The organism is Duganella sp. 1224 (assembly GCF_013408245.1).
Lineage (GTDB): Bacteria > Pseudomonadota > Gammaproteobacteria > Burkholderiales > Burkholderiaceae_D > Rugamonas.
This window is the reverse complement of the sequence record NZ_JACBYS010000001.1, coordinates 1,426,803-1,539,126: the sequence shown is the minus strand read 5'-3', so window position 1 is coordinate 1,539,126 and position 112,324 is coordinate 1,426,803. Positions and strand designations below refer to the sequence as shown.

The 112,324-nt window shown below is 66.6% G+C and carries 101 protein-coding genes (2 of these 101 only partly in view); 63 read left to right on the top strand and 38 right to left on the bottom strand.

The genetic code is table 11. The features are described 5' to 3' along the window. The 5 genes from FHW58_RS06930 to FHW58_RS06910 all read left to right on the top strand — a co-directional run. On the top strand, positions 1 to 831 hold the final stretch of the coding sequence (locus FHW58_RS06930; protein ID WP_179672319.1) for an acyl-CoA dehydrogenase. The gene continues 1,011 nt to the left of window position 1, outside the view; the window shows 831 of its 1,842 coding nt (coding positions 1,012–1,842); its start codon lies beyond the left edge, outside the window; it ends in the stop codon at positions 829 to 831. Between the two features lie 129 nt (positions 832 to 960). Continuing rightward, positions 961 to 1,740 carry an SDR family oxidoreductase gene (locus FHW58_RS06925; protein WP_179672318.1) on the top strand — a complete coding sequence of 260 codons (780 nt, stop codon included), beginning with the start codon at positions 961 to 963 and terminating at the stop codon, positions 1,738 to 1,740. Next, a complete protein-coding gene (locus FHW58_RS06920) occupies positions 1,737 to 2,741 on the top strand; it encodes an NADP-dependent oxidoreductase (protein WP_179672317.1) in 1,005 nt (334 codons plus the stop codon). The genes FHW58_RS06925 and FHW58_RS06920 overlap by 4 nt, the downstream gene beginning before the upstream one ends. After that, entirely contained in the window at positions 2,738 to 3,658 is a 921-nt protein-coding gene (locus FHW58_RS06915; protein WP_179672316.1) for an SDR family oxidoreductase, read from the top strand. Before FHW58_RS06920 ends, FHW58_RS06915 begins: the two co-directional genes overlap by 4 nt. A gap of 36 nt (positions 3,659 to 3,694) precedes the next feature. Further along, positions 3,695 to 4,123 (top strand): GNAT family N-acetyltransferase, encoded by a 429-nt coding sequence (locus FHW58_RS06910; RefSeq protein ID WP_179672315.1) that lies wholly within the window; start codon positions 3,695 to 3,697, stop codon positions 4,121 to 4,123. Here FHW58_RS06910 and FHW58_RS06905 read toward each other — a convergent pair. Both FHW58_RS06905 and FHW58_RS06900 read right to left on the bottom strand, forming a co-directional pair. Beyond that, entirely contained in the window at positions 4,116 to 5,432 is a 1,317-nt protein-coding gene (locus FHW58_RS06905) for a hypothetical protein (protein WP_179672314.1), read from the bottom strand. The genes FHW58_RS06910 and FHW58_RS06905 overlap by 8 nt on opposite strands. Before the next feature lie 9 nt (positions 5,433 to 5,441). Continuing rightward, positions 5,442 to 5,816, bottom strand: coding sequence for a flagellar protein FlaG (locus FHW58_RS06900; RefSeq protein WP_179672313.1), 375 nt, complete (start codon positions 5,814 to 5,816; stop codon positions 5,442 to 5,444). A 71-nt stretch (positions 5,817 to 5,887) separates the two neighbouring features. Here FHW58_RS06900 and FHW58_RS06895 point away from each other — a divergent pair, with 71 nt between their 5' ends. Continuing rightward, positions 5,888 to 7,366 carry an aspartate aminotransferase family protein gene (locus tag FHW58_RS06895; RefSeq protein WP_229265072.1) on the top strand — a complete coding sequence of 493 codons (1,479 nt, stop codon included), beginning with the start codon at positions 5,888 to 5,890 and terminating at the stop codon, positions 7,364 to 7,366. Beyond that, complete coding sequence (locus FHW58_RS06890; RefSeq protein ID WP_179672312.1) at positions 7,363 to 8,580, top strand: RimK family alpha-L-glutamate ligase; 1,218 nt, start codon at positions 7,363 to 7,365, stop codon at positions 8,578 to 8,580. Before FHW58_RS06895 ends, FHW58_RS06890 begins: the two co-directional genes overlap by 4 nt. A gap of 38 nt (positions 8,581 to 8,618) precedes the next feature. Here FHW58_RS06890 and FHW58_RS06885 read toward each other — a convergent pair whose 3' ends face one another. The 3 genes from FHW58_RS06885 to FHW58_RS06875 are packed head-to-tail and all read right to left on the bottom strand — an operon-like array spanning position 8,619 to position 10,658. Next, positions 8,619 to 9,362: an NRDE family protein gene (locus FHW58_RS06885; RefSeq protein ID WP_179672311.1), complete on the bottom strand. Its 744-nt coding sequence runs from the start codon at positions 9,360 to 9,362 to the stop codon at positions 8,619 to 8,621. Then, on the bottom strand, positions 9,353 to 9,640 hold the full coding sequence (locus FHW58_RS06880) for a DUF4936 family protein (protein WP_179672310.1): 288 nt from the start codon (positions 9,638 to 9,640) through the stop codon (positions 9,353 to 9,355). The genes FHW58_RS06885 and FHW58_RS06880 overlap by 10 nt, the downstream gene beginning before the upstream one ends. 1 nt (position 9,641) lies before the next feature. Continuing rightward, complete coding sequence (locus FHW58_RS06875) at positions 9,642 to 10,658, bottom strand: folate-binding protein YgfZ (protein WP_179672309.1); 1,017 nt, start codon at positions 10,656 to 10,658, stop codon at positions 9,642 to 9,644. A gap of 153 nt (positions 10,659 to 10,811) precedes the next feature. On the opposite strand from FHW58_RS06875, the gene mltG reads away from it, so the two are divergent. Genes mltG through FHW58_RS06855 form a run of 4 tightly spaced genes read left to right on the top strand, consistent with a single transcriptional unit; the run spans position 10,812 to position 13,855 of the window. After that, the gene (gene mltG / locus FHW58_RS06870; RefSeq protein WP_179672308.1) at positions 10,812 to 11,801 is read left to right on the top strand and encodes an endolytic transglycosylase MltG; all 990 of its coding nucleotides are present in this window, start codon (positions 10,812 to 10,814) and stop codon (positions 11,799 to 11,801) included. Positions 11,802 to 11,807: 6 nt separating this feature from the next. Next, the gene (gene tmk, locus FHW58_RS06865; RefSeq protein ID WP_179672307.1) at positions 11,808 to 12,413 is read left to right on the top strand and encodes a dTMP kinase; all 606 of its coding nucleotides are present in this window, start codon (positions 11,808 to 11,810) and stop codon (positions 12,411 to 12,413) included. Positions 12,414 to 12,429: 16 nt separating this feature from the next. After that, positions 12,430 to 13,461 (top strand): DNA polymerase III subunit delta', encoded by a 1,032-nt coding sequence (locus FHW58_RS06860; protein ID WP_179672306.1) that lies wholly within the window; start codon positions 12,430 to 12,432, stop codon positions 13,459 to 13,461. A 10-nt stretch (positions 13,462 to 13,471) separates the two neighbouring features. After that, entirely contained in the window at positions 13,472 to 13,855 is a 384-nt protein-coding gene (locus tag FHW58_RS06855) for a PilZ domain-containing protein (RefSeq protein ID WP_179672305.1), read from the top strand. Here FHW58_RS06855 and FHW58_RS06850 read toward each other — a convergent pair. Together FHW58_RS06850 and FHW58_RS06845 are read right to left on the bottom strand one after the other, a co-directional pair. Beyond that, a complete protein-coding gene (locus FHW58_RS06850; protein ID WP_179672304.1) occupies positions 13,843 to 14,379 on the bottom strand; it encodes a DNA-binding protein in 537 nt (178 codons plus the stop codon). The genes FHW58_RS06855 and FHW58_RS06850 overlap by 13 nt on opposite strands. A gap of 10 nt (positions 14,380 to 14,389) precedes the next feature. Further along, entirely contained in the window at positions 14,390 to 15,598 is a 1,209-nt protein-coding gene (locus FHW58_RS06845) for a cation:proton antiporter (protein WP_179672303.1), read from the bottom strand. Positions 15,599 to 15,760: 162 nt separating this feature from the next. Between FHW58_RS06845 and FHW58_RS06840 the strand changes: the two genes are divergently transcribed. Beyond that, entirely contained in the window at positions 15,761 to 16,540 is a 780-nt protein-coding gene (locus tag FHW58_RS06840) for a TatD family hydrolase (protein ID WP_179672302.1), read from the top strand. Then, positions 16,537 to 17,208, top strand: coding sequence for an ankyrin repeat domain-containing protein (locus FHW58_RS06835; protein WP_179672301.1), 672 nt, complete (start codon positions 16,537 to 16,539; stop codon positions 17,206 to 17,208). Before FHW58_RS06840 ends, FHW58_RS06835 begins: the two co-directional genes overlap by 4 nt. On the opposite strand, the gene FHW58_RS06830 is transcribed toward FHW58_RS06835, so the two are convergent. Then, on the bottom strand, positions 17,205 to 19,088 hold the full coding sequence (locus tag FHW58_RS06830; RefSeq protein ID WP_179672300.1) for a DUF3300 domain-containing protein: 1,884 nt from the start codon (positions 19,086 to 19,088) through the stop codon (positions 17,205 to 17,207). The two genes, FHW58_RS06835 and FHW58_RS06830, sit on opposite strands and share 4 nt — an antisense overlap. Positions 19,089 to 19,178: 90 nt before the next feature. Then, positions 19,179 to 19,982 (bottom strand): alpha/beta fold hydrolase, encoded by an 804-nt coding sequence (locus FHW58_RS06825; protein WP_179672299.1) that lies wholly within the window; start codon positions 19,980 to 19,982, stop codon positions 19,179 to 19,181. A gap of 160 nt (positions 19,983 to 20,142) precedes the next feature. On the opposite strand from FHW58_RS06825, the gene FHW58_RS06820 reads away from it, so the two are divergent. Beyond that, positions 20,143 to 21,063 carry a methyltransferase domain-containing protein gene (locus FHW58_RS06820; RefSeq protein ID WP_179672298.1) on the top strand — a complete coding sequence of 307 codons (921 nt, stop codon included), beginning with the start codon at positions 20,143 to 20,145 and terminating at the stop codon, positions 21,061 to 21,063. A 138-nt stretch (positions 21,064 to 21,201) separates the two neighbouring features. After that, complete coding sequence (locus FHW58_RS06815) at positions 21,202 to 21,399, top strand: hypothetical protein (RefSeq protein WP_179672297.1); 198 nt, start codon at positions 21,202 to 21,204, stop codon at positions 21,397 to 21,399. Between the two features lie 88 nt (positions 21,400 to 21,487). On the opposite strand, the gene FHW58_RS06810 is transcribed toward FHW58_RS06815, so the two are convergent. Then, positions 21,488 to 22,579 carry a phospholipase A gene (locus FHW58_RS06810; RefSeq protein ID WP_179672296.1) on the bottom strand — a complete coding sequence of 364 codons (1,092 nt, stop codon included), beginning with the start codon at positions 22,577 to 22,579 and terminating at the stop codon, positions 21,488 to 21,490. A gap of 192 nt (positions 22,580 to 22,771) precedes the next feature. Between FHW58_RS06810 and fusA the strand changes: the two genes are divergently transcribed. Next, entirely contained in the window at positions 22,772 to 24,883 is a 2,112-nt protein-coding gene (fusA, locus tag FHW58_RS06805; protein WP_179672295.1) for an elongation factor G, read from the top strand. Between the two features lie 104 nt (positions 24,884 to 24,987). Here the strand turns inward: fusA and FHW58_RS06800 are convergent, their stop codons facing one another. Continuing rightward, complete coding sequence (locus tag FHW58_RS06800) at positions 24,988 to 30,009, bottom strand: response regulator (protein ID WP_179672294.1); 5,022 nt, start codon at positions 30,007 to 30,009, stop codon at positions 24,988 to 24,990. Between the two features lie 128 nt (positions 30,010 to 30,137). Between FHW58_RS06800 and FHW58_RS06795 the strand changes: the two genes are divergently transcribed. Further along, complete coding sequence (locus FHW58_RS06795) at positions 30,138 to 31,088, top strand: 2-hydroxyacid dehydrogenase (protein ID WP_179672293.1); 951 nt, start codon at positions 30,138 to 30,140, stop codon at positions 31,086 to 31,088. 2 nt (positions 31,089 to 31,090) lie between these two features. Here the strand turns inward: FHW58_RS06795 and FHW58_RS06790 are convergent, their stop codons facing one another. Genes FHW58_RS06790 through FHW58_RS06775 form a run of 4 tightly spaced genes read right to left on the bottom strand, consistent with a single transcriptional unit; the run spans position 31,091 to position 34,054 of the window. Beyond that, positions 31,091 to 31,858, bottom strand: a complete 768-nt coding sequence (locus FHW58_RS06790) for a GGDEF domain-containing protein (RefSeq protein WP_179673310.1) — start codon at positions 31,856 to 31,858, stop codon at positions 31,091 to 31,093. Between the two features lie 8 nt (positions 31,859 to 31,866). Further along, on the bottom strand, positions 31,867 to 32,253 hold the full coding sequence (locus FHW58_RS06785) for a DUF1987 domain-containing protein (protein WP_179672292.1): 387 nt from the start codon (positions 32,251 to 32,253) through the stop codon (positions 31,867 to 31,869). A gap of 19 nt (positions 32,254 to 32,272) precedes the next feature. Next, a complete protein-coding gene (locus tag FHW58_RS06780) occupies positions 32,273 to 32,830 on the bottom strand; it encodes a SiaB family protein kinase (protein ID WP_179672291.1) in 558 nt (185 codons plus the stop codon). A gap of 21 nt (positions 32,831 to 32,851) precedes the next feature. Further along, positions 32,852 to 34,054, bottom strand: coding sequence for a SpoIIE family protein phosphatase (locus FHW58_RS06775; protein ID WP_218892638.1), 1,203 nt, complete (start codon positions 34,052 to 34,054; stop codon positions 32,852 to 32,854). 204 nt (positions 34,055 to 34,258) lie between these two features. Between FHW58_RS06775 and FHW58_RS06770 the strand changes: the two genes are divergently transcribed. From FHW58_RS06770 to FHW58_RS06750, 5 genes are read left to right on the top strand one after another with little or no spacing between them, the layout of a single operon-like run. After that, positions 34,259 to 35,878: a methyl-accepting chemotaxis protein gene (locus tag FHW58_RS06770; RefSeq protein ID WP_179672289.1), complete on the top strand. Its 1,620-nt coding sequence runs from the start codon at positions 34,259 to 34,261 to the stop codon at positions 35,876 to 35,878. Between the two features lie 54 nt (positions 35,879 to 35,932). Continuing rightward, a complete protein-coding gene (lptA, locus tag FHW58_RS06765) occupies positions 35,933 to 36,508 on the top strand; it encodes a lipopolysaccharide transport periplasmic protein LptA (protein WP_179672288.1) in 576 nt (191 codons plus the stop codon). 2 nt (positions 36,509 to 36,510) lie between these two features. Then, positions 36,511 to 37,032 (top strand): hypothetical protein, encoded by a 522-nt coding sequence (locus tag FHW58_RS06760; protein WP_179672287.1) that lies wholly within the window; start codon positions 36,511 to 36,513, stop codon positions 37,030 to 37,032. Between the two features lie 9 nt (positions 37,033 to 37,041). Continuing rightward, positions 37,042 to 37,575, top strand: a complete 534-nt coding sequence (locus FHW58_RS06755; RefSeq protein ID WP_179672286.1) for a GNAT family N-acetyltransferase — start codon at positions 37,042 to 37,044, stop codon at positions 37,573 to 37,575. Beyond that, positions 37,572 to 38,024: a GNAT family N-acetyltransferase gene (locus FHW58_RS06750; protein ID WP_179672285.1), complete on the top strand. Its 453-nt coding sequence runs from the start codon at positions 37,572 to 37,574 to the stop codon at positions 38,022 to 38,024. The genes FHW58_RS06755 and FHW58_RS06750 overlap by 4 nt, the downstream gene beginning before the upstream one ends. Before the next feature lie 54 nt (positions 38,025 to 38,078). On the opposite strand, the gene FHW58_RS06745 is transcribed toward FHW58_RS06750, so the two are convergent. Further along, complete coding sequence (locus tag FHW58_RS06745; RefSeq protein ID WP_179672284.1) at positions 38,079 to 38,870, bottom strand: SDR family NAD(P)-dependent oxidoreductase; 792 nt, start codon at positions 38,868 to 38,870, stop codon at positions 38,079 to 38,081. A gap of 161 nt (positions 38,871 to 39,031) precedes the next feature. On the opposite strand from FHW58_RS06745, the gene FHW58_RS06740 reads away from it, so the two are divergent. The 4 genes from FHW58_RS06740 to FHW58_RS06725 all read left to right on the top strand — a co-directional run bounded on the left by FHW58_RS06740 (position 39,032) and on the right by FHW58_RS06725 (position 42,817). Beyond that, the gene (locus FHW58_RS06740; RefSeq protein ID WP_229265071.1) at positions 39,032 to 40,249 is read left to right on the top strand and encodes a hypothetical protein; all 1,218 of its coding nucleotides are present in this window, start codon (positions 39,032 to 39,034) and stop codon (positions 40,247 to 40,249) included. Continuing rightward, positions 40,230 to 40,997, top strand: a complete 768-nt coding sequence (locus FHW58_RS06735) for a hypothetical protein (RefSeq protein WP_179672283.1) — start codon at positions 40,230 to 40,232, stop codon at positions 40,995 to 40,997. The genes FHW58_RS06740 and FHW58_RS06735 overlap by 20 nt, the downstream gene beginning before the upstream one ends. A gap of 75 nt (positions 40,998 to 41,072) precedes the next feature. Then, positions 41,073 to 41,405, top strand: coding sequence for a hypothetical protein (locus FHW58_RS06730; protein ID WP_179672282.1), 333 nt, complete (start codon positions 41,073 to 41,075; stop codon positions 41,403 to 41,405). A gap of 29 nt (positions 41,406 to 41,434) precedes the next feature. Beyond that, positions 41,435 to 42,817, top strand: coding sequence for an MATE family efflux transporter (locus tag FHW58_RS06725; protein WP_179672281.1), 1,383 nt, complete (start codon positions 41,435 to 41,437; stop codon positions 42,815 to 42,817). Positions 42,818 to 42,831: 14 nt separating this feature from the next. Here the strand turns inward: FHW58_RS06725 and FHW58_RS06720 are convergent, their stop codons facing one another. Beyond that, positions 42,832 to 46,365 carry a CHASE domain-containing protein gene (locus tag FHW58_RS06720; RefSeq protein ID WP_179672280.1) on the bottom strand — a complete coding sequence of 1,178 codons (3,534 nt, stop codon included), beginning with the start codon at positions 46,363 to 46,365 and terminating at the stop codon, positions 42,832 to 42,834. Between the two features lie 116 nt (positions 46,366 to 46,481). Here FHW58_RS06720 and FHW58_RS06715 point away from each other — a divergent pair, with 116 nt between their 5' ends. The 5 genes from FHW58_RS06715 to FHW58_RS06695 all read left to right on the top strand — a co-directional run bounded on the left by FHW58_RS06715 (position 46,482) and on the right by FHW58_RS06695 (position 52,157). Continuing rightward, entirely contained in the window at positions 46,482 to 48,200 is a 1,719-nt protein-coding gene (locus tag FHW58_RS06715) for a PAS domain-containing hybrid sensor histidine kinase/response regulator (RefSeq protein ID WP_229265070.1), read from the top strand. A gap of 89 nt (positions 48,201 to 48,289) precedes the next feature. After that, positions 48,290 to 48,697, top strand: a complete 408-nt coding sequence (locus tag FHW58_RS06710) for a DUF2141 domain-containing protein (RefSeq protein ID WP_179672279.1) — start codon at positions 48,290 to 48,292, stop codon at positions 48,695 to 48,697. Between the two features lie 12 nt (positions 48,698 to 48,709). Then, positions 48,710 to 50,182 carry a carotenoid oxygenase family protein gene (locus FHW58_RS06705; protein WP_179672278.1) on the top strand — a complete coding sequence of 491 codons (1,473 nt, stop codon included), beginning with the start codon at positions 48,710 to 48,712 and terminating at the stop codon, positions 50,180 to 50,182. Positions 50,183 to 50,199: 17 nt separating this feature from the next. Further along, positions 50,200 to 51,369, top strand: coding sequence for a sensor histidine kinase (locus FHW58_RS06700; RefSeq protein WP_229265069.1), 1,170 nt, complete (start codon positions 50,200 to 50,202; stop codon positions 51,367 to 51,369). Between the two features lie 20 nt (positions 51,370 to 51,389). Further along, a complete protein-coding gene (locus FHW58_RS06695) occupies positions 51,390 to 52,157 on the top strand; it encodes a LytTR family DNA-binding domain-containing protein (protein ID WP_229265201.1) in 768 nt (255 codons plus the stop codon). 3 nt (positions 52,158 to 52,160) lie between these two features. Here the strand turns inward: FHW58_RS06695 and purT are convergent, their stop codons facing one another. Together purT and FHW58_RS06685 are read right to left on the bottom strand one after the other, a co-directional pair. Then, a complete protein-coding gene (gene purT, locus FHW58_RS06690) occupies positions 52,161 to 53,372 on the bottom strand; it encodes a formate-dependent phosphoribosylglycinamide formyltransferase (protein ID WP_179672276.1) in 1,212 nt (403 codons plus the stop codon). A gap of 14 nt (positions 53,373 to 53,386) precedes the next feature. Continuing rightward, on the bottom strand, positions 53,387 to 54,145 hold the full coding sequence (locus tag FHW58_RS06685; protein WP_373996637.1) for a YdiY family protein: 759 nt from the start codon (positions 54,143 to 54,145) through the stop codon (positions 53,387 to 53,389). A 170-nt stretch (positions 54,146 to 54,315) separates the two neighbouring features. Between FHW58_RS06685 and FHW58_RS06680 the strand changes: the two genes are divergently transcribed. After that, positions 54,316 to 54,648 carry a DUF4124 domain-containing protein gene (locus FHW58_RS06680; RefSeq protein ID WP_229265068.1) on the top strand — a complete coding sequence of 111 codons (333 nt, stop codon included), beginning with the start codon at positions 54,316 to 54,318 and terminating at the stop codon, positions 54,646 to 54,648. Here FHW58_RS06680 and FHW58_RS06675 read toward each other — a convergent pair. Next, the gene (locus FHW58_RS06675) at positions 54,635 to 55,540 is read right to left on the bottom strand and encodes a LysR family transcriptional regulator (RefSeq protein WP_179672275.1); all 906 of its coding nucleotides are present in this window, start codon (positions 55,538 to 55,540) and stop codon (positions 54,635 to 54,637) included. The genes FHW58_RS06680 and FHW58_RS06675 overlap by 14 nt on opposite strands. A gap of 110 nt (positions 55,541 to 55,650) precedes the next feature. Between FHW58_RS06675 and FHW58_RS06670 the strand changes: the two genes are divergently transcribed. Next, entirely contained in the window at positions 55,651 to 56,658 is a 1,008-nt protein-coding gene (locus FHW58_RS06670; RefSeq protein ID WP_179672274.1) for an SDR family NAD(P)-dependent oxidoreductase, read from the top strand. Here the strand turns inward: FHW58_RS06670 and FHW58_RS27770 are convergent. Both FHW58_RS27770 and FHW58_RS06660 read right to left on the bottom strand, forming a co-directional pair. Then, positions 56,627 to 57,427, bottom strand: coding sequence for a beta/gamma crystallin-related protein (locus FHW58_RS27770; protein WP_179672273.1), 801 nt, complete (start codon positions 57,425 to 57,427; stop codon positions 56,627 to 56,629). The genes FHW58_RS06670 and FHW58_RS27770 overlap by 32 nt on opposite strands. A 76-nt stretch (positions 57,428 to 57,503) precedes the next feature. After that, positions 57,504 to 57,962, bottom strand: a complete 459-nt coding sequence (locus FHW58_RS06660) for an Lrp/AsnC family transcriptional regulator (RefSeq protein WP_179672272.1) — start codon at positions 57,960 to 57,962, stop codon at positions 57,504 to 57,506. A gap of 127 nt (positions 57,963 to 58,089) precedes the next feature. Between FHW58_RS06660 and FHW58_RS06655 the strand changes: the two genes are divergently transcribed. Beyond that, positions 58,090 to 58,353 carry a hypothetical protein gene (locus FHW58_RS06655; RefSeq protein ID WP_179672271.1) on the top strand — a complete coding sequence of 88 codons (264 nt, stop codon included), beginning with the start codon at positions 58,090 to 58,092 and terminating at the stop codon, positions 58,351 to 58,353. Here the strand turns inward: FHW58_RS06655 and FHW58_RS06650 are convergent. Beyond that, complete coding sequence (locus FHW58_RS06650) at positions 58,338 to 59,636, bottom strand: NCS2 family permease (protein ID WP_179672270.1); 1,299 nt, start codon at positions 59,634 to 59,636, stop codon at positions 58,338 to 58,340. The genes FHW58_RS06655 and FHW58_RS06650 overlap by 16 nt on opposite strands. Positions 59,637 to 59,766: 130 nt before the next feature. On the opposite strand from FHW58_RS06650, the gene FHW58_RS06645 reads away from it, so the two are divergent. After that, on the top strand, positions 59,767 to 60,735 hold the full coding sequence (locus FHW58_RS06645) for an MBL fold metallo-hydrolase (protein ID WP_179672269.1): 969 nt from the start codon (positions 59,767 to 59,769) through the stop codon (positions 60,733 to 60,735). Between the two features lie 43 nt (positions 60,736 to 60,778). Then, the gene (locus FHW58_RS06640) at positions 60,779 to 61,417 is read left to right on the top strand and encodes an FABP family protein (RefSeq protein WP_179672268.1); all 639 of its coding nucleotides are present in this window, start codon (positions 60,779 to 60,781) and stop codon (positions 61,415 to 61,417) included. Here the strand turns inward: FHW58_RS06640 and FHW58_RS06635 are convergent. After that, positions 61,414 to 64,149 (bottom strand): PAS domain S-box protein, encoded by a 2,736-nt coding sequence (locus FHW58_RS06635; protein WP_179672267.1) that lies wholly within the window; start codon positions 64,147 to 64,149, stop codon positions 61,414 to 61,416. The genes FHW58_RS06640 and FHW58_RS06635 overlap by 4 nt on opposite strands. 119 nt (positions 64,150 to 64,268) lie before the next feature. On the opposite strand from FHW58_RS06635, the gene FHW58_RS06630 reads away from it, so the two are divergent. Next, positions 64,269 to 66,575, top strand: coding sequence for an FdhF/YdeP family oxidoreductase (locus FHW58_RS06630; RefSeq protein ID WP_179672266.1), 2,307 nt, complete (start codon positions 64,269 to 64,271; stop codon positions 66,573 to 66,575). Then, positions 66,568 to 67,131, top strand: a complete 564-nt coding sequence (locus FHW58_RS06625; RefSeq protein WP_179672265.1) for a hypothetical protein — start codon at positions 66,568 to 66,570, stop codon at positions 67,129 to 67,131. Before FHW58_RS06630 ends, FHW58_RS06625 begins: the two co-directional genes overlap by 8 nt. A 203-nt stretch (positions 67,132 to 67,334) precedes the next feature. On the opposite strand, the gene FHW58_RS06620 is transcribed toward FHW58_RS06625, so the two are convergent. After that, on the bottom strand, positions 67,335 to 67,601 hold the full coding sequence (locus tag FHW58_RS06620; RefSeq protein ID WP_179672264.1) for a hypothetical protein: 267 nt from the start codon (positions 67,599 to 67,601) through the stop codon (positions 67,335 to 67,337). Positions 67,602 to 67,848: 247 nt separating this feature from the next. Here FHW58_RS06620 and FHW58_RS06615 point away from each other — a divergent pair, with 247 nt between their 5' ends. Genes FHW58_RS06615 through galE form a run of 3 tightly spaced genes read left to right on the top strand, consistent with a single transcriptional unit; the run spans position 67,849 to position 74,525 of the window. Continuing rightward, on the top strand, positions 67,849 to 69,603 hold the full coding sequence (locus FHW58_RS06615) for a glycoside hydrolase family 2 protein (protein WP_179672263.1): 1,755 nt from the start codon (positions 67,849 to 67,851) through the stop codon (positions 69,601 to 69,603). Between the two features lie 9 nt (positions 69,604 to 69,612). Then, positions 69,613 to 73,422: an NAD(P)-binding protein gene (locus FHW58_RS06610; RefSeq protein ID WP_179672262.1), complete on the top strand. Its 3,810-nt coding sequence runs from the start codon at positions 69,613 to 69,615 to the stop codon at positions 73,420 to 73,422. Next, on the top strand, positions 73,419 to 74,525 hold the full coding sequence (gene galE, locus FHW58_RS06605) for a UDP-glucose 4-epimerase GalE (RefSeq protein ID WP_179672261.1): 1,107 nt from the start codon (positions 73,419 to 73,421) through the stop codon (positions 74,523 to 74,525). Before FHW58_RS06610 ends, galE begins: the two co-directional genes overlap by 4 nt. Positions 74,526 to 74,527: 2 nt before the next feature. Here the strand turns inward: galE and FHW58_RS06600 are convergent, their stop codons facing one another. Further along, positions 74,528 to 76,126, bottom strand: coding sequence for a methyl-accepting chemotaxis protein (locus FHW58_RS06600; RefSeq protein ID WP_179672260.1), 1,599 nt, complete (start codon positions 76,124 to 76,126; stop codon positions 74,528 to 74,530). A gap of 288 nt (positions 76,127 to 76,414) precedes the next feature. Here FHW58_RS06600 and FHW58_RS06595 point away from each other — a divergent pair, with 288 nt between their 5' ends. Genes FHW58_RS06595 through FHW58_RS06585 form a run of 3 tightly spaced genes read left to right on the top strand, consistent with a single transcriptional unit; the run spans position 76,415 to position 79,203 of the window. Continuing rightward, positions 76,415 to 77,200: a DNA/RNA non-specific endonuclease gene (locus FHW58_RS06595; protein WP_179672259.1), complete on the top strand. Its 786-nt coding sequence runs from the start codon at positions 76,415 to 76,417 to the stop codon at positions 77,198 to 77,200. Then, positions 77,200 to 77,448, top strand: a complete 249-nt coding sequence (locus tag FHW58_RS06590; protein WP_179672258.1) for a hypothetical protein — start codon at positions 77,200 to 77,202, stop codon at positions 77,446 to 77,448. The genes FHW58_RS06595 and FHW58_RS06590 overlap by 1 nt, the downstream gene beginning before the upstream one ends. A 42-nt stretch (positions 77,449 to 77,490) precedes the next feature. Further along, a complete protein-coding gene (locus FHW58_RS06585) occupies positions 77,491 to 79,203 on the top strand; it encodes a DUF4214 domain-containing protein (protein WP_218892637.1) in 1,713 nt (570 codons plus the stop codon). Here FHW58_RS06585 and FHW58_RS06580 read toward each other — a convergent pair. Both FHW58_RS06580 and FHW58_RS06575 read right to left on the bottom strand, forming a co-directional pair. Next, positions 79,191 to 80,189, bottom strand: coding sequence for a sensor domain-containing diguanylate cyclase (locus FHW58_RS06580; RefSeq protein ID WP_218892636.1), 999 nt, complete (start codon positions 80,187 to 80,189; stop codon positions 79,191 to 79,193). The two genes, FHW58_RS06585 and FHW58_RS06580, sit on opposite strands and share 13 nt — an antisense overlap. Positions 80,190 to 80,208: 19 nt before the next feature. Next, positions 80,209 to 80,997, bottom strand: coding sequence for a sensor histidine kinase (locus tag FHW58_RS06575; RefSeq protein WP_179672256.1), 789 nt, complete (start codon positions 80,995 to 80,997; stop codon positions 80,209 to 80,211). A 153-nt stretch (positions 80,998 to 81,150) separates the two neighbouring features. On the opposite strand from FHW58_RS06575, the gene queE reads away from it, so the two are divergent. The 10 genes from queE (at position 81,151) to FHW58_RS06525 (ending at position 89,711) form a co-directional block, all read left to right on the top strand. Next, on the top strand, positions 81,151 to 81,786 hold the full coding sequence (gene queE, locus FHW58_RS06570) for a 7-carboxy-7-deazaguanine synthase (protein ID WP_179672255.1): 636 nt from the start codon (positions 81,151 to 81,153) through the stop codon (positions 81,784 to 81,786). Then, positions 81,786 to 82,235 carry a 6-carboxytetrahydropterin synthase QueD gene (gene queD / locus FHW58_RS06565; RefSeq protein ID WP_179672254.1) on the top strand — a complete coding sequence of 150 codons (450 nt, stop codon included), beginning with the start codon at positions 81,786 to 81,788 and terminating at the stop codon, positions 82,233 to 82,235. Before queE ends, queD begins: the two co-directional genes overlap by 1 nt. Then, positions 82,225 to 82,710, top strand: a complete 486-nt coding sequence (tadA, locus tag FHW58_RS06560) for a tRNA adenosine(34) deaminase TadA (RefSeq protein WP_179672253.1) — start codon at positions 82,225 to 82,227, stop codon at positions 82,708 to 82,710. The genes queD and tadA overlap by 11 nt, the downstream gene beginning before the upstream one ends. A gap of 39 nt (positions 82,711 to 82,749) precedes the next feature. Then, a complete protein-coding gene (locus FHW58_RS06555; protein ID WP_179672252.1) occupies positions 82,750 to 83,694 on the top strand; it encodes an alpha/beta fold hydrolase in 945 nt (314 codons plus the stop codon). 10 nt (positions 83,695 to 83,704) lie between these two features. Then, positions 83,705 to 84,625 (top strand): muramoyltetrapeptide carboxypeptidase, encoded by a 921-nt coding sequence (gene ldcA, locus FHW58_RS06550; RefSeq protein ID WP_179672251.1) that lies wholly within the window; start codon positions 83,705 to 83,707, stop codon positions 84,623 to 84,625. 172 nt (positions 84,626 to 84,797) lie between these two features. Further along, a complete protein-coding gene (locus FHW58_RS06545; RefSeq protein ID WP_179672250.1) occupies positions 84,798 to 85,070 on the top strand; it encodes a hypothetical protein in 273 nt (90 codons plus the stop codon). A 181-nt stretch (positions 85,071 to 85,251) separates the two neighbouring features. Then, complete coding sequence (locus tag FHW58_RS06540) at positions 85,252 to 86,853, top strand: ABC-F family ATPase (RefSeq protein ID WP_179672249.1); 1,602 nt, start codon at positions 85,252 to 85,254, stop codon at positions 86,851 to 86,853. A 6-nt stretch (positions 86,854 to 86,859) separates the two neighbouring features. After that, positions 86,860 to 88,014, top strand: coding sequence for a quinolinate synthase NadA (gene nadA, locus FHW58_RS06535; RefSeq protein WP_179672248.1), 1,155 nt, complete (start codon positions 86,860 to 86,862; stop codon positions 88,012 to 88,014). Next, positions 88,014 to 88,880: a carboxylating nicotinate-nucleotide diphosphorylase gene (gene nadC / locus FHW58_RS06530; RefSeq protein WP_179673303.1), complete on the top strand. Its 867-nt coding sequence runs from the start codon at positions 88,014 to 88,016 to the stop codon at positions 88,878 to 88,880. Before nadA ends, nadC begins: the two co-directional genes overlap by 1 nt. Before the next feature lie 75 nt (positions 88,881 to 88,955). Next, positions 88,956 to 89,711, top strand: coding sequence for an ABC transporter substrate-binding protein (locus FHW58_RS06525; protein WP_229265067.1), 756 nt, complete (start codon positions 88,956 to 88,958; stop codon positions 89,709 to 89,711). On the opposite strand, the gene FHW58_RS06520 is transcribed toward FHW58_RS06525, so the two are convergent. Together FHW58_RS06520 and nadB are read right to left on the bottom strand one after the other, a co-directional pair. Next, the gene (locus tag FHW58_RS06520) at positions 89,698 to 90,237 is read right to left on the bottom strand and encodes a GNAT family N-acetyltransferase (RefSeq protein ID WP_179672247.1); all 540 of its coding nucleotides are present in this window, start codon (positions 90,235 to 90,237) and stop codon (positions 89,698 to 89,700) included. The two genes, FHW58_RS06525 and FHW58_RS06520, sit on opposite strands and share 14 nt — an antisense overlap. Then, positions 90,234 to 91,844 carry an L-aspartate oxidase gene (gene nadB, locus FHW58_RS06515; protein ID WP_179672246.1) on the bottom strand — a complete coding sequence of 537 codons (1,611 nt, stop codon included), beginning with the start codon at positions 91,842 to 91,844 and terminating at the stop codon, positions 90,234 to 90,236. Before nadB ends, FHW58_RS06520 begins: the two co-directional genes overlap by 4 nt. Positions 91,845 to 92,040: 196 nt before the next feature. On the opposite strand from nadB, the gene FHW58_RS06510 reads away from it, so the two are divergent. The 3 genes from FHW58_RS06510 to prsR are packed head-to-tail and all read left to right on the top strand — an operon-like array spanning position 92,041 to position 96,723. Then, a complete protein-coding gene (locus FHW58_RS06510; protein ID WP_218892634.1) occupies positions 92,041 to 93,372 on the top strand; it encodes a TIGR03013 family XrtA/PEP-CTERM system glycosyltransferase in 1,332 nt (443 codons plus the stop codon). Further along, positions 93,372 to 95,411: an XrtA/PEP-CTERM system histidine kinase PrsK gene (gene prsK / locus FHW58_RS06505; protein WP_179672244.1), complete on the top strand. Its 2,040-nt coding sequence runs from the start codon at positions 93,372 to 93,374 to the stop codon at positions 95,409 to 95,411. The genes FHW58_RS06510 and prsK overlap by 1 nt, the downstream gene beginning before the upstream one ends. Then, entirely contained in the window at positions 95,383 to 96,723 is a 1,341-nt protein-coding gene (gene prsR / locus FHW58_RS06500) for a PEP-CTERM-box response regulator transcription factor (protein ID WP_179672243.1), read from the top strand. The genes prsK and prsR overlap by 29 nt, the downstream gene beginning before the upstream one ends. Here prsR and FHW58_RS06495 read toward each other — a convergent pair whose 3' ends face one another. Genes FHW58_RS06495 through FHW58_RS06470 form a run of 6 tightly spaced genes read right to left on the bottom strand, consistent with a single transcriptional unit; the run spans position 96,724 to position 101,179 of the window. Beyond that, entirely contained in the window at positions 96,724 to 97,332 is a 609-nt protein-coding gene (locus FHW58_RS06495) for a tetratricopeptide repeat protein (protein WP_179672242.1), read from the bottom strand. It abuts the gene before it with no gap. Next, entirely contained in the window at positions 97,329 to 98,579 is a 1,251-nt protein-coding gene (locus FHW58_RS06490) for a glycosyltransferase (RefSeq protein ID WP_218892633.1), read from the bottom strand. The genes FHW58_RS06495 and FHW58_RS06490 overlap by 4 nt, the downstream gene beginning before the upstream one ends. Then, a complete protein-coding gene (locus FHW58_RS06485) occupies positions 98,573 to 99,400 on the bottom strand; it encodes a hydrolase 1, exosortase A system-associated (RefSeq protein WP_179672241.1) in 828 nt (275 codons plus the stop codon). Before FHW58_RS06485 ends, FHW58_RS06490 begins: the two co-directional genes overlap by 7 nt. Beyond that, a complete protein-coding gene (locus FHW58_RS06480) occupies positions 99,400 to 100,239 on the bottom strand; it encodes a hydrolase 2, exosortase A system-associated (protein WP_179672240.1) in 840 nt (279 codons plus the stop codon). The genes FHW58_RS06485 and FHW58_RS06480 overlap by 1 nt, the downstream gene beginning before the upstream one ends. Beyond that, complete coding sequence (locus tag FHW58_RS06475; protein WP_179672239.1) at positions 100,236 to 100,484, bottom strand: acyl carrier protein; 249 nt, start codon at positions 100,482 to 100,484, stop codon at positions 100,236 to 100,238. Before FHW58_RS06475 ends, FHW58_RS06480 begins: the two co-directional genes overlap by 4 nt. Further along, on the bottom strand, positions 100,451 to 101,179 hold the full coding sequence (locus tag FHW58_RS06470) for a GNAT family N-acetyltransferase (protein WP_179672238.1): 729 nt from the start codon (positions 101,177 to 101,179) through the stop codon (positions 100,451 to 100,453). Before FHW58_RS06470 ends, FHW58_RS06475 begins: the two co-directional genes overlap by 34 nt. Positions 101,180 to 101,338: 159 nt before the next feature. Here FHW58_RS06470 and FHW58_RS06465 point away from each other — a divergent pair, with 159 nt between their 5' ends. From FHW58_RS06465 to FHW58_RS06455, 3 genes are read left to right on the top strand one after another with little or no spacing between them, the layout of a single operon-like run. Continuing rightward, complete coding sequence (locus tag FHW58_RS06465; protein ID WP_179672237.1) at positions 101,339 to 102,901, top strand: acyl-CoA ligase (AMP-forming), exosortase A system-associated; 1,563 nt, start codon at positions 101,339 to 101,341, stop codon at positions 102,899 to 102,901. Continuing rightward, positions 102,898 to 104,124 (top strand): pyridoxal-dependent decarboxylase, exosortase A system-associated, encoded by a 1,227-nt coding sequence (locus FHW58_RS06460; protein WP_179672236.1) that lies wholly within the window; start codon positions 102,898 to 102,900, stop codon positions 104,122 to 104,124. Before FHW58_RS06465 ends, FHW58_RS06460 begins: the two co-directional genes overlap by 4 nt. Further along, positions 104,121 to 106,013 carry an asparagine synthetase B gene (locus FHW58_RS06455; RefSeq protein WP_179672234.1) on the top strand — a complete coding sequence of 631 codons (1,893 nt, stop codon included), beginning with the start codon at positions 104,121 to 104,123 and terminating at the stop codon, positions 106,011 to 106,013. The genes FHW58_RS06460 and FHW58_RS06455 overlap by 4 nt, the downstream gene beginning before the upstream one ends. Here FHW58_RS06455 and FHW58_RS06450 read toward each other — a convergent pair. After that, positions 105,943 to 106,782, bottom strand: coding sequence for a polysaccharide deacetylase family protein (locus FHW58_RS06450; protein WP_179672233.1), 840 nt, complete (start codon positions 106,780 to 106,782; stop codon positions 105,943 to 105,945). The two genes, FHW58_RS06455 and FHW58_RS06450, sit on opposite strands and share 71 nt — an antisense overlap. Then, positions 106,779 to 108,038: a putative O-glycosylation ligase, exosortase A system-associated gene (locus tag FHW58_RS06445; RefSeq protein WP_179672232.1), complete on the bottom strand. Its 1,260-nt coding sequence runs from the start codon at positions 108,036 to 108,038 to the stop codon at positions 106,779 to 106,781. Before FHW58_RS06445 ends, FHW58_RS06450 begins: the two co-directional genes overlap by 4 nt. Before the next feature lie 91 nt (positions 108,039 to 108,129). Here FHW58_RS06445 and FHW58_RS06440 point away from each other — a divergent pair, with 91 nt between their 5' ends. The 3 genes in view from FHW58_RS06440 to FHW58_RS06430 are tightly spaced (at most 10 nt apart) and all read left to right on the top strand, a layout consistent with a single transcriptional unit that may run on beyond the window. Continuing rightward, positions 108,130 to 110,217, top strand: a complete 2,088-nt coding sequence (locus FHW58_RS06440; RefSeq protein ID WP_229265066.1) for a glycosyltransferase — start codon at positions 108,130 to 108,132, stop codon at positions 110,215 to 110,217. Continuing rightward, complete coding sequence (locus tag FHW58_RS06435; protein ID WP_179672231.1) at positions 110,214 to 111,653, top strand: lipopolysaccharide biosynthesis protein; 1,440 nt, start codon at positions 110,214 to 110,216, stop codon at positions 111,651 to 111,653. The genes FHW58_RS06440 and FHW58_RS06435 overlap by 4 nt, the downstream gene beginning before the upstream one ends. Before the next feature lie 10 nt (positions 111,654 to 111,663). Then, positions 111,664 to 112,324, top strand: the 5' portion of a protein-coding gene (locus FHW58_RS06430; RefSeq protein WP_179672229.1) for a glycosyltransferase family 4 protein. The gene runs 407 nt beyond the window's last position; only the first 661 of its 1,068 coding nucleotides appear in the window; its start codon is at positions 111,664 to 111,666; its stop codon lies off the right edge, out of view.

Here is a 112,324-nt window from a genome sequence, read left to right as displayed (position 1 = left end):
GCGTCGCAGCCGCAACTGCCGATCATCCAGCACACCGACGTCAAGCGCATGCTGCTGGCGCAGAAGGCGTACGTGGAGGGCGGGCTGGGACTGGTGCTGTACAGCGCCCGCCTGGTCGACGAGCAGAACACGGCCGAGGCGCCGGAGGCGCGCGAACACGCGGCGCGGCTGCTGGATTTCCTGACGCCGATCACCAAGTCGTGGCCGTCGCAGTGGTGCGTGGAGGCCAACAGCCTGGCCATCCAGGTACACGGCGGCTACGGCTACACGCGCGAGTACAATGTCGAGCAGTTTTATCGCGACAACCGGCTGAACGCCATCCACGAGGGCACGCACGGCATCCACGGGCTGGACCTGCTGGGCCGCAAGGTCACGCTGCAGGACGGCGCGTTGTTCCGCGCCTTTGGCAGCGAGTTGCGCAAGACCGTGCGCAAGGTGCGCGGCAGCGTCGGCGCGCCGGATGCGTTTGGTCCGGGCCTGGCCACCATCAGCGTCGCGCTGCTGGCGCATGCCGATGCGCTGGAGCAGGCGTGGCAGGGCGTGGAACAAGTGACGCAGAAGCTGTATGCTGTCGGCGATTTGAACAAGACGCTGGCCAACGCCAGCCTGTATCTGGAAGCGGTCGGCCATGTGGTGGTCGCCTGGATCTGGCTGCAGCAGGGCTTGCTGGCGGCGGCCTCGCTGGCCGGCGGCGATACCGATTTTTACCGCGGCAAGCTGCAGGCCTGCCGGTATTTCTTCCAGTGGGAGTTGCCGAAAGTGGGGCCGCAGCTGGATTTGCTGGCCAGCATAGACACCACCACGCTTGATATGCAGGACGCGTGGTTTTAAAGCTCAGCATGGGCCCCGGCGTTCGCCACGTCAACCCCGTCGTTCCGGCGCAGGCCGGAACCCATAGAGCAGATGCTCAGCACGGACCCCGGCTTTCGCCGGCGACGCTGGGCAAGAAAGGAGACTTTGATGCGCACTACCCAAGAACTGTTTTCGCTGGCCGGCAAGACCGCGCTGGTCACCGGCGGCTCGCGCGGCCTCGGCTTGCAGATGGCGCTGGCGCTGGGCGAGCAGGGCGCCACGGTCGTGATCTCGGCCCGCAAGCAGGCCGAACTGGATGAAGCGGTCGGCTTCCTGACCCAGCGCGGCATCACCGCCCACGCTGTCGCCGCCGACCTGTCGCAGGACGCGCAGGCCGAGGCGCTGGTGGACGCTGCCATCGGCCACCTCGGCCACATCGACATCCTCATCAACAACGCCGGCGCCAGCTGGGGCGCGCCGGCCGAAGACCACCCGATCGAAGCCTGGGACAAGGTGATGGACCTGAACATCCGTAGCATCTTCGTGGTGTCGCAACTGGTGGGCAAGCGCTCGATGATCCCGCGCCAGTCGGGCCGCATCATCAACATCGCCTCGATCGCCGGCCTGGCCGGCAACCCGCCGGGCACCATGCAGACCATCGCCTACAACACCTCGAAAGGCGCGCTGGTCAACTTCACCCGCACGTTGGCCGGCGAGTGGGGCCGCTTCGGCATCACCGTCAACGCGCTGGCGCCCGGCTTCTTCCCGTCCAAGATGACCAAGGGCCTGCTGTCAGCCATGGGCGACCAGCTGACCGGCCACGCCCCGCTGAACCGCCTCGGCGACGACGAGGACCTGAAGGGCGCCACCGTGCTGTTCGCGTCCGACGCGGGCAAGCACATCACCGGCCAGATCCTGGCGGTGGACGGGGGCGTGTCGGCGGTATGAGCATCCCCCAGACTTACCAGCGCATCGTATTGGCCGAGCGGCCGCGCGGCCCGGTCAAGCCGGAGAACTTCCGCCTGGAGACCGTGGCCGTGCCGCAACTGGCCGACGGCGAAGTGCTGATTCGCAACCACTACCTGTCGCTGGACCCGTATATGCGTGGCCGCATGAGCGCGGCCAAGAGCTACGCCAGTTCGCAGCCGCTCAACGAGACCATGATCGGCGGCACCGTCGGCCAGGTGGTGGCCTCGCGCAACGCTTTCTTCCAGGTCGGCGACTACGTCAACGGCATGCTGGGCTGGGCCGAGATGGGCGTATCGGACGGCGTGCTGCTGCGCAAGCTCGATACCACGCGCATCCCGCTGTCGGCCTTTCTTGGCGTGGTCGGCATGCCCGGCATGGCCGCATGGTACGGCTTCAACCAGATCATGGAGGCGGCGGCCGGCGAGACAGTGGTGGTGTCGGCCGCCAGCGGCGCGGTCGGCAGCGTGGTCGGCCAGCTGGCGCGGTTGCGCGGCTGCCGCGTGGTCGGCATCGCCGGCGGGCCGCAGAAGTGCGCCTACGTGGTCCATGAACTGGGCTTCGACGCCTGCGTCGACTACAAGGCCGGCAACCTGGAGGCCGACCTGGCCGCCGCCACGCCGGACGGCATCGACGCCATTTTCGAAAATGTCGGCGGCGCCTGCCTGGACGCGGCGCTGGCGCGCACCAACGCCTTCGCCCGCATCGCGCTGTGCGGCCTGATCGCCGGCTACAACGGCGCCGAGCTGCCGATCAAGAACGCGCGGGCGCTGTTGCTGAACCGTCTGACCGTGCGCGGCTTCATCGTCACCGAGCACATGGAATTCTGGCAGCACGGCTTGCAGGAACTGGCCGTGCTGGTCGCCAATCGTCAAATCAAATACCGCGAATCGGTGGCGGACGGCCTGGCCGCCGCGCCGGAAGCGTTCATGGGCCTGCTGCAAGGGCGTAATTTTGGCAAACAACTGGTGAAGCTGATATGAAAACATTCCGTGACAAAGTGGCCGTCATCACCGGCGGCGCAAGTGGGCTGGGGCGGCAATTCGCCAACGTCGCCGCGCGCGAGGGCATGAAGCTGGTGCTGGCCGACGTGCAGGCCGACGCGCTGGAGCAGGCCGCCACCGAGCTGCGCGCACAGGGCGCCAGCGTGGTCGCGCGGCTGTGCGATGTGCGCAAGGGCGAGCAGGTGCAGGCGCTGGCCGATGCCGCCGTGGCCGAATATGGCGTGGTGCATCTGGTGTTCAACAACGCCGGCGTCGGCTCGGCCGGCCTGATCTGGGAAAACACCGAGGCCGACTGGGAATGGGTGATGGGCGTCAACGTCTGGGGCGTGATCCATGGCGTGCGCATCTTCACCAGGCTGATGCTGGACGCCGCCGCGCGCGACCCGTCGTTCGAAGGCCACATCGTCAACACCGCCTCGATGGCCGGGCTGCTAAACGCGCCGGCGATGGGCGTCTACAACGTCTCCAAGCATGCGGTGGTGTCGCTGTCGGAAACCCTGTACCACGACCTGCAACTGGTGGGCGCGCCGATCGGCGCCTCGGTGCTGTGCCCGTACTTTGTGCCGACCGGCATCAGCCAGTCGCACCGCAACCGGCCGGACGACGTGCGCATGAGCGCCGCGCCCACCGCCAGCCAGATGGCGGCCCAGTTCATGACCGACAAGGCGGTGTCGTCCGGCAAGGTGTCGGCCGGCGAGGTGGCGGAGATCACGTTCCAGGCCATCGCCGATGGCAAGTTCTACATTTACTCGCATCCGGACGCGCTGGCCGGCGTGCGGCTCAACCTGGAAAGCGTGGTGGCCGGCACCAATCCGCCCGATCCGTACGCCGCCACGCCGCAGATCCGCGAGCTGTTGCGCGCCAAGATACAGGGTGCTTCCAAGCCGGTGGGGTGACGTGCGACAATCGTATTTTGGTCAGAAGGAAATACGATGAGCAAGTTCCAAATCAAACTGGGAGACTGGGGCACGTTGAGCGCCGACGCCAAGGCCATCCGTACCGAAGTCTTTGTCGAGGAGCAGGGCGTTCCGGCCGAGCTGGAGATGGACAACATGGACGCGCTGTGCCTGCACGCGGTGGCCTACGATGACGAGGGCACGCCGATCGGCACCGGCCGCCTGCTGCCGGACGGCCACATCGGCCGCATGGCGGTGCGCAAGATCGCGCGCGGCAGCGGCGTCGGCGGCGAGCTGCTGCAGGCGCTGATGGCGCAGGCCCGCGCCCGTGGCGACGCGCTGGTGGCGCTGAGCGCGCAGACGCACGCGGCGCCGTTCTACGAGCGTCACGGCTTTGCCATCGAGGGCGAGGAGTTTTACGAGGCAGGCATCGCCCACATCAATATGCAGCGCAGCTTCAAATAAGCCGGGCCAGGCGGGCCAGCGGCGCGGCCAGGTCGATGTCGGGCAGCCGGCCCTCGTGCAGGTCGGCGATCATGCGGGCGCTGAGGCACAGGCGCAGCGCGCCGCCCGCCACCGGCTGGCCGAGCTGATAGCGGCCGGCGCTATCACCATCGCTGGCCGGCCGCTGCAACTCAAGATAGACGCGGCGCGCCTCGCTGCTGTCCAACACGCGGCCATCGGCGCCGCGCAGCGTGAACGGGAAGATGGTTTGCATGCCATCCCAGCCCGCCGGCCCCAATGCCGAGCGGTCGATGGCGGGCACCGGCAGCGGCGCCAACGCCGGATGCCGCGCCAGGCCATCTGCCACCGCGTCGGCAAAACGCGTCGTCCACCGCAGGCGCGCCGCCTGCGGCACGGCCGCGTAGCGCTCCATCTCGGTCAACGCCGCTTCCCAGCGCAACAGCAGGCCAAAGTTGCTGTGGCTGGTGGCGGCGTCGACCGCGCTGGCCGCCATCGCGCGCGGCAGCAGCAGGGCGCCGCTGAAGGTGGGGCCGGTCATGAACTTGGAACCGGTCAGCGCCAGCATGTAGCCCTGTGCCAGGTAGGCGCGCACTGTGCCCGGGTCGATGCGGAACTGGCACGCATCCACCATCACGTCCAGATGGTCCGGCCAGCGCGCCCGCAGCGCCTGGACCGACGCGATGGAGGGCGCGATCAGGCCCGTCTTGCTGACATCGGTGAGCACCAGCAGCACGCGCTGTCCGCGCTCCGCGGCCGCGTCGACGATGGCGGCATAGTCGGCATCGACCTTGGCCGGGTCGCGCAGGCTGCCGTCCGCGTGCCGCACCGCCACCTGGTACGGCGCGCCCTGACGCGGGCCGAGCAGGGCCAGCGGCACACCGCTGCCGGTTTCCGCGCCGTCGATCATCACGGTGCACTGCGGCTGGCGCAGATTGACGGCCAGCGTGAACAGATCGGTGCCGGATGGCGCCAGCAGCGGCAGCGGGCTGTCGTCGCCGGCGCAGCCGCAATACGCCAACAAACGTTGTCGCACGGCGGCCAGCGCGCGCCGGTACACCACCAGCGCCGGCTGCGAGCGCAGCGCCAGCGCGCACCGCTCGCGCAGCGCGTCGGCGGCGTGATAGGCATACGGGGAAATGGGCGACGCGGTGGCCGATCCCAGCGCCACCAGATCGGGCTCCGGTGTTGGCTGGCAGCCGTAGCGGGAGCGGCCGCTGGCCGCATCCAGTGTCAATCTGTCATCGCCGCCGGCAACCAGCAACTCGGCGGTGGGAGGCAGCTGGCGCAGATCGGCGGCGTGGTTGATCAAGTTGGAGTACTATGCCTTGCTATCGATGAGCAGGCCCTTCATGCTGTTGAGATTCTTGGCGATTTCCAGCGACTCTTCCGATGGAAGCTGCCGCAACACCTGCTTGGTCTGGGTATCGATGACCTTCACCACCGGCAGGCCGCTGTTGTCGTCGATGCTGAACTCTACCTGACTATTGTTTTCGAGGAAACGATTTATCGCGTCAACCGACTTTTTTAACTCAGATTTACTCGGCAGCGCCGCCGCCGGATCAACTTTAGCGGCGACAATAGCCTGTGCGGCATCCGCGCCCCCGCTTCGGTCCAAGGCAGGCGCAGGCAACACCGCCCACGCAGCGGTGGAGGTGGGTAGCGTATCCAGACGGTTAATGCTGCTCGTATCCATAAGTGGTTTTTCCTTGGGCAAACTACGCCGTTACTGGTATTAACGGCAGGCCTGAACAAAAATTGAGTCACATGGCAAAAAAAACGCAAGAAAATTTCGCCGGACCGCTGGATCCGGCCGATTGGCAGGCCTTCCGCGCCCAGGGCCATCGCATGCTGGACGACATGATCGATTATCTGCAGAACCTGCGCCAGCGCCCGGTCTGGCAGCCGGTGCCGCAGGAGGCCCGCGCCGCCTTCCACGCGCCGCTGCCGGCCCGGGGCAGCGAACTGGCCGAGGTCCACCAACAGTTCATGGAACATATACTTCCTTATACGATAGGCAACATTCATCCCGGCTTCTTCGGCTGGGTGCAGGGCGGCGGCACGCCGGTCGGCATGCTGGCCGAAATGCTGGCCGCCGGCCTCAACGCCAACTGCGGCGGGCGCGACCAGATTCCGGTGGAAGTCGAGCGGCAGATCACGCGCTGGATGGCCGAGCTGTTCGGTTTCCCGGCGTCGTCCTCCGGCCTGTTTGTCACCGGCAGTTCGCTGGCCAATATGATCGCCGTGCTGGTGGCCCGCTACCGCGCGCTGGGCCGGGAAGTGCGCAGCCACGGCATTCCACCCAAGCGGCAACTGGTGGCCTACGCCTCGGCCGGCGCGCACGGCTGCATCGCCCAGGCCATGGATCTGGCCGGCCTCGGCAGCGCCCACCTGCGCAGGATCCCGATGAACGCTGCCTTCCAGATGGATATCGCGGCGCTGGAAAGCGCCATCGCCGCCGACCGCCAGGCCGGCCTGCAGCCCTTCTTCGTGGCCGGGACGGCCGGCACGGTCGACGTTGGCGCCATCGACGCGCTGCCGCAACTGGCCGCCATTGCCGAGCGCAACGGCCTGTGGTTCCACGTCGATGGCGCCTATGGCGCGCTGGCGGCGCTGTCGCCCGAACTGCGCCCGCTGCTGGCAGGCATCGAGCTGGCCGACTCCATCGCCTGCGACTTTCACAAATGGGGCCAGGTGCCGTATGACGCCGGCTTCATCCTGGTGCGCGACGCCGGTCTGCACCTTGAAACCTTTGCCAGCCGCGACACCTACCTGCGCCGCGACGCCCGTGGCATGGCGGCCAATTCGCCGTGGCCGTGCGATTTCGGCCCCGACCTGTCGCGCGGCTTCCGCGCGCTGAAAACCTGGTTCACCTTCCAGGTATTCGGCGCCGAGCGCATCGGCCAGGTGATTTATGAAACCTGCCTGCTGGCGCGCTACCTGGAGGAGCGGGTCAAGGCGCAGCCGGAGCTGGAACTGCTGGCGCCGGTGGCGCTGAACATCGTCTGCTTCCGCCACCGCGCGCCGGGCCACGCCGACGCCGATGCCTTCAATGCCGCGCTGATCGCCGACCTGCAGGAGTCCGGCATTGCCGCTCCCTCCGCTACCACGGTACGCGGTCACTTGACGATCCGCACGGCCATCGTCAACCACCGCACCGGCCAACAAGATATCGACGCGCTGCTGAACGCAGTGCTGACGCTGGGCGCCGCGCGCCTGGCTGCCTCTCACCTGGAGTCCGCATGACCTTTGATGCAAGCACGATCGGCCAGCACAACGCGCCGCTCATCGGCGTGGCGCCGTTGATGCGCCGCGCCTTCGCCGGCGAAGACCTGTCGCCGATCGGCCAGGCGCTGTTGCAGCGCGCCCAGACCTATCCGAACGACGCCAACGCCTACATGGATTTTTCCACCGTGCTACAGCTCACCGGCAACCGCGATGACGCGCTGGCGGTGCAGTCCGAGGCCATCATGCTGCAGCCGCGCTACACCATCCCGGCCGCCAAGCCGGGCGGCCCCACGCTGCTGGTGCTGATGGGGCCGGGCGACCTGATGGCCAACACGCCGGTCGAATTCCTGGTCGAAGACAGCGACGTCACGCTGGAACTGCTGTATCTGCGCGCCGATGAAGATTTTCCCGAGGAGGTGCCGGACCATGACGTGATGCTGGTCGGCGTGGCCGAGTCGGAAGCCAACCAGCCGCTGCTGGCGCGGCTGATCGAATACACCGCCAACTGGCCGCGTCCGGTGCTGAACCGGCCGCAGCAGATCCGCATGACTTCGCGCGACGGCCTCAGCGCTGCGCTGCGCGGCTTGCCGCAGGTGGAAATGCCGTTGTCGGTCCGCACCACGCTGGGCGCGCTGAAGGCGGTGGCAGCCGGCACGCAGCCGATCGAAAGCTTGCTGCCGGACGGCGGCTTTCCGATCATCGTGCGTCCGCTCGGCTCGCACGCCGGCACCAACCTGGAGAAGATCGACACGCCGGCCGCGCTCGGGGCCTACCTGGACAAGGTGGCCGGGCCGCAGTTCTACATCTCGCGCTTTGTCGACTACCGCAGCGCCGACGGCATGTTTCGCAAATACCGCGTGGCGCTGATCGACGGCGTGCCGTATATCTGCCACTACGCGATTTCGCAGAACTGGATGATCCACTACCTGAACGCCGGCATGACCGAAAGCGCCGACAAGCGCGCCGAGGAGGCGGCGGAAATGGCGCGTTTCGAGCAGGGTTTCGCGGTCCGCCACCAGGCCGCGCTGGCGGCGATTTATGCGCGCCTGGGCATGGAATACCTCGGCATCGACTGCGGCGAAATGCCCAACGGCGACCTGCTGATCTTCGAAGCCGACAACGCCATGATCGTCCACGCGATGGACCCGGAAGACATGTTCCCCTACAAGGCTCCGGCCATGCGCAAGGTGTTCACCGCCTTCCGCCAGTTGCTGGCGAAGTCAGTGGGTTGAGGACGAAAACACGTGCATGACGATGACGCCCGCGGCGATCAGTGTATCAGCACCTCGTGCAGGGTGGCGGGGGCGTTGGCGTAGAGCTTGACGACGGTGGAGGTGCGGGTGCCGTAGCCGGGGCTTTCGATGCGGACGGCGGACAGCACGCGTTCCAGCTCCAGCGGCACGCCGGTTTCCGGCAGACGCAGGTCGGGCGCTTGCGTGGTGTCGGACAGCATCTCGAAGAAGGCTTCCTCCGGCGCCCCCAGGCACAGCAGGCTGGCGAACTGGGCTTTGGTCTTCAGCACTTTCGGCCACGGCGCATCCAGCAGCGCGTTCGACAGCCCGTAGATGCCGGGCTCCAGCGGCTGGCCGTTGCGCGGGTCGCCGTCGCCCTTGTTGGAGTACCAGATTAGCGTGTCGCGGTCGCCCAGGATCAGGTTGAAACCGTTGTAGCGGCCGGCCGTGGGGCGGATCGTGGCCACATACTCCTGCGGTGTCATATTGCCGGCCAGGTAGTCGGCGACCAGGTGGCCGCGTGACGGCGCATCGTCCTTGTGCGCGGACGGCGCGCGGATGTTGGTGATGGCGGCGAAGCGCGACGGCCCGCCGTCGGCGCCGGGCTGGGTGATGCCCATCCAGCTGCCGCCAGCCTGCAGGTCGCGGCCGGCGTAGACCTGCGGATGCTCGGGCCACGGCGCGGCTGGCGCGGTGGCGCGCTGATAGAACTCATCGCGGTTGGCGGCGGCGATCAGCGGCACCGCCGGCACCACCTGCCAGGCAAAGACGATCAGGCACATGGGACGACGTCCATAAAGACTTCGGTGTGGCGCAGGCCGGTGGTGTACTGGTCCACGCCGGCCGCCGCCACCGCCTCGCGCAATGCCGCCGCAAAGGTGTCGGACACCGCCGGATAGACTTCCATCCAGGTCTGCACCCCATCCTTGCTGTCCGGACGGCGCTTCAATTGGCACGCAACGCCGTGACGTTGCGCCAGCGCCGCCTGCATCGGGACGAGTGCCGCCAGCAAGGACGCCGCGTCGCTGTCCTTGACCTTGTAGTAGATGTAGAGATCCATGCTAGAGATCGAGCGCTTCCAGCACATAGGGCATGGCCAGGAAGCTCAGCGGCGTACCTTGCGCCGAGCCCAGCCGCACAGAAGCCGACTCGATGGCCGCCAGCTTCATTTCCACCAGCGCGTCGACGCCGCCCTGGCCGTTGGGCGCGGCGTTGACGATCATGCCGCACGGCTGCTCGGGATCGGCCGTGGCAAACACTTCCTGTCCGGCCGCCACCGCTGGGTCGGGTATGCTGACCAGCGTGGTGCGGCGCTTGAGCTTGCCCAGATACTGGCTGCGGGCGACGATTTCCTGCCCCGGGTAGCAGCCTTTCTTGAAGTTGACGCCGCCCAGCAGCTCGTAATTGACCATCTGCGGCACGAACTGCTCCTGCGTGGCCTTGCCGATGTGCGCCACGCCGGCGTGGATTTCGGACAGCTGCCAGGCGTCGTTGCCGCCCACGCTGAGCTTGGCGGCCAGTTCCGGCGCCACGTTCTGGGCCGTCTCGGCCGACATCAGCCACTGGTAGCGCGGCGCGCCGAACACGTCGGCCACGCGGATCAGCGTGCCCAGCGGGTGATCCAGCTTGGCGTAGGGCTTGGCGGGCAGGGCGTCGAACCAGGTCTGCAGCGTGGCTTCGGCCAGGCCGCCGCCCAGGCCCAGCACCACCTGGTGGGCCGGCAGCTCGGTGGCGTCGCTGAGCTTGGTCTTGGCGCGCAGCACGAACATCGACAGGCGTTTCTGGATGGCCGGCTGGATGTCGCGCGCCACTTGCAGGAAGATGGTAGAGGCGTTGCGCCACATCAGGAACGAAGCCAGCAGGCGGCCTTTCGGCGAGCAGTAGCCGGCCAGGCGGGCCTCGTTCTGGCCCAGGTGTTCGACGTCGTTGGTCAGCTGCGCATGCAGGAAGCTGGCCGATTCCTCGCCGTCCAGCGCGATCAGGCCGAGGTCGGTGATCGGCGCGACAAAACCGACCGCCAGTTGCGTCGTGCTCAGCGGAACCGCTGGCGGCGTTAAAAGTTCATTCCAGGAAGCCATAATTTTCAATCTTTTGACGGTGAAAGCATTATCATTACGGGCTCATTATAGTGATGTCGCGCGGAACGCGTCAGATGCCACGCAAAACGCGCTGGCGGACAGCGCCAGGAACTGGCAAGCTGTGCGACTTGACTCAACAAGACTGCTTTCATAATGGCTTTTATCAAAAAAATAATTAGTCTGTGCATCGTGCTGGCCATCGCCGGCGGCGGTTATTTCATGTACTGGTCGCAGAACCCGATCATCCCGGCCGACGCCGAGGCCATCGACTTCACCATCACGCCCGGCAGCGGCGCCCACGCGGCCGGCCAGCAGATCGCCGAGGCCGGCGTGCCGATCCAGCCGCTGCTGTTCAACCTGCTGGCGCGCGCGACCGGCAAGAGCAGCAAGCTGAAAGCCGGTTCCTACGAGCTCAAGCCCGGCTCGACGCCGCTGCGCCTGATCGACCAGCTGGCGCGCGGCGAGTTCGCGCAGGAGCAGCTGACCATCATCGAGGGCTGGACCTTCCGCCAGATGCGGGCCGCCATCGCCGCCCACAAGGGGCTCAAGCACGACACCGTGGCCATGTCCGACGCCGAGCTGATGCAGGCGCTGGCGTCCGACTACAAGGACGCCGAAGGGCTGTTCTTCCCGGACACCTATCTGTTCGCCAAGGGTTCCAGCGACCTGCAGATCTACAAGCAGGCGCATGCGATGATGCTGACCCGCCTGGCCGACGCCTGGGCCAAGCGCGATCCGTCGCTGCCATACCGCACCCCGTACGAGGCGCTGACCATGGCCTCCATCGTCGAAAAGGAAACCGGGCAAAAGTCCGAGCGCGCCATGATCGCCGGCGTGTTCGTCAACCGCCTGAAGCTCGGCATGCTGCTGCAGACCGACCCGACCGTGATCTACGGCATGGGCAGCAAGTACGACGGCAAAATCCGCAAGAAGGACCTGGAAACCGACACCCCGTACAATACCTACACGCGCGCCGGCCTGCCGCCGACGCCGATCGCGCTGCCGGGCGTGCAGTCGCTGATGGCGGCGCTGTCGCCGGCCAAGACCGCCGCGCTGTATTTCGTCTCCAAGGGCAACGGCACCAGCCAGTTCTCGGACAACCTGAACGACCATAATCGCGCAGTCAACCAGTATCAACGATAACACTACATGGGTAAATTCATCACCTTCGAAGGCATCGATGGCGCCGGCAAGTCGACGCACATCGCCTTCGTCGCCGACTACATCCGCCAGCGCGGCATCGAGCTGGTCAGCTCGCGCGAGCCGGGCGGCACGCCGCTGGGCGAACAGTTGCGCCAACTCGTGCTGCACGAAAAAATGCACATCGAAACCGAGGCGCTGCTGGTGTTCGCCAGCCGCCGCGAGCACATTGCGCAAGTGATCCAGCCGGCGCTGGCACGCGGCGCCTGCGTCATTTCCGACCGCTTCACCGATTCCAGCTTCGCCTACCAGGGCGGCGGCCGCGGCATGAGCCTGGCCAGGCTGGAGGCGCTGGAGCAGTGGGTCCACCCGCAGCTGCAGCCCGACCTGACGCTGCTGTTCGACGTGCCGCTGGACGTGGCGCGCGCCCGGCTCGACGCCACCCGCGAGCTGGACAAGTTCGAGCAGGAAAAGGCCGACTTCTTTGCCGCCACCCGCGCCGAATACCTGCGCCGCGCGGCCCAGTTCCCGCAACGCTTCCGCGTGATCGACTCGACGCAAAGCATCGCCGCGATCCAGCAGCAGCTGGCCGCCATCCTCGACGCGTTCTTTTGACTTAAAATACTGAGTAATGAGCAATTCCATCTACCCGTGGCAGGAATCGTCGTGGCAGCAGCTGCAAACGCTGCGCCAGCGCATGCCGCACGCCATCTTGTTCCATGGCGCCGCCGGGATAGGCAAGGCCGATTTCATCGAGCAATTCGCCCAAGGCCTGCTATGCGAGGACGTGCGGCCGGACGGCCATGCCTGCGGCGCGTGCGCGTCCTGCGGCTGGTTCTCGCAGCAAAACCACCCGGACTACCGCCGCATCCGGCCCGAGGCCATGGAGGACGAGCCGGCGGCCGAGGGCGAGGAGGGCGAGGGCGAAGTCAAGAAGGCCGCCAAGTCGAAGACGCCGTCCAAGGAAATCAAGATCGAACAGATCCGCTCGCTGGCGGATTTCATGAACATCTCGACCCACCGCCAGGGCTTGCGCGTGGTGGTGCTGTACCCGGCCGAGGCGCTCAACATGCCGGCCTCCAACGCGCTGCTGAAAACGCTGGAAGAGCCGCCGCCGGGCACGGTGTTCCTGCTGGCCTCGAACAGCCTGGACCGCCTGCTGCCGACCATCCTGTCGCGCTGCCGCAAGTTTGCCCTGCCGATGCCGAACCATGCCGAAGCGCTGGCCTGGCTCAAGGCGCAGGGCGTGGCCGACGCCGACAGCTGGTTGCGCGAGCAGGGCGGCGCGCCGCTGGCGGCGCTGGAGCAGGCCGAGTCCGGCAGCCGCGAGGATCTGGAAACGCTGCTGCAACTGCTGGCCCACCCGAGCGTCGAAGGCGCGCTCAAGGTTGCCGACAAGTTGCAGAAAGTGCCATTGGGCGGCCCGTCGTCCTGGTTGCAGCGCTGGCTTTACGATGTGTTTTCGTACAAACTGGCGGGTAACATCCGGTATTATCCGCGTTACCAGAAAGAGCTGGCCAGCCTGGCCGACAAGATCCACGTCAGCCGCCTGCTGGCCGCGATCAAGGGCGCCAACGAGCGCCGCGCCACGGCCGATCACCCGCTGTCGCCCAAGCTGTTCCTGGAAGAGATGCTGCTTGAGTACGCCAACTGCTGTAGCTGAAAGGTAAGGAATGTCCGCTGCCAGCCCACTTGACCCGAACACCGTGCCGATGGCGCCACGGCCGACGGTGCTATCGCTGGCCATCAAGGAAAAGGCCGCGCTGTACGCGGCCTACATGCCTTTCCTGAAAAACGGCGGCATGTTCGTGCCGACGCAAAAGCCGTACAAGCTGGGCGACGAGATTTACCTGATCCTGGCGCTGATGGACGATCCCAACAAATACCCGATCGCCGGCAAGGTCGCCTGGATCACGCCGCCCGGCGCGCACAACAACAAGGCGCAGGGCATCGGCGTGCATTTCCCCGATGACGAGAGCGGCCAGCGCGCGCGCCTGCGGATCGAGGAAATCCTCGGCGCCGCGCTGCGCTCGTCACGCGCGACTCACACCTTGTAGCGGATTGGCCGGCTGTCGACGTCGAACACCGACGCGCGGCCGCCGGACAGCACCATGCTGAATGGCGTGCTGTCGTTGAGGCCGCCGCGCGAGCTGGCATACAGGTGGCTGAAGTCGCCAAAGCCGTGGTCGTGCGGCTGGCTGGCGTAGGCGTCCACCTCCAGCTCGTCCACCCGTTCTTGCAGCCGCGCCACCGTCTGGCGCAGGGCTTCCAGTTCGCGCTCCTTTTCCTGCATCGCCTGCTGGTGCTCGGCGTACAGCGCGCGGTAGCGGCGCTCGGCGTCCTCGTGCAGCTGGTTGGCCAGCTGTTCGATCATGCCTTGCAGGCTGCGCGCCGTGTCCTCGCGCTTGGTGCCGGGCAGGTTGTCCTCATCGCCCAGTTCCTTCAGGTAGCGGTGGATGGTGGACTTGGAGCCGGTGCCCAGCGCGGCGCGCACCGCGTCCACCGACGGGTAGCGGCCCTCGGCCAGCAACTGGTCGCGGCAGGCCTTGACTTCCGACTTGGTTAAGCCGATGCGTGCCATTGGTGCCTCCTCACGAGCTGGCCTGGCCGACCAGGTCGCGGTGCTGCGCGCGGTTCAGGCGCGGATGCACCACCGGTATGGTCAGCATGGTGCTGCCCACCGCCATCAGCAGCAGCGCGGTGAAGGTTTCGCTGGTGATGATCTGCTTGTCCAGCAGGATGTTGGCGAAGATGATTTCGATCAGGCCCTTGGTTTGCAGCAGCCAGCCGATGATCGACGCCTCGCCGCTTTTCCATTTGAGCAGCCTGCCGGCGATGTGGGCGCCGGCCAGCTTGCCGCCGACCGACGCCAGCAGCAGCAGCCCGGCCACGAAGAACACCGAGTAGCCGCCCAGGTCCCATTTGGTGCGCAGGCCGGTGCTGAGGAAGAACACCGGCATCAGCACCAGCAGCACGTTCTTGAACAGCGCGTCCAGCTGTTCGCGGCCGAACCAGTCGGCATCCATGACCACGCCGGCGAGGAAGGCGCCCACCATGTAGTGCAGGCCGGCCCAGTCGGCGCCGAAGCCGCAGGCGATCAGCCAGATCAGCGCCACATACCAGCGGTCGCCGGGTTGCAGGCGGGCCATCAGGCGGCGGTAGGCGAAGGTCAGCAGCGTGAACGCGGCCAGGAAGCCGGCCTGGCGGCCGACGCGGTCCCAGTCCAGCATGATCAGCGCCAGCACGCCCCAGATGGCGACGTCGTCCAGGCTGCCGTAGCGCAGGATGCGTTGGCCCATCGGCTGGCGCAGGATGTCCAGTTTTTCCATCAGCAGCACCAGCACCGGCAGCGCGGTGACGGCGCAGGCCATGCCGGTGCCCAGCGTGAATTGCCAGGGCGCGGCTTTGGCGCCGATCCAGCCCTGGTAATTGATCAGCAGCAGGGCGGCGCCGCAGCCGAACAGCAGCGGCATGCCGAGCGACAGACCGGCGGTGGTGATGCTTTCGCGGCGGTATTGCCAGACTTTCTTGAGGTCCAGCTCAATCCCGGCCAGCATGACGAACAGCATCACGCCCCACTGGGCCACGCCGCTCAGGGTCTTGATCACGTCCGGGTTGAAGATGAACTTGTGATAATCGGGGAACAGGGCGCCGACCACGCCGGGGCCGAGTACGACGCCCATGATGATCTGGACGATGGCCAGTGGCGCGAAGTAGTCGGTCTTCAGCAGCCGCCAGAACAGGAAGGGCACGACGAAGATCAACAGCATCGCCAGCAGATAGATTTCACTGGTACTCATGGTAGTACTCATAGGTCTCCTTGGTTTTTGTTGTGTAACGTAATTACATACCGTTTTGAGCGATACTAACTTGGTCATAGCAAAAATGAAAGCGTTTTCTTGGTGAGGGTGGCATCGCTTCCACACACGCGGTGGGAAAGCGGTATCGGGTACAATCGCGGCATGTATATCGACTCTCATTGCCACATCAATTTCCCCGAGCTGGCCGCTCGCATGCCGGACATCCTGGCGCAGATGGAGCACAACAAGGTGACCCATGCGCTGTGCGTGTCGGTGGACCTGCCGGATTTCCCGCAGGTGCTGGCGCTGGCGCACCAGTATCCGCATATCTACGCCTCGGTGGGCGTGCATCCGGATTACGAGGACACGCCGGAGCCGTCGGTGGAGCAGCTGGTACAGCTGGCGGACGATCCGAAAATCATCGCCATCGGCGAAACCGGGCTGGATTATTACCGCCTGGAGGGTGACCTCGAGTGGCAGCGCGAGCGCTTCCGCACGCACATCAAGGCCTCGCGCATCACGCGCAAGCCGCTGATTATTCATACCCGTAGCGCCAGCGAAGATACCATTCGCATCATGCGCGAGGAGGGCGCCGGCACCGACGCTGGCGGCGTGGCCGGCGTGATGCACTGCTTTACCGAGTCGCTGGCGGTGGCGCGCGCGGCCATCGAGATGGGCTTTTATATTTCGTTTTCGGGCATCGTGACGTTCAAGAGCGCCAGGGAGTTGCAGGCGGTGGCGCTGGAGTTGCCGCTGGAGCGGATGCTGATCGAGACCGATTCGCCGTACCTGGCGCCGGTGCCGTATCGTGGCAAGACCAATGAGCCGGGCTTTGTGGCGCACGTGGCCGAGTTTTTGGCCAAGCTGAAGGGCGTGCCGGTGGAGCAGGTGGCCGAGCAGACCACGGCCAATTTCCGCACACTTTTCAACGTGCCGGCATGATGCGGCGGCGTCGCGCGTTGCTGGGCCTGACGGCGCTGGCGGTGTTGCCGGTGCCGCCTGCGTTGGCGGACACGCAGAGCGACGATGAGGTGGAGTTCTTCCGCGCGGTGCAGCTGGACGCTGCCGAGCGGGTGAAGAAGATGCTGGCGCGCGGCGTCAGCCCGAACGCGCGCGATCCGAATGGCGAAACCGGGTTGATCGTGGCGATGCGTTACGAGGCGTTGAAGGTCGGGCGGGTGCTGATGGATCAGAAGGGCATCGATCTGGAGGCCAGGGCGCCAAATGGCAACACGGCGCTGATGATGGCTGCCTTCCGTCAGAACAAGACGGCGGTGCTGGCGCTGTTGCAGCGCGGCGCGCAGGTCAACCAGAAAGGCTGGACCGCGCTGCATTACGCGGCCGCCGCCGGCAGCGTGGAGATCGCCACCATTTTGCTGGATCGATACGCGTACATTGACGCCGAGACGCCGTCCGGCATGACGCCGCTGATGATCGCTGCCCGCGAGGGGCAGGAGGACGTGGTCCGGCTGTTGCTCGATCAGGGCGCGGACGCCACGTTGAAAGACGGCGGCTTCCATCTGACAGCCGCCGAATTTGCCCTCAAGGCGGACAAACCCTGGATCGCCCAGACCATCAACACCTTCCTGGCGGACAAGAAGGCGCGTTAGCCGTGCTGGTCGCGCCGGTCATGGTTGTCGTGACGGGCGGCCTGCTCGTGGCGTTCCGCGTGTTGCGCTTGCGGCTGCTGCTGCGCGTGCTGCTGTGGCTGTGGCCGCTCGGCGGGGCGCGGATGCATGGCTAGCACTTCCTGGCGGATTGCGTGGGCTTGTCCGCGGTCGGGCATATTCTGTTCGCGCTGTGGTGCTTGCGCGTGTTGCATGCCGGCGTCGCCGCGTTGCGGCGGTTGATACGGCTGGCCTGGCGCTTGGCGCTGCTGGTCCGCATGCTGTTGCTGGGCTTGCAGACGACGATCCGGCTCCGGCGCGCGTTGCTGCTGCTGCTGCTGCTGCTGCTGCTGCTGCGTCCAGCGCAACGGCGGCGCCCCGTGGTCCTGCGTCATCGCGGGCCGATCCCGGCCCGGCTCTCCCTGCTGGCGCATCGCATCAGCGCGTTGCCGATCCAGCATGGCTTGCGCGGGCGGCGCACCCCGGCCGTCATGCACGCCCTGCGCCAGCCGTGCGTCCCGCCCGTCATGGATACCTTGCGCCGGCATACCTTTGCCGTCATGCGCCCCAGTCGCCGCCGGCACGTTTGGCTGCTGGCGGAAGTCATGCTGAGCCATCGCCGGCGCCGCTGCGGACGGACCGCGAGTGCCCGGCACCGCATCGCGTTGCGTAAAGTGCGGCATCGACATCGGCCGCCCGGCCGCACCCGGCCCCACCTGCGCTCCCGCGTGTGGCGCGAAACCGTGCGCGCCGCCGGCCTGCACCATCTGCGGTCCCGCCTGCGGCGCGAACCCGTGGGCACCGCCGGCCTGCGCCATCTGCGGGCCTGGCCGTGGCTGCCAGCCGTGCGGACCGCTCCCGCCCGGCCCCTGCTGCGGCGGCACATGATTGGCGAATGCCCCCGGCCCGGGCGGCGGCGCGCCGTGGAAGTTGTAGTTGTTGACGCGGTTGATCACCGTCACCGACTTGGTCACGTAGGTATTGTTGTTGTACACCACCGCCGGCCGATGCCAGCCGCCGCCATATCCCGGTCCGCCCCAGTTCACGCCCCAGGCATGCCATCCCCAGTCATGATGATGGCTGACCGCCGCGCCAACCAGCACCCCGATGCCAAACGTGATCGCCCCGGTCGTCACCAGATCGCTGCCGACATACGCCGGCTCCCGATACGCCCACCCCGGATACACCGGCACCGGCGCGCCATACACCACGGTCGGATTGTATTGCGGCACATAGACCACATCCGGCTCGGCCGGCTCGATGACGATGGTCTGCGGCGGCGGCGCCACCACCGGCGGCCCCGCATACACCACCGTCTCCGACGGCGCCGGCTCCACATAAGTGGCCGGCGGCGCCGCGCGCACCGTGGTCGACACCCGCAACTGCGGCGAACTCTTCAACGTGCCGGCCTGCTGCGCGCGCGAGCGCATCACCTGGATGGCATTCATCACATCGTTCGGATCGTTGGCGTACGCCTCGCCCAGCGCCGTGGTCCACTGGATGTTGCCGGCCATCTGGTCCAGCACACTCGGGAAGGCGGTCAGGGACTTGACGCTCACGTCCCACGGCTGATTGGCCTCGGTCGCCTGCAGCGCATCGCCCTTGAGCGACCGATTCTGCTCCACCCACTGATCGGCGGCCGTGATCTGCGCCGGATAGGTGGCGCCGGCCAGCACCTGGCCCACCAGCTTGTCCGGGAACAGCGCGATCGGCGCCACCATCTGCTGCAACTGATCGGCGCTCGGCGGCGTGTAAGGCGGCACGGCCGGCGCGGCCGCGGTGCTGGGCTTGGGTGGCGTGTCGCCCGGCTTGTCGCAGCCGGCCAGCGACAGCAGGCTCAGCAGCAGCGTCGACGTCACCACATTTTTTGCTTGAACGGCCATGATGGCTCCCTTCCTCGCTAAACGTTGAGGCTAGGTTAGCAGGCGTTCGCCGGCGAAGCTGTTACCTGATGTAACGTGCGCGGGGTGCGCCTAGGCGCCGATTTCCAGCAGGTAATCGTTGATGATGTCGGAACTGGCCGACGGCGCGCTCATGTGCGGACAATGGCCGATATTGTCGACCACCGCCAGCTTGCTGTTGGCCAGATGCCGGTGCAGATAATCGCCCACCTCGCGCGGCGCGATCAGGTCGTCGCTGCATTGCAGGATCAGCGCCGGCACCACCGACTGCGGCACGTCCGCGCGATGGTCGGCGGTAAAGGTGACGCGCGCGAAGTGGCGGGTGATTTCCGGATCGTTCTTCTCGAAGCGCGTCAGCAGCTCCTGTTGCAGCAGCGGCTGGCGCGGCGCGCCCATGATGACCGGCGCCATGCGCTTGACCCAGCTGTCGTAATCGATTTCCATCAACTGCAGCAGGCCGTCGATGTCCTCCGGATTGTAGCCGCCGACATAGTCGCCATCGTTGATGTACGAGGCCGACGGCCCCACCATGATCTGCGCCCGGAACTTCTCCGGCGACATGATGGACGCCAGCATGCCGATCATCGCGCTCACCGAATGGCCGACAAACACCACCGGCGCCTTGGCGTACAGATCGATCACATCCAGCACATCCTCGGCATGGCCGTGCAGGGTGCTGTACTTGTCGCGGTCATAGGCGCTCAGGTCGGAACCGCCGCTGCCGGTCAGGTCCATCAGCACCACCCGGTAGCGGCCCAGGAACGATGGGTAGATGAAACGCCACATCTGCTGGTCGCAGCCATAGCCGTGCACGAACATGATGGTGGCCGGGCCGTCGCCATGGCAGCGTACATTGTTGCGAAACTGAATGGACATGATCTCTCCGTACTTGTCGGCGCTAGTATAAACGCAATAATGCTTTTTGGTTAAGCGCCGGAGGTGGCCCGAATTGGCGGGTATTTGCCGTCCAGTTCGCCGCATCGGAGCGCCGCCGGGTTGACGATAATGGCTCCAGCGCAATCCACCAAGGAACACCATGCTCAACGAACGCGAAATCGAAAGCTGCTACCTGGGGCAGTTCATTCCTCTCCACTACCATCACAACATGCTGATGGACCAGAACCGCATGCACAACTTCAAATCGGCGATCGCCTATGCGGTCAAGCCCGGCGCCAAGGTGGTGGAGCTGGGCGGCGGCACCGGCGTGCTGTCGTGGTTCGCGGCGGCCCAGGCCTCCAAGGTGTACTGCGTGGAGTTTAATCCTGACATGGTGCGCGAGGCGCGCAAGTTCCTGGCGCTCAACCCGAATGGCGAAAAGGTCGAGGTGATCCACGCCGACGCCTTCGAATACCTGCCGCCGGAACCGGTGGACGTGGTCATCTGCGAGATGCTGCACGTGGGCATGCTGCGCGAAAAGCAGGTGGAAGTGATCGAATCGTTCAAGCGCCGCTACCTGGAGCGCTTTGGCGGCCCGCTGCCGATGTTTCTGCCGGAGGCGGTCATCATGGCGGTGCAGCCGCTGCAGCAGGAATACGATTTCGAAGGCTTCCACGCGCCCATCGTGCAGTTTCAGGAAATCAACGTGATCTACCCGGGCACGGTGGAGATGGCGCAGCCGGCTGTCTACAGCATCATCGACTTCAACCAGCCGAACGAACTAGTGTATTCGTGGCAGGGCAAGTTCGTGGTCGAGCGCAACGGCGAGATCAATGCCTTACGTTTCGTTACCAAAAACATTCTGTCGGTGGTGCAGGAGCGCTCCAGCACGATCGACTGGCTGATGGGCTACATGACCTTGCCGCTGGCGACGCCGGTGCGCGCGCGCGAGGGCGATGTGCTGCAGGTCAGCTTCCAGTACCGCGCCGGCGGCCCGATTCCGTCGCTGCAGGCCTCGCTCAGGGCCGAAGTGCTGTATGAAGCGGCGCTGCAGCCGCAGCGGGCGCCGGCCTTCGCCTGAGCGGCGCGCGCCGTTTGCCCCTTGAAAGCGGCGATTGATCGGCGTTTTACGCAGTTGGTCGCACGGCGATTGCCGGCCGCGGGCGACTCCCATACAGTGGCATTGTAGACAACAATTCACTGTGATCGGGAGTTTCTCATGCTGAGTTTCATCTTGTGGCTGGCGTTGCTGTTCCTGTGCTGGCCGCTGGCCTTGCTGGCGCTGGTGCTCTATCCCTTGCTGTGGCTGATCACCTTGCCGTTCCGCCTGATCGGGATCGGGGTGGAGGGCGTGTTCGAGCTGCTGCGCGCGATCGTGCTGCTGCCGGCGCGCATCCTCGGCGGCAATCCGCGTTGACGGCACCCGCGCACCCCGCACACCGCCGGCGCCAGGGTCTGACCCCGTGCGGGGTCAGACCCTTCTGGTCGGGGTGGAAGGAGACGCGTCAGAAATCGACCAGGAAGCCGGCGCCGATCGACTTCTGCGAGTAGTTGTAGTCGATCAGGCTCTGGCCATAGCCGGTGAAGGCTTGCACATAGCCCTTCAGATTGGCCGCCACCGGGAAGGCCCAGCCGGCCTGCAGCGCGCCGTGGTTGGTCGAGAAATTGCGCCGCGCCATCAGCGACAGCTCGTGGCCGTCGAAGCGATACGTCGCCCGCAGGTCGCCATGCCCCAGGAAGTCGGTGATGTCGATGTTGTCGTTGTCCGAGCGCGCGTTGTCCAGCCGCTTCCACAGGCGGAACGACACGCCGAACTTGCCTTTTTCCGCACCCACCTCCGCATACACCCGGTTCCAGCTGCGCGACAGCGTCGAGGTCTGGCCGTTGGACTGGTGGTTCAGCGCCAGCGTCAGATAGCGCACGTCCAGCACGCCCAAGTCCAGCGCCAGCGGCGTGGTCAACATCAGCTCCGGCTGGTAGTTGGTTTCACGGAACGGGCTGGACGCGGCGCGGTTGTAGGCCTGCCAGAAGCTGTTCTGGGTGTAGCCGAACCACAAATCCACCGGCGTGCTCAGCAACTGCTCGATCAGCTTCATCTTGAAACTGATCTGGTAAGTCAGCTCCACGTGCTTGGATTTGATGCCGGCCGGCGTAAATTCCCGAAAAGGCGCATCATTGGAGCTGGTGCTGTAATTGGCCAGCAATAAATAGGTGTCATGATGCGGCCGGAAGTTGAACACGCCACGCTTGGACGAGCGGTCCAGCTCCCATTCCTGCACCATGCGCGAGACCGTGTCCTCGGGCGGGATGGTGGTCAGCGCCGCCACTTTGGGCGGCACCTTTGGCTCCGGCGGCGGCGCTGCTGGCTGGGTGCGCGCCGGCGCGTCGGCGGCCGCCTCGGCCACCTTGCCGCTGGTGCCGTTGGCGTCGGCGGCCGGGGCGACGATGGCGTTGTCGCCGGCCTTCTGCACCGTCGGCGCGGTTTTGGCCAGGCCGTCGTAGCAGGCCAGGCGGGCGCTGGCATCACCCAGCACCGAACAGCGTTCGAGCCGCAGTTCGAGCTCGGACGCCTGGGCCAAAGCCAGAACCGGGGCCATGCCTAAGGTTAGGAAGAGAGTGGTTTTTGGTGGTACACGCATGCAGTTTGTCCAGGTGAGAGGTAAGCTAACGGATTACTTCAAAGATTACATTAATTGCCACTAATCATGTCGCACGCTAACGGCCCCCTTGAATTCGGCCATGCGTGCCGCACTTGGGATATCCGAAGCTGTACATTCAAGGAGATCGTAATGACCCGCAAGACCCCCATCGAGCGTTACCGTAACATCGGCATCAGCGCCCACATTGACGCTGGCAAAACGACGACCACGGAGCGCATCCTGTTTTATACCGGAGTCAACCATAAAATTGGTGAGGTACATAACGGTGCCGCCACGATGGACTGGATGGAGCAGGAGCAGGAACGCGGGATCACCATCACCTCCGCCGCCACCACCGCCTTCTGGAAGGGCATGGCCGGCAATTTCCCCGAACACCGCATCAACATCATCGACACCCCGGGCCACGTCGACTTCACCATCGAGGTGGAGCGCTCCATGCGCGTGCTGGATGGCGCGGTGATGGTGTATGACGCCGTCGGCGGCGTGCAGCCGCAGTCGGAAACCGTGTGGCGCCAGGCCAACAAATACCAGGTGCCGCGCATCGCCTTCATCAACAAGATGGACCGCGTGGGCGCCGACTTCTTCCGCGTGCGCGAGCAGATCGCCAACCGCCTGAAGGGCGTGGCCGTGCCGATCCAGGTGCCGCTGGGCGCCGAGGACAACTTCCACGGCGTGATCGACCTGGTCAAGATGCGCGCGATTAACTGGGACGACGAGACGCTGGGCGTCAAGTTCACCTACGAGGACATTCCGGCCGATCTGCAGGCCGTGGCGGCCGAATGGCGCGAGAAAATGGTCGAGGCGGCAGCCGAGGCCACGCCCGAGCTGCTGGAAAAATACCTGGACGGCGGCGAGCTGACCGAGGACGAGATCAAGTCCGGCCTGCGCCTGCGCACCATCCGCAACGAGATCGTGCCGATGCTGGCCGGCAGCGCCTTCAAGAACCGCGGCGTGCAGGCCATGCTGGACGCGGTGATCGAGTACCTGCCGTCGCCGGTGGACGTGCCCGCCATTGCCGGCACCGATGAACAGGACCAGCCGATCGAGCGCCATCCGACCGACAGCGATCCGTTCTCGGCGCTGGCGTTCAAGATCATGACCGACCCGTTCGTCGGCCAGCTGACCTTCTTCCGCGTGTATTCCGGCGTGGTGAACTCGGGCGACACCGTGTACAACCCGACCAAGGCGCAGAAGGAGCGCCTGGGCCGCATCCTGCAGATGCACGCCAACGAGCGCAAGGAGATCAAGGAAGTCTACGCCGGCGACATCGCCGCCGCCGTCGGCCTGAAGGGCGTGACCACCGGCGATACCCTGAGCTCGCCGGACCATGTGATCGTGCTGGAGAAGATGATCTTCCCCGAGCCGGTGATCTCGCAGGCGGTGGAACCGAAGACCAAGGCCGACCAGGAGAAGATGGGCATCGCCCTGAACCGCCTGGCGCAGGAAGACCCGTCGTTCCGCGTGCATACCGACGAGGAATCGGGCCAGACCATCATGTCCGGCATGGGCGAGCTGCACCTGGAGATCCTGGTGGACCGCATGAAGCGCGAGTTCGGCGTGGAGGCGACCGTCGGCAAGCCGCAGGTGGCTTACCGCGAGACCATCACCAAGGCCGCCACCGATGTCGAGGGCAAGTTCGTCAAGCAGTCGGGCGGCCGCGGCCAGTATGGCCACGTGGTGCTGACGCTGGAGCCGCTGGAGTCGGGCGGCAAGGGCTACGAGTTTGTCGACGCCATCAAGGGCGGCGTGGTGCCGCGCGAGTTCATTCCGGCGGTGGACAAGGGCATCCAGGAGACGCTGCGCACCGGCGTGCTGGCCGGTTATCCGGTGGTGGACGTGCGGGCGACGCTGACGTTTGGTTCCTACCACGATGTTGACTCGAACGAGAACGCCTTCCGCATGGCGGGTTCGATGGCCTTCAAGGAGGGCATGCGGCGCGCCGGGCCGGTGCTGCTGGAACCGATCATGCAGGTCGAGGTGGAAACGCCGGAGGAGTTCATGGGCAACGCCATGGGCGACCTGACGGCGCGGCGCGGCATGGTGCAGGGCATGGATGAGATTCCGGGCGGCGGCGGCAAGATCATCCGCGCTTCGGTGCCGCTGGCGGAGATGTTTGGTTATTCGACGACCCTGCGCTCGCTGACCCAGGGTAGGGCGACTTACACCATGGAGTTCAAGAATTATGCCGAGGTGCCCAAGCATATTCTTGACCAGATTGCGGTGACCAAGGCCAAGGGGTAATCGCTGACGGCACCGCTTGAACCCGCACACCGCTGCGGCCAGGGTCTGACCCCGTACGGGGTCAGACCCTTTCGTTTTGGGGTGCAAGGAAACGGAAACGCCCGTCAGGAGGCGGGGGCGGCTTCGTCTTCCGTCGCCTCCACCGCCGTGCGCGCGCTGTTCATCACCAGGTTGAAGTCGTCCACGAATGCGCGCAGCAGCTCGGCCAGCGACTGCGGCTCCGCCCGCAGCCTTTCCTCCAGCGCGCCGGCCGAGGCAAACAGCCCGGTGGCCGACAAATTCCCCGCCGCCCCCCGCACCCGGTGCACCAGGTCGGCCGCCCGCGCCAGTTCGCCGGCGTGCACCGCGTCGTGTATCTGCCGCAGCGACGACTCGAAATCATGCGCGAACAGCCCAAGCAGCTGCACCAGCAGCGCGCCATGTCCACCCAGGCGCTCCATTGCCGCCTCCATGTCGATGCCGGCGCGCGGCGTCACCGGCGCCGCCGGCCGCAGCGGACGCTCGCTGTCGGCCGCCTCTGCGCGGCCCAGGTCCGGCTGCACCCACGTGGCCAGCACCGCGTACAGCGTGTCCGGGTCGATCGGCTTGGTCACGTAGTCGTTCATGCCGCGCTCCAGGCAGCGCTCGCGGTAGCCGGCCACCGCGTGCGCGGTCATGGCGATGATCGGCAGGGCGGCGTGGCGCTCGTTGCGGCGGATCAGGGCCGTGGCCTGGTAGCCATCCATGTCCGGCATCTGGATGTCCATCAGCACGGCGTCGTACGCGCCGGCATCGGTCATGCGCGCGGCTTCCTCGCCGCTGCCGGCCAGGTCGACGCGGACGCCGGCGCGCTGCAGGATCTCGGCCGCCACCTGCTGGTTGATCGCGTTGTCGTCCACCACCAGCACCTGGGCGGCGCGAATGCGCTGGATCGCCACCGACGGCGGCGCGCCGATGGCGCTGGCCGGCGGGCTGGCCTCCAGCCCCAGCGCCGCCAGCACCACGCCGCGCAGCTGCTGCGGACTGGCCGGCTTGTCGAGGAAGGGCATGTGGCGGGTATGCTCGATGACGTCCTTGTCATGCTCGCGCGCGTAGGCGGTCGTCATCAGTATCGCCGGCACCGCCGCCAGCTCGGCATCCTCGGCGATGCGGCGCAGCATGTCGATGCCGTCCAGGTCGGGCATGTCGGCGTCGATCAGCAGCACGTCGTAGGGATCGAGCTGCAGCGCCGCCACGGCCGCCGTGCCCGAGCCGACCGCGCGCGCCTTCAGCCCCAGCATGCCAAGCTGGAGTTTCAGCATGTGGCGCGTCGATTCGCTGTCGTCCACCACCAGCACGCGCTTGCCCTGCGCCGCCGGCGGCACCGGCTGCACGCGCGGCGTCTGGTCGGCGGCCGCCTGCAGGTGCACGGTGAAACTGAAGCTGCTGCCGACGCCCGGTTCGCTGTCGACCTTGATCTCGCCGCCCATCTTGCGCACCAGCTGCTGCGAGATGGCCAGCCCCAGGCCGGTGCCGCCGTACAGCCGCGTGGTGCTGGCGTCGGCCTGGGCGAAGGCCTGGAACAGGCGCGCCTGCTGCTCCTGGCTGATGCCCAGGCCCGTGTCCTCGACGGTGAAGCGCAGCACCAGCGGCGCGCCGGCCATCACGGTCGGGCTGCTGGCGTCCACCTCCACCCGCAGCTCGATATGGCCGCTGGCGGTGAACTTGAGCGCGTTGCCCACCAGGTTGACCAGGATTTGTCCCAGCCGCAGCGGGTCGCCCAGCAGGTTGTTGGGCACGTCCGGGGCGGCGCCGATCACCAGTTCCAGCCCGCGCTCGGCGGCGCGCCACGCGAACAGGTCGGCGATCTGGTTCAGCGTGTCGGGCAGGTCGAAGGGCAGCGCCTCCAGTTCCAGCTTGCCCGACTCGATCTTGGAGAAGTCCAGCACGTCGTTGATGATCTGCAGCAGGCTCTGGCCGGCGCGGCTGATCTTGCGGAAGTAGTCCAGCGGCTGCGGCGGCAGGTCGAGGTGCGTGCCCAGCCCGGCGAAACCGAGGATGGCATTCATGGGCGTGCGGATCTCGTGGCTGATATTGGCCAGGAATTCGCTCTTGGCGCGCGTGGCCGCTTCGGCGTTGGCGCGTGCCTTGTCGATCATGCGCATGGCGCGCGCCTTCAGGTAGGCGGAGGTGAACGGCTCCTTCAGCGCCTTCAGCAGGTCGATGTCGCTCGGCGCAAAGGTGGCCTGGTACTGGTAGTTTTCGAAAATCAGATAGCCTTCGACCTGGCCGTCGATCACCACCCGCACCGACAGCAGCGCGCAGACATCGCCCGGCAGCGAGTGCGGATGGTGAACCTCGAAGATGTCCGGCGCGATCATGCTGTCGGCCGGCGCGTAGCGCAGCTCGGCCTGGCGCAGGTCGATGCTGTAGGCGTCGGCGCTGGCGTCGATGCGGCCCCACGCGGCGCGCAGGCTCAGGGCGTCGGTGCCGTGCTCGCGCACCAGCGCCAGCGCTGAGTCGACGCCCTTGATGATGGTGGCCTCGTGCAGGATGGTGTGCAGTAGCGCGTCGAAGTCCATCTGCTCGTTGATCGATTTGACGATGGCGTTCAGTTTTTCCAGGTGCTGGGTGCGCGAGTAGACCAGCGCCTGCAAGGCTTCCTGCTTGCGCTGCAGGCGCCGCACGCGCCAGCGCACCAGGGCCCAGGCCAGCGCGCACACCGCCACGCAGTAGCCCAGCCAGGCCCACCAGGTCTGGTGCCAGGCCGGCATCACCAGCACCGGCATCGACAGCTCGTCGGCGTTCCACAGGCCGTCGCGGTTGCTGCCGCGCATGCGCAGCACGTAGGCGCCCGGCGGCAGGTGGTTGTAGCTGATGATGCGCCGGCTGGCGTCCACCTCGGTCCAGCGCTGGTCGAAGCCCTCCAGCAGATAGGAGTAGCGGTTGCGCTGCGGCGCCGAGTAGTCCAGCGCCGCCAGCTCGACCTCGAAGCTCTGGTTGTCCGGCTGCAGCACCAGCACCGGGCCGTCCTTGCGCGCCAGCTCGGCCGGCGTCAGCGGCTGCTGGTCGCGCCGCACGGCGCTGATCACCAGCGGCGGCCGGTAGGCCCAGTCGTTCAGCCGGCCGGGGTACACCACCGCCAGGCCGGCGGTGGCGCCGAACAGCAGGTCGCGCTCGGCCGTCACCGCGCTGGCGCCGATGAAGAAGGTGCGGAACGGCAGGCCGTCGGCGCGCGTCAGCGCGCGCGCCCGCAGGGTGGCGGAGTCGATCACGGCGATGCTGTCCGAGGTGGCGGCCCATACCCGGCCCGACGGATCCGACTGCAGGCCCATGATGGTGCCGGTGGTCAGGCCGGTGCCGGTGCCGAGCCGCTCGAACACCGGCTCGCCGAGCGCATCGCGGCCGGTCATGATGCAGATGCCGCCGCCATAGGTGCCGACCCACAGCCGCCCGCGGCGGTCGATCACCAGCGAGCTGATGACGGCCTCGGACAGCGCGTCCGGCTTGGCGGCGTTGGCCTTGATCTGTTCCACCTTGCCGCTGTCCGGATCCAGGCGGTTCAGGCCATTGCGGGTGGCCACCCATAGCGCGCCGTCGGCGTCGGCCAGCACGGCGTGGATGCGGTTGTCGGTCAGGCCGCCGCCTTCCTGCGGCCCCTGCACGTAGCGCCGCAGCTCGCCGGTGACCGGGTTGTAGCGCAGCAGGCCCTCGAAGGTGCCGAGCCACAGCTCGCCCTTGCGGGTCAGGATGGTGCCCACGCGCGGCAGGGCGTTCGCCTGCGGCAGCGGCACCCGCCTGACGGCGGCGCCGTTGCGGCTGGTGCGGTACAGGCCAAGCTGGGTGCCGATCCATGCTTCGCCCGGCTCCGCCTCGGCCAGCGACAGCACCATGCGGTTGGGCAGGGCGGTGTCGGGCTGGTGCGGGTCGGGGCGCAGCGCGGCGCGGCGCGCGCCGTTGGCGGCGACGATGTCGATGCCCTGGTCGGCCAGGCCGATCCAGACCTCGCCGCGGCTGTCGCTCAGCAGCGCCGACACGCCGGCTTCCAGCGCGCCCTCGGCGCCGAACACGGCGTCGATCGCTTCGCTGTGCGGATCGTAGACGTCGACGCCGCGCTCGGTGGTGACCCAGATCATGCCGCTGCGGTCGCGCAGCAGCGCGGCGGCGCGGTCGTGACTGAGGCTGAACGACACCGCCGGCTGGTGCAGGATGCGGGTGGCGCGGTCGGCGTCGGCGCGGTATTCGATCACGCCGCCGCCGTAGGTGCTGGCCCACCAGATGCCGGGCACCGTCTCCACCACCGCCAGCACCATGTTGGCCTGGGCGTCCTTGACGCCGCGCAGCGGCAGCAGGCGGCCGGCGCCGGCGCCCGCGTCGACGATGCCGATGCCGCTTTTGAGCGTGCCGAAGGCGATCTGGCCGCGCTGGTTCTCGCCCAGCGACAGCACGCTGTCGCGCCAAACGCCGGCGCTTTCGCCGCTGACCGGCACGGCGGCGATGGCGCCGCCGGGCGTCATGCGCGACAGGCCGGTGGCGCTGCCGATCCACAGGTTGCCGGCGCGGTCCAGCAGCAGCGCGCGGATCTGGTTGTCCGGCAGGCCGGGCGTGTCCTCTTGGCTGTAGCGGCGGAGGGTGCGGCGCGCCGTGTCGTAGTATTTGAGGCCGTCCGGGGTGCCGATCCACAGATTGCCCTGGCCGTCGCTGGCGATGGCGCTGATCGGGCCGCGGCTCAGTTCTTCCACCGGGCGGATGAAGCTCTCGCTGCGCTTGTCGTACATGGCCAGGCCGGCGGCGGCGGTGCCGACCCACAGGCGGCCGGCGATGTCGGTGTGCAGGATCTGGATAAAATCGCCGGGCAGGCTGGATGGCTGGGCGGCGTCGTGGCGGAAGCTGCGCACGCGGTAGCCGTCCCAGCGCGCCAGGCCGCTCTGGGTGCCGATCCAGAGATAGCCGTCGCCGTCCTGCGCCAGCGTCATGCCGATCGCGTGCGGCAGGCCCTGATCGAGCCCGAGGTGCTCGAACAGCGGCGTGGCCAGCGCGCCCCAGCGCTCCGGGCTGGCGACGGCGGCGCAGCACACCGCCAGCCACGCGGTCAGCGCGAACGCGGCCGCGCGCAGCCATCGCCTGGCTGCCGCCGGAGTGGGAGGGATGGGGGCGTGATCGTTCAAAATCAGGGCGCGCTCCTCAGGGTTGTGAACCTAGGATACGGAAATGCTGACCGAAAGTCTACGGATCCCGACGCGAATTCGGCTGCGCTTGTACAATCGCCACAATGCTAACCCGAGTAGGTATTGTGATGAAACCTGAAGTATTAGTGATGGAGGCCAGTCCGTCGGCCGACGTGATGGCGCAACTGGAGCAGCATTTCGTCTGCCATCACCTGTGGCGCCAGCCGCGCGAACAGCAGGCGGAATGGCTGGCCGGGGTGGCGCCGCGGGTGCGCGGGGTGCTGACCACGGGCGCCATCGGCATCCAGGGCGACCTGCTGGCGCGGCTGCCGAAGGTGGAAATCGTCGCCGTCAACGGCATCGGCACCGACGCGGTGGACCTCGAGGCCACCCGCGCGCGCGGCGTTGCCGTTACCAACACGCCCGGCGTGCTGACCGACGACGTGGCCGACCTGGCGCTGACGCTGCTGCTGGCCGCCGCGCGCCGCCTGCCGGCGCTGGACGCCTTCGTGCGCGACGGCTCGTGGGAGGCCGGCAAGCGCCTGACGCCGGCGCGCGGCCTGCGCGGCAAGGTGTGCGGCATCTACGGCTTCGGGCGCATCGGCCAGGCCATCGGCCAACGCGCGCTGGCCTTCGGCATGGAACTGCGCTACTTCCAGCCGCGCGCCATCGACGGCACGGCGGTGCCGCGCGCCGGATCGCTGCTGGCACTGGCCGAGGCCAGCGACTACCTGGTGGTGGCGGCGCCGGCCACCGCCGCCACGCGCCACACGGTCAACGCCGAGGTGCTGGCGGCGCTCGGCCCGCAAGGCACGCTGGTCAACATCGCGCGCGGCGCGCTGGTGGACGAGGATGCGCTGATCGCCGCGCTGCGCGACGGCATGCTGGGCATGGCGGCGCTGGACGTGTTCGCCGACGAGCCGCGCGTGCCGGCCGCGCTGCGCGCGCTGCCCAACGTGGTGCTGACGCCGCACGTCGGCAGCCTGACGGTAGAGACCCGCCACGCCATGGGCCAGCTGGTGGTCGACAACCTGCGCGCCCATTTCGCCGGCCAGCCGCTGCTCACCCCCGTCAAATAAGGCTAATGGCAGGGGGTTGAAGCGTCCGCCGACGCCGCCGCCGGCGGCGGCGTCACCGGCAGCGGCAGCTGCGAGTACACCTTGACGCAGTTGCGGCCGGCGCGCTTGGCGGCGTACAGCGCCTCGTCGGCGCGGCTGTAGGCCAGCTCGAAGCTGGTGTGCATGGCGTTCCAGCTGACCCCCACGCTGGCCGTGACCTGGCGGTCGATCGGCGCGCCGAACACCTGGTCGGCGATGGCGTCGCAGATGCGCGCCGCCACCTCGCGCGCCTCGTCGGCCGAGGAGGTGGGCCACACCACCGAGAATTCCTCGCCGCCCACGCGGCCGATCGCCACGCCGGGCCCGAACAGCGCCTTCAGGCAGGCCACCACGGTCTTGATGACGGTGTCGCCGGCCGGATGGCCGAAGTCGTCGTTGATCCACTTGAAGTGGTCGATGTCCAGCACGATCAGCGCCATGTCGCCCTGGGCCAGGCAGGCCGACGCCTGCTCGATGACCGCCGCCCGGTTCAGCGCACCGCTGAGCGGATCGTGGGTGGCGCGGTATTCCAGCTGCTGCGCCAGCTCGTGCAGCTGGCGGTTCATCTGGTTCATGTCCAGCTCCGCGCGGTCGCTGCGGCGGATCAGGCGCCGGCTCTCGCGCATCAGGCGCTCGTAGTGGACGATCATTTCGGCCAGCGCCGCGCGGGCGTCGGCGCGTGGGTCGGCATGGGCCGCCTTGGCGTTCGCCAGCGCGGCGCTCTCCAGCGCAAACAGATCGGCGTCGGCCATGGGTTTCATCAGTTGCTCACTGCGTGATCGTGGAAGTCGAGCGCGCCGAAATCGTCCTGCAGCTCCTGGCCGAATTCCAGGATGGTGTCGTCGTCCTCGTCGTGATACCAGTTCAGGCGCACCTGGTTGCCGGCCATGGCGGCGTTGTTCAGCGCCTCGAAGAAGGTGAACAGCATCTTGGTGCTGGAGCTGTTGAAGTAGGCCAGCGACACGTGCACGGTGATCTCGGCGTCCTGGCACTGGTCGAGGTAGGCCTGCACCCGCGCGATCACCGGGCCGTAGAAGGCGGCGGCGTTCTCTGGGTAGGATTCGCCCTTGATCGACAGCGTGTGCTGGTCGAAGCGGAAGTCGACTTCCGGCGAGGTGGGCGAGGCGGCGATAAATAATGGGTCCATGTTGTAGTTCTCGGTGTGTTCAGATAATCGCTTTGATGCAGAAGACGGTGGCCTCCGGATTGTGCTCATCCTGCACGAATTCGAATTCCAGCGGCTCGCTGGCGTCGCGCGCCATGGTCAGGAAACCGAGGCCGGCGCCCTTGCTGTCGGCCGGCGTCTCTTCGCGCAGCGCCTTCTTGTAGGCCAGCTTGATCTCTTCCATGGTCATGGTGTGCAGCGGCTCCAGGCGGCTGCGGATGCGCTCCACGTTGACGCTGTTGACCGGATTGGCGCACAGCAGGAAGAAGCTCTCGCCCTTCATGCCGATGCAGAACGAGCCGCGGCGCATCTGGTTTTCGGCGGCGTCGTCCGGCGTCAGCGTGTCGGACGAGTAGTGCATGATGTTCTGCGACATCTCGACAAACGACGAGAAAATGCGGCGGCGCGTCGGCCCGGCGGCGCCGGCGGTGTCCAGGCGCGCCTTGATGGTCTCCGAAATGGCCGCCACCACGTGCTGCGAGAAATAGCCCACGTAGAAGAAGATGATGTGGCGCTTGCGGGCCACTTCATAGAAATCGCTGAATTCTTTGTACAACAAGTGAAGCTCCTATGGCCTGTATTAAGGGCGGAAACAGAAAAAGGTGAGGTCGTCGCGGCGCGGCTGTTCGCCTTGCCACGCCTGGTAATCGTCCAGCATGGCCTGCGCCACGTGGCGTGCGCACTCGGTGCGCTGGGCCAGCAGCACGTCGCGCATGCGGCGCTTGCCGTAGGCGATGTCCTTGGCGCCGCCGATCTGGTCGATCAGGCCATCGGTGGTCAGGAACAGCAGGCTGCCGTCCGGGATGGCGAGGACCTTGTTGGTCCACTGGTAGTCCATCGGCGTGTCGACGTAGCCCACGCCCATGCGGTCGCCGTCCACCGTCTGCACCGCCTGCTGGTCCGGATCGAGCTGGAACAGCGGCAGCTTGGCGCCGGCGAAGCGCAGCTGGCGGCTGGCGTTGTCGAACCACAGGAAGGCGGCGTCCATGCCGTCGTTGGACTCGGCCTGGCCATGGCCCTCGACCTGGCCGAGCAGGCCCTTGACGCCGCGATTGACCTCGGCGATCAGCCGCGACGGGTCGCGCGGGCCCAGTTGCTGCAAGGCCTGGGTCAAGGTCGACGACGAAATCAGTGTCATGAAGGCGCCCGGCACGCCGTGGCCGGTGCAGTCGGCGATGGCGGCGAACCAGCCGTCGTCGTAGCGGGCGAAGTGATAGAAGTCGCCGCCGACCACGTCGCGCGGCTGCCATTCGAGGTGGGCGTCGTCCAGCGCGTCGGACAGCGCCAGGTTGGACGGGCGCAGCAGCGAGCGCTGGATCACGCTGGCGTAGTCGATGCTGTGCATGATCTGGCGGTTTTTCTCGGCCTGCATATTGGCCACCACGTTCATCAGCTGCAGGCCGAAGCCAACGCCGGCCAGCGCGCCGTCGCGGGTGACGATGAAGCCGTCGGCCAGCGCCTTCTCGCCGGATTCCACGGCGCGGAAGGTCAGCGCCTCGATGGTCATGTTGGCGTCGACGATCAGCGGTTCCTTGTCCATGAAGGCGATGCAGCTCTTCTTGCCATACAGCTCGTGATAAAACGGCTTGGACATCTGCGACATGAAGATGTTGCGGCTGATCAGGCCGATCGGGCGGCCGGCCTCGATCACGGGCAGGCTCATCAGGTCACGGCGTTCGGTGAACAGTTCCAGCACGGCGAAATTGGTGGTGTCGGACAGCACCGAGATGGTCTCCACGCACAGGTCGGCGGCGACGGACAGGCGAAAACGGGGCAGGTGCAAACGAGAGGCATTGAACTCCACGGCCGGGAACCTTTAATCAACACGGAGGCTTGCATGCTAACGGGCAATTGTTACATCCTCATTACATGTTAATCAAAAGAAAAAAGTGTTGTCGATATTGCTTCGCGGTAACAACGACGTCATATTCGCTGTGTACATTGGTGAGAATTCGCGCGGAAGGCGCTTTTTTCCTGACCATACACGATGAAACTCTTTCAACTGAATACCGGCATGCGGGTGGTGGCCTCGTTTGCCTTGTTGCTGCTGGTGATGGCTGGCATGTCGGCGGTGTCGTTGTGGCGCCTGCAGGCGGCCAACGACACCGCCTCCAACCTGGTGCATGAAAAGCTGGCGCGGCAGCAGCTGACCTCGGAACTGCTGGGCGTAACCGAACTGAACGGTCTGCGCGCGCTGTCGATCGCGCGCAGCGACAGCCTGGAGGTGGCCGACATCTTCCAGGCCCAGCTGACCACCGGCGACAAGCTGGCGGCGCAGATGGAAGGCCGGCTGGCGGCCATGCCGGCCGCTGGCGAGGAAGCCGCGCTGCGGCACACCGTGGCCGGCAACAAGGCGGCTTTCCTGGCGCTGCGCGGCGAGCTGTTCAAGTTCAAGGATACCGGCCGCATCCAGGACGTCAGCGACCTGCTGGACAACAAGTGGCCGGGCGTCTTCAAGGCCTACACCGGCGCGCTGGAGCAGCTGCTGGCCTACCAGACGCGGCAGGCCAGGGCGCTGGCGGAGGCCTCGGCCAGCCAGTACCAGGGCAGCCGCGCGCTGCTGATCGGGCTGGGCCTGGCGACGCTGGCGGCGGGCGCGCTGCTGGCCTGGCTGCTGACGCGCAGCATCGTGCGGCCGCTGACGCAGGCGGTGGCGCTGGCCGAGCAGGTGGCCGGCGGCGAACTGCGCGCCGCGCTGGCGCACGACCGCAGCGACGAAATCGGCCAGCTGTTCGATGCCCTCAGCCACATGACGGCGCGGCTGGCCGACACCGTCGGCCGCGTGCGCGACGGCGCGGTGGCGATCGACGCGGCCTCGCGCGAAATCGCCCATGGCAATCTGGACCTGTCGCGCCGCACCGAGCACCAGGCCGGCGCGCTGGAAGAGACGGCGTCGGCGATGGAGGCGCTGACGTCGGCGGTGCGCCAGAACAGCGGCAATGCGCGCCAGGCCAATCTGCTGGCGCAATCGGCGTCGGCAGTGGCGGGCAAGGGCGGGGCAGTGGTGTCGGACGTGGTGCGCACCATGGCCAGCATCAACGACGACGCGCACAAGATTGTCGACATCACCAGCGTCATCGACGGCATCGCCTTCCAGACCAACATCCTGGCGCTGAACGCCGCGGTGGAGGCGGCCCGCGCCGGCGAGCAGGGCCGTGGCTTCGCGGTGGTGGCCGGCGAAGTGCGCAGCCTGGCGCAGCGCTCGGCCGAGGCGGCCAAGGAAATCAAAAAGCTGATCAATGATTCGGCCGCGCGCGTGGCCAGCGGCAGCCAGCTGGCCGAAACCGCCGGCACCACCATGAGCGACCTCGTCGCCAGCGTGCACAAGGTGACCGCCATCATCGCCGACATCAGCGCCGCCAGCGCCGAGCAGGAGCACGGCATCCAGCAGGTCAACACCGCCCTCGGCGACATGGACAACGTGACGCAGCAGAATGCCGCACTGGTCGAGGAGGCCGCCGCCGCCGCGGCCGCAATGCAGGCGCAGGCGCGCGAACTGGCTGGGCTGGTGGGCGCCTTCAAGCTGGACGCGCAAGCGGCGCGCATCGACACCGCGCCGGCGCTGGCCGCCCTGGCGGCACCGGCACCGTTGCGCCGGGCGGCCTGAGCGGCGTTACAAAATTTGAGTATTGCGACCCTGCAAATGTTGTATAGTGGACGTATGAAAAACACAACAGTGCTCATCTGCTGCCTGCTGACCGGACTGCCCGCCGCCCACGCGGAGCGGGCGGACAGCTTTCAAAAAACGGTGGTCCGGGCGCGTGACAGCGTTGGCGATCTGGTGCGAAAAGTGACCACGCTGAACGGCAAGATCGAGATCCGGCGCGGTACGCTGCTGATCCAGGCCGAGCATGGGGTGCTGACCGAGGACGCGCAGGGCTACCAGCACATCGTCCTCAGCACCAGGCCGGGTGAGCAACCCGTCTTTTTCCGGCAGAAGCGCGACGGCGGCCAGAACCTGTGGATGGAAGGCGAGGCGCAGCAAGTCGTGTACGACGAAAGGACCGAGGTGGTGGACCTGATGGACCAGGCCAAGGCGCGCCGCACCGCCGACGGCGCCCTGACCGACGAGGTGATGGGCGAGCGCATCCTCTACAACTCGCGCGCCGAGCAATACCAGGTGATGCCGCTGCCGAACCGTCCCGAGCAGGGCGACCGGCGCGGCACCCTGGTGCTGCAACCAACGCGCAAGGACCCGCTGACCGCCCCCGCCTCGGCGACGGCGTCCACCCACTAAGCATGCGCTGGCTGTTGCTGCCACTGCTGCTGGCCGGGCTGCTCAGCGGCTGCGGCATCAACCATGCGCGGCCGGTGTCCTACACGGAGGTGATCGGCAACCATCGCGCCATGGTGATCTATGGCGTCAAGCTGGAGGGTGTGTGGCGCTATCCCCGATTTTCGCTCCTGCTGGAAGAGTTTGACGCCAACACCGGCAAGATCACCGGTAATTGCTGGGTGCGTACGCATACCCAAGCCACGGTCGACAGCACGCCGGGGGAGGTACGGTATTTTGCCTTTGACGTGCCCCCGGGCCAGTATGTGTATAGTCCCTTCAACGCCAAGTGGCTGAACGGCGGTACGCTGGCGTTCGAGGCGCCGGCGGGCAAGCGCACTTACGTGGGCGACTTCGTCTTCGAGAAAAATGGCACGGTCAGCTTGCGGCAGGACCTCGCGGCGGCCGGTGCGTCGGTTGGCTGGCCGCTGTCCGTGGCGGACACCCGCGTCGTCAACACGCCCTTTATTTTCATGTGTACGATGTAAATCACAGTAATGCTTCCCGACGAAATCCGCACCCCGCGCCTGATCTTGCGGCCCCCACGCCGCAGCGACGCCGCACACCTGTTCGCCGCCTACACGCAAGACCCAGAAGTCGCACGCTACATGACGTGGCGACCGCACACCCGGCTGGCGCAGACCGAAAGCTTCATCGCCTACTGCATGGAGGAGTGGGCGGAGAATCGCAGCCGCGCCTATCTGCTGGTCCCGCACGACAACCACGATGTCCCCATCGGCATGCTGGAGGCGCGACTGCAGCCACGCACCATCGACATCGGCTACGTGCTGCATCGACGGCATTGGGGCAGGGGCCTGGTGCCGGAGGCGGTCGCGGTGTTCAGCGCGCTGGCGCTATCGCTGCCGGCGTACTTCCGCATTCAGGCCACTTGCGACACGGAGAATCTCGTCTCGGCGCGGACGCTGGAAAAGGCCGGCTTCGTCCGCGAAGGGCGGCTGGAGCGGCACGCGCTCATTCCCAATCTGAGCGACACGCCGCGCGCCTCCTTCATGTACGCCCGCTGCAAATGAAGATCACCCACGCAACGCCATCAGACCACGCCGCGATTGCTGCTTTCTACGCCGAGGCGGGCTACGGCGCGGCGCTCGATCCGGCCGACATGGTGATCATCGCCGAAGAAAACGGCCAGCTAATCGGCGCTGTACGCCTATGCGCCGAACACGGCGTCACGGTATTGCGCGGCATGCAGATACGCCGTGATCATCAGCGCCAAGGCATCGGCACGCGCTTGCTGGCCGCATGTCTACCGCATCTCAATCAGCGCGAAGCATACTGCCTGCCGTATGCCCACCTGGCCTCGTTTTACGGCACGGCCGGATTTGCGATGGTGGACAGCGCCGCGCTGCCGGACTTCCTGGCGGCGCGGCTGGCAAGCTATCTGGCCAAGGGCCAGGAAGTCATCGCGATGCGTCGCCCCAGCCCCGCCACCTTTTGCCTCGACGCCCGCCTTGCCACTTAGGGGTCTGACCCCGAACGGGGTCAGACCCCGCCAGGCCGTGCGGGTCTGGCGCGCTCAGAACGCGCTCTTGACCACGCCCCCATCCACCCGCAACGCCGCCCCCGTGGTGGCCGACGCCAGCGGACTCGCCACATACGCCACCATCGACGCCACCTCCTGCGGCGTACCAAAGCGCTTGATCAGCGAAGTAGGGCGCACATGGGTGAAAAACTCCGCCTCCACCTGCTCAAACGTCTTGTCATTCGCGCGCGCCATATCCTCCACAAAATCCCTTACGCCGCGCGACTTGGTCGGCCCCGGCAGCACGCTATTGACGGTGATCCCGGTCCCCGCCACCGACTCCGCCAACCCGCGCGACACCGCCAGCTGCGCCGTCTTGGTCATCCCATAATGCACCATCTCGCTCGGAATCTGCACCGCGCTCTCGCTGGAAATAAAAATGATGCGCCCCCAGTTCGCGCGCCGCATCTCAGGCAGCACCAGCCGCGCCAGCCGCACCCCGCTCAGCACATTCACATCGAAGAAGCGCAGCCAGTCCTCATCCGGAATATCCTCGAACGCCTTGGGCTCAAAGATGCCCAGGTTGTTGACCAGAATACCGATGCCCGGATAGCGCCGCACCACATCCTCGGCCGCATCGGCCTTGCTCAGATCCCCGGCAAACCCATGCACCGCGCCATGCGTTTCGGCGCGGATGCGCGCGACCGCCTCGTCCACGCCTTCCTGCGTGCGGCCGTTGACAATCACGCTGGCGCCTTCGCGCGCCAGCGTCTCCGCGATGGCGTAGCCGATGCCGGCCGTGCTCCCGCTCACCAATGCCAGCTTGCCATTGAGTTGTAACTCCATGTCGACTCTCCTTGGTTGATTGATGCCTGATGATATCCAGCCCGCGCCGCCCGCCTTACACACGAAAGGGCGGAAGATCACACCAACTAAAGGCGGAGCGACCGGCGCAATGTCGCCTGCCTATACTGCCATTTTGCCATCAACCGAAGGAAGGATACGCGATGAAGACCCGATTCAGCATGCTGTTGTGCGCACTGCTTGCCGCCCGCTCCGCACTGGCGGCGCAGCCGTCCATGCAATCCGCCAGCAAGCTCAGTTTTGGCGACGCCGACACGCTGTTCGTCGCCGACTGGCAGGGCGCGCGCATCTTCGCGCTGACGCTGCCGGCGCCCGCCAGCCCGGCCGGCAAACCGTTCAACTTGCAGGACGTGCAGGCGCCGATCGCCAACGCCCTCGGCGTGGCGCCGGCCGCGCTGCGCTTCGAAGACCTGGCGGTGCAGCCGGGCAGCGAACTGGCCTACATCGCCCTGACCGTACGCGGCGCCAAGGGCCGGAGCCGGCCCGCCATCGTCAGCGTCGACGCCGCCGGCAAGGTGCGCCGGCTGGACCTGAGCAAGGCCGCCGCTTCGGCCGCCATCACCGACGCGCCGGCCGCCGACGCCCGTTTCTGGCGCGACCTGCCGCAGCAGACGCTCACCGTGACCGACATGCGTTACTACCAGAACAAGCTGTACGTGGCCGGCCTGTCCAACCGCAGCTTCGCCTCCACCTTGCGCGTGTACGACTATCCGTTCAACGGCAAGGCCAGCGCCACCACCATCGAGATGTACCATCCGGTGCACAACCAGATCGAAACCCGCGCGCCGATCCGCAGCATGACGGTGATGAACATCGGCGGCGAACCGACGCTGGTGGCGGCATACACCTGCACGCCGCTGGTCACCATCCCGCTCAAGGACCTGCAGGACGGCGCCCACATCACCGCGCGCACCGTGGGCGAACTGGGATGGGGCAGCGCGCCCAATGGCCTGGTGAGCTTCAAGGCGGGCGAGGCGGAATATGCGCTGCTGGTCAACTCCAGCCGTTCGGCCGACCTGCTGAGCGCCGCCGACCTGGCCAGCGCCGCCGCGCAGCCGGGCGTCAGCACGCCGATCGACTGGCCGGCCAAGCCCTACCTGGGCGTGAAGGCGACCATGACGCCGATGTCGGCGGTGATGCGCATCGATAACCTGAATCCGCAACTGCTGCTGGCCCTGCGCCGCGCCGACGCCGGCGGCGAAATGCAGCTGGTGTCGATCCCCAAGGGCGGCTACCTGCGGCTGAGCGACTTCGTCAACGAATATGATTTCCCCGACTACCGCTACCCGGAGGGCGACAAATTCCGCGACTTCCACCAGTACGCGCGCACGCTCGAAGGCTATGCGGACCTGGCGCGCTGACGCGGCGGCGGCGCTGGCGCTGGCGGCGCTAGCGGCGCCCGGGATGGCGGCCGGCGCCAGCATCACGCCGTCCGGCCCTGAAGTGCCGCAAAACCTGCTGCGCATCGAGCTGCATCTGGACCGGCCGCTGGCCGCGCCGCTGGACATGTCGCGCGTCGCGCTGCTGGACGGCGACGGCCAGCCGATCGCGGACGCCTTGCTCGACCTGCCGCTGCGCGACCGCGACGGCATGACGGTGACCTTGCTGCTGCATCCGGGCCGCATCAAGCGCGGCGTCGGCCCGAATACCGCGCTCGGGCCCGCGCTGCGCGCCGGCCAGGCGGTGACGCTGCGCATCGACGATCCGCAGTTGGCACGGCCGCTGCAACGGCAGTGGCGCGTCACGCCGCCGCTGCGCCAGCGCATCGATCCGGCGCAATGGATGGTGCAAGCGGTGCGGCAGGGCGGCCGCCAGGCGCTGCGCGTGACGCTGCCGGCCGCGCTGGATGGCGCGGCGGCCGGCGCCATTGCGCTGCAAGGGCCGGACGGGCAACGCGTGGCCGGCAGCGCCGCCCTGGCGGACGGCGAACGTGAATGGCGCTTCACGCCCGCGCACAACTGGCGTCCCGGCGACTACCGCCTGCGGATCCACCCGCAACTGGAAGACCCGCAGGGCAATCGCCTGTGCGCGGCGTTTGAGGCGGCGCGCCAAAGCGCCGCGCCGTGCGACGACGAAGGGCTGCTGGCCTTCACGATAAAAGCGCGGTGACAAAGCGTGAGTATTGCCTGCTTATAAAGGTTGTATAGTTGCCTCGTCCGAACAACGAGTGATGACGAGGGCTACATGATGGTCTGTCGCGGGTATGGCATCCTGGTCGTGGCGATAGGCGCCCTGGGCTACGCGCTGGGCAGGCTGGGCGCCGAGCAGATCTGGGGCGCGCCGCTGCCGGCCACCTACCGCGCGGCTTCGGAGCTGGCCGGCTTGCTGCTGGCGGCCGCCATTGTCTACGGCCTGCACCGGCTGATCGAGGCGCGCCAGTCGCCGCGTGCCTACGTCGACAAAATCACCGGCGAGGAAACCATCGTCAAGCCCCGGCACGACCTGTTCTTCATTCCCCTCAAAGCCTGGTCCGGGATCCTCGCGCTGCTCGGCGTGTGGTGTTATTTCCAGCGTTAGAAAGCGCTTCCACATGGTATATTCTGGCCATGTCCGCCACCCCCACCCCGATCCGTACGCCACCCATGTTCAACCTCGCGTGGCCCCTGTTGGTCGAGCTGGGGCTGGCCATCGCCTCCAGCGTGGTCGGCACCGCGCTGGCGTCGCGCATTTCCGATGAGGCGGGCGGCGCGTTTGCCATCGCCAGCCAGGTGTCGGCGGCGCTGTTCATCCTGTTCCGCATCATCGGCGCCGGCGTCAGCGTGGTGGTCACGCAGAATCTCGGCGGCGGCCAGCGCGCGGCGGCCAACAAGGTCGCCTGCGCGGTGGTCGGCGCCAGCACCTGGCTGGGCGCCACCACCGGCCTGATCGCCATCGTCGGCGCGCACGGCCTGCTGCACCTGCTGAACACCCCCGCGGAAGTCTTCCCGATCGCCGCGCCGTTCCTGATGGCGCTCGGCCCGGCCATGCTGTTCGACGCCTGGAACGCCTCCATGGCCGGCGTGATGCGCGCCCACCTGCGCACCCGCGACACGCTGGTGGTGCTGATCATCATGCACGTCAGCCACCTGTTGATGGCGCTGCCGCTGATGTACGGCTGGGGGGCGCTGCCGGCGCTCGGTCTGCCGGGCTACGCGCTGGCCCTGGCCATCAGCCGCATGATCGGCCTGGCGCTGCACCTGATGATGTGGCGCGTCCACCTCGGCATCACGGTGCGGCGCGAGGACTGGTGGCGCTTGCCGCGTCCCGAGCTGTCGGCGGTGCTGCATATCGGGCTGCCCGGCGCGGCCGAAAATATCGCCTGGCGCCTGGCCTTCATGGTCAGCGTGGCCACCGCCGCCGAACTGGGTGCCAGGGCGCTGGCCACGCAAGCGTATGTGCTGCAACTGATGGGCGGCGTGATGATGTTCAGTATCGCCACCGGGCTGGCGGTGGAAATCGTCGTCGGTTACCTGATCGGCGCCGGCCATCTGCGCGAGGCGCACCGCGTGGTGCGGCGCTCGCTGGCGCGCGGGCTGGTGGTGTGCGTGCTGATCGCCGCCAGCGCCGCGCTGCTGGGCCGCTGGCTATTGGGCTGGTTCACGCAGGACCAGGACATCATCGCCGCCGGCGCCACGCTGCTGTGGATCACGGTGGTGCTGGAGCCGGGCCGCACCTTCAACCTGGTGGTGATCAACGCGCTGCGCGCGGCCGGCGACGCCCGTTTTCCGGTGATGGCTGGCGCCTTCTCGATGCTGTTCGTGCTGGCCGGCGGCAGTTGGCTGCTGGGCGTGGTGCTGGGCTGGGGCCTGCCGGGCGTGTGGATCGCCTACGCCGCCGACGAATGGATACGCGGCCTGATCATGTGGCGCCGCTGGCAGACCCACGCCTGGGTGCCGCATGCGCGCACCTCGCGCAAGCGGCTGCGCCCCGCCATCGTGGTCGAAGGCTGACGGTCAGCTGACTGTCAGCGGCCGGCCGCCGCCTTGCGCGCCGCCGGCAGGTTGCGCACGATCGCGCGCAACATGTCTTCCACGTCGATCGGCTTGGCGATGAAGTCATTCATGCCGCAGGCGATGCACTGCTCGCGCTCGGACACCATCACGCCGGCCGTCATCGCCAGCACCGGCAGGTGCAGCTTCAGTTCATCGCGGATCTTGCCGGTGGCCTCGAAGCCGTCCATCTCCGGCATCTGCACATCCATCAGCACCAGGTCGTACAGGTGGGCGTCGGTGCGCAGGCGCTCGACGGCCAGGCGGCCGTTGTCGGCGGTGTCGATCAGCGCGCCGGCGTGGGACAGCATGGTGCTGGCCACCAGCTGGTTGACCGGATTGTCCTCCACCAGCAGGATGCGCACGCCGTCCAGCCGCTGGCCGGCAAGGTCGGCATCGGCCGCCGGCGCGGCGTCGCGCAGGCTCGATTGCGCCTGCTGCAAGGTCTCCGCCAGCCGCGCGCCGGTCACGGGCTTGAGCAGCACCGCGTCGGCCATCTGCGCGCCGTCGGTGTGCAGCAGCTTGCCCTGGCCAAAGGCGCTGATCATCAGGATCACCGGCATGCCGGCGATGGCGCGGTCGTTGCGAATGGCCTGCATGGTGGCCAGGCCGGACATGCCGGGCATGTTCCAGTCTACCAGTACACCGTCGTAGCGGGCGCCCTGACTGTGCAGGTAATCCAGCGCCTGCTCGCCGGTGCTGGCGCTGTCGCAGGTCCAGCCGCGCGCGCGGATGCTGCGGCACAGGTAGTCGGCGCTGGTGGCGTCGTCGTCCACCACCAGCAGGTGCTGCACGCTGCCCAGGCGTTCGTGCGGCGCCTCGGCGCCGGCCTGCAGCGGCACGGTGAGGATGAATTCACTGCCGACGCCAGGCGTGCTGCGCACGTCGATGGCGCCTCCCATCAGCGCGGCCAGGCGGCGCGAAATGGCCAGGCCCAGGCCGGAGCCGCCGAAGCGGCGCGTCATCGAGGCGTCGGCCTGGGAGAAGGGCGCGAACAGTTGCGCCACGCGGTCGGCGGGGATGCCGATGCCGGTGTCGCGCACCGTGAAGCGCAGCGCGGCCGGCGCCGCGGCCAGTTCCACCAGCACCGACACCGATCCCTTTTCGGTGAATTTGATGGCGTTGCCGACCAGGTTGACCAGCACCTGCTGCAGCCGGTGGCCGTCGCCCACCAGCGCCTGCGGCACGCCCGGCTCGACGCCGATGGCCAGCTCCAGGTCCTTCTCGCCGGCGTTGACCGTCATGATGGTGGCGATGGCCTCCAGCATGGCGGACAGCTGGAACGGCAGCGGCTCCAGTTCCATGCGGCCGGCCTCGATCTTGGAGAAATCCAGCACGTCGTTGAGGATGCTGAGCAGGGAATGGCCGGACGAGCGTATCATCTCCACGTATTTCAGCTGCTCGGCCGACAGCGTGGTATTGCCCAGCAAATGCGCCATGCCCAGCACGGCGTTGAGCGGGGTGCGGATCTCGTGGCTCATGTTGGCGACGAATTCGCTCTTGGCGCGGCTCGCGGCCTCCGCCTGGTCGCGGGCGGCGATCAGCGAGCTTTCCGACTGGCGCAGGGCCCCGGTCATCTGCCGCGCCAGCGCGGTGGCGTAAGCCTGGCGCGCCGTCAGTGCGCGCACCACGCCGAAGAACAGCAGGCTGATAATCACGCCCGCCAGCAGCACGATGTGCGACTTCTGGCGGTCGATGGCATTTTCAAATGCCGGTTGCGAGGTGAAACGCAGCGTCCATTGGTGGTGCAACAGGTCCAGCGACATGGTGCGCAGGTAGGGGTTGGGATACTGCTGCGGATCGGCCGGCGCGCGCTCGCTGGCATACAGCAGCGCGTCCGCCTGCGTGCCGGCACCGTCGAAAATCTCCAGCCGCACGGTCTGGTCGGCGGTGCCGAGCAAATCCCGCATCAACTCGTCGGCGCGGATCGGGCTGTAGGCAAAGCCCTGCAGCGCCGCCATGCGCTGGGCCGGTGTGCTGTTCTGGTCCAGCATCGCGTCTTTGCGGTAGACCGGGAAGTACATCAGGAAGCCGGGCATGCCGGAGCTGTCGTGCTCCTGCACCAGCGCCACCTTGGCCGTCAGCGCCGGCGAGCCGCTGCGCGCGGCATCCAGCAAGGCCTGGCGGCGGGTCGACTCGGACAGCATGTCGTAGCCGAAGGCGCGCAGATTGCGCCCGGCGAAGGGCTCCAGGTACATCACCACTACCGATGCGCCGACATCGGGGCCGTGGTTGTTGTTCCAGATGTGGAAGTCCTCATAGCCCTGGTAGCGGATTTCCTTTTCGGTGGCCTCGCGCTGGTCGGCGCGCAGGTACATGCCGTAGCCCAGCCCCATCACGCCGGGGAAGTTGTGCTCCAGGTCCATGCCCTCGGCGAAGTCGCGCCACTGGTCGCGGGTGGGATCCGGCTGCGCCTTGAACAGCGCCTGGGCGCCGCGCAGGCCCGATTCGTAGAGCGTCATGCGACGCGCGATGCGCCTGGCGATGTCGGCGCATTCGGCCTCGAACTGCTCCTGCGCGCGGCGCTCGGTGCTGGCCGACAGCAGATGCCACACCGCCACCGTCAGGCCCACGCCCACCAGCAGCGTGCCCCACTGGGCGGCGCTGTAGCTGGCCTTGTCGTTGCCGGCGCGCTGGCGTTCGCTGGCGTCGGCGCACAGCACCAGCGCGATCAGGCTGCACAGCATGATGAAGCTGACCAGCGCAATCAGGGCGTCGTTCAGCGTGCCGACCGCGAACGGCCCGTAGCCGTGGATGGTGCCGGCCACCGCGCTGCCGGCGGTGATCATGCAGACGGCGCTGGCGCCGCGCAGTCCGTGGCGGTGCGACGACCAGGCAATGGCCAGCACAAACAGGTAGGGCAGCCATCCCATGCCAACGTCGTACGAGTAGCGGCGGCCGAACACCGCGTACGACAGCGCCGCCAGCACCACCAGCGATAGCGCTATTTCCAGCGCCGCGCGCCAGTGCCAGCGCGGCAGCCGCCGCACGCACCAGACGATGATGGCTGGGCCGAACAGCAGAATGCCGGCCATGTCGCCGACCCACCAGGTGAGCGCGATGGCGCCGTGGGCGGCGGCCGGCGCCAGGCCGCTGTACACCAGCGTGCTGCTGCCGATGCCGGCGCTGACGGCGCTCATGGCCATTGCCACCACGGCGAATTTGTAGACGTTCTGCTGCTGCCCCATGGGCTGCTTGATGTCGAAGTAGCGCCGCACCAGCCACACGCCGGACAAGGCCTCCAGCGTATTGCCGCCGGCGATCAGCGACGCGGCCAGCAGCACGCCACCGTGCAGCGGCAGGCCGTTGGCGTGGAACACGGCCAGGTTGGCCGTCAGGGCGCCCACAAAGATCGCTGGCCAGGCGCGGTAGCCCATGATCAGCAGCGCCGCGAAGGCGATGCCGGACGGCGGCCACACCGGCGTGGCGTTGGTATGCGCGAACGCCAGCAGCAGGCTGGCGCGGGCGACCAGGGCGTAGCACAGCGTGAGCAGCACGAGCGCGCGCATGGGAGATTCGGTGGTTGTCAACGATGAGCCACTATAGCGTAAATATTGTCATAATGGTTTGGCATATGGACCCGTGGCGGGTTATATTTTGTCATCTAGTTGATAGCGAGTGAACCTTGTCCCTGCCTTCCAACGATGCCATGATCGTTGCTGTGTCGGTGGTGTTTGCGGCGCTGGTCGGCCTGCTGTCGCTGGTTCGCAATGCGCGCCAGAAGGCGGCGCTCGACGCGGCCCTGCACCGCAGCCAGGAAAGCGAACGGCGCGCGCGCGTGCTGGCCGACACGCTGCCATTGCTGATCGCCTACCTGGACCGTGACCTGCGCTACCGCTTCGCCAATGCCCATTATCGCACCCAGTGGGGACTGGAGCCGCGCGATATGTTGGGGAAAACCGTCAGTGACGTCTTCGGCCCGGCCGCCGAGCCTTGGCTGGGCGATTTGCACGCGGCGCTGGCCGGACGTCGCTTGCATTACGAACGCGACTTCCATGGCGCCGACGGCGTGCTGCATTTTTTGGTCGACCTGGTGCCGGACCGCGCGCCGGACGGCCGCGTGGCCGGCTTTTACCTCACCGCCATGAACATCACCGACCGCAAGAACAGCGAGCAGCGCGCCGAGGCGGCCAGCCGCGCCAAGAGCGAGTTCGTGGCCAATATGAGCCACGAGATCCGCACGCCGATGAACGCGGTGCTGGGCGTGGCCTATCTGCTGGAGAACACCGCGCTGAGCCACCAGCAGAAGGAGTACGTCGGCATGATACGTTCGTCCGGCCAGGTCCTGCTGGGCATCCTGAACGATGTGCTGGACTTTTCCAAGATCGAGGCCGGGCGCATGGAACTGGCGCCGCAGCCCTTCCTGCTGCGCGAGGTGCTCGATTCGCTGGCCAACGTCATGACGCTGCCGGCCAATGCGCGCGGCATCAGTCTGGCCATCGATGCCGGCGACGACGTGCCGCCGGTGCTGGTGGGCGATGGCATGCGCCTGCAGCAGATCCTGATCAACCTGGTGGGCAATGCGGTCAAGTTTACGGAGCGCGGCGGCGTCTCGGTGCGGGTGACGCTGGAACAGGGCGGCGCCGCCGCCGACAGCCTGCGCTTGCGCATCGCCGTGCGCGACACCGGCATTGGCATGGACCTGGAGCAGCAAAGCCGCCTGTTCTCCGCCTTTAACCAGGCCGACGCCTCGACCACGCGCCGCTTCGGCGGCACCGGCCTGGGACTGGCCATCTGCCGCCGTCTGGCGGAACTGATGGGCGGCGAGATCACCGTGCGCAGCGCCCCCGGCACCGGCAGCGAATTCGTGGTGACGCTGCCGTTCGGCGTGGCCGACGCCGACGCCACCATCGAGCATCCGGCGCTGCAAACCGCCGCCGCGCAAGGCTGGATGCTGCCCGCTACGCCGGCCTTGCAGGAGGCGCCGCCCGAAGCCGTGGCGGACGCCGCGCCGCGCCTGGCCGGCCTGCGGCTGCTGCTGGTGGAGGACCATCCGCTGAACCAGCTGGTGGCGCGCGGCATGCTGGAACACGCTGGCGCCAGCGTGGAGGTGGCGGAAAACGGCCAGTTGGCGGTCGATTGCCTGCGCCAGCGCGCCGCCGACTACGACATCGTGCTGATGGACGTGCAAATGCCGGTGATGGACGGCTACGAGGCCACGCGCCACATCCGCCACACGCTGGGCCTGAAGCTGCCGGTGCTGGCAATGACAGCGGGGGTCATGCAATCCGAAAAAGACCAGTGCATCGACGCCGGCATGGACGATTTCATCGCCAAGCCGGTCGACGTGGAGCAGATGCTGGACACCATTTCGCGCCACTGGGAGGCGATTCGCGCCCGCTGAACGCATTTCGTCGCAAGCCGGCACGCCGGCCTCGGGCCGTGGATAAAGTGGCAGCACACCTCAACCACTTCTGCCCACCGGAGCCCGCCATGAACCGATTGCTGCTTGCCTTGTTGTTTGCTTCCACCGCGCCCGTCTTTGGCGCCGATCTGACCATCCGCATCGACGGCGTGGCCAGCGCCGACGGCGACATCAAGATCGCCCTCTACAACTCGGCCGACTCCTTCCTCAGCAAGCCGGTGCGCGGCCTGCAGGCGCCGGCCCACGCGGGCACGGTGGAAGTGAAAGTGGCCGACCTGGCGCCGGGCGACTACGCCTTCGCCGTCTATCACGACGCCAACGGCAACGGCAAAATGGACCGCAACATGGTCGGCATGCCGACCGAGGACTACGCCTTCAGCAACAACGCCGCCGGCAAGCGCGGCGCGCCGCGCTTCGAGGACGCGCGCATCGCGCTGCCGGCCGATGGCGCCACCGCCACCGTCAACCTGCGCTGAACGGAGTTCGCCATGACCAATCGCCGCCACTTCCTCAGCTTCGCCGCCCTGGGCCTCGCGTCCCGCCCCGCGCTGGCGGACAGCCTGACCTACCAGGCCTTCCACCACGCGCTGGACGGCAACGCGCGCCTGCTGGCCTACGCCGACCACACCGGCGACGTGGCCGGCGACGCCACCGTGCTGGGACGCCTGCCGGCGGACCTGAACGGCGTCTTTTACCGCAACGGGCCGGGACGTTTTGAACTCGGCGGTGAACGCTATCATCACTGGTTCGATGGCGACGGCTTTGCCCAGCGCTGGCAGATCGGCGACGGCAAGGTCAGTCACATCGGCCGCTTCGTGTCGACGCAAAAGTTCGAGGAAGAGAGCAAGGCGGGGCGCTTCCTGTTCCCGGCCTTCGGCACCTGGATCGACCGCAAGGCCATGAAAAACAACGACACCGTCAACGTCGCCAACACCAATCTGCTGCCGTTCAACGGCCGCGTGTACGCCTTGTGGGAGGGCGGCTCCGCCACCGAGGTCGATCCGGACACGCTGGCCACGCGCGGCATCAAGACCTGGCGCCCGGACCTGAAGGCCATGCCGTTTTCGGCCCATCCCAAGCCGGATCCGGACGGCGGGCTGTGGAACTTCGGCACCTCGCCCGGTGCCGACCAGTTGGTGATCTATCGTCTGAACGCCGCCGGTGAAGTCGCCCGCACCGCCATGATCGCGGTGCCGAAGCTGAACATGGTGCACGACTTCGTGGTCAGCGGCCGCCACCTGATTTTCCTGGTGGCGCCTTACGACCTGCGCGACACGGCGGGGGCCAGCTTCGCCGAGCGCATGGCGTGGGCCGGCGACAAGGAACCATTGCGGGTGCTGGTCATCTCCAAGGATACGCTGGCCCTGCGCCAGGTGTTCGAGCTGCCGGCGCGCTCCGTCTTCCATTTCGGGAACGCCTGGGAAGACGGCGCCAGCACCCGGTTCGACGTGGTGCTGCACGAAGGCGACGCCCTGCGCAAGGTGGGCCTGCCGATGCGCGGCGCGTCGCGCATGGTGTCCGACAACCCAAGCAGCACGGTGCAGATCACGCTGGATTACGCCAGCGGACAGGCGCGCGAGGCGCGGTTGTTCGGCGTCAGCGAATTCCCGCGCGTGATGCCGCAGGTGGTGTCGGCGCGCCACCGCAAGCTGCTGGTGCTGGGCGCCAGCGGCCGCGAACTGATACTGGATAGCGTCAACCTGATCGACACGGACAACGGCAAGGCCGATGGCTATGCCTTCGGTCCCGGATGGCAGGTCGAAGAGCACGTGCTGGTGCCGCGCCGCGGCGCGCGGTCGGAAACCGACGGTTACGTGGTCGGCGTGGCGCAGGACACGCGCCGCGCGCAGAGCGTGCTGACGGTGTTTGATGCGCACAACATCAAGGCCGGTCCGGTAGCGCTGGCGCGGTTGCCATATCGCGCGCCGGTTTGCTTTCATGGTAACTTTCTGGCGGCATGAATCACATGAAGGCAAGTATGACCCAACAAGAGCAAGCCCCGGTGCGGGCGCACCCGCTGGAGCTGATCCCGTTCTTCCGCCGCTGGCGGCCATCGCCGCGCCGCGACCTGGCGTACACCGTCATCTGGAGTACGCTGATCGGTGTGGTGCTCACCGCGTGCGTGCGCCTGCTGTCGCAGGACGATGCCAGCCTGGCGGAGCGCTGGTGGTCATTGCTGCTGATGTCCAACCTGGTGGGCCTGATCGTTCACGGCGGCATGGTGGCTGGCAATCGCCTGCTGCGCGGCTGGCCGCGCCGCGCCCGCGGGCTGCCGCGTTTCCTGTTCAACCTGGCGCTGATGGCGGTCGCCGTGCTGCTGGGCGTTGTGCTGGGCAACGCCATCTGGAACCGCGGCAATTCGCTGCATCTGTTGACCAACCGCGCGGTGGTGATCCAGTGCCTGGTCATCGCAGCCTGTATAGCCTTGCTGATGTACCTCGTGCGCAGCGCCGCCGAGCGCCGTCACGCGGTGGCGATGGAGGCGGCGCGGCAGAAGGAATTTGAGGCGGCTAGCGCGCGCATGCTGGCCGAGGCGCGGCTGCGCGCGCTGCAGGCGCAGATCGAGCCGCACTTCCTGTACAACACGCTGGCCAATGTGGTCGGCCTGATCGGCCCGCGGCCGGCGCAGGCGCAACACATGCTGGAGCGCTTCATCGACTATCTGCGCGCCAGCCTGGCCGCCAGCCGTAGCGAGGAGGCCACGCTGGGCTCCGAGGCCGCGCTGATCGGCGCTTATCTCGACGTGCTGGCGGTGCGCATGGGCGAGCGCCTGCGCTACCGCATCGAGCTGCCGGATGAGTTGCGCCAGGTCCGCATCGCCCCCATGCTGCTGCAGCCGGTGGTGGAAAACGCCATCGCCCACGGCCTGGAGCCGAAGGTGGAGGGCGGCGAGATCGTGGTCAGCGCGCGCGTGGAGGGCGAACAGTTGTGCGTGCGCATCAGCGATACCGGCGTGGGCCTGGACGACACGGCGCCACGCAAGCCGGGCGGCGGCGTGGGGCTGAGCAATCTGCGCGAGCGGTTGCGCAGCTTGTACGGTGGCGCCGCCAAGGTAGAATTACTGGAAAATCAACCCTGCGGCATGACGGTCCGCCTCGTGCTGCCCCTGAATGTGAGTCCGACATCATCGATACCATCCGTGCCCTGATCGCAGACGACGAAGCCCATCTGCGCGACTACCTGGAAAGCCAGCTGAAGGCCGTCTGGCCCGAGCTGCGCGTGGTGGCGCGTGCCGCCAACGGCATCGAAGCGCTGCGCATGATCGACGAGGAGGCGCCGCAGGTGGTGTTCCTCGACATCCGCATGCCCGGCCTGAGCGGGCTGGATGTGGCGGCCAGGCTGGTAGACAGCCGCACGCCGCCGCACATCGTGTTTGTCACCGCGTACGACCAGTATGCGGTGGAGGCGTTCGAGCATTCGGCGGTGGACTACCTGCTGAAGCCAGTGAACCTCGAGCGGCTGGAGCGCACGGTCGCCAAGCTGAAGACCCGCTTGCGGCCGGCGTCGCCGGTGGAGGGCGCGGTGCCGGCGGCGGCGCTGCAAGCCTTGCTGGCGCAACTGGCGGCGGGTGGCCTGACGGCGGCACTGCCCACGCCCACGCCGGCGCCCGCGCCGCTGCAATGGATACGCGCCTCGCAAGGCGACGAAACGCGCCTGATCCCAATCGAAGACGTGATCTACTTCCAGAGCAACGACAAATACACCAGCGTGTTCGTGGCGGACGGCGAAAGCCTGATCCGCACGCCGATCAGCAAGCTGCGCGAGCAGCTCGACGAACAGCAGTTCTGGCAGATCCACCGCAGCGTGATTGTGGCGGCGCGCCACGTGGCTGGCACCCGCCAGGACTTTCGCGGGCGCGTGATGGTGCAGCTGAAAGGCCGCCCGGAACAGCTGGTGGTCAGCCGCAACTACGTGGATCTGTTCCGGGGGATGTGAAGCTTAGCTGCCCAGCACCGGCTTGACCCTGGACGCCGCCAGCTTGGCGTTGATGCGCGCGGTGTCGACGTCGTCGGCGGTGGCCAGCGCCACGCCCATGCGGCGGCGCGCGAACGATTCCGGCTTGCCGAACAGGCGGATGTCGCTGTGCGGCACGCGCAGCGCCTCGGCCACGCCTTCAAAGGCAATGCCGGCCGCCTCGTGCTGGCCGTAGATCACCGCCGACGCGCCCGGCGACTTCAGCGCCACATTCACCGGCAGGCCGAGAATGGCCTTGGCATGCAGCTCGAATTCGCTCTGCACCTGGGTGGCCATGGTCACCATGCCGGTATCGTGCGGACGCGGGCTCACTTCCGAGAACCACACCATCTCGTCCTTGACGAACAGCTCGACGCCGAACAGACCCAGGCCGCCCAGATCCGCCGTCACCTTGCCGGCGATGTCGCGCGCGCGTTCCAGCGCCGCCGGATGCATGCGGCATGGCTGCCACGATTCCACGTAGTCGCCTTGCACCTGCACGTGGCCGATCGGATCGCAGAACTGCGTCACCACCTGGCCGTCCTCGCCCAGCGAGCGCACGGTCAGCAGCGTGATTTCGTAATCGAAGTCGATGAAGCCTTCGACGATCACGCGGCCCGAGTCCACGCGGCTGCCGGCGGCGGCGTAGTCCCACGCGGCTTGCACCTCGTCGGCGCTGTCGATCTTCGACTGGCCCTTGCCCGACGACGACATCACCGGCTTGACCACGCAAGGGAAGCCCACGGCATCGGCGCCGGCCCGCAGTTCTTCCAGGCTGCTGGCGAAACGGTAGGGCGAGGTGGCCAGGCCCAGCGTTTCGGCGGCCAGGCGGCGGATGCCTTCGCGGTTCATGGTCAGCTGCGCGGCGCGCGCGGTCGGAATGCAGGTGATCTTGCCGGCCTGCTCCAGCTCCGCCAGTTTGTCGGTGGCGATGGCCTCGATCTCCGGCACCACCAGGTCCGGCTTCTCCTGTTCGATCAGCGCCGCCAGCGCGTCGCCATCGGTCATGTTGATGACGTGGGCGCGGTGCGCCACCTGGTGGCCGGGCGCGTTCGGGTAGCGATCGACGGCAATGACTTCCACGCCCAGGCGCTGCAGCGCGATGATGACTTCCTTGCCCAGTTCACCAGAACCGAGCAGCATGACTTTGGTGGCGGTGGGCGACAGCGGCGTGCCGAGCGTGCGGGGAGTTTTCATGGCGGGTCGTCAAATCAGAAGGAATAAACCAGGGTCACCGAGGTTTGCGTATCGGTGTTTTTCTTGTCGGCGGGGACGTTGGTGTCGTTGCGGATGTTGAACGCCGCCTTCATCTGCATGGTGCTGTTGATCTTGGTGCGCAGCGCGGTTTCCGCCAGCGAGTGGATGTTGTCGGTGCCGCGTTCCACCACCACGTTCTGGCTGAACTGCGCGCTGTCGCTCAGTTTCCATTTCAGCAGCGCGGCGCCGCGGATGGTCGGGCCGTTCTCGGTTTCGCCGCCGGCGCGCACGCCGCGGAAGTAGCCAGGACCGACTTCCACGTCCAGCGTGTGCGTATCCGACTGGTAGGTCTGGGTGCCGTAACCGACGCCGATGGTGGAGTAGCGGGTGTAGGCGCCGAATTTATCGTCGACGTGCGTGACCAGCGCGTACAGTTTGCCATGGTCGTCGTGCAGCAGCTTGTAGCCGGCTTTGGCCGATGCGGCGTAGCGTTGCGCCGAGCGCTCGCGCACCTCCTGGCCATCGGCGTTGGTGACTTCTTCGTCCTTGAAGTAGCCGGACAGGATGTATTCGTTGCTCCAGTTGTGCAGTTCCTGCTTGGCGTCGATCTTGCCGGTCACCGAGGTACCGACCGTGTTGCCGGAGGTGGAGATGGCGCCCAGTTCGGCGGAGGTGTTCCAGCCGTGGGCATTGACTGGGTCCAGCGTATCGGCGGCGGCGCAGCCGTGGGCCAGCGCCAGCGCGGAAAGAATCAGCAGAGATTTCATAGGCATGAAGACGCGGTGCCGCGTGGCGGCCAGCCGCTGTCGTGATACTGAAAGAAGGCGGTATTGTAACCGACACGGAACCAACTTGCCGCATTCCAGATGGGATGTGCGAGGCCGTACAGACCGTGAAAGCGCGCCGGCGGATGATGGAGGCTCTTGTCAAAGGGGCATCGATCATGAAACTCATCCTGTGCGCGGCACTGGCCGCGATGACTGGCGTGGCCGGCGCCACTGTCAACCGCTGCGTGGACACCGAAGGCCACGTGCTGCTGACCGACGCGGAATGCCCGCAGGGCAGCCGCGTGGAAGACAGCACCGAGCACGTGGCGGCGGCCATGACCAGCTCCGAGGCGTCCGCGCCGGCGCCGCGCAGCCGCTGGGCCGACCTGCCGCGCCCCCTGGTGCGCAAGACCGTCAGCACCGACGTCGCCACCTTGCAGGCGGCGCGCCAGACGCTCACCATGCAGGACGAGCTGCACAAGCAGCGCCGCCTGCTCAGTTCCCGTTGATGTAATCTTCCAGTCCCGCCGCCAGCGCGGTATAGACGGCGGCGCAGGCCGGATTGCCGCGCAGGTTCTCGTGCATGGCCAGCCATGTGTCCAGCGGAATGGTCAGCAGGTCCGGCGCCACGCGCACCAGGTCCGGATCGCGCGCGGCCAGCCGCACCTGGCAGATGCCGATGCCGATGCCGGCGCGGATGGACGCGAGGTGAACCAGATCGCTGTCGCTGCGCAGTGCAAACTGGTTCGCCGCCAGGTTGCCCAGCAGCGGTTGCAGCTTGCGCGTGAAGGCGTTTTCCGTCTCGATGCCGATCAGCGCATGGCGCGCGATCTCTTCCCACGTGCGCGGTATGCCGTGGCGCTCCAGGTAGCGCCGGTGCGCATGGAATCCCAGTTCGATGTTGCCGACCCGGCGCGCCACCAGCACATCCTGCTCCGGGCGCTGCATGCGCACGGCGATGTCGGCGTCGCGCCGCAGCAGGTTTTCAATGCGATTGGATACCGCCAGCTGGACGGTGATGCCGGGATGGCTCTCGCGCAGACGCGCCAGCAGCGGCGGCAGCACTTCCACGCTCACCACCTCGCTGGCGGTGACGCGCACCATGCCCTGGATGGCGGCGTCCGCGCCGCGTCCCAGGCCGGAGGCGGCGCGCAGTAGCGCAGAGGAGGCGGCGGCCAGGGTTTCGGCGTAGGGCTGCAACGCGTGCGCCGCCTCGGTGGCGATAAAACCGGCCTGCGAGCGGGTGAACAGCGACAGGCCAAGCGTTTGCTCCAGCGCGTCGATATGGCGGCCGACAGTGGGCTGCGTCAGACCGAGCGCCCGCGCGGCACCCGATAGCGAGCCTTCCTTCAGCACGGACAGGAAGGAGCGGTACAAATCCCAGTTTGGCTCGATGGTCATACGAAATTGTATAGCGGCTATGCAGCTTTCGGTAATTTTCTTTTAGCCCGCATGCGGCCACACTGTGCAACACGTCGTTACGGCGCAACTTTCACAACAGGGAGAAGAACATGAACAAAGTGGCATTGGTACTGGGCGCAACGGGCGGCATTGGTGGCGAGGTGGCGCGGACCTTGCTGGCGCGCGGCTGGCGGGTGAAGGCGCTGCACCGTGCGCCGGAGCGGGCGGCCAAACAAGGCGATGGCTTGCAATGGCTGGCCGGCGACGCGATGCACCGCGACGACGTGGTCGCTGCCGCGCAGGGAGTTGACCTGATCGTGCACGCGGTGAATCCGCCGGGCTACCGCAACTGGGGCCAGCTGGTGCTGCCGATGCTGGAGAATACGATGGCGGCGGCGCGCGCCAGCGGCGCCCGCATCCTGCTGCCAGGGACCGTGTACAACTACGGCCCGGACGCCTACCTGCACATCACCGAATACGCGCCGCAGCAGCCAGTGACGCGCAAGGGCGCGATCCGCGTGGAGATGGAGCGCCGCCTGCGGGCATCCGGCCTGCCGGTACTGATCGTGCGGGCCGGCGATTTCTTCGGACCGGACGCCGGCAACAACTGGTTCGCGCAAGGCCTGGTCAAGCCGGGCAAGCCGGTGACGGCGATCAGCAATCCGGCGTCGCCGGGCGTTGGCCATCAATGGGCCTATCTGCCGGATGTGGCGGAAACCATGGCGCGCCTGCTGGAGCGCGCCGACGCGCTGCCGCAGTTTGCGGTGTTTCACATGGAGGGACACTGGGACGCCGACGGCACCCAGATGGTGGCGGCCATCGCGCGTGCGGCCGGCAAGCCGGATCTGAAGGCAGGCGCCTTCCCGTGGTGGCTGACGACGTTGGCGGCGCCGTTTGTGACGGTGTTCCGCGAGCTGCGCGAAATGCGCTATCTGTGGCGCCACCCGGTGCGCATGTCCAACGCGCGCCTGCTGTCGGTGCTGGGCAGCGAACCGCATACGCCGCTGGATATCGCGGTCCGCCGCACGCTGCAAGGGCAGGGCTGCCTGCCACCGTCAGCGGCGGCGGACGACGGCGCGCGGCAGGTTACATCCGGGGTTCGCCCGTTTTCGCGTTGACGGCGATGGTGTTGCCCGGTGGAGTGCTCATCTGCACGCGATGCTGCACGCCGCGATAGTCATAAGTGACTTCCCAATATTCCGGGCGCGGATTGCTGACGTTTTCGCAGCGGCGCACGTCGCGCGTGTAGGTGTTGTTCTGATTGGCGACGTTGTTGCCGATGGCCGCGCCGGCGATCGCGCCGCCGGCCGTGGCCACATCGCGGCCGGTACCGCCGCCGACCTGGTGGCCCAGAATGCCGCCGATCAGCGCGCCGGCGATCACGCCGCCGGCATTGGGGCGCGACGGTTCCTGCACCTGCTGGCGCTCAACCCAGCAGCGCTGCTCCGGCGAGCCGACCACCGCGCGCACGTCGCGCACCGGCACGTCGACGATACGCTCGCTCGGGCGGCGGCGCCATTCATAGCTCGGTTGCGCGATCGGCGGCGGCGCCTCGTTCTCATAGCGGTCGCGCGGACGGATCGGGCGCACCGACGAGATGCGGTTGTTCAGCCCCATGCCGCGCAGCGACTCGTAGCTGCCCTGGCGCAGCACCATGCACTGGCCGCGGAAGTTGGCGTCCTCGCAGACTTCCCACTGGCCGCGATCGACCACCACCGACGAGGCGCGGTCATTGAAGCCGCTGCGCGACAAGTCGCGCACCTGGCCGTTGGCGGAGTAGGCGCGGCCGCGCCAGCCTTCGCCCTCATAGAAAGTGATTTGTGCGAAGGCTTGCGAGGCCAGGCCCAGTGCGGCGGCGGCCACGGCGATCTTCATGGTCTTGTTCATTGTCTTCTCCTGATTGGATGAGGCTTGAGGATCGCCGGTTTGCGCGTTCCGTTCTGTACGCAAGCGTACATAGTGCTCACGGCTCCACCGAGTGCGCGCGCTTCAGGCAACGCAGCACGAAGGTGGAGCGGCTGTGTTTCAGGCCGGGCAGCTTGTAGAGCTTCTTGCGCAGGAATTCCTCGTAGCCGGCGGTGCCGGCCACCGCCACCTTGATCAGGTAGTCGTAGTCGCCGGTCAGCAGGTAGGCTTCCATCACTTCCGGCAGCCCGGCCAGCGCCTGGCCGAATTTTTCAAAGATGTCGTCGTCGTGGCGGTCCAGCGTGACCTCGATGATGACGGTGTCCGGATAGCCGAGCGCCGTCTGGCTCAGGAGCGCGGTGTAGCCTTCGATCATGCCGCCTTCCTCCAGCGCGCGCACGCGGTTCCAGCATGGCGTGGTGGAGAGGCCGACTTTCTCGGCCAGCTTGGTGTTGCTCAGGCGGCCGTCCAGGCGCAATGCGCGCAGGATGCGGCGATCCAGTTCGTCGATTTCCATGAAAAATCCGATATTGAAGATGAATATTCCCTCTATTTTATATCGTGGAGAATAGTCTGCTGATAAATCGAAGATTTGGCATAAATCCAGGGAGCCTATTTTCTGCTTTTCTGGCTATGCTGTGAGCATGGAAATCACACAAAAGAGCTACCGTTTTTGCATCGAGCCGGATGCGCCCATCGCCACGCTGGAGTCGGCGTTGCAGGTGGTGCGCCGGCTGGAGATTGAGCTGCGCGCACTGCGCACCACCGCCACGCCGCACGGCATGGAGGTGCAGATGCGGCTGGCGGCGCCGGAGGAGGATATTCTGACGTTGTGCCGCATGCGGCTGCATAACCTGATCGGCATCCTGCCGATCCGCGAGATGAAGGCGGCTCAGGCGGCGACGTAGCTGTACTTGATCAGGAATACCACGGCGATAATCCACACCACCGGTTTGACCTGGCGCGCCTGGCCGGTCAGCAGTTTGAGGCCGGCGTAGGTGATGAAGCCAAACGCGATGCCGTGCGCGATGGAGTAGGTGAACGGAATCACCAGCGCGGTAATGGCGGCGGGGACGCTCTCGGTGGTGTCGCTCCAGTCGACGTCGATCAGGTCGCGCAGCATCAGGCAGGCGACGAACAGCAGCGCCGGCGCGGTGGCATAGGCCGGCACCACGCCGGCGATCGGCGCGAAGAACAGCGCCGCCAAAAACAGCACGGCCACCACCAGCGCGGTCAGGCCGGTACGGCCGCCTGCCTGCACGCCGGCCGCGCTTTCCAGGTAGGCGGTGGTGCTGGAGGTGCCCAGCAGCGAGCCGGCAACGATGGCGCTACTGTCGGCCAGCAGCGCCTTGTTCAGGCGCTCCATGCGGCCGTTGACCAGCAGGCCGGCGCGCGAGGCCACGCCCATCAGGGTGCCGGTGGCGTCGAACAGTTCGACCAGGAAGAACACCAGCACCACGTTGAACAGGCCGAGGCCCAGCGCGCCCTGCAGGTCCAAGTGGAACAGCGTCGGCGCGATCGACGGCGGCAGCGACATGAAGCCGTGGAAGGTGTTCCCGCCAAAGAAGAAACTCAGCACCGTCACCGCCACGATGCCGATCAGCAGCGCGCCCGGCACCTTGAGCCGGTCCAGCGTGACGATCAGCAGAAAGCCGAAGATGGCCATGATGGTGTGCGGATTGTGCATGTCGCCCACGCGCACCAGCGTCTCCGGATTGGCCACCACCAGGCCCGCGCTCTTCATCGCGATCAGCGCCAGGAACAGCCCCAGGCCGACGGTAATCGCCACCCGCAGCGAATGCGGGATGCCGTTGACGATATGCTCGCGCACCTTGAACAGGCTGACCACGATGAACAGGCAGCCCGAGATAAACACCGCGCCCAGCGCCGATTGCCACGGTACGCCCATGCCCAGCACCACGGCGTAGGCGAAGTAGGCGTTCAGGCCCATGCCGGGCGCCATGCCGATCGGGTAATTGGCGTACAAGCCCATGATGAGGGTGCCCAGCGCCGCCGCCAGGCAGGTGGCCACGAACACCGCGTCCTTCGGCACGCCGGCGTCGCCCAGAATGGCCGGATTGACGAAGATGATGTAAGCCATCGTCAGGAAGGTGGTGACGCCGGCCACGACTTCGGTACGGACACTGGTGCCATGCTCGGCGAGCTTGAAGAATTGTTGTAATGTCGGCATAGGCACTCCCGTAGCTTGAATCGAGGGCGAAGAATAGCATGATGGCACGCTTGCCCGGCAGGTGCTAAAAACACAAAAAGATGTGATAATGCAAAATTAGTTGTCTAACACACTCTAGCATGGGCGCCGCATGAAGGCACGCATCTGGGGCGCGCGCGGCTCGCTGCCGGTGGCCCTGAACCACAAACAAATCCGCGCCAAGCTGGTGGCGGCGCTGGAAGGCGCGATCGGCCGCGATCTCGACACGCCCGCGAAGGTGGCGGACTATGTCGACCATGCGTTGCCGTTCGACGTGCGCGGCACCTACGGCGGCAATTCCAGCTGCGTGGAAGTCGAGGCCTGGGACGGCGACGCGGTGCACGAACACATCATCCTCGACCTCGGCACCGGCGTGCGGCCGCTGGCCGGGGCCAAGCTGGCGCGCTATGGCGCCGGGCGGCCGCAGACCTACCACGTGTTCCTGTCGCACCTGCACTGGGACCACATCATGGGCTTCCCGTTCTTCACGCCGGCCTACATCCCGGGCAACCGCATCATCATCTACGGCTGCCACCAGGAGCTGGAGCAGGCGCTGCGCCGCCAGCAGGACCCGGTCAGCTTCCCGGTGCGCTTCGAGCAGCTGGCGGCCGACATCTCCTTCGTGCAGATGACGCCCGGCGTGCCGCTGCAACTGCGCGACGTGACGGTGACGGCCAAGCTGCAGCTGCACGCCGGCGACTCCTACGGCTACCGGCTGGAGCAGGGCGGCAAGGCGCTGGTGTACAGCACCGATTCCGAACACAAGCTGGATAACGCCGCCGAACTCGCGGCCTTCGTCGACTTCTTCCGCGACGCCGACCTGGTGATTTTCGACGCCATGTACTCGCTGGCCGAGTCGATCTCGGTCAAGGCCGACTGGGGCCATTCCAGCAATGTGGTGGGGGTCGAGCTATGCCAGTTGGCAGGTGTGCGCCAGCTTTGCCTGTTCCATCATGAGCCGGTGTACGACGACGCCCGCATCGCGCGCGTGCTGGCCGAGACGCGTCATTACGCCGAGGTGACCTGCGAGGCGCCGCTGGAGATCGTGTCGGCCTACGACGGCATGGAAATCGCGCTGTAAGCCCCTTACAATAGCGGGGCACTTATTCTTCACAGGACCACGCATGACCGAGTTTTCCACCGATATCTACACCGAACCGCATCCGATCGATGTCAACACCCTCAACAACCTCGGCCCGCTGACGCCGATGGCGGGCATCTGGAAAGGGGAGCGCGGCCTGGATACCAAGCCGAAGGCGGACGGCGCCCGCAAGCAGGCGTACGTCGAGCGCATCGAGCTGTATCCGATCGACCCGGTCACCAATGGGCCGCAGCTGTTCTACGGCCTGCGTTATCTGATCATCATCAACAAGCCGGACAACGTCAAGACCTACCACGAGCAGGTCGGCTACTGGCTGTGGGAGCCGAAGACCAAGACCGTGATCCAGACGCTGGGCATCCCGCGCGGCCAGATCGCCATGGCCTCGGCCGTGGTGGAGCCGGACGCCAGGCAGTTCGAGCTGGTGGCGCGGCTGGAGTCGGACACTTACGGCATCCGCTCCAATCCCTTCCTCGAATACGGCTTCAAGACCACCGAGTACCGCATCAAGGTCACCATCAATGACGACGGCACCTGGGGCTACGAGGAAGACACGGTGATGCTGCTGCGCGGCGAGGAAGAGTTCCACCACACCGACCGCAACCTGCTGCACCGCGTGGCCGATCCGCTGCCGAATCCGCTGGCCAGCGGCGTGCCGGCCTAGTCGGCGATGGCGTAACCGTCGCGGCCATTGCGCTTGGCCGTGTACAGCGCGCTGTCGGCGCGCGCCACCAGCGCGGCCGGCGTTTCATCGTCGCCGTCGTGCAGCGCCAGGCCGATGCTGGTGCTGACGTGGCGCGGCGCGCCGTCCAGCGTGAATGGCGCATGCATGGCGTCGACGATCTTGCCCGCCAGGCGCGCCGCTTCGCCGGCGTTGGCCACCTGCTCGAACACGATGACGAATTCGTCGCCAGCCAGGCGCGCCACCGTGTCCGAGGCGCGCACGCTGGCCACCAGGCGCGCGGCGAATTCCTTCAGCACCTGGTCGCCGGCGCCGTGGCCCAGCGTGTCGTTGATCTCCTTGAAGTAGTCGATGTCCAGATAGGCCAGCGCCAGTGGCTGGCGGTGGCGCCGCACGCGCAGGATGGCGCCGTGCAGCACCTCTTCAAACATCAGGCGATTGGCGATGCCGGTCAGGGTGTCGATGCGCGCCAGTTGCTTCAGGCGCTCCTCGATATCCTTCATGCGCGTGGTGTCGTGCGTCAGCGCGTAGATGCCCAGCACCTCGCCCTCGGCCGACAGTTCCGGCAGGAAGGTGGTTTCCAGCGTGTGCCGGCGGCCACCGATTTGCGTTTGCAGTTCGTAGCTGGCGGCCTTGCCGCCGTAGGCCTGGTCCAGATGCGGCTGCGCGATGCGGTATTGCTCGCCGCCGATGCCCTCGGCCAGGTGGCGGCCGATCAGCGTTTGCGGATCGATGCCGAACCAGTGCCGGAAGGTGGCGTTGAGGAACTGGAACCGGCGCTCGCGGTCCAGGTAGGCGATCAGCACCGGCAGGTTGTCGGTCAACAGCTTGAGGCGCTTTTCGCTGGCGGCCTGGCGTAGTTCGGCGTTCTTGCGCTCCGTGATGTCGAGCGCCATCAGGTAAAAGCCGGCCACCGTGCCGTCGGTGCCCACGTCGGGTATCAGGTCGCCCATCACCTGGCGCTGCAGGCCTTTGTGGATCGCCTCGCGCTCGTAGTGCACGCGCTGGCCGCGCAGCGCCGCCGCGTTCAAATGGGCCACGCTGTCGGCGAACGCCTGGCCGGCCACTTCGGCGATGGTCTTGCCCAGCATGGCGCGCGGGTCGAAGCCCATCATGCTGCGGAAGTGGGCGTTGGTGAAGCGGTAGCGCAGGTCGCGGTCGATGTAGGCGATGATGGCCGGGATGCTGTCGGCCACCATGCGCAGGCGCTTCTCGCTGGCGGCGATCTGCTGCTCGTACTGTACCCGCTCGGTGATGTCGTGCAGGAAGGCGGTGGCGTGCCAGGCGCCGTCGTGGCGCAGCGAGCCCACCGACACCTCGACCGGGATCTCGTGGCCGTCCTTGTGCAGCGCCGTCAGGCGCATGCGGGTGTTGACCATCGCGCCGCCGCCGCCCAGCGTGAACGACAGCATGCCGTTGCGCTGACCGCCGCGCTGCGCCGGCGGCACGATCAGCGCCGCGATGTCGCGGCCGATGGCTTCCTCGCGCGTCCAGCCGAAGCTGCGTTCGGCGGCGGCGTTCCACTTGGTGACGATGCCGCTGTTGTCGCAGCTGACAAAGGCGTCCGGCGCCCGCTCCAGGATATTGCTGATCAGCGATTCGCTGTCGCGGATGGCTTTCTGCGCGCGTTCGCGCTCGGCCACCAGTTCGTAAAACGCGGCGCCCAGTTCGCCGATTTCGTCGCCGCCATCGCGTTGCAGCACGCCGATGTCGGCCGCGCCGCTGCGGATGTCGCTGATATTGCGATGCAGGCTGCCGAGCGGCTTGAACAGCGTCTGGATCGCCAGCCAGGCCATTAATCCGGCAAAGGCGGCAAACCCGCCGGCGGCCAGCATGGCATGACGGCGCATCGTGATCATCGGCGCGAAGGCCTCGTCGACCGGGAAGCGGGCGCCGATGATCCAGTCGGTCGATTGCAGATGCTTGTACGAGTAAATGCCCGGGCTGCCGTCCTTGTTGACCGCCTCGGTCCAGCCCTCGAATCCGCGCAGCGCCATGTCGGTCGCGTGGTTGTAGCCGGGGCGGACGTTGATGTGCTCCAGCAGCCGCCGCGGGTTGGGGTGATGGATCAGGATACCGTCCCGGCTCATGATGAACAGAAAGCCGCTCTTGCCCGGCTTTTGCGCGGCGATCTGCTCCAGGAAGCCGGAGTTGGTCAGGTCGATGCTGCCGCCCAGCAGCATGATGGTGCGGCCCTGGACATCGCGCACCGGCTGCAAAATCATGATCGACGGCAGGCCGGTCTGCACGCTCCGGTAGGGCGGCGAGATGATCGTCTTGCCGGCGGCCAGCGCGTTGTCGAGAAAGGCGCGGGCGCGCGGCTTGAGCGCCAGCGTGGCCGCCGCGTGATCGCCTTCGGTGTGCAGCAGCGTGCCTTGCTGGTTGAAGATGTGCAGGTCGAGAAATTCGCCGCGCGCCACCGCGTGCCGGGCCACGAAGGCTTGCATGGCGGCCGGATTGTCGCCGGCCTCGCGCGGCAGCGTGTCGGCCAGGCTGGCCAGCAGCACTTTGCGCGCGGTCATCTGCGTGTCCACCTGCGCGGCAATGGACGACAGCAGCGCATATTGCTGGTCGCCGATCACGCTTTTCATGTCGCGCTCCGCCAGCAGCAGCGCCACCAGCGTCACGATCAGCGTGGCCGCCAGCACCAGCATGACCACCACCACGGTCATGCGGAACTTGAGGCTACGCGGTAGCGTTGCAAAAACGGCCATGTTGCTGAGGTTGGTCTCGGTTGAAATCAGTATTACACGAAATTCCCGCACTGGGTACGGTGGCGTACGGAGACGGGGTAACTGGCGTTTCAAAATCGGCACTCCACAGGAGGAGACCGATGAAAACAGGCGTACCGGAACCCCACAGCCACACCGCCGGCGGCTGGGGATCGTTGAAGGAAGTGGGCAGCGCGCTGCTGCAGGAGCAGGCGCCGCTGAAAAGCGGTCAAGTGTTGCTTAAGCAAAACAAGCCGCAAGGCTTCGCCTGCGTCAGCTGTGCCTGGGCCAAGCCGGCGCATCCCCGGCCATTCGAATTCTGCGAAAGCGGCGCCAAGGCCACTGCCTGGGAACTGACCGGCAAGCGCTGCGATCCGGCGTTTTTCGCCCGTTACACGGTGCGCGAGTTGCTGGACTGGAGCGACTTCGCGCTGGAAGAGCAGGGCCGGCTGACCACACCGCTGCGTTGGGACGCCGCCAGCGACCGCTATGTGCCGGTCGACTGGGACAGCGCCTTTGCCGAGATCGGCCGCGAGCTGCGCGCGCTGGCGCCGCCCGGCGTGGTGTTCTACAGCTCCGGCCGGGCCTCGCTGGAAACCTCGTACATGTACCAGCTGCTGGCGCGCCTGTACGGCAACAACAACCTGCCGGACAGTTCCAACATGTGCCACGAGAGCACCTCGGTGGCGCTGCCCAAGACCATCGGCGTGCCGATCGGCACCGTGACGCTGGAGGACTTCGAGCAGACCGACTGCCTCTTCTTTTTCGGCCAGAACGTAGGCACCAACAGCCCGCGCATGTTGCACCAGTTGCAGGAGGCGCGCCGGCGCGGCGTGCCGATCATCACTTTCAATCCGCTGCACGAGCCGGGGCTGATGCACTTCGTCAATCCCCAGTCGCCGCTGGAGATGCTGTCGCCGGGCGATACCACCATCAGCACGCAGTACCTGCAACTGCGCGCCGGCGGCGACATCGCCGCCATCCTCGGCCTGTGCAAGGCGTTGCTGGCGGCCGACGACGCGGCGCTGGCGGCCGGCCAGCCGCGCGTGCTGGACACCGCCTTCATCGACCAGCACACCCACGGCCTGGCGCCGTTTGTGGACGCGGTACGCGCCGCCAGCTGGAGCGGCATCGAGCGCGAGTCGGGCCTGACCCGCGCCGCGCTGGAGCAGGCGGCGGCGACCTACGCGGCCGCCGAGCGCGTCATCGGCGTGTTCGGCATGGGGCTGACGCAGCACCGCAACGGCGTGGAAAATATCCAGATGCTGACCAACCTGCTGCTGTTGCGCGGCAATATCGGCAAGCCCGGCGCCGGCATCTGCCCGGTGCGCGGCCACTCCAATGTGCAGGGCCAGCGCACTGTCGGCATCACGGAAAAGCCGGAGCTGGCGCCGCTGGACCAGCTCCAGGCGCAATACCAGTTCGAGCCGCCGCGCGCCAAGGGGCTGAACACGGTGGAAACCTGCGAGGGCGTGCTGGATGGCTCGGTGCGCGCCTTCATCGGCCTGGGCGGCAATTTCGTGCGGGCGGTGCCGGACACCGACCGCATCGAGGCAGCCTGGTCGCGCCTACGGCTGACGGTGCAGGTGTCGACCAAGCTCAATCGCAGCCACCTGGTGCATGGCGAGGTGTCGTACATCCTGCCGTGCCTGGGCCGCATCGAGATCGACCGCCAGGCCAGCGGCGAGCAGGCGCTGTCGGTGGAGGACAGCACCGGTTGCATGCACGGCTCACGCGGCATGATGGCGCCGGCCAGTGCACTGCTGCGTTCGGAGCCGGCGATCGTGGCCGGCATCGCCCAGGCCACGCTGGCGCCGAATCCACTGGTGCCGTGGCAGGCCTGGGTGGACGATTACAGCCTGGTGCGCGATGCCATTGCCCAGACCTACCCGGAGATCTTCCACGACTTCAACCAGCGCATGTGGACGCCGGGCGGCTTCCGCCGGCCGGTGGCGGCCGCCGAGCGCAAGTGGAAGACGCCAAGCGGCAAGGCCGAGTTCATCGTGCCGGACGGCCTGCTGGCGGATCCCGACCAGGCGGCGCCAGAGGGCCAGGTGCTGCGCCTGTTCACGTTGCGCAGCGACGGCCAGTTCAACACCACGCTGTACAACGAGGACGACCGATTCCGTGGCATCAGCGGCGGGCGGCGCGTGCTGCTGGTGCATCCGGCCGATCTGCGCCGGCTGGGGCTGGAGGCGGGCCAGCGCGTGGACGCGGTCGGCGTGGCCGACGACGGTGTCGCGCGGCGGGTGCGCAATCTGCGGCTGGTGGCCTACGATGTGCCGGCCGGCTGCGTGGGCGGCTACTACCCCGAGTGCAATCCCTTGCTGCCGCTGGCGCACCACGCCAGGGAGAGCAAGGTGCCGGCCGCCAAATCGATCGCCATCCGGCTGGAAGCGGCAACCCCCGGGCCGGCGGCCGGTGGCTGACGCCATGCAGGATGTGCTGCATCCGGCCGGAGTGCAGGCCGAGCATATCCTGCGGCTATGGCACGGTACGCTGGCCTTGTGCGCGCTGGTGGTCGTGCTGGTGGCCGGCGCGGTGCTGCTGGCCTTGTGGCGCGCGCGGCGCGGCAGGGTGCACAGCGCGCCCGACCTGGCGCCGCTGGAGGGCAGCGAGAACATTGACCGGCCGCGCCGCGCCATCGTCCGGGCCAGCGGCCTGTCCGCGCTCGGGCTGGCGGCGCTGCTGTGGGCGGACGTGCAGACCAGCCGCGCGCTGGCGCAGCTGCCGGCCGAGCAGGCGCTGCGCATCGAGCTGACCGGCCGCCAGTGGTGGTGGCAGGCGGTGTACGACGATCCGCTCAGCGGCGCGCGCTTCACCACCGCCAATGAGCTGCATCTGCCGGTGGGCCGCGCCGCCATCATCACCTTGCGCAGCGACGATGTGATTCATACGCTGTGGGTGCCCAACCTGCACGGCAAAAAGGACATGCTGCCGGGCCGCGTGACGGAAATCCGCAAGATGACCGGGATGCCGGCTTGAGCTTTCCGGTTGAGCGATTTGGAGTTGTGGAGCGTGGTCGCCTTTCTGCAGCAGTTGCCGCACTTGAGCCCGGAGCAGGGCAAAGCACTTCTGGCCGCCGCCAGCGCCCCGGATGCGGCGCGCGCGCAGGCAGATTCGTCGCGTGCGCAAACCGGCGCCGATCGGGGTGCGGATGCTGCGCGCCGCCTCGTCCGCAGCGCTCGTTAGCCGCCGCCGCGTTCGCCGGCTTCGATTTCCGCCTCGGCCAGCTTGCGACACAAGGTCTGGTAGCACACCACCACCGATTCCTCATGCGCCGGCCGGCGCGACAGCGCCAGCGTCTGCTCGGACGTCAGGTAAGCGATGTAATTCTCCAGGCTGATCGGCCGGCCCGGCGGCGCCGCGCGGATCAGTCCCAAATCCTCGTGCGACAGGCTAATGCTGTGCTCGGCTCCGGTGGTGGCGTGAATCTGGATCAGATATTGCAGCATGTCCCCTCCTATTTGGCGGCGATGCTAGCGCAATTTGCCGTCCGCTGACCGCGTCGTTACATCTCGTTTGCGCGTAGGAGCAGGCCTACTGGAGCGAGGCGTCCCGTTCTGTAGCATTTGGTAGCAATTGTTTCGCTCTGTTAGCGGGCTCACATAGGACCGACGCAACCGTCACTAGGATCGAATGTCAAATCTTCAAATCGGGTGTTTAGCAATCTAAACCTGCAAATCCATTAGTGAGGTATGCATGAGCCAGTTTGAATATCCGCGGCCGCAATTGGTCCGCGACGCCTGGACATCGCTCAACGGCGAATGGGAGTTCTGCTACGACGACACGCTGCGCTACAGCGGTCCCGACGACGAGATCGACTGGGACCGCCGCATCGTGGTGCCATTTGCGCCGGAAGCGCCCGCCAGCGGCCTGGGCGACGAAGACTTTCACCCCTGCGTCTGGTATCGGCTGAGCTTTGACACGCCGCCGCCGGCCGAGCGCGTGCTGCTGCATTTCGGCGCGGTCGACTACCAGGCGCGGGTCTGGCTCAACGGCCTGCTGGTGGCGCAGCACGAGGGCGGCCACACGCCGTTCAGTGCCGACATCACCGAGGCGCTGATCCCCGGCGGCCCGCAGGTGCTGGTGGTGCGCGCGGAGGACGACCCGGCCGACCTGCACAAGCCGCGCGGCAAGCAGGACTGGCTGCGCGAGCCGCACTCGATCTGGTATCCGCGCACCACCGGCATCTGGCAGACCGTGTGGCTGGAGCCGGTCGGCGCCACCTACCTCAAGCAGCTGCGCTGGACGCCGATCTTCGACGGCTTTGAAATCGGCTGCGAAGTGCTGGCGGCCGGCGAGCAAAAGTCCGGCCTGTCGGTGGAAGTGCGGCTGTCGCTGGGCGACAAGCTGCTGGCGGACGACATCTACATGCTGGTCGGCCAGGAAGCCAACCGCAAGATCGCGCTGTCCGACCCCGGCATCGACGACTCGCGCAACGAACTGCTGTGGAGCCCGGAAAAGCCGACCCTGATCGACGCCGAGCTGACCCTGCGCGACGGCGACCGCGTGCTGGACCGCGTGCGCTCCTACACCGCGCTGCGCTCGGTCTCGGTCAACCGCGACCGCTTCATGCTCAACGGCCGTCCCTACCAGCTGCGGCTGGTGCTGGACCAGGGCTACTGGACCGAGTCGCTGATGACCGCGCCGTCCGACGACGCGCTGCGCCGCGACGTCGAGCTGGCCAAGGCGATGGGCTTCAACGGCGTGCGCAAGCACCAGAAAATCGAGGACCCGCGCTATCTCTACTGGGCCGACAAGCTGGGCCTGCTGGTGTGGGAGGAGATGCCGTCGGCCTACGCCTTCAGCCCGCGCGCCGTGTCGCGCCTGGTGCGCGAATGGACCGAGGCCATCGAGCGCGACTACAGCCACCCGAGCGTCATCGTCTGGGTGCCGTTCAACGAATCGTGGGGCGTACCCAACCTGACCGCGATGCAGGCGCACCGCAACGCGGTCGAGGCGCTGTACCACATGACGCGCGTGCTGGACGCTACCCGGCCGGTGATCGGCAACGACGGCTGGGAAGCCTCGGCCACCGACATCCTCGGCATCCACGACTACGACGGCGACCCCGACAAGCTGCGCGCCCGCTACGAAAGCAACGAGTCGCAGACGCTGTTCGACCGCCGCCGCCCCGGCGGCCGCATCCTGACGCTGGACGGCTTCCCGCACCGCGGCCAGCCGATCGTGCTGACCGAATTCGGCGGCGTCGCCTACGACCCCAAGGCGCCGGCGCACCATACCTGGGGCTACTCGCGCACCAACACCGCCGAGGCCTTCCACCAGCTGTACCGCGACCTGCTGCGGGTGGTCAACGAGACCGCCATGTTCAGCGGCTTCTGCTACACGCAGTTCGCCGACACCTTCCAGGAAACCAACGGCCTGCTGAACGCCGACCGCACGCCCAAGATCCCGCTGGAACAGATCAGCGCCGCCACCCGCAACGCCCGCTGAAAGGCCGCAATGACACCCCAGCACCGCTCCGCTCCCCCGTTCGCCACGTTCTGGCAGGCCGGTTACGAAGGCGCCGACCATGTGAACCACGCCGGCCGCGCGCTGGACATGAACCTGGTCACCGGCCACCAGCAGCGCGCCCGCGACGACTACGCGCTGCTGGCGCAGTTCGGCATCCGCACGGTGCGCGAGTCGATCGGCTGGCGGCTGGTGGAGCGCGACGGCCGCTTCGATTTTTCCATCCTCGACGCGCGCCTGCACGCGGCGCGGGAATTCAATCTGCAAATCTGCTGGACCTTCTGCCATTACGGCTGGCCGGACGACGTCGACGTCTATGGCCCCGACTTCGTGCCGCGTTTCGCCCGTTTTTGCCGCGCCGCCGCCGCGTATCTGGCGCCGTACGCGGGCGACGCCCCGGTGTATTCGCCGATCAACGAAATCTCGTTCACCAGCTGGGGCCTGTCGGTGCACATGTTCCGTTGCAAGAACATGCACGACCCGCGCGCCGGCGAGGAGGGCAAGCGCCAGCTGATCCGCGCCAGCATCGCCGGCTGTGACGCCATCTGGTCGGTGACGCCGGGCGCGCGCATGCTGCAGTGCGACCCGCTGATCCACGTGATCGCGCCGCCGGACAAGCCGGAGTGGGTGGGGCAGGCGGCTGGCTGGCGGCAGTCGCAGTTCGACGCCTGGGACATGCTGTGCGGCCGGCGCGAGCCGGAACTGGGCGGCGCGCCGCGCTACCTCGATCTGATCGGCGGCAATTTCTATCACACCAACCAATGGGAGAGCGGCACCAACCTGCGCCTGTGGTGGCACCTGGCGGACCCGCGCCGCCAGCCGCTGCACCAGGTGCTGCTGGAACTGCATCAGCGCTATGCGCGGCCGCTGCTGCTGGCCGAAACCAGCCACGTCGGCAGCGGCCGCGGCATCTGGATCCGCGAAATGGCCAGCGAGGTGGCGCGCGCGCGCGAGCAGGGCGCCGACGTGCGCGGCATCTGCCTGTATCCGGCCATCGACCGTCCCGACTGGGACCATGAACACCACTGGCACCACAGCGGCTTGTGGGACCTCGACCGCGAGGGCCCCGATCCGCTGGCGCGCCACCTGGTGCAGCCGTACGCCATGGCCTTGCGCCAGGCGCAGCGGCTCACCGACAACCTGTGCATCACTAACGCCCCGTTCGGGCACAACAAGGAGAGTATTATGCAAACCGTCATCGTCTTTTGCCATCTGCGTTGGGACTTCGTCTTTCAGCGTCCACAGCAGTTGTTGACTCGCCTTGCCGAGCACTACAAAGTCCTGTTTGTCGAGGAACCGCTGTACGACGCCGGTGCGGCCCATCTGCACAGCTACAGTCCGGCGCCCAATCTGACCGTGATCCAGCCGCACACGCCGGTGCAGGCGCCCGGCTTCCACGACGACCAGATCCCGGTGCTGCAAACGCTGCTGGCCGACCTGGTGCCGGCCGGCGAGGATCCCATCGTCTGGTTCTACACGCCGATGGCCTTGCCGCTGCTGGCCCAGCAACATCCGTCGCTGGTGGTGTACGACTGCATGGATGAGCTGTCGGCGTTCAAGAATCCGCCGCGGCAGCTGCTGCAGCGCGAGTCGGCGCTGCTGAACATCGCCGACCTGGTGTTCACCGGCGGCCCCAGCCTGTACGAGGCCAAGCGCAGCCGCCACGACAACGCCCATTGCTTCCCCAGCAGCGTGGACGCGGTGCACTTCGAGCAAGCGCTGGACCGCAGCAACGGCCACCCGCTGCACCAGGAAATCGCCCGGCCGCGCCTCGGCTTCTACGGCGTGATCGACGAGCGCTTCGACACCGGGCTGATCGCCGACATGGCCGATGCCCATCCGGAATGGCAGATCGTGCTGGTGGGGCCGGTGGTCAAGATCGACCCGGCCGCGCTGCCGCAGCGGCAGAATATCCATTACCTGGGCCAGCAGCCTTACCAGGTGCTGCCGCAGTTCCTGGCCGGCTGGGACGTGTGCCTGCTGCCGTTCGCGCTGAACGAGTCGACCCGTTTCATCAGCCCGACCAAGGTGCTGGAATACATGGCGGCCGCGCTGCCGATCGTCAGCACCGCCATCACTGACGTCGAGAAGCCATACGGCGACATCGTCGCCATCGGCCACGACCACGCTGAATTCATCCGCCATTGCGAGGCTGCGCTGGCGCAGACGCCGGAACAGACCGCCGCCATGGCGGCACGCATGCGCGAGATCATCGCCGCCACCTCGTGGGACGCCACGGCCGAACACATGCGCGCCCTGATCGCGCAGACGCCGGGCGATCCGTCGCGCCGCGCCACCCCGCCGGCGGCGGCCGGCGTGACGGCGGCGGCCAAGGTCAACCCGTTGCCGGCGGCGACGGCGCGCAGTGTCGGCTGCCTGATCGTCGGCGGCGGTCCGACCGGCCTGTCGGCCGCCTATCACAGCGATGCCGACACCTTGCTGCTGGAGCGTAATGCCAGCGTCGGCGGCTGGTGCCGCTCGATCCAGGATGCCGGCTTCACCTTCGACTACGCCGGCCACATCATGTTCTCCAACGACCCCTACGTGCTGAAGCTGTACGACATCCTGCTGGGCGATAACCAGCACTGGCAGATGCGCGAGGCGTGGGTCTACAGCAAGCAGGTGTTCACCCGCTATCCATTCCAGGGCGCGCTGTACGGCCTGCCGCCGGACGTGATCCGCGAGTGCATCATGGGCGCCATCGACGCCCGCTATGGCGCGCCGGCGGCGCCGGCCTGCGCGGCGGGCGAGGTGCAGGACTGCTGCGCCGACGGCACCGCCGACGCGGCCAACGCCAGCGCCAGCGCGCGCCAGCAGAAGACCCAGAGCTTCGAGGACTTCATCTACAAGGTGTGGGGCGCCGGCATCGCCAGGCACTTTGCCATCCCGTACAACAAGAAGCTGTGGACGGTGCCGCTGAGCGAAATGGAAACCTCTTGGCTGGGCGGCCGCGTGCCGCTGCCGGACCTGGGCGAGATCATCGACGGCGCGCTGCAACGGGTGGCCAAGCCGCAGGGACCGAACGCGCGCTTCGGCTATCCGCTGCGCGGCGGCTTCCAGGCGCTGGTGTCCGGCTTCCTGCCGCACATCAAGGGCCAGGTCGAGCTGAACGCCAACGTGGTGCAGGTGCTGCCGTCGCAGCACGCGGTGGCGCTGGCCGACGGCCGCCGCATCCGCTACGAGCAGCTGATCAGCACCATGCCGCTGCCGGAGCTGGTGAAGCTGATCGGCGCCGAGGCGCCGGATGAGGTGCGCGAGGCCGCGCGCGGCCTGAAGCACATCTCGATCCGCTGCGTGAACATCGGCATCGCCCGCACGGACGTCACCGACAAGCACTGGATCTACTACCCGGAGGACAGTATCTTCCACCGCATTTTCGTGCAAGGCAACGCCAGCCCCGAATGCAACGCGCCCGGCGGCTTCGGCTTTACCTGCGAAATCTCCTACTCGCCGTGGAAACCGCTGCCGCTCGATGGCGAGGAACTGATCCAGCGCTGCATCGACGACTGCATCAAGGTCGGCATGATGCGGCCCGACGACAAGGTGCTGGTGGCCAACCAGGTCGACATGCCGTATGCCTATGTGGTGTATGACCACGAGCGCGCCCGGAACGTGGCCACGGTGCGCGCTTGGCTGGAGCAGCACGACATCATCCTGTCCGGCCGCTACAGCGAGTGGGAATACTACAACTCGGACCACGCCTTCCTGGCCGGCCGCAAGGCCGCCGACAAGGTGCGCGCGGCCCGTTCCGGCGAGGCCGGCACGGCGAGCGCCACCTCGACTGCCGCAGTGAAATCATGAAGCCCGGCGACGGCGGCAAACCGTATGTGCTGGTGGTGGGCGGCGCCGGCTACATCGGTTCGCACATGGTCAAGCGCCTGCAGGACGCCGGCTATACGCCCATCGTGCTGGATAACCTGTCGCAGGGCCGGCGCGGCGCGGTCGGCCCGGCGCAGCTGATCGTCGGTGAACTGGGCGACAGCAGTGTGCTGGACGTGATTTTTCAGGCCTGGCCGATCGCGGCGGTGATGCATTTCGCCAGCTTCATCCAGGTCGGCGAATCGGTGGCGCAGCCGGCCACGTATTACGAGAACAACGTCAGCAACACGGTGGCGCTGCTGCAGGCCATGGTGCGCCACCAGGTGCCGCGCTTTATCTTCTCCTCGACCGCCGCCATTTTCGGCAATCCCGACTACGTGCCGATCGACGAGCAGCACCCGAAGGCGCCGATCAATCCGTATGGCCAGTCGAAGCTGATGGTCGAGAAGATCCTCAGCGATTTCGACGCGGCCTACGGCCTGCGCTCCTGCTGCCTGCGGTATTTCAATGCCGCCGGCGCCGACCCGGACGGCGATCTGGGTGAATGCCACGAGCCGGAGACGCACCTGATCCCGCTGGTGCTGCAGGCGGCGGCGGGGCGGCGGACGTCGATCACGGTGTTCGGCGGGGATTACGATACGCCGGACGGCACCTGCATCCGCGACTACATCCACGTCAACGACCTGGCCGACGCCCACCTGCTGGCGCTGGAGGCGCTGTTGTCCGGCGCCGGCAGCATGCGCTTCAACCTCGGCAACGGCGCCGGCTACTCGATCAACGAGGTGATCGAGGCCGCGCGGCGCGTGACGGAGCGGCCGATCACGGTGGTTGATGGTCCGCGCCGGGCCGGCGATCCGGCGCGGCTGGTGGCCGATCCGACGCAGGCGCGCGAAACACTGGGCTGGACGCCGCGCTATGCCGACCTGGATACCATCATCCGCCATGCGTGGGCGTGGGAGCAGCAGTATGCGCGCTGGGGCCAGCCGCTGTCGCTGGCGCGGCAGCCAACGCAGTCCACCACCGCCACGCCAAGGCGCGGCGAGCGGCGCCAGGCCGAACGGCGCGGGCTGGCCCTGGTGCGCTAGCGTCAGCCGGCCAGCGCCGGCAGCGTCCTGCGGGCGCGGAGCGGCGTGGCGCCGTCCAGGCCATCCAGCTTGAAGACGCTGACCGCCTGCACCAGGTGGGAGGCCTGCTCCTGCATGGTGACGGCGGCCGCCGAGGCCTGCTCCACCAGCGCGGCGTTCTGCTGCGTGGTCTGGTCCATTTCAGTGATGGCGCCGTTGATGTGTTCAATGCCGGTCAGCTGTTCCTGCGTGGCCAGCGCGATCTCGCCCATGATGTCGGTCACGCGGCGCACGCTGGCGACGATGTCCTTCATCGTGGCGCCAGCCTGGTCGACCAGGCGCGCGCCGGCATCAACCTTGTCGACCGAGTCGCCGATCAGTTCCTTGATCTCCCTGGCGGCGGCGGCCGAGCGCTGCGCCAGATTGCGCACCTCGGCGGCCACCACGGCAAAGCCGCGTCCTTGCTCGCCGGCGCGCGCCGCTTCCACCGCCGCGTTCAAGGCCAGGATGTTGGTCTGGAAGGCGATGCCGTCGATCACGCCGATGATGTCGACGATCTTGCGCGCCGAGGCATTGATCGAGGCCATGGTGTCCACCACCTGCGCCACCACGGCGCCGCCTTTGCCGGCCACGTCGGACGCCGACAGCGCCAGCTGGTTGGCCTGGCTGGCATTGTTGGCGTTCTGCTTGACGGTCGACGTCAGCTGCTCCATCGACGACGCGGTTTCCTCCAGCGAGCCGGCCTGGCGCTCGGTGCGTTCCGACAGGTCCAGATTGCCGGCGGCGATTTCCGCCGAGGCGGTGCCGATTGAATCCGTGCCCTTGCGTACCTCGGAGACGATGGCGATCAGGCTGCTGTTCATCTCCTTCAGCGCGGCCGACAGCTGGCCCACCTCGTCGCGGGTGCGGATCTGGATGTCGGAACTGAGGTCGCCGCCGGCCACGGTGCGTGCCACCCGCACCGCGTAGCTGATCGGACGCACGATGCTGCGCGTGACGTACCAGCCGGCGAACACGCCGAGCGCGGCGCTGATCAGGCCCAGCGCGATCATCAGCAGGTTGGCGCGGCTGGCGGTCTGCGCGGCGCTGGCGCCGGAATCGCGCATCAGCTGCACCTGGAAATCGATCAGCTTGTCCAGCGCGGCGATGTAGGCGGTCTGCGCCGGCCGCACCTGTTGCAGCAGCAGCGCGGTGGCGGCCTGCTTGTCGCCGGCCTTGACCGCGCTGACCATCTGGTCGCGCAGCGGCGAGTAGACGGCGCGCGCCTCGCCCAGCTCCTTGAACAACACCAGCGCGCGTGGCTGGTGCAGCACGCCGCCCAACTGGTCGAGCAGGGCGCCGATCTGCCGGCTGCGCTGGGCGATGGCGGCGTATTCGGCCCCGGCGTCGTTGGCGTCGAGCAGTAGCAGGTCGCGCAGGCCGCGCGCCTGCTGCGAGACGTGATCCTTGACCTCGCTAAGCAGGCCGATCTTCACGTAGCGGTCCTCGATGGTCAGTCTGATGTCGTTGCTGGTGGCGCGCAGGCCAAGCGAACCGACCACCAGCACCACCGCCATCAGCAGCGTGGTGAGCGAAAACGCGATGGTCAGCCGATGACCGATCTTCAGATTGGAGATGTGCATGATTGCTTGTTTAGTAGTTTCCAGTGAGAACGCAAAGTGTAGCCGGGGACTGGTACTAAGGGGATAATATTTCTTAATAAAAAGCATATGTTTTAGCGATAAGCAACAGCTTGCGGCGGCTCGGCCATTCGAGGTATAATGACAACCAGTATTGCCGCACTTGAAATAAAAAACATTGCCTTGGTAGGGCTGGATGTTTGGAAGGGCCGGTGTTCGATAGAGCGCCGGCCCTTTTTGTTTTCCGGGGGCTCCGCTAGAATGCGGCGACTTCTTCACACCCAGGAAAACATGCATCTGCTTCAGCGTTCCCTGGCCGTCGCCATCGTGGCGTGCGGCCTGCTGGCGGGCGGTCTGGCCGCCGCCGGCGACTGTCCCGCCTTTTATGTCGATGGCCGCCTGCCGGAAATCCGCAACACCAAAATGGCCGCCGCCACGACCGAGCTATGCTACGGCGTGTTTGGCGTGATGCATTCCGGTATCACGCGCACGCCGCTGTGGTCGGCCGAGCATTTGACGGCGGAAAATGTGGAGGCGGCGCGCAATTTGTCGCGCGAGAATTCCTTCCATCCCGAGCTGCGCCTGCCGGCCAGCGCGCGCGCCGAGCTGTCCGACTACGCCCGCAGCGGCTACGACCGCGGCCACATGGCGCCGAATGGCGACATGCCGGACCGCGAAACCCAGCACGAGAGCTTCACGCTGGCCAACATGGTGCCGCAGGATGCCGAGGTGAACCGGCATATCTGGGCTGGCATCGAGGGTGTGGTGCGCAAGATGGCGCGGAAGGAGGGCGATCTGTACGTGATCACCGGTCCGGCCTTCATCGGCGGCAGTGTGCAAAAGGTGGGCAATGTGCTGGTGCCGACGCATCTGTACAAGCTGGTATACAGCCCGCGCCAGCATGCCGGTGCCGCATTCTTCATCGAAAACCGCGCCGACGCGCAATATGAGGTGCTGAGCATCGCGCAGCTGGAAGACAAGGTGGGCATCAACCTGCTGCCATCGCTGACGCCGGCGCAGAAGACGGTGCTGCTGCGCGTGCCAGCGGTGCGTCAGCGCAAGACAGGGAGCAAATGATGGGCAATTTCGTACCTTACCAAAACGAGTCGGACGTGCTGCGCGTCGGCGGCCTGACCATCGAGAACCGGGTCGACCGCGTCACCATCACCGGCGACATCGACCTGACGGCCGATCAGGCCGGCCTGGCGGACGCCCGCGCGCTGCACCAGCTGCTGGCCGCCGTGGTGGCCCATCTGGAAGCCCAGTCGCTGCCCGACCATCTGCCGCCGCCGGTCGCCACAATTGTCAACAACCCGTTCGAATAAGATGCTATTCTGCAAGTATCGTAAACTGCATGAGATAGTGTGATGAGCCTGACAACTGGGAATAATGCGATCGATTCGCTGGTCTACAGCAGCTGGAATGCCCAGGCGGGCCAGCGCGCGTCGTTGACCTACAGTTTTCTGACCGGCGTGCCGGCCGACGCCACGGCGGAGGATGCCAGCGGCTTTGCGCCGATGAACGCGGTCCAGCAGCAAGGCGTGCGCACGGCGTTGGCGGCGTGGGCGGCCGTCGCCAATATCACGTTCACCGAGGTGGGCGCCGGCGGCAATATCCAGATCGGCACCAACAACCAGGGCCAGCAGAGCAGCGGCTATGCCTACCTGCCGGACGGCAGCAGCTCGACCACGCTGTACACCAATAATCAGGACAGCTATAACTTCAGTTTTAACAATGGCGGTTTTGGCTTGTCGGTGCTGATTCACGAACTGGGGCATACGCTTGGCCTCAAGCATCCGGGCAATTACAACTCCTCCGGCGGCGACGTCGATGGGCCGTTCCTGCCGGCGGCGACCGACAACATCGATTATTCGCAGATGTCGTATAACGTCAGCGCCGGGTTCAAGCTCAATGGCAAGTACGGCATCACGCCGATGTTGTACGATATTCAGGCCATCCAGTATCTGTATGGCGCCAACATGAACTACCACACGGGCGCCGACACCTACAGCTTCAGCAAAAATGCGGCCATGCAGTGTATCTGGGATGCCGGCGGCAGCGACACCTTGGACTTTTCGGCTTGCGGCGACGCGACGGTCATCAACCTCAACGCCGGCACGTTCAGTTCGACGGCGCCAGGCTACAACAATATTTCGATCGCCTACAACGTGACGATCGAGCGCGCGATTGCCGGCAGCGGCGGCTCGACCATCTACGCCAACAATGCCGGCAACGTGATCGTTGGCGGCGCCGGCAACGACGTGGTTTACGAGGGCGCGGGCAGCGATCAGATCAGCGGCAATGGCGGCACCGATACGGTGGTGTTCGGCAAGACGCTGGCATCTTACGCGCTGACCGGCACACTGGGCACACTGGGCGTGACCGGCGACGGCTTCGACACGCTGACCGGCATCGCCCGCCTGCAGTTCAGCGATGCCACGCTGCAGTTGTCCGATTACAGCGCGCTGGTGGCCGGCACCAGCGGCAACGATGTGCTGACCGCCGGAACCGGCAACCAGCTGGTGTCCGGCGGGGATGGCATCGATACGCTGCGTCTGAGCGGCAATCTCAGCAGCTATGGCTTGTCCGCCAACGGCTCGACGACCACGCTAATCGACTTGAGCGGCAACGGCGGCACCGATCTGTTGACCGGTGTCGAGCGCTTGTCATTCGCCGACGGCGCCCTGGCGCTGGACACCAGCGGCCATGCGGGCAGCATCTACCGGCTGTATGAGGCCGCGTTCAACCGTGCGCCGGACGATCCCGGCATGGGCCTGTGGCTTTCCCTGCTGGACGCCGGGCGCGATCTGAACTGGATTGCCTCGTACTTTGTCAACAGCGACGAGTTCGTACGCATCTACGGCGCCAACGCCACCGACACCACGTTTGTGACGGCGCTGTACAACAACGTGCTGCATCGCGCGCCGGATGCCGCCGGCCTGCAACTGTGGGTCGACTTCCTGGCCCACGGCGCCTCGCGCGCGCAGTTGCTGACCGGCTTTTCGGAATCGGCCGAAGGCATCACCCTGATCGGCCAGAACATGCCGGTGGCGATTTCCTACGTGCCTCACACCGCCTGATCCGCACCCGGCAGGCTGATGCGGTTGCGGCCCATGTGCTTGGCGCGGTACAGCGCCGAGTCGGCTGTGGCCACCAGCTGGCTGGGATCGTTCTCCGCCGACGCCAGCGCGGTTGCCGCGCCGATGCTCACCGTGACCACGTGCTGCTTGCTGCCCAGGTTGGGCAGGCGCAGCTGTTCCACCCGGCAGCGGATGCGCTCGGCCACAATCGCCGCGCCCTTCAGTGACTGGTTTGGCAAAATCACCGCAAACTCCTCGCCACCGTAGCGCGCCACCAGGTCGTTGGCACGCATCTCGCTCGACACCGCGCTGGCGATGCGCTGCAGGCACTCGTCGCCGCCCAGGTGGCCGTAAGCGTCGTTGTACTGCTTGAAGTTGTCCACGTCCACCATCAGCAGCGACAGCGGCTGCTGGTTGCGCAGCGCGCGCTGCCACTCGGCGCCCAGCGTGTCGTCGAAACAGCGGCGGTTGGCCAGCCCGGTCAGGCCGTCGCGCGTGGCCAGCTGTTCCAGCGCCACCTGCGCGCGCTTTTCGTCGGTGACGTCGCGCAGCGTTTCCACCACCGCCACCAGCTTGCCGTCGGCATCGAAGATCGGGCTGGCGTCGGCGGCCAGATAGCGCCGGCGGCCGACGCGCGGCATGTCGCACCAGTTTTCCGCGCACAGATTGTTGTCGGTGTCGTTGCGCCGCGCGTGCTGGCGGTACAGCCGGTGCAGGTCGGCGCTGCGACCCTGGATTACCAGGTCGGCCAGCGTCGGCCGTTGCTCCTCGTAGAAACTGCGCCAGTGGTCCGAGGTGCCCAGCACTTCCCACGCCGCCGTGCCGGTCAGCCGCTCGCAGGCGCGGTTCCAGATGATGACCTTGCAGTGGGTGTCGATGACGAAGGTGGGGATCACCAGCAGCTCCATCAGCTTGAGGGCGAAGCCGTGCTGCTGGTCCGCCTGCGAGAACTCCATTACGTGCTGGATGTTGTGTGTTCCGGTCATGGCGCGCCTTGGTGTTTTTTTATGGAAGAGGGAAGGACATGGTCAGCGCCGTGCCCGCGCCGGGCGTGCTGGCGATGTCCAGGCGGCCGCCGGCTTCGGCCACGCGCTGGGCGATGCCGCGCAGGCCGTGGCCGCGCCGCCCGGCGCTGTGCAGCGCCGGCGCGGGCGGCTGCGGCAGGCCGACGCCGTTGTCGCGCACGGTCAGGCTCAGGCTGTGCTCCTGCCGGCACAGGCCGACGCACACCTCCGATGCCTGCGCATGGCGCACGATGTTGCTCAGCGATTCCTGCAACACCCGGTAGACCACCGTGCCGACCGCCTCGCCCGGCTGGCCGGCAAACGCGTCCGGCGCCGCGTCCAGCCGGCAGCGGATACCGCTCAGGCGCGCGAACTGGTCGATCTGCTGCTGCACCGCCCCTTGCAGGCCGCAGTCCAGCGCTTCGGCCGCCAGGTCCTGGACGATGGCGCGCATGGCGCGCGTGGCTTGCTGGGTGCGCTGCTCCAGCGTCCCCAACTGGCGTTGCAGCGCCGGGTATTGCCGCGCCAGGCGGGCGGCGTCCAAGCCCAGCGCCAGCAGGTGCTGGCCGAGGTCATCGTGCAGGTCGCGGGCGATGCGGCGGCGGTCGGCGTCGCGCAGCGATTGCTGGCTGGCGCACAGCCGCGTCACCTGGCGGCGCGCGTCGGCCAGCGCGCGCAGCGTCTGCACGCGCTGACGCCACCACAGCCACAGGCAGGCGGCGCACGCCAGCACGCAGATGCTGGCGCAGACCACGTCGATTTCGAGCAGGAGGGGCGGCGCGTGTCTCATGGTGTATCTTCCCAGAGTGGACCCACACGCCACCTTAGCGCGCTTGCCGCTGGGAACCATTGCGAAATGTCAACGTTTTGCCGCCTGGCGGCGCTGCCGCCCGGAAAGTTGTGGCGTGGGATATAATTGAGGGTTGTCCTATCAGGAACTATCGTGACTTACAGCATCAAAGAGATTTTCTACACGTTGCAGGGGGAGGGCGCCCACGCCGGCCGTCCGGCCGTGTTCTGCCGCTTCTCGGGCTGCAACCTGTGGACCGGGCGCGAGAGCGACCGCGCCAGCGCCATCTGCCAGTTCTGCGACACCGACTTCGTTGGCACCGACGGCGAGGGCGGCGGCAAGTTCAAGTCGCCCGAGGCACTGGCGGCAACCATCAACGCACTGTGGCCGGCCAGCTACCCGGCCAGCAAATACGTGGTGTTCACCGGCGGCGAACCGCTGTTGCAGCTGGATAAGCCCTTGATCGACGCCATGCATGCCGCCGGCTTTACCATCGCGATTGAAACCAATGGCACGCTGCCGGTGCCGGAAGGCGTGGACTGGATCTGCGTCAGCCCCAAGATGGGTTCCGAGCTGGTGGTCAGGAAGGGCAGCGAAATCAAGGTGGTGATTCCGCAGGCGAACCAGGACCTGTCGGTCTACGAGCAACTGGACTTCGAGAATTTCTACGTGCAGGCCATGGACGGCCCGCTGGCCGAGTTCAACACGAAACTGGCGATCGAAACCTGCAAGCGCAATCCGAAATGGAAACTGAGCCTGCAAACCCATAAACTTTTACAGATACCTTAATGTTAACGATTACCCGCAAGCTGGAATTCGATGCCGGCCACCGCATTCCCGACCACAAGAGCCAGTGCCGCAACCTGCACGGCCACCGCTACACGCTGGAAATCACGCTGACCGGCAACATCATCGACGTGGAAGGCAATTCCGACAACGGCATGATCATGGATTTCTCGGACATCAAGGCGCTGGCCAAGGAACACCTGGTCGACGTCTGGGACCACGCCTTCATCGTCTACGAGAAGGATACGGCCGTGCGCGAGTTCCTGGGCACGCTGCCGAACCACAAGACGGTGGTGATCGACCGCATTCCGACCGTGGAAAACCTGGCGCACGTGGCGTTCGGCATCCTCAAGGCGGCCTACAAGGACCGCTACGGCACCGGCCTGCACCTGCACAAGCTGGTGCTGCACGAAACGCCGAACTGCTGGGCCGAGATCACCGATGGTGACTGACGAGGCCTTCATGCGGCTGGCGCTGGAACAGGCGCGGCAGGCGTGGGACCTCGGCGAGGTGCCGGTGGGCGCCGTCGTCGTCAAGGACGGCGAGGTGATTGCGGTCGGCTGCAACCAGCCGATCGGCCGGCACGATCCCACCGCGCACGCGGAAATCGTCGCCCTGCGCGCGGCCGCCGACAAGCTGGGCAACTATCGCCTGCCTGGCTGCGAGTTGTATGTGACGCTGGAGCCGTGCGTGATGTGCTCCGGCGCGATGATGCACGCGCGGCTGGCCCGGGTGGTGTTTGGCGCCGCCGATCCCAAGACCGGCGCCTGCGGCTCGGTGGTCAACCTGTTCGAGCAGGAGCAGCTCAATCATCACACCGAGGTGGTGGGCGGCGTGCTGGCCGAGGAGTGCGGCGCCCTGCTGAAGAACTTCTTTGCCGCCCGTCGCGCCGCCGCGACAGCCGCCAGGCGCGCCGCGCAGGAATAAATGGTATGCTCAATCCCAGGTTTGATCTGGGAGAAGGTGTTGGCTACCGCACATGCTAACGGCATCACGATTGCCTATGAAACCAGCGGCAATCCGCTCGACCCGCCGGTGCTCTTGATCATGGGGCTGGGCATGCAGCTGATCGCCTGGCCGGACGATCTGGTCAACGGCCTGGTGGAGCAGGGCTACTATGTGATCCGCTTCGACAACCGCGATGTCGGCCTGTCCACCAAACTGCACCAGCACAAGCGCCCCAATCTGCTGTGGGCCTATCTGAAATCGCTGGTCGGCTGGAAGCAGTCGGCCGCGTACACCCTCAACGACATGGCCGACGACGCGCTTGGCCTGCTCGACGCGCTGGGCGTGGCCAAGGCACACGTGATCGGCCTGTCCATGGGCGGCATGATCGCGCAGATTGTCGCCGGCCGCTTCCCCGGCCGCACGCTCAGTCTCACCTCCATCATGTCCAGCAGCGGCCGACGCGGCCTGCCCGGTCCGACGCCGGCGGCGCGCAACGCGCTGATGCGGCCCTTGCCGCCGGGCGCGGGCCGCAAGGAAGTGGTCGACCGCAGCGTGGAGACCTTCCGCCTGATCGGCAGTCCGGCCTTTCCGACACCGGAACGCCTGATGCGCGCGGCCATCGAGCGGGCGCTGGACCGCAGCGTCAGTCCCGACGGCCTGGCGCGGCAGATGGTGGCCATCGTGGCCTCCGGCGACCGCACGGCGCTGCTGCGCAAGATACGCTGTCCGGCGCTGGTGATCCATGGCGCCGCCGATCCGCTGATACCGGTGGCGTGCGGCGCCGACACCGCGCAGTCGATCCCGGGCGCGCGGCTGGAAATCATCGAGGGCATGGGCCACGACCTGCCGCCGCAGTTGATCGAGCGCCTGCTTGCCTTGCTCGACCAGCACCTGCGCGGTAAGATGGCGCCGGAACTTCCTCCGCTGGCGCCGCATCGTGCGGGCAGCGGCACCCATCACTGACAGAGATATTTTGAGCACATCCCCTATCGGCATCGCGATTGCCGCGCCGAGCGGCCGCGCCCTGGACAACGAAGCGGTACAGCGCGGCGTGCGCCGGCTGGAGCAGCAAGGCTACCTGGTTCACAACTACTACGACGACGACCGGCAATACCAGCGCTTCGGCGGCACCGACGAATGGCGCCTGGCGCAGCTGAACGCCGCCGCGGCCGATCCGGCGGTGCAGGTGGTGATGGCGCTGCGCGGCTCGTACGGCATGTCGCGCCTGCTGCCGCGCATCGATTTCCAGCAGATGGCCGCCAGCGGCAAGCTGTTTGTCGGCTACAGCGACTTCACCGCCTTCCAGATGCCGCTGTTCAAACTGACCGGCCGCACCAGCTTCGGCGGCCCGATGATCTGCGACGATTTTATCCGCGACGCGCCGGTGGCCTACACCATGGAGCAGTTCTGGCGCTGCCTGCGCGGACCGGCGCACACGGTGCGCGGCGCGGTGGCCGACGGCGCGTCGGACAACCCGGTGGTGGACGTCGGCGGCACCCTGTGGGGCGGGAATCTGGCGATGATCGTCAGCCTGCTCGGCACGCCGTATTTCCACGCGCCGGCGGGCGGCATCTGCTTCCTGGAAGACATCAGCGAGCACCCCTACCGCGTCGAGCGCATGGTGCTGCAATTGTTCTACGCCGGCGCCCTGGACGGCCAGCAGGCGCTGGTGCTGGGCGACTTCTCCGGTTACAAGCTCAGCCCCATCGACAACGGCTACGACTTCGAAGCCATGCTGGCCTACCTGCGCGCCACGCTGCCGATCCCGGTGCTGACCGGTCTGCCGTTCGGCCACATCAAGGAACGTGCGACGCTGCCGTACGGCGGCGCCGCGCGCCTGAGATCTACCGCGCGTGGCCTGGAGCTGACGGTCAGCGATTATTTAACGCTGTAATTAATTCGCCGTGTGTACTAAGGGCTTGTCTCATCGATGCGTCGAAGTAGTCGCTTAGTGCGGCAAGAGACCGATAGTTGTTTAATTTATATCAAAATGTCTGAATTCTCATATGTTACGGTGAATGTGCGGCGATCTTCGCGCTGCACCTTCCAACATCAAGGGGAACGAAATGACGACCATAGCAAGATTTATCGTGCTGGCTCTCTTAGTAACGAGTGGCGCTGCTATTGCCCAGAGGTCTGAAGACCCAAACTTAAAAGGGGTAAAAGACGATCCGCGCTACCAAAAAGATATGCTTCGAGACAAGGACACTAGAGCCGCGCCCGGAGTAGATCATTCAAAGGCGAACGAGCGTTACGAGCAAGAAAAGAAAGAGAAAGCGGCGAAGGAGAAGGAAAAGGAGTCACTACAAAAAAAGTATGAGAAGGAAAAAAATAATTAGCAGGTTTAGTTTTGCAAAGCACCAAGCCGAACCGCCCTTGTGGCGGTTTTCTGTTTTTCGCATCTGATTTGGACCGGAACACACCGAATAATGCAGTGAGATAGAGTGGTTCACAGCGCTGCTGTATAATACTGTGCTTCCGCCTAATGGCATGATTTAATTCAGAAAAGTTCAACCCACAATGCTCTCTACAGCAAACATCACGATGCAATTCGGCGCCAAGCCGCTGTTTGAAAACATCTCCGTCAAGTTCGGCGATGGCAACCGTTATGGCCTGATCGGCGCCAACGGCTGCGGCAAGTCCACCTTCATGAAAATCCTCGGCGGCGACCTGGAGCCGTCGGCGGGTAACGTGATGCTGGATGTGAACGAGCGTCTGGGCAAGCTGCGTCAGGACCAGTTTGCGTATGAAGAGATGCGCGTGCTGGACGTGGTGATGATGGGCCACACCGAGATGTGGGCGGCGATGGCCGAACGCGACGCGATCTATGCCAACCCGGAAGCCACGGACGACGATTACATGAAAGCCGCCGAGCTGGAAGGCAAGGTCGCGGAATACGACGGCTACACCGCCGAAGCGCGCGCCGGTGAGCTGCTGCTGGGCGTCGGCATCAGCATCGATCTGCACCAGGGCCCGATGAGTGCCGTGTCGCCCGGCTGGAAGCTGCGCGTGCTGCTGGCGCAGGCGCTGTTCTCCAACCCGGACATCCTGCTGCTGGACGAGCCAACCAATAACCTGGACATCAACACCATCCGCTGGTTGGAAGATGTGCTCAACGAGCGCAACTCCACCATGATCATCATCTCCCACGACCGTCACTTCCTGAACCAGGTGTGCACCCACGTGGCGGACATGGACTACGGCACGCTGAAGATCTACCCGGGCAATTACGACGACTACATGCTGGCATCGACCCAGGCGCGCAACCAGCAGCTGGCCAACAACGCCAAGGCGAAAGAGAAGGTCGCCGAGCTGCAGGAATTCGTGCGCCGCTTCTCGGCCAACAAGTCCAAGGCCCGCCAGGCCACTTCGCGCGCCAAGATGATCGACAAGATCAAGGTGGAAGACATCAAGCCATCTTCGCGCGCCTATCCGTTCGTGCGCTTCGAAGGCGAGAAGAAGCTGCACCGCCTGGCGGTGGAAGTGGAAGGCATCAGCAAGAAGTACGACCGCACACTGTTCAACAACTTCAGCATCCTGGTGGAAGCGGGCGAACGCATCGCCATCATCGGTGCCAACGGCGCCGGCAAGACCACCATGCTGCGCTGCATCGGCGGCGCCGACGTCACCGGCCTGGATGCCGACCACGGCACCGTCAAGTGGGCGGAAAACGCCAACGTCGGCTACATGCCGCAGGATCCGACCGAGGACTTCGCCACCGACATCAACCTGACCGACTGGATGGGCAAGTGGACCAAGGAAGGCGACGACGACCAGGCCGTGCGCTCCATCCTCGGCCGCCTACTGTTCGGCGGCGACGAGGTGAAGAAATCGGTGCGTGTCCTGTCAGGCGGCGAGAAAGGTCGTATGATGTACGGTAAGCTGATGCTGGGCCGTCACAACGTGCTGCTGCTGGACGAACCGACCAACCACATGGACATGGAATCGATCGAGTCGTTGAACATCGCGCTGGATAAATACGCCGGCACGCTGATCTTCGTGTCGCACGACCGCGAATTCGTCTCGTCGCTGGCCAACCGCATCATCGAGATTAAGGAAAACGAAGTCGTCGATTTCCGCGGCGGCTACGAAGAGTATCTGACCAGCCAGGGTATCGCTTAAGCCACTATGCAAGCCATCGAGATCAAAGCCGTCGAGTACGAGCATCCCCAAGACGGCGCCAGCTGCGTCGCCCATGCCTGGGCGCGCACGCCGGCCACCCCCAGCCCCGAAGAGCGCGTCGCGCTCAAGGAACGCATCAAGCGCCTGCTGAAGGAAAAGCAGGCGGTTCTGGTGTCCCACTACTACGTGGACGCCGACCTGCAGGACCTGGCCGAGGAAACCGGCGGCTGCGTCTCCGATTCGCTGGAGATGGCGCGCTTCGGCCGCGACCATCCGGCCAAGACGCTGGTGGTGGCCGGCGTGCGCTTCATGGGCGAGACCGCCAAGATCCTGAGCCCGGAAAAACGCATCCTGATGCCGGACCTGGACGCGACCTGCTCGCTGGACCTGGGCTGCCCGGCCGACGAATTCGCCGCCTTCTGCGACCAGCATCCCGACCGCACGGTGGTGGTGTACGCCAACACCAGCGCCGCCGTCAAGGCGCGCGCCGACTGGATGGTGACGTCGTCGATAGGCCTGGATATCGTCAAGCACCTGCACCAGCAGGGCAAGAAGATCCTGTGGGCGCCGGACAAGCATCTCGGCTCCTACATCCAGAAGCAGACCGGCGCCGACATGTTGCTGTGGCAGGGCTCCTGCCTGGTGCACGATGAATTCAAGGGCGTGGAGCTGGAACTGCTGAAGGCCCAGTACCCGCAGGCGAAAATCCTGGTGCACCCGGAATCGCCGGCCAACGTGGTGGCGCTGGCCGACGTGGTCGGCTCGACCACGCAGATCATCAACGCTGCCGTGGAATCGGACTGCGACACCTTCATCGTCGCCACCGACAACGGCATCCTGCACAAGATGCGCGCCGCCGCGCCGGGCAAGCGCTTCATCGAAGCGCCCACCGCCGGCAACAGCGCCACCTGCAAGAGCTGCGCGCACTGCCCGTGGATGGCGATGAACGGCCTGCAGAACCTGGCCGACGTGCTGGAGAACATGGACAACCCGGCCGCCAGCGCCGCCAACGAAATCTTCGTCGATCCGGACATCGGCAAGCGCGCCGTGACTTCGATCACGCGCATGCTGGACTTCGCCGCCGCCAGGAAGGCCAAGGTGCAGCCTGGCCCGGACCTGGCGCAGGAAGCCAAACTGTTTTCGGGGATCGGCCCTGCATGATGAGTACCCTGATCAATAAGTTCGCGCCGTTCGACGACGCGCTGAAGTCGGCATTTGAAGCCAATCTGCTGGCGGCCCTGCTGGAAGACGTGGGCAGCGGCGACCTGACCGGCCTGCTGGTGCCGGAAGGCGGCCGCGCCAAGGCGCGCGTGATCGTGCGCGAGGACGCGGTGCTGTGCGGCGCGCCATGGTTCGAAGGCATCATGAACTGCATGCAGGCCGGGATCGAAATCGACTGGCAGTACGCGGAAGGCGACATGATGAAGGCCGACAGCGTGGTCTGCACCATCGAAGGCCCGGCGCGGGCGATTCTCACCGCCGAACGCGGCGCGCTGAATTTCATGCAGCTGCTGTCCGGCGTGGCCACGGCCACCCGCAAGTACGTGGACGTCATCGCCGGCACCCGCGCCGCGATCCTCGATACGCGCAAGACCTTGCCCGGCCTGCGTCTGGCGCAGAAGTACGCGGTGCGCGTGGGCGGCGGCCAGAATCAGCGCCTGGCGCTGTATGACGGCATTCTCATCAAGGAAAACCACATCGCGGCGGCCGGCGGCATCACCAACGCGGTGCTGGCGGCCAAGGCCCTGAACAAGGGCGTGTCGATTCAGGTGGAAGTGGAATCGTTGGACGAGTTGAGGGAAGCGCTGGACGCGGGCGCCGTCTCCATCCTGCTGGATAACTTCAACACCGACATGATGCGCGAGGCGGTGGTGATCAACGCCGGCCGCGCGCTGCTGGAGGCGTCCGGCGGCATCAATTTCGATACCGTGCGTGCCATCGCCGAAACCGGCGTGAACCGTATTTCCATCGGCAGCCTGACCAAGGATATCCGGGCCACCGATTATTCTTTGCGCATCGTGGGATAATCCGCGTAGAATGAACCGCAAGTTGCCGGAGGTCCGGCAGGGGAGACCCGCTTGCGGAGAGCACGTCGGCTTTGTTTGACTGGCTTGTGCGGCATGGCGCTGGGCGCCGTGCCGCTATCATCTTTTGCCCGCCCTCAGGCCGCGCGTGAGCTGCTGGTGGTGGGAACCCGTTTTGAAAGTATCTACGAACAACGCGGCGACGGCGAATTTGCCGGCATGGGCGCGGACCTTCTGCGCCTGTTCGCAAAGCGTTACGGCTACCAGCTGCGCTTCGACATCTATCCCTGGCGGCGTGCGCAGGAGCTGGTCAACACCGGCAAGGCCGATGTGCTGGTCGGGCCCTACAAATCGGCGGAGCGGCAACGCACCATGCGCTTCAGCGGCCAGGCCTTCTTCCAGGACCAGGTGGCGTTTTACGTGCGCGCCGACCGCATGCCGATCTGGGAAGGCGATTATGGCATGTTGAAGGGGCGGCGCATCGTCACGCTCAATGGCTGGAGCTACGGCCCCACCTTCGCCGAGGCGCAACCCGGGTTGACGATCAGCGTTGCCAATTCGGTGGAAAGCGGCTTGAAGATGCTGGTCATCGGCCATGTGGAGATGTTTGCCACCAATCGGCGCGATACCGATCCCGTCATCGCGGCGCTCGGCCTGCAGGACAAGTTGCTGGCGCTGGCGCCGTTGATCGACGTGCAGAATGCTTACTTTGCCTATCCACTGACGCCGCGCCATCGCGAGATGCCGGCGCAGATGGACAAGCTGCTGCTGGAAATGAAACGCAACGGCGAGCTGCAAAAGCTGGCGCGCCGCTACGGCGTTACGCTGCCCTGATCGACTTGCGCATCTTTGCCAGCGGCACCCGCACCTCGCCCGGCAGCGAGATCTCGATCGGTTCGACGATCTCGAAGCCGCACGCCTGGTACAAGGGCACGCCCGGCATGGTGGCCGCCAGTTCCAGCGTGTGAAAACCGCCGGCCGCCGCCGCGTCGGCGCAGTGCTGCAGCAGCATGCGCCCCAGTCCCTGCCGCGCCGCCGACGGATCGACGAAGAAGGCGCGGATGCGGGCCGGCTCGGTGGCCGGATCGAGCAGCGGATCGGCGCCTTTCTTGGTGCGGTCGGCGCCGAACAGCGTGCTGCGCTTGCTCCAGCCGCCGCAAGCGGCCAGCTGGCCATCCTTCTCAATGACGAAATAGGTCTGATCCGCCACCAGTTGCGTATCCACGCCAAACACGTAACGCGTTACGGCCTGCGCCTGCGCGGGCGTGTAAAAGCCCGCGCTAAGCGCGATGCCGGAACGCGCGATCAGCGCTTCCATGGCCGGAATGTCGGCCGGCGTGGCGTGGCGGACCGAGATCATTTGCGGCGCGGCGGCGTGAGGATGGTCGGCAGCGCCTTGGCCAGCGTCTCCGGATAATCGCGGCTGAAGTGCAGGCCGCGGCTTTCCCGGCGCAGCAGCGCGCTGTTGACGATCAGGTTGGCCACCTCCACCAGGTTGCGCAGTTCCAGCAGGTCGTGCGAGACGCGGAAGTTCTGGTAGTACTCGTCGATTTCTTCCTTCAGCAGCGCGATGCGGTGCTGCGCGCGCTCCAGGCGCTTGCTGGTGCGGACGATGCCGACGTAGTTCCACATGAAGCGGCGCAGCTCATCCCAGTTGTGCGAGATGACCACTTCCTCGTCGGCGTCGGTGACGCGGCTTTCGTCCCAGTCCGGCAGATAGGGCACTTCGCCTTTTTCTTTGGAGGTGATGTCCAGCGCGCAGGCGCGGCCGATCACCACGCATTCCAGCAGCGAGTTGCTGGCCAGGCGGTTGGCGCCGTGCAGGCCGGTGCAGGCGGTTTCGCCCACCGCGTACAGGCCGGGCAGGTCGGTGCGGCCGTGCATGTCGGTGACCACGCCGCCGCAGGTGTAGTGCGCCGCCGGCACCACCGGAATCGGCTCCTTGGTGATGTCGATGCCCAGCTCCATGCAGCGCGCGTAGATGGTGGGGAAGTGCTCGATCAGGAAATCGGCCGGCTTGTGGCTAATGTCCAGGTGAACGTAATCCAGGCCGCGCTTCTTGATCTCAAAGTCGATGGCGCGCGCCACCACGTCGCGCGGCGCCAGCTCGGCGCGCTCGTCGTGGGACAGCATGAAGCGCTGGCCGGCGGCGGCGCCGGCTTCCGGCGGCAGCTTGAGCAAGCCGCCTTCGCCGCGGATCGCCTCGGTGATCAGGAAGGACTTGGCGTAAGGGTGGTACAGGCAGGTCGGGTGGAACTGGATGAATTCCATGTTTGACACCCGGCAGCCAGCGCGCCATGCCATGGCGATGCCGTCGCCGCTGGCGGTATCCGGATTGGTGGTGTACAGGTACACTTTGCCGGCGCCACCGGTACACATCACCGTGTGTTCCGCCGCAAAGGTGTGCACCTGGCCGGTATGCTCGTCCTGCACGTACAGGCCGTAGCACTTCGGCTGTGCGTTCTTCTTTACCGGGTGGACTTTGTCCGACGTAATCAGGTCAATCGCGCAGTGGTGTTCGAACAGCGTGATGTTCGGGTGGGCGCGGACTTTTTCTTCCAGCGTGGTCTGCACCGCGTTGCCGGTGGCGTCGGCGGCGTGGATGATGCGGCGCTGGCTGTGGCCACCCTCGCGGGTCAGGTGAAAACCCAGTTCCGCCGAATCGTCCCTGGTAAAGGGCACGCCTTGCTCGATCAGCCATTCGATCGCTTCGCGGCCGTGTTCCACGATGTAGCGGGTGGCGCCTTCGTCACACAGGCCGCCACCGGCGATCAGGGTGTCTTCGATGTGCTGCGCGTGGCTGTCGCCGGAGTCCAGCACGGCGGCGATGCCGCCCTGGGCCCAGTTGCTGGCGCCATCCTTCAGCGCGCGTTTGGAAATAATCGCTACGGTCCGCGTCTCGGCGAGATGCAGGGCGACCGACAGGCCGGCCAATCCGCTGCCGACAATTGCAACATCAAATTTCATGATTACGTCGTTACGTGAAGGTAAATGAACCATGACTATAGACTATTTGTCATAGTCCCGTCATAAAAAGCCTTTTTTGGGCGCGGGATTGTGGGCGCTCAAGACGGCGTTTCAGCGTGTTCCCATCATAAAAGCTCCTTCGGGGGAGCTTATCGTGATCAGGATCTTTCATCATTATGTCTCCAGGATAGCGTTCATGCTGCTGTTGCTGGAGCTGTCGATATTGCTGGCGGCGGCCGTCGCCAGCGCGCCGCTCTGGCTATCCGACGCTGGCCAGTTGTACGCGCCGGCGCTGACATTCGCGCTGGTAATGGTGTTCAGCATGGGCACCCTGGGCATGTACCAGCATGACCAGTCGCGCGAGGACGTTAAAAGCACCGTGTTGCGGATCATGCCGGCGCTGGTGCTGGGTTTCTGCCTGATGCAGCTGCTGGCCGCGCTGCTGCCGCAGGCGCACCTGGGGCGGCCGGGCAGCATGGTGTTCCTGCTGGGCGGCGGCGCGGTGCTGCTGGCGCGGCTGGTGGTATTCACCTCCGCCCAGTCCAGCATGCTGGAACAGCGCCTGATCATCGTCGGCGACGGCCCGCTGGCGCGTGAATGCCTGGAGCTGGCCGCCAGCAGCGCCGGTTTTCATCCATTTCGCGTGGTGGGCTTCGTGCCGGTGCAGGGCGAGATGCGCGCCGTGCCGCCTGCCATGCTGTTGCCGGCCGATCTGCCGTTGCTCACGCTGGCGCGCCGCTACGCCGCCGACGAAATTGTGGTGACGGTGGGCGACCGCCGCAACGGCGCCTTCCCGGTGCGCCAGCTGCTGGAGTGCGCGCTGGGCGGGGTGCCGGTGATCGATGCGGCGACTTTTTTTGAACGCGAGGCCTGCCAGATCCGTATCGATTCGCTGCAGCCCAGTTTTCTGATTTTTGGCGGCGGCTTCGATCAGAGCCTGCTGCGCGCCTGCGTCAAACGGGTGTTCGATCTGGTGGCCAGCGCCGCCATCGGCCTGCTGGCGGCGCCGGTGATGGTGCTGACCGCGCTGGCCATCAAGATGGAGGACGGGGGCCCGGTGTTCTATCGGCAGGAGCGGGTGGGGCGCGATAACCGGCTGTTTCAGGTGCTGAAGTTCCGCAGCATGCGCCAGGACGCGGAGCGCGATGGCCGCCCGCAATGGGCGGAGCAGGACGATCCGCGCGTGACCAGGGTCGGCCACTGGCTCCGCAAGCTGCGCATCGACGAGCTGCCGCAGATGCTGAATGTGTTCAAGGGCGAGATGAGTTTTGTCGGGCCGCGTCCGGAGCGGGCCTACTTTGTCGAGCAGTTGTGCGAGCAGATCGCGTACTACAATGTGCGGCATGGGATCAAGCCCGGCATCACCGGTCTGGCGCAGGTACGCTACCGCTACGGCGCCTCGGTGGACGACGCGCTGCGCAAGCTGCAATACGATTTATATTATGTGAAGAATAACAGCTTGTTTCTGGACCTGCTGATACTGGTGGACACGGTGCAGGTGGTCCTGTTCGGCAAGGGCGGACGCTGATGGCGTGGGATGGCGCCCCGGCCGTCGCGGCTGTCAGCCATGGCGTGGCGGCGTTGGCGTTTGCCGCGCTGGCGGCGTGGCTGCTGCGGCGCGGATGGCGTCAGCGCCCGCACGCCCGGCTCATGGGCCATGCCGCCGCCGTCACCGCGGTGTGGGCCGCGGTGCTCTCCGCCGCCACGGCGAGCGGCGAGGTCGACGGAATAACGATGCTTGCCGGCGTGGCGGATGCGCTGCGCACCGCCATCTGGCTGGCGGTGCTGCTGCGGCTTGCCGGCGCTGACCGGCGCTGGCTGGCCTGCGCCATGCTGCTGCCGGCGAGCGCGGTGGTGGTCGCGTCGACCCAGGGCCTGTCGCCGCTGTGGCAGGCCGGCCTGCCGCTGGCGTCGTCGGTGCTTGGGATGCTGCTGGTCGAGCATCTGTATCGCGGCGCGGCGCGAAACACGCGTTGGGGCATCAAGTTTGCCTGCCTTGCCATCGGCGCCTTGTTCGCCTTCGATTTTTATCTGTACAGCGACGCCATGCTGCTGCGCCGGCTGAATCCGGATATCTGGGCGGCGCGCGGCATCGTCAACGCCTTGAGTGCACCGCTGCTGGCGATCGCCATGGCGCGCGGTCCCGCCTGGACGCCGGCACTACGGCTGTCGCGCCAGATCATGTTCCATTCGGCCGCGCTGCTCGGCGCGGCCATGTACCTGATGACGATGGCCGCCAGCGCCTGGTATCTGCGCTACGTGGGCGGCGCCTGGGGCGCGCTGATGCAACTGGCCTGTCTGTGCGGCGCGGCGCTGCTGTTGGTGGCGGTGCTGTTTTCCGGCGCCATGCGCGCCCGGCTCAAGCTCTTTATCGGCAAGCATTTCTACCAGGGACGCTACGATTATCGCGAAGAGTGGCAGCGCGTCACGCGCGCGCTTGCCGACGATGCCGGTGGACTGTCCGAGCGCGCCATTCAGGCCATGGCGGCATTGGTGGAAAGCCCGGCCGGCATGCTCTGGCTGCGGCGCGAGGATGATCTATACCGGTCCGTCACGCGCTGGAACATGCCGCTGCCGGCTGCCGAAGAAAGCCCGGAGGGCGCGCTGTGCCATTTACTGTCCGACCGAGGCTGGGTGATCGAATTGCCGGAGTGGCAGCGACATCCGGCCCGCTACGACCATCTGCCGCCACCCGCCTGGGCAGAGGGCGTGTGGCTGGTGGTGCCGTTGATGCTGGACCGGCGGCTGTTCGGTTTCATTTGCCTGGCGCCGCCGCGCACGGCCTTTCAGTTGAATTGGGAAGTGCGCGACGTGCTGAAAATCGCCGGCAGCCAGGCCGCCAGCTATCTGGCGCATCGCGCCTCCGCCGATAGCCTGTCGGTCGCGCGGCAGTTCGAATCCTTCAACCGCATGTCGACCTTCATTGTGCATGACCTGAAAAACCTCGTGTCACAACTCTCGCTGTTGCTGGCGAACGCGGAAAAGCACAAGGCCAATCCCGCCTTCCAGGAAGACATGCTGCAAACCTTGTCGCATTCGCTGGGCAAAATGAAGCATCTGCTGCTGAAGCTGCGCCGCGATGACGCACCCGATGCCGTCGCGCCGCTGCAACTCGACCAATTGCTGGTGCGCGCCGTGCGGCTGCACGCCAGCAGCGAGCCGCGGCCCTCGCTGGACCTGCGCGCCGCCGGCCTGACCGTACTGGCGCACAGCCAGCGGCTGGAACGCGTCATCGGTCACCTGATACAGAACGCGGTCGAGGCGACGCCGCGCTCTGGCCAGGTCGCGGTGCGCCTGGACGCGGCCGGCGGCGCAGCGGTGATCGAACTGTCGGACACCGGTCATGGCATGAGCGAGCAGTTCATGCGCGAGCGGCTATTCCAGCCCTTTGTCTCCACCAAGGCGGCCGGCATGGGCATTGGCGTGTTCGAGAGCCGCGAATATCTGCGCGAAATCGGCGGCCAGTTGCAGGTGGCCAGCGCGCCATCCCAAGGAACGACCTTCCGCATCACGCTGCCGCTATACAAGGAGTCCACGCATGGGCAAGAACAAGCTGCTGGTGGTTGAGGACGACGCGGGGCTGCAAAAGCAGCTGCGCTGGAGCCTCGACGCTTACGATGTGGTCACGGCGGATGACCGCGAAACCGCGCTGGCGCAGCTGCGCCGGCATCAGCCGGCCGTGGTGACAATGGACCTTGGCCTGCCGCCGGATCCCGATGGCGCCAGCGAGGGCCTGGCGCTGCTGGCGCAGATACTGGCGTCGGCGCCCGATACAAAGGTCATCGTCCTGTCCGGTAACCAGGAACGCGCGCATGCGTTGAAGGCCGTCGCCATGGGCGCTTACGACTTTCATCAAAAGCCCTCGGACGCGGACACGCTGTCGCTGGTGATCGAGCGCGCTTTTTATCTGCACGCCATGCAGCGGGAGAACCGGCGCATGCTGCAGATCCAGTCCGACTCGCCGCTGGCCGGCATCATCAGCCGTGATCCGGCGATGCTGAAGCTGTGCCGCAGCGTCGAAAAGGTGGCGCCGTCGTCGGCCACGGTGATGCTGCTGGGGGATTCGGGTAGCGGCAAGGAGCTGATCGCGCGCGGCCTGCATCAACTCAGCGCGCGCCACGACAAGCGTTTTGTGGCCATCAATTGCGCCGCCATTCCGGAGCATCTGCTGGAGAGCGAGTTATTCGGCTACGAGAAAGGCGCCTTCACCGGCGCGCAGCGGCAGACGCCGGGCAAGCTGGAACTGGCACATGGCGGCACGTTCTTTTTCGACGAAATCGGCGATATGGCGCCGGCCCTGCAGGCCAAGCTGCTGCGCTTTTTGCAGGAGCGGGTGATTGAACGGATTGGCGGCCGCAGCGAAATCAGCATCGACGTGCGCGTGGTCTGTGCCACGCACCGCAACCTGAAGACGTTGGCGATGGAGGGCGGCTTCCGCGAAGACCTGTATTATCGCCTCAGCGAGATCGTGCTGGCGATTCCGCCGTTGCGTGACCGCGCCGGCGACCGCGCGTTGTTGGCGCATCACTTCCGCAACAAGTTCTGCGCCGGCGAATCACGCTCGCTGCTGACGTTCAGCGCCGATGCGCTGGCCGCGATCGACACCTACGCGTGGCCTGGCAATGTACGCGAGATAGAGAACTGCATCCGCCGCGCTGTCATCATGGCCGACGGCCCGCAGATCACGCCGGCCGATCTTGGCTTGCCGGATGGCGCGGAAGAGACGCTTAACCTGCGCCAGGTGCGCGAGGCGGCGGAATATCACGTGATGGTGAAGGCGCTGGCACGCGCCGACGGCAATATCGTCAAGGCGGCGGAGCTGATGGGGGTGAGCCGGCCGACGCTGTATGACCTGATGAGCCATCATGGTCTGAAGTAGTCAGTCGCGCCATTCGCCGGCCGCGATCAGTTTGTTTTTCAGGCCGGGCAGCGGAAAACCCATGCCGTAAGCTTGTTGCGCGCTGGCGCGGGCCTTGTCATAGTCCTTCTTCTTGAGGTAGAGCAGCCCGAGATTGTAGTGGGCGGTGGGATTCGCCGGTTCCAGCCGCGCGGCCGCTTCCAGTTTTTCCAGCGCGGCGTCAATTTGGCCAAGGGCCAGCAGATAGGCGCCGTAGAGCGCTTGCACGCGGGCGTCGTCGGCACGGAAGCGTAGCGCGCGTTCGAAATAGCACTCCACCGTGTAGTGCGCGCCATGCGGCTTGTTGGTCTTGTCACGCAGCGCCAGGCGCGACATCGCCGCCAGTGCGCGGTGGTGGTTGGGGAAGTGTTCCAGCGTGTAGCCGATGTCGGCGCCGAGCGCGCCGCTGGCGCCGCGTATCAGCCGCTCGACGTTGGGCGTGAAGTGGTAGTTTTCCACCACGGTCAGGCCCTGGCGGTCGTCGGCGTTGTTGTAGTCGCCGCCGGGATTGTGCTTGACGTAGTCCGGACAGTTGTCGGCGGCTGTGGCGCTTGCGCAGGTGAAGATCAGGATGGTGGCCAGGTGTCTCATGCAAGTTCTCCGGAGTGGAGGCGGTCCAGCAGCACCGCCAGCTCGTGCGTGCGCGCCGCGCGGGAGTGGCGGGCAATGAACGATGGCGGCGCGGTCGGCGCCTGCCGCTGCCGGCACAGACGCAGAAACTCACGCAACGCGCTGACAATGTCGTCTGCATTGTCCAGTCGTGCCATGGTGTGGATGCCGGCGCGGCGCAGCAGGCCGGCGGTGTCGCCGTCGGGATCGGTCAGCGCCAGCAGCGGACGGCCGGCACGCAGGTATTCGTACAGTTTGGCAGGAATCTGGCCGTTGCAGTTTTCCGCCTGGAGCAGCAGCAGCCCGTCAGCCGCCAGCATTTCGGCCAGCGCCTCCTGGTAGGGCAGCGGCGGCGCCAGTTCGACGATGTGCGCCAGAGCCGCGTGCCGGGCGATGCGATGCCGCAGATGCGCATCATGCCCGCTGGCGCGCAGCACCAGGCGGAAGCTTGACGGCCGCAGTTCGCCCTGTGCCAGCAGGCGCGCCAGCGCGGTGAACAGCGCGGCCGGATCGCGCTCGGAGGGATAGATCACGCCGCTGTGCAGCAGCCGGAATGGCCCGGCTGGCGGCGCCGCTTGCAGGCCGGCGGCTTCGGCACCGAGAAAACTGGCTTCGTCGTAGCCATTTTCAATCAAGGCGATGCGGCGGGTATCTGCCTGCGGGAAGCGCAGATTGAGGTCGCGCACCGCGCCCGGCGTGGTGCAGACCACCGCCGCGCCACGCCGCATCGCCTGCCGCTCGATCCAGCCGTGGATGCGGCGCCGGCATGGATCGGGCGGATAGCCGGTGTCGATCATCGGGTCGCGCTGGTCGGCAATCCACGGAACGCCGGTCAGCCGGTGCAGCGTGAGGCCGATCAGGTGCGCGGTGGCGATTGGGTAGCTGGACCAGATGAAGTGCGGCCGATGCCGGCGAATCAGCCGCAGTCCCGCTGGTACTGCGCTCAACCACCATGAGATCCAGCGGTCCGGCTGCGCCAGCAGCGACGGGTAGCGGCCGGCAATGGCCAGGTGGCGCGCGCTGTCCAGCGCAAAGCTGCGGTGTACCGGCACCTGCGGCGCGACATCGGCAAGGCCGCACGCCGGATAGGCGCTGGGGCTGACCGACAGCACCACCGGCTGCCAGCCCAGTTGCGGCAGGTACCGCGTAAAAGCCAGCGTGCGATGGATACCGCTACCGCCGCGCAGCGGCGGATAGTGGTAGGCGATCATCAACACGCGCTTTACCATGACCGTATCCAGTCGGTGCAGATGTTGGCCACCTCGTCGCGCCACGTCTGGCGCGCGAAGGTATGGTTGGCGTTGGCGACGACCGTCTGCCGCACGTGACGCGATGCCAGCAAGGCGGCCCAGTGCGCATGCTGGCATGGCAGCGCCATGAACTCGCGCGCGCCCAGGTCCGCGCCGCTCAGGATGATGAGGATTTGTCCACGAAAGCGCCGCAGCGAGCGATACAGCCGCTCCGGCAGCGACTCCACCTGCGCCGCCGGCTGGCGGGCAGCGGCGGCCAACTGGCCGAACGACGACAGCGCATTGCGCAGGCCGAAGCGCCCGCGCGCCAGCTTGCGCCAGAACTCCGGCTCGCGCACGCGGCGCAGGTAGTAGTGGCGCAGCGTGGTGCGGGCTTCGCCTTGCGTGGTGCGCACCCATGGATTGAGCATCACCAGGCCGGTGATGCGCGGATCGTTCGGCGCGTGGAAGGCGGCGGCGGTGGCGCCGTCGCACAGTCCCCACAGCACCAGCTCCCGCAGTGATGGCATGGCGCTGAAAAATTCGCCGATCGCGGCCTCCAGGTCGTCTTGTATCGATTCGAAATCGCGCATTTCGCCTTCGCTGTCGCCCATGCCGCGATAGTCGAAGCGCATCACCGGCACCCGATGTTCGGCCAGGTGGCGCGCCAGCAGGACGAATTGGCGGTGGCTGCCGACGCGGTATTGCGGGCCGCCGGTGACGATCAGCACACCGCGCGTCAGCGGCTCGTCCGGCACGTGCAGTATGCCGAACAGCCAGCAGTCCTGGCAGGTGAAGTGGAGGGCGCGCTGCTGCGGCATCACGTCGGCTCCCTGGGCATGGCGGCGGCGGTGGCGGCCAACAGTTCGGGGGCGAGGCCGATTTCGCTGCTGGTCCAGAAGGCCTCGCCGTCGACGGGATAGGCTTGAACATCGGCGCCGCCCTGACGCCAGCGGTCGATCAGCAAGGCGGATGCCGGCTGCAATGCCGCCTGTCCCTGGCCGGCGGCGCTGGCATACTCGGCGGCGGCACCGTGTGGCGCCGGACTGAGTTCCAGCCATTGCACCGGGCAGCGTGGCGTCAGCGCGTCGGCATCCAGTTCGGCAATGGCGTCGGAGAGTGCCGGCGGTGTCAGGTAGCCGGCGATTTCCGTGCCTTGTTCGGCGGCCGGGCCGCTGGCGAACAGCCGCGCCGCGCTTTGCAGGCGCGCGAACTGGTGCAAATGCGCGCGGCCACTCAGCGCCGGCTGCCACAGGATCAGGCCATCCGGCCGCGCGCGCCTGGCGAAATCGAGCGCCAGCAAGGCGCCGAGCCGCAGCCCCCACAGGTATCGTGGACCGCTGTGGCGCGCTTGCAGCCATTGCCACGCCCGCGCCAGGTCGCCGAGCCAGGTGTCCCAGCGGGCCAGCGCCAGTTCGCCGCTGCTGTCGCCGCAGCCGTACAAGTCGATTTGCAGCACGCCGAAGCCTGCCTGCGCGTAGGCGCGCGCCTGCAGCGCCACCATGCGCCGGCTCTTGTTCAGTTCTTCCGCAAACGGATGAACGTACAGGATGGCGCCGCGCGGCGGCACGCCGGTCTCCGGTTCGTGGTACAGGCAAAAGCGCTCACCTTCGTCGGCATTCAGGAAGAACGGCAGCGCGGTGAAGGAGGGCGTGTTCACGACAGTGCCATTTTGCTGGCGACGAAGCTGGCCAGGGTACCCACCGTGGCGAAGTGGCGGGCGCTGATTTCGTCGTCCCGCACCTCGAAGCCAAAGTGCTGCTCCAGCGCCACGATCAGATTGGCCACGGCCATCGAGTCCAGCTCCGGCAGGCTGCCCAGCAGCGGCGTGTCTTCGGTCAGCGGCAGCTGGCCCAGGGCCAGGGTGCTCCTCAGGATTTGGCAGACTTGCGAAAATTGGGGCATGGGGGCTCCTGTAACTGGCTGGTGTCGAATATCAGTTGCGGAAAGGATGCGGGATGGCGCGACAGATGGACGTAGGGACGCAGGCTGCACATCATCCACTGCCAGCGGCCGCAGCGCAGGAACACGGCGTGGCCGAGCCGCACCACGCCGATGTGTGCATGCGCGCGCAGCGATGCCGGATTGAAGGCGGAGATGCGGCTGCAGGTCCAGCGCACGCCCTGCGCCCGCAGCTGCTGGCGCGCCGCTTCCCATAGGCGGCGGAAGACCCAGCCGAGACGTTCCTCCGGCCGCACCCACACGTCAAAGTCCCAGCTGGCGCCCGCGGACGCCAGCCGGTAGCGCACCCGCACTTCATCCTCCTGGTAGGCGCGGGGGATCATCCATAGAAAGCCGGCCAGACGGCCGGCGCGCCATGCGGTGAGCGTTCTTGCGCCTTGCGCGTAGCGGCCGCGCACCACGCTGGCCGGCCGCGGATAGTCCTCCGGCAGCGGCGCGCCGGCGCCAGGCGAACGGATGTCGATGTCGGCGCCGCGCATGGGCGATAGCGGCGCGTCGCTCACGTGCTGGGCGACGAACAGATAGCGGTACAGCGCCCAGCGCCCGCCGCTGGCACGTTCCAGTCCGCGCGCCAGCAGATACAGGGCGGTGTTCAGCCAGCCCAGTTGCGCGAGAGTGAGACGCAGGCGTTTGCTCATGGCAGCGGATCCGATAAGGAGCGGGGTTCTGATTAAACTATGGGCGCGCAGCGCGCGGTTTGCGCCAGCACAAGCGCATGCGGCGTTTGACGCGCATCAAGAACCGCACGACGATTTGTCCCGATCATGGAAGACTGTCCATTGTGAAGGCCGACCGCCATGCCGCAGCTTATCCACGACGTCATTTTCCAGTCGGCGCAGCAGATGCCGGATCGCCATGCCCTGTGTTACCAGGGGGCGGGCCTGAACTACGGCGCGCTGGCGCAGATGGTGCGCCAGGCTGCGCACGCGTGGTTGCAGCAGGGGCTGGGGCGCGGCGAGCGCCTGGCGGTGTACCTGGAAAAGCGCGAGGAGACGGTGGTGGCCATGTTTGGCGCGGCGGCAGCGGGCGCGGTGTTCGTGCCGGTCAATCCGGTGCTGAAGGCCGAGCAAGTGGCCTATATTCTGGCCGACTGCAACGTGCGCATCCTGGTGACTTCGCGCGAGCGGTACCGCCAACTGGCGGAGGCGCTGGCCGCGTGCCCGGATCTGCAGACCGTCATCATCACCGGCGCGATGGAGGCTTTGCAGCCGCCATCCGGCGTGCAGCTGCATTCCTGGCGCGAGGTGATGGCCGCCGCCGCGCCACAGCCGTGCCACCCGTGCATCGACAGCGATATGGCCGCCATCCTGTACACCTCCGGCAGTACCGGCAAGCCGAAAGGGGTGGTGCTGTCGCACCGCAATCTGGTGGCGGGGGCGCTCAGCGTGGCCAGCTACCTGCACAACACGGCGGAGGACCGCATCCTCTGCGTGCTGCCGCTCAGTTTCGATTACGGCCTGAGCCAGCTGACCACCGCCTTTGCGGTCGGCGCCTGCGCGGTGCTGCTCAACCACTTGCTGCTGCGCGATGTCATCGACGCCGTGGACCGCGACCGCATCACCGGCCTGGCCGGCGTGCCGCCGCTGTGGATACAGCTCGCGGAACTAAGCTGGCACCACACCAGGCGCCTGCGTTACATCACCAATTCTGGCGGCGTGATGCCGCAACACACGATCAAGGCGCTGCGCAAGGCGCTGCCGCACGTGGAAATCTATCTGATGTATGGTCTGACCGAGGCATTCCGTTCGACGTATCTGGCGCCGGAGCAGCTGGATCTCCGCCCGGATTCCATCGGCAAGGCGATTCCGAACGCGGAAATCCTGGTGCTGCGCAGCGACGGTTCGCCATGCGCGCCCAACGAGCCGGGGGAACTGGTGCACCGCGGCGCGCTGGTCGCCATGGGCTACTGGAATGACCCGGCGCGCACGGCGGAACGTTTCCGGCCGCTGCCGGACCGCAGTGGCGGCCTGCCGATTCCCGAACTGGCGGTTTGGTCGGGCGACACGGTACGCGCCGACGACGAGGGCTATCTGTATTTCATCGGCCGCAGCGACGACATGATCAAGACCTCCGGCTACCGGGTCAGTCCGGCAGAGGTGGAGGAGGTGGTGTACGCGACCGGTCTAATATCGGAGGCGGCGGCGTTTGGCGTACCGCATGCGATGCTCGGCCAGAGCATCGTTCTGGTGGCGATGGGCGAGGAGCGTAACGGCGCGCCACTGCTGGCCGCCTGCAAACAGCACCTGCCGGCGTATATGGTGCCGTCGCGCATCGAGATGCGCAGCCAGCCGCTGCCGCGCAATCCCAACGGCAAGATCGACCGCCGCCTGCTGGCGCAGGAACTGGAGATGCGCAGATGACGGCCCCCCATGCGCCGCTGCGGCAGTTTCCGGTGCAGGACGACTGCCTGCAACTGGGCGGCATCACGCTGACGCGGCTGGCCGAGCGCGTCGGCCGCACGCCGTTCTATGCTTACGAGCGCAATCATATCCAGTCGCGGATTGCCCTGCTGCGCGGTGTGCTGCCGGCCGATCTGCACGTGCATTACGCCATCAAGGCCAATCCGATGCCGGCGCTGGTGCAGATGATGGCCACGCTGGTGGATGGCTTTGATGTCGCCTCCGGCGGCGAATTGAAAACGGCGCTGGACGCCGGCATGCCGCCGTCGCGCATCAGTTTCGCCGGGCCGGGCAAGAGCAATAGCGAGCTGCGCAGCGCGGTGGCGTCCGGCGTGGTGCTGCATCTGGAATCGGAAGAGGAGATGGAGCGCGCCGCACGCGTCGGCGAACTGTTGGGCATGATGCCGCGCGTGGCCATCCGCGTCAATCCGGAATTCGAGCTGAAATATGCCGGCATGAAAATGGCGGGCGGCGCGCGGCAATTTGGCGTCGATGCCGAGCGGGTGCCGGCGATGTTGCGCAAGCTGCGCCACCTGGCCCTGGATTTCCAGGGATTTCACCTGTTTTGCGGCGCACAGAACTTGTCGGCCCACGCGATTTGCGAAGCGCAGCGCTTGTGTGTTGAGCTCGGGCTGCGGTTGGCCGAGCATGCGCCAACGCCAATGCGGCTGCTGAATATCGGCGGCGGGTTCGGCGTGCCGTATTTTCCGGGCGAGCAGCCGCTGAACCTGGCCGCCGTGGCCGAAGGGCTGGGGACGACCGCCCGGGCGCTGGCCGCCGCCTCGCCACAGACCCGGCTGGTGCTGGAGCTGGGCCGCTATCTGGTGGCGGAAAGCGGCATCTATGTGTGCCGCGTGCTGGAGCGCAAGCTGTCGCACGGCCAGGTATTTTTGATTACCGACGGCGGCCTGCACCACCATCTGGCCGCGTCCGGTCATTTTGGCCAGGTGATACGCAAGAACTACCCGGTGGCGATCGGCAACCGCATGCACGCAGCGCCGCGCGAGGTGGCCACCGTGGTCGGCCCCTTGTGCACGCCGCTGGACATGCTGGCCGACAGCATGGAACTGGCACGTGCCGAACCCGGTGATTACGTGGTGGTGTTCCAGTCCGGCGCCTACGGCTTGACGGCCAGCCCCACGGCGTTCCTCGGCCATCCACCGCCGCTGGAGGTGCTGGTATGAGCGGCCTGTGCGGCTATCTGAACCTGGCCGGCGCCGCGCAGCCTGACGACGCGGCCGCCGGCCACGCGCGGGCTGGCGGCACTTCGCTGGCCAAGCGGTGTAACGCGCTGGCGCGCCTTGATACCAGCCCGGTCCGCCTGTTGACGGGTGAACTGTGTGGGCTCGGCGTGGCAGCCGTCGCCGGCGTCGTCAGCGTCCACCAGGAGCCGGGGCTGCTGGCCGCCGTCCTCGGCCGCGCGCGCCTGGATGGTAGCGGCGATGCGCTGGCCCGCCGCCTGGTGGAAAAATGGCGCACCCGCGGCCCACTGGCCTGCGCCGAGTTGTCAGGCCATTTTTCCGTCTGCATCGTCGATGCCAGCACTGGCACGGTGATGCTGGCGGTGGACCGCAGCGGCGTCCATGCCATGCATTATCAAAGCGATCCGCACGGGTTGCGATTTGCGACTTCGGCGGAGGGCATGCCACACGGCGAGCTGGACGCCCAATCCCTGTTCAACTACCTGTATTTCCACATGATACCGGCGCCGCGCAGCGTCTACCGCAATCAGCACCGCCTGTTGCCGGGGGAGTATTTGCTGTACCGTCACGGCCGGATGGAGCGTGGCGTCTACTGGCGCATGCGGTTCCGCGAGGAGCGCAGCACGCCGTTCGTGGCGATGAAGGGGCAATTCCTGGGCGCGCTGCGCGAGGCTGTGCGGCTCGCCGCCGACGGCACGGAGCGTGTTGGCGCCTTCCTCAGCGGCGGCACCGACAGTTCCACGCTGGCCGGCTTGCTGGCACGGCCGACACCTACCTATTCGATCGGCTTTGATGTCGACGGCTACGACGAAATGGCCTACGCCCGCATCGCCGCCCAACATTTCCAGACCGATCACCACGAGTACTACCTTACCGCCGGCGACGTGGCCGACGCCATTCCCCGCATTGCCGCCGCCAGCGCGCAGCCGTTCGGCAATGCGTCCGTGGTGCCGGCGTATTTCTGCGCGCAGATGGCGCGGGCGGACGGCGTCACGCGCCTGCTGGGCGGTGATGGCGGCGATGAGCTGTTTGGCGGCAACGAGCGATACGCCCGCCAGGCGATATTCGCGCGGTACGAACAGTTGCCGTCGGCGCTGCGGCAGGTGTTGCTGGAGCCTGTCCTGTTCGGCCTGGCGGGCCGCTGGCAGGCGCCGCTGCTGCGCAAGGCCCGCAGCTACGTCGAACAGGCGCTGGTGCCGATGCCGGCCCGGCTGGAAACCTACAATCTGCTGCAACGCTACGGCCCGGCGCAGGTGCTGGATGCCGGGTTTCTGGCCTCGGTGGACGAGGCCGCGCCACTGGCCCAATTGCATGCCTGCTACTGGGAGTCGCACGGTCTCAGCCAGATCAATCGCATGCAAGCGCTGGACCTCCGCTATACGCTGGCGGACAACGACCTGCGCAAAGTTACGCTGGCGTGCGAACTGGCCGGCGTGGAAGCGGCATTTCCCTTCCTCAGCGACGAGATGCTGGCGTTTTCCGCCGTCCTGCCGCCGCGCGATAAGCTCAATGGCACGCGCTTGCGCTACTTCTTCAAGCACGCGCTGCGCGAGCACCTGCCGCCGGCGATTCTGCGCAAGAAAAAGCATGGCTTCGGCATGCCGTTTGGCCACTGGCTGGTGACTGATGCCCGCCTGCGCGAACTGGCGTTCGACAGCCTGGCGTCGCTGAAGCCGCGCCGTATCGTGCGCGCCGACTTCATCGACCGCCTGACGACTACGCTGGTCCTCGAGCATCCGGCCTATCACGGCACCATGGTGTGGGTGTTGATGATGCTGGAACAATGGCTGCAACAGCACACTACACCGCCACGCGTCGCTGCGCCAACAGACGCAGCAGAAATCGCAGCCGGTCCGGCTCCCATGGCGTGAAGCGCGGCAGTTGCATCAGGTCGCTGCCATCGTAAGCGCTGCCGGCGACGGTGCTGAAGGCTGCGTCAAAGCCCAGCGCGCGCGCCATGTCGATGTGGCGTTGCTGATAATCCCTGCCCGGTTTGCCGTTCGGATAGGCAAACAGCGTCACCGGCGCTTGCAGGATGGATTCCAGCGCCGTCTTGCCTTGCTGGATATCGGCCAACGCCTCGCCGTCCGGCATCGCGCTCAAGATTGGATGGCGGTGCGTGTGGGCGCCGATTTCCATGCCGGCCGCGTGCAAAGCGCGTACCTGGGGGGAGCACAGCATCAGCTCCTGACGGCGTGGTGGCGCCATGGCCCGCGCGGCGCGCTGGCGTTGCTCAAACGGCAGGTACTTGAGTTCCAGCAGCAGTCGATCGAGCGCGCGCGGGCCGACTCCGGCCTGACGGGCGTGGTCGATCACGTCATCGTTCCACATCTGGCCGCCATCGAGGTAGCCGCTGGCGATGAAGAAGGCCGCGCTCAGGCCGTGCTTGTGCAGGATGGGCAGCGCGTATTCGGCATTGTCGGCGTAGCCATCGTCGAAGGTGATGCAGGCGGCGCGCGGCGGCAGCCGCTGCTGCTGGAGCAAACTCAGCGCGCGGGTGACCGGCAGCACGTGGAAGCAGCGCTTGAGCAGCGCCATCTGGCGGTCGAAGCGGCGGATGTCCGGCAGGCTGGGCAGCAGGGCGTCCGGCGCCGCCAGCACCCGGTGATACATCAGGATGGACAGACGCTGCGAGCTCATCGCTTCATCTCCAGCTTGCGGGCCGCCAGCCGCTGCTCGGTCAATGCGCGCAGGGCAACGATGGCGGCCATCAGGTAATAAGGGACGTCGAAGTACAGCAGGCTGAGGAAAGCGCCGCCGACCGCGAATCCAATCAGACTGGACTGGATCATCTTGGCCAGGTTGCTGGCCCACAGCCATTCCGCATCGCCAAGGCTGTTGCGGACGATCCACGAGGCCGAGCGCCACGTGAGCACACCCAGCAGCAGGTACAGCGCCAGCCCGACAAAGCCATGCTCGCCCAGCGCCTGGAAATAAATGCTGTGCGCGGCATGCACGGCGCCGGGATCAGGCGCATACAGGTAGAACACCGACGGCTCGGCAATTTCGAAGCCGCCGCCGAAGAAGCGGTCCTTGGCCAGGTTGTAGGCCATGTGCCAGGCATTGATGCGTCCCATGGCGGAGCTGTCGGCCTGGTAGTCGCTAATGCTGTCCATGCGCTCGGTCCAGCGCTCGGGCATGTACAGCAGCGCCAGCGGCGCCAGCAGCAGCATGATGAAGGCGCCGAGCAGCTTCTGCTGGCTTTTCAGCCACATCAGCACGAGCATGGCGGCGATCGCCAGCAGCGCGCCACGGGAGTACGAGCCGAGCGCGGCCATGCCGGACAGCAGCATGGTGGCGGTCAAACCACGCCGGACCCAGCGATTGCCCGCGCTTAATTGCAGATAGCGCATCAGCGGTATCGCCACGATCAGCGCCAGCGCGATTTCATTGTTGCCGCCGATGAAAGTGCCGATCGGCCCCCAGACGCGAAAATTGCCCCCCTCGCGCACGGTGAAGATGCCGCCCTTGACGCCGTAGTAACCCAGCGAAATCACCAGCACCCAGATCATGCGGTGCACGTCCTGGCGGCGGCGGATGACCACCATCGTCACCAGGCTCATCAACATGATCTTCATCACCTTGCCCAACTGGACCTGCGACGCCGCCGGAAAGATCGCAAACAGCGTGGTGACGTTCATCCACAGCACCATGGCCAGCAAGGTAAAGGTAATGCCGCTGGCCGGCAGCGTTTTGGGCGCGCGCGACGTGGCCAGGCTGAACAGGGTGATCACGGCGATGATCTGTGCGAACGGAAACGTGGTGGCAAAGCCCCAGCCCTGTGTGTGCGGATTCATGACGCTGATCCAGATCCACATCAGCACACCGTTGACCGGGTGCTTGATGATCAGCGGCAGGCTGGCAAACACAATGAGGGTGACAAGTATGTCGCGCATGGCAGTCATTGATACGGCTCAACAATGCGATTGAGCCTGTCGGTACACTGGCTTTTTGATCTGGCAATCATAGGACAGGGGAGACCAGGCCTTGTTGACCGTACTCATGGCAACCCGCAATGGCGCTGCGACATTGCCCCAGGTGCTGGACGCGTATTGCCGGCTGAGCGCGCCGCCGGACGGCTGGCGCCTGCTGATCGTCGACAATGGCAGCACCGACGGCAGCGACGCGGTGATCGCCAGCTACGCCGGCCGGCTGCCGCTGCGCTGCTTGCGCGAGCCGGTGGCCGGCAAGAACCGCGCGCTGAACCGGGCGCTGGAGGCGGCGCTGGCCGAGCCGGAGGCCGACGACGCCCTGTACATCTTCACCGACGACGACGCCACGCCGCAGGCCGACTGGCTGCTGCAGTGGCAGGTGTGCGCGCGTGCCTATCCGTCGGACAGCGTGTTTGGCGGCGCCATCCTGCCGGATTGGGCCGAGCCGCCGCCATCCTGGCTGCTGCCCCTGGTTCCGACCGGCCTGACCTACGGGCTGACCTCGCCATCGCTGCCGGACGGGCCGGTGTTTCCCGGCCTGGTGTGGGGCGCCAACATGGCGGTGCGGCGCGCGGCGTTTGCGGCCGGGCAGCGCTTTGATGTTGGTGTCGGCCCCAACGGCGGCGATTACGCCATGGGCAGCGAAACCGAGCTGACGCGCCGGCTGGGCGCGGCAGGCTATCGGGCGCGCTTTTACAGCGGCGCGCGGGTGTCGCACCACATCCGGCGTCATCAGGTGGAAGTCGGCTACATCCTGCAAAAAGCCTGGCGCTTCGGGCGAGGTAAATACCGACAGGAAGTGCGCGGCCGGTTTCCCGAGCTGTGGGGCGTGCCGCGCTGGATGCTGCTGCGTTGCGTGCAGGAAGCTGCCGCATGGGCGCGCGCTGCAATGCTTGGTGACGCCGCCCGCAAGTTCAGTCACCGCTGGGAGCTGGCTTTCCTGCGCGGCTACTTTTACGAGGCGTGGCGCGGCATGCCACCGATCCGCAAGACGGTGCTGGTAACCAGCCATTCCGGCGAGCTGGGCGGGATGGAGTTGCGCATGGCACAGGAAGTCCGCTATCTGCAAGCCGCCGGCCGCGCGGCTGTGCTGGCGCTGCGGCGGTTTGACGGCCTCATCGCGTGGACGCAACGGCTGGCGCGGGAGCAGGTGACGGTGGCGGAGTTCAATGCTCCCCTATTCTTTGAGGGCGCCTGGCGCTGGCGCCATGCGCGCCGCTGGCAGGCACGCTGGCTGGCCAGCGGCAGGCTGCGCGCCTTCAAGGCCGACCTCGTGCACGTCGCGTTTTGCTGGACGACCTACGGCGCGTCGCTGCTGTGGCTGGCGTGGCATTGCGGTTTGCCGACGGTGGTGAGCGTCCACAACGCTTTTCCTGCCGTCAGTTTCACCGCGTGGCACGAGCGGCTGCTGCGACAGGCATTTGCGAGCGTGCACGGGGTGTACGCGGTGTCCGGGTCTGCGCTGGCGCATTTCCTCGCAATTTATCGGCCTTATCTCCCGCCGGCCGCGCGGCTGGCTGTGATACCCAACCCGGTGGATGTCGGCTTGTTCCGGCCGTCGCTGGCGCTGCGCTTGCAGGCGCGCAAGCGGCTGCAGGTGCCGCAGCAGGCGTTGCTGATCGGCGTGGTGGCGCGGCTCTCTCCGCAGAAACGTCCCGAGCTGGCGATCGATCTGCTGGCCAGGTTGCGCGGGCGGTTTCCCGACCTGTATCTGGTGCTGGCCGGCAGCGGGCCGCTGGAGGCCACGCTGCGCGCGCAGGCCGAGCGGCTCGGGGTTACCCCATGGGTCATTTTCACCGGCTTCATCGACGACGTGCACGAGTTGATGCCCGCGCTGGACCTGCATTTGCTGATGAGCCGCAACGAGGGCTTCGGCATCGCCACCGTCGAGGCGATGGCGTGCGGCGTGCCGGCGGTGGCGACGGACGTGCCTGGCAGCGCCGACATCCTGCGCGGCTGTGCCGGCGGCATGCTGATTCCCGCGCAGGATCTGGACGCGGCGGCGACGGCCGTCGGCGACCTGCTGGCCGATCCGGCGCGCCGCGCCGAAATGGGCCGGTATGGCCGGCAAGAGGCGGTCAGCCGCTACAGCACGGACATCATCGGCAAACAGGTGGCAGCTTTCTACGATGGACTGCCATGAAGCCGCACCTGTCCTTCCTGTTCTCGTTTTCCGAGAAGTACACATTGCTGGTGCTGAACACCGTCTCCGCGATGGTGCTGGCGCGGCTGTTGACGCCGGACGACGTGGGCGTCTACGCGGTCGGCGCCGTGCTGATCGGGCTGGTGCAAGTGCTGCGCGACTTCGGCGTGGGCGCCTACATCATCCACGCCAAGGCGCTGGACCGCCAGCAGCTACGCGCCGCGCTCAGCGTCAGCCTGCTGATTGCCTGGACGCTGGCGGCGCTGGTACTGGCCATCAGCGCGCCGGCCGCCTGGTTCTATCACGAGCCCCGGCTGCGTACCACCTTGCACCTGTTGTCGATCAACTTTCTGCTGATCCCGTTCAGCGCCGTGGCGCTCCCGTATTTGCGGCGACAAATGCGGTTTTCGGCGATTTTCGCCATCAATACCAGCCAATGCGCGGCGCAAATGCTGTGCTCGATCACGCTGGCGATGCTGGGCTGGGGCTATCTGAGCCTGGCATGCGGCGCGGTGGCCGGCGCGCTGGCCACCTTGCTGGCGACGCTGGCTTGCCGTCCGCCCGATCTGCCATGGCTGCCGGGGCGGCACGGCCTGCGCGGAATACTGTCGTTCGGCTCGGTGTCCACGGCAGGGACGCTGATTGACGAGGCCGGCGTGGCCGCGCCAGACCTCATCATCGGCAAAATGACCGGCCTCGCCGAAGTGGGCATCTACAGCAAGGCCATGGGCGTGATCAATGTCTTCAATCAGCTGGTGACGGCGGCCGTGTCGCCGGTGATCTTTCCGCTGTTTTCCTTGCAGGCGCGCGAGGGGCGCGACCTGCGCCTGGCCTACCTGACCACTGTCAGCTACATGACCGCGCTGGCCTGGCCGTTCTTCGGTTTCGTCGCGTTGATGGCGCCGGCGCTGGTGCGGGTGCTGTACGGCGGCCAGTGGGATGCAGCCGTGCCCTTGATCCGCGTCATCTGCATCGCCTCGGCGCTGTATAGCATGTTCAGCATGGCGCGCTATTTATTTGTGGCCATGGGCGAGGTGAGGGCGCTGGCGCGGCTGGATGCGATGGCGGTGCCGGTGCGGGTGTTCGCCGTGCTGGTCGCGGCGCCGTTCGGGCTGACCTGGGTGGGCTGGGCGGTGGTGGTGGGCGCGGCGTTCCGCAGCGGCCTGACGTATGTGTATCTATATCGCCTGGTCGGCTTGCGCTGGACAGCATTGCTGGCGGCGAGCCGGCGCAGCGGCGCGGTGGCCGCGCTGTGCCTGTCCAGCGCGGCGATGGTACGGCTGTGGCAGCCGGACGGGCACGCGCTGGCGCAACTGCTGATGGCGTCGCTGGTGTGCTTGCTGACGTGGCTGGCGGCCATCCATTACGTCCGCCACGCGCTGGCGGACGAGTGCACGCTGGCAGCGCGCAAGGCGCTGGCGTTATGGCATCGATGAGGAGTGGGTCATGCGTGTTGGCATCTTATCGTATCCGATGTTGTTTCAGCGCGAGGGCGGCCTGCAGGTACAAGTGCGCGCCACCATCGACGCGCTGCGCGAGCTGAACCTGCCGTCGCTGCAAGTGGAGCTGGTGGACACCAACCATCAGCGCCTCGATAGCTACGATGTCATCCACGTTTTTTCCGCCATCAATGGCAACTACCGTGCGGTGGAACTGGCGCATGAGATCGGCGTGCCGGTGGTGCTGTCGGCCTTGCTGTCGCCGGGATGGAACCGTCGCCTCGGTTTGCGCGCGCGCCTTGCCGAACGGCTGACCGGGCGGCTGACGCAATGGAATGTGCAGACCAGCTATGCGCAGATCAAGCGTGCCCTCCAGCTGGCGCAGATCGTCGTGGCGCTGGGGCCGGCAGAGCAGCAGGCGTTGGTGGGGGGATTCAAGGTCGAAACGGGACGCATACAATTGCTGCCCAATGGTATCGCAGCGCATTTCTTCCACGCCGACGGCGCGCTGTTCCGGCGCCATACCGGGCTTGATGGGCCATTCGTGCTGATGGTCGGCGCAATCTCGCCGTATAAAAACCAGTTGGGCCTGGTGCAAGCGCTGGCGCGGCAGGCGCTGCCGGTGGTGCTGATCGGCCGGGCGCAGCGGCAGCACGAGGGCTATCTCC

What these genes read in the sequence shown, in the direction of transcription:
- purT (WP_179672276.1), bottom strand. Translation starts at nt 53,372, where the DNA reads ATGAAAACTCCCCGCACGCTCGGCACGCCGCTGTCGCCCACCGCCACC.
- FHW58_RS06595 (WP_179672259.1), top strand. Translation starts at nt 76,415, where the DNA reads ATGCATCTGCTTCAGCGTTCCCTGGCCGTCGCCATCGTGGCGTGCGGC.
- FHW58_RS06785 (WP_179672292.1), bottom strand. Translation starts at nt 32,253, where the DNA reads ATGGACCCATTATTTATCGCCGCCTCGCCCACCTCGCCGGAAGTCGAC.
- FHW58_RS06795 (WP_179672293.1), top strand. Translation starts at nt 30,138, where the DNA reads ATGAAACCTGAAGTATTAGTGATGGAGGCCAGTCCGTCGGCCGACGTG.
- FHW58_RS06475 (WP_179672239.1), bottom strand. Translation starts at nt 100,484, where the DNA reads ATGCCCCAATTTTCGCAAGTCTGCCAAATCCTGAGGAGCACCCTGGCC.
- FHW58_RS27770 (WP_179672273.1), bottom strand. Translation starts at nt 57,427, where the DNA reads ATGAACAAGACCATGAAGATCGCCGTGGCCGCCGCCGCACTGGGCCTG.
- FHW58_RS06710 (WP_179672279.1), top strand. Translation starts at nt 48,290, where the DNA reads ATGAACCGATTGCTGCTTGCCTTGTTGTTTGCTTCCACCGCGCCCGTC.
- FHW58_RS06590 (WP_179672258.1), top strand. Translation starts at nt 77,200, where the DNA reads ATGGGCAATTTCGTACCTTACCAAAACGAGTCGGACGTGCTGCGCGTC.
- FHW58_RS06680 (WP_229265068.1), top strand. Translation starts at nt 54,316, where the DNA reads ATGAAACTCATCCTGTGCGCGGCACTGGCCGCGATGACTGGCGTGGCC.
- fusA (WP_179672295.1), top strand. Translation starts at nt 22,772, where the DNA reads ATGACCCGCAAGACCCCCATCGAGCGTTACCGTAACATCGGCATCAGC.
- FHW58_RS06755 (WP_179672286.1), top strand. Translation starts at nt 37,042, where the DNA reads ATGCTTCCCGACGAAATCCGCACCCCGCGCCTGATCTTGCGGCCCCCA.
- FHW58_RS06790 (WP_179673310.1), bottom strand. Translation starts at nt 31,858, where the DNA reads ATGGCCGACGCCGATCTGTTTGCGCTGGAGAGCGCCGCGCTGGCGAAC.
- FHW58_RS06540 (WP_179672249.1), top strand. Translation starts at nt 85,252, where the DNA reads ATGCTCTCTACAGCAAACATCACGATGCAATTCGGCGCCAAGCCGCTG.
- FHW58_RS06880 (WP_179672310.1), bottom strand. Translation starts at nt 9,640, where the DNA reads ATGGATCTCTACATCTACTACAAGGTCAAGGACAGCGACGCGGCGTCC.
- FHW58_RS06650 (WP_179672270.1), bottom strand. Translation starts at nt 59,636, where the DNA reads ATGCCGACATTACAACAATTCTTCAAGCTCGCCGAGCATGGCACCAGT.
- FHW58_RS06845 (WP_179672303.1), bottom strand. Translation starts at nt 15,598, where the DNA reads ATGAGTACCAGTGAAATCTATCTGCTGGCGATGCTGTTGATCTTCGTC.
- FHW58_RS06490 (WP_218892633.1), bottom strand. Translation starts at nt 98,579, where the DNA reads ATGGTAAAGCGCGTGTTGATGATCGCCTACCACTATCCGCCGCTGCGC.
- FHW58_RS06660 (WP_179672272.1), bottom strand. Translation starts at nt 57,962, where the DNA reads ATGGAAATCGACGAACTGGATCGCCGCATCCTGCGCGCATTGCGCCTG.
- FHW58_RS06545 (WP_179672250.1), top strand. Translation starts at nt 84,798, where the DNA reads ATGACGACCATAGCAAGATTTATCGTGCTGGCTCTCTTAGTAACGAGT.
- FHW58_RS06655 (WP_179672271.1), top strand. Translation starts at nt 58,090, where the DNA reads ATGGAAATCACACAAAAGAGCTACCGTTTTTGCATCGAGCCGGATGCG.
- FHW58_RS06670 (WP_179672274.1), top strand. Translation starts at nt 55,651, where the DNA reads ATGAACAAAGTGGCATTGGTACTGGGCGCAACGGGCGGCATTGGTGGC.
- FHW58_RS06860 (WP_179672306.1), top strand. Translation starts at nt 12,430, where the DNA reads ATGAGCAATTCCATCTACCCGTGGCAGGAATCGTCGTGGCAGCAGCTG.
- FHW58_RS06450 (WP_179672233.1), bottom strand. Translation starts at nt 106,782, where the DNA reads ATGAGCTCGCAGCGTCTGTCCATCCTGATGTATCACCGGGTGCTGGCG.
- FHW58_RS06585 (WP_218892637.1), top strand. Translation starts at nt 77,491, where the DNA reads ATGAGCCTGACAACTGGGAATAATGCGATCGATTCGCTGGTCTACAGC.
- FHW58_RS06705 (WP_179672278.1), top strand. Translation starts at nt 48,710, where the DNA reads ATGACCAATCGCCGCCACTTCCTCAGCTTCGCCGCCCTGGGCCTCGCG.
- FHW58_RS06895 (WP_229265072.1), top strand. Translation starts at nt 5,888, where the DNA reads ATGGCAAAAAAAACGCAAGAAAATTTCGCCGGACCGCTGGATCCGGCC.
- FHW58_RS06575 (WP_179672256.1), bottom strand. Translation starts at nt 80,997, where the DNA reads ATGAGACACGCGCCGCCCCTCCTGCTCGAAATCGACGTGGTCTGCGCC.
- nadA (WP_179672248.1), top strand. Translation starts at nt 86,860, where the DNA reads ATGCAAGCCATCGAGATCAAAGCCGTCGAGTACGAGCATCCCCAAGAC.
- FHW58_RS06830 (WP_179672300.1), bottom strand. Translation starts at nt 19,088, where the DNA reads ATGGCCGTTCAAGCAAAAAATGTGGTGACGTCGACGCTGCTGCTGAGC.
- FHW58_RS06815 (WP_179672297.1), top strand. Translation starts at nt 21,202, where the DNA reads ATGCTGAGTTTCATCTTGTGGCTGGCGTTGCTGTTCCTGTGCTGGCCG.
- FHW58_RS06580 (WP_218892636.1), bottom strand. Translation starts at nt 80,189, where the DNA reads ATGACCGGAACACACAACATCCAGCACGTAATGGAGTTCTCGCAGGCG.
- FHW58_RS06885 (WP_179672311.1), bottom strand. Translation starts at nt 9,362, where the DNA reads ATGTGCCTGATCGTCTTTGCCTGGCAGGTGGTGCCGGCGGTGCCGCTG.
- FHW58_RS06825 (WP_179672299.1), bottom strand. Translation starts at nt 19,982, where the DNA reads ATGTCCATTCAGTTTCGCAACAATGTACGCTGCCATGGCGACGGCCCG.
- FHW58_RS06510 (WP_218892634.1), top strand. Translation starts at nt 92,041, where the DNA reads ATGCTGCTGTTGCTGGAGCTGTCGATATTGCTGGCGGCGGCCGTCGCC.
- FHW58_RS06760 (WP_179672287.1), top strand. Translation starts at nt 36,511, where the DNA reads ATGCGCTGGCTGTTGCTGCCACTGCTGCTGGCCGGGCTGCTCAGCGGC.
- queD (WP_179672254.1), top strand. Translation starts at nt 81,786, where the DNA reads ATGTTAACGATTACCCGCAAGCTGGAATTCGATGCCGGCCACCGCATT.
- FHW58_RS06745 (WP_179672284.1), bottom strand. Translation starts at nt 38,870, where the DNA reads ATGGAGTTACAACTCAATGGCAAGCTGGCATTGGTGAGCGGGAGCACG.
- FHW58_RS06900 (WP_179672313.1), bottom strand. Translation starts at nt 5,816, where the DNA reads ATGGATACGAGCAGCATTAACCGTCTGGATACGCTACCCACCTCCACC.
- FHW58_RS06455 (WP_179672234.1), top strand. Translation starts at nt 104,121, where the DNA reads ATGAGCGGCCTGTGCGGCTATCTGAACCTGGCCGGCGCCGCGCAGCCT.
- galE (WP_179672261.1), top strand. Translation starts at nt 73,419, where the DNA reads ATGAAGCCCGGCGACGGCGGCAAACCGTATGTGCTGGTGGTGGGCGGC.
- FHW58_RS06675 (WP_179672275.1), bottom strand. Translation starts at nt 55,540, where the DNA reads ATGACCATCGAGCCAAACTGGGATTTGTACCGCTCCTTCCTGTCCGTG.
- FHW58_RS06915 (WP_179672316.1), top strand. Translation starts at nt 2,738, where the DNA reads ATGAAAACATTCCGTGACAAAGTGGCCGTCATCACCGGCGGCGCAAGT.
- FHW58_RS06850 (WP_179672304.1), bottom strand. Translation starts at nt 14,379, where the DNA reads ATGGCACGCATCGGCTTAACCAAGTCGGAAGTCAAGGCCTGCCGCGAC.
- FHW58_RS06700 (WP_229265069.1), top strand. Translation starts at nt 50,200, where the DNA reads ATGACCCAACAAGAGCAAGCCCCGGTGCGGGCGCACCCGCTGGAGCTG.
- FHW58_RS06735 (WP_179672283.1), top strand. Translation starts at nt 40,230, where the DNA reads ATGCGGACCTGGCGCGCTGACGCGGCGGCGGCGCTGGCGCTGGCGGCG.
- FHW58_RS06460 (WP_179672236.1), top strand. Translation starts at nt 102,898, where the DNA reads ATGACGGCCCCCCATGCGCCGCTGCGGCAGTTTCCGGTGCAGGACGAC.
- FHW58_RS06925 (WP_179672318.1), top strand. Translation starts at nt 961, where the DNA reads ATGCGCACTACCCAAGAACTGTTTTCGCTGGCCGGCAAGACCGCGCTG.
- FHW58_RS06615 (WP_179672263.1), top strand. Translation starts at nt 67,849, where the DNA reads ATGAGCCAGTTTGAATATCCGCGGCCGCAATTGGTCCGCGACGCCTGG.
- FHW58_RS06820 (WP_179672298.1), top strand. Translation starts at nt 20,143, where the DNA reads ATGCTCAACGAACGCGAAATCGAAAGCTGCTACCTGGGGCAGTTCATT.
- nadC (WP_179673303.1), top strand. Translation starts at nt 88,014, where the DNA reads ATGAGTACCCTGATCAATAAGTTCGCGCCGTTCGACGACGCGCTGAAG.
- FHW58_RS06600 (WP_179672260.1), bottom strand. Translation starts at nt 76,126, where the DNA reads ATGCACATCTCCAATCTGAAGATCGGTCATCGGCTGACCATCGCGTTT.
- FHW58_RS06855 (WP_179672305.1), top strand. Translation starts at nt 13,472, where the DNA reads ATGTCCGCTGCCAGCCCACTTGACCCGAACACCGTGCCGATGGCGCCA.
- FHW58_RS06445 (WP_179672232.1), bottom strand. Translation starts at nt 108,038, where the DNA reads ATGCGCGACATACTTGTCACCCTCATTGTGTTTGCCAGCCTGCCGCTG.
- FHW58_RS06645 (WP_179672269.1), top strand. Translation starts at nt 59,767, where the DNA reads ATGAAGGCACGCATCTGGGGCGCGCGCGGCTCGCTGCCGGTGGCCCTG.
- FHW58_RS06620 (WP_179672264.1), bottom strand. Translation starts at nt 67,601, where the DNA reads ATGCTGCAATATCTGATCCAGATTCACGCCACCACCGGAGCCGAGCAC.
- FHW58_RS06640 (WP_179672268.1), top strand. Translation starts at nt 60,779, where the DNA reads ATGACCGAGTTTTCCACCGATATCTACACCGAACCGCATCCGATCGAT.
- FHW58_RS06890 (WP_179672312.1), top strand. Translation starts at nt 7,363, where the DNA reads ATGACCTTTGATGCAAGCACGATCGGCCAGCACAACGCGCCGCTCATC.
- FHW58_RS06720 (WP_179672280.1), bottom strand. Translation starts at nt 46,365, where the DNA reads ATGCGCGCGCTCGTGCTGCTCACGCTGTGCTACGCCCTGGTCGCCCGC.
- prsK (WP_179672244.1), top strand. Translation starts at nt 93,372, where the DNA reads ATGGCGTGGGATGGCGCCCCGGCCGTCGCGGCTGTCAGCCATGGCGTG.
- tadA (WP_179672253.1), top strand. Translation starts at nt 82,225, where the DNA reads ATGGTGACTGACGAGGCCTTCATGCGGCTGGCGCTGGAACAGGCGCGG.
- FHW58_RS06470 (WP_179672238.1), bottom strand. Translation starts at nt 101,179, where the DNA reads ATGAGCAAACGCCTGCGTCTCACTCTCGCGCAACTGGGCTGGCTGAAC.
- FHW58_RS06635 (WP_179672267.1), bottom strand. Translation starts at nt 64,149, where the DNA reads ATGGCCGTTTTTGCAACGCTACCGCGTAGCCTCAAGTTCCGCATGACC.
- tmk (WP_179672307.1), top strand. Translation starts at nt 11,808, where the DNA reads ATGGGTAAATTCATCACCTTCGAAGGCATCGATGGCGCCGGCAAGTCG.
- FHW58_RS06465 (WP_179672237.1), top strand. Translation starts at nt 101,339, where the DNA reads ATGCCGCAGCTTATCCACGACGTCATTTTCCAGTCGGCGCAGCAGATG.
- FHW58_RS06920 (WP_179672317.1), top strand. Translation starts at nt 1,737, where the DNA reads ATGAGCATCCCCCAGACTTACCAGCGCATCGTATTGGCCGAGCGGCCG.
- FHW58_RS06750 (WP_179672285.1), top strand. Translation starts at nt 37,572, where the DNA reads ATGAAGATCACCCACGCAACGCCATCAGACCACGCCGCGATTGCTGCT.
- FHW58_RS06485 (WP_179672241.1), bottom strand. Translation starts at nt 99,400, where the DNA reads ATGCCGCAGCAGCGCGCCCTCCACTTCACCTGCCAGGACTGCTGGCTG.
- FHW58_RS06740 (WP_229265071.1), top strand. Translation starts at nt 39,032, where the DNA reads ATGAAGACCCGATTCAGCATGCTGTTGTGCGCACTGCTTGCCGCCCGC.
- nadB (WP_179672246.1), bottom strand. Translation starts at nt 91,844, where the DNA reads ATGAAATTTGATGTTGCAATTGTCGGCAGCGGATTGGCCGGCCTGTCG.
- FHW58_RS06685 (WP_373996637.1), bottom strand. Translation starts at nt 54,145, where the DNA reads ATGCCTATGAAATCTCTGCTGATTCTTTCCGCGCTGGCGCTGGCCCAC.
- FHW58_RS06835 (WP_179672301.1), top strand. Translation starts at nt 16,537, where the DNA reads ATGATGCGGCGGCGTCGCGCGTTGCTGGGCCTGACGGCGCTGGCGGTG.
- FHW58_RS06910 (WP_179672315.1), top strand. Translation starts at nt 3,695, where the DNA reads ATGAGCAAGTTCCAAATCAAACTGGGAGACTGGGGCACGTTGAGCGCC.
- FHW58_RS06810 (WP_179672296.1), bottom strand. Translation starts at nt 22,579, where the DNA reads ATGGCCCCGGTTCTGGCTTTGGCCCAGGCGTCCGAGCTCGAACTGCGG.
- FHW58_RS06840 (WP_179672302.1), top strand. Translation starts at nt 15,761, where the DNA reads ATGTATATCGACTCTCATTGCCACATCAATTTCCCCGAGCTGGCCGCT.
- prsR (WP_179672243.1), top strand. Translation starts at nt 95,383, where the DNA reads ATGGGCAAGAACAAGCTGCTGGTGGTTGAGGACGACGCGGGGCTGCAA.
- FHW58_RS06610 (WP_179672262.1), top strand. Translation starts at nt 69,613, where the DNA reads ATGACACCCCAGCACCGCTCCGCTCCCCCGTTCGCCACGTTCTGGCAG.
- FHW58_RS06435 (WP_179672231.1), top strand. Translation starts at nt 110,214, where the DNA reads ATGAAGCCGCACCTGTCCTTCCTGTTCTCGTTTTCCGAGAAGTACACA.
- lptA (WP_179672288.1), top strand. Translation starts at nt 35,933, where the DNA reads ATGAAAAACACAACAGTGCTCATCTGCTGCCTGCTGACCGGACTGCCC.
- FHW58_RS06495 (WP_179672242.1), bottom strand. Translation starts at nt 97,332, where the DNA reads ATGAGACACCTGGCCACCATCCTGATCTTCACCTGCGCAAGCGCCACA.
- FHW58_RS06770 (WP_179672289.1), top strand. Translation starts at nt 34,259, where the DNA reads ATGAAACTCTTTCAACTGAATACCGGCATGCGGGTGGTGGCCTCGTTT.
- FHW58_RS06725 (WP_179672281.1), top strand. Translation starts at nt 41,435, where the DNA reads ATGTCCGCCACCCCCACCCCGATCCGTACGCCACCCATGTTCAACCTC.
- FHW58_RS06630 (WP_179672266.1), top strand. Translation starts at nt 64,269, where the DNA reads ATGAAAACAGGCGTACCGGAACCCCACAGCCACACCGCCGGCGGCTGG.
- mltG (WP_179672308.1), top strand. Translation starts at nt 10,812, where the DNA reads ATGGCTTTTATCAAAAAAATAATTAGTCTGTGCATCGTGCTGGCCATC.
- FHW58_RS06875 (WP_179672309.1), bottom strand. Translation starts at nt 10,658, where the DNA reads ATGGCTTCCTGGAATGAACTTTTAACGCCGCCAGCGGTTCCGCTGAGC.
- FHW58_RS06730 (WP_179672282.1), top strand. Translation starts at nt 41,073, where the DNA reads ATGATGGTCTGTCGCGGGTATGGCATCCTGGTCGTGGCGATAGGCGCC.
- FHW58_RS06520 (WP_179672247.1), bottom strand. Translation starts at nt 90,237, where the DNA reads ATGATCTCGGTCCGCCACGCCACGCCGGCCGACATTCCGGCCATGGAA.